The sequence below is a fragment of the Paenibacillus sp. J22P169 genome, from assembly GCF_059691995.1.
On the sequence record NZ_JCAUAO010000004.1, the window covers coordinates 346,029 to 461,371 of the forward strand.

General features: G+C 43.9%; 104 protein-coding genes, 4 tRNA genes and 2 other annotated features (2 of these 110 cut by a window edge). Of the genes, 85 read left to right on the top strand and 23 right to left on the bottom strand.

Annotated elements, in window-relative coordinates; translation table 11 throughout:
• A protein-coding gene (locus AC58QG_RS21750; RefSeq protein ID WP_497364218.1) for a MurR/RpiR family transcriptional regulator crosses the window boundary here: on the bottom strand, window positions 1-66 show its 5' end (the start). It extends 774 nt beyond the left edge of the window; only the first 66 of its 840 coding nucleotides appear in the window; its start codon is at window positions 64-66; its stop codon lies off the left edge, out of view.
• Between the two features lie 183 nt (window positions 67-249).
• On the opposite strand from AC58QG_RS21750, the gene AC58QG_RS21755 reads away from it, so the two are divergent.
• Genes AC58QG_RS21755 through AC58QG_RS21770 form a run of 4 tightly spaced genes read left to right on the top strand, consistent with a single transcriptional unit; the run spans window position 250 to window position 4,398 of the window.
• Complete coding sequence (locus AC58QG_RS21755; RefSeq protein WP_497364219.1) at window positions 250-1,110, top strand: DUF8171 family membrane protein; 861 nt, start codon at window positions 250-252, stop codon at window positions 1,108-1,110.
• Window positions 1,107-2,843 (top strand): ABC transporter ATP-binding protein, encoded by a 1,737-nt coding sequence (locus AC58QG_RS21760; RefSeq protein WP_497364220.1) that lies wholly within the window; start codon window positions 1,107-1,109, stop codon window positions 2,841-2,843. The genes AC58QG_RS21755 and AC58QG_RS21760 overlap by 4 nt, the downstream gene beginning before the upstream one ends.
• Window positions 2,821-3,621 carry an energy-coupling factor transporter transmembrane component T family protein gene (locus AC58QG_RS21765; protein ID WP_497364221.1) on the top strand — a complete coding sequence of 267 codons (801 nt, stop codon included), beginning with the start codon at window positions 2,821-2,823 and terminating at the stop codon, window positions 3,619-3,621. Before AC58QG_RS21760 ends, AC58QG_RS21765 begins: the two co-directional genes overlap by 23 nt.
• 27 nt (window positions 3,622-3,648) lie before the next feature.
• A complete protein-coding gene (locus tag AC58QG_RS21770; RefSeq protein ID WP_497364222.1) occupies window positions 3,649-4,398 on the top strand; it encodes a PHP domain-containing protein in 750 nt (249 codons plus the stop codon).
• A gap of 42 nt (window positions 4,399-4,440) precedes the next feature.
• On the opposite strand, the gene AC58QG_RS21775 is transcribed toward AC58QG_RS21770, so the two are convergent.
• From AC58QG_RS21775 to AC58QG_RS21790, 4 genes are all read right to left on the bottom strand, one after another.
• On the bottom strand, window positions 4,441-4,935 hold the full coding sequence (locus AC58QG_RS21775) for a hypothetical protein (protein WP_497364223.1): 495 nt from the start codon (window positions 4,933-4,935) through the stop codon (window positions 4,441-4,443).
• Between the two features lie 27 nt (window positions 4,936-4,962).
• Window positions 4,963-6,141: an MGDG synthase family glycosyltransferase gene (locus AC58QG_RS21780; protein WP_497364224.1), complete on the bottom strand. Its 1,179-nt coding sequence runs from the start codon at window positions 6,139-6,141 to the stop codon at window positions 4,963-4,965.
• Window positions 6,142-6,177: 36 nt separating this feature from the next.
• Complete coding sequence (locus tag AC58QG_RS21785; protein ID WP_497364225.1) at window positions 6,178-6,753, bottom strand: thymidine kinase; 576 nt, start codon at window positions 6,751-6,753, stop codon at window positions 6,178-6,180.
• A 63-nt stretch (window positions 6,754-6,816) separates the two neighbouring features.
• On the bottom strand, window positions 6,817-7,797 hold the full coding sequence (locus tag AC58QG_RS21790; RefSeq protein WP_497364226.1) for an HD domain-containing protein: 981 nt from the start codon (window positions 7,795-7,797) through the stop codon (window positions 6,817-6,819).
• A gap of 377 nt (window positions 7,798-8,174) precedes the next feature.
• On the opposite strand from AC58QG_RS21790, the gene gltB reads away from it, so the two are divergent.
• The 3 genes from gltB to AC58QG_RS21805 all read left to right on the top strand — a co-directional run bounded on the left by gltB (window position 8,175) and on the right by AC58QG_RS21805 (window position 15,529).
• Window positions 8,175-12,767 (top strand): glutamate synthase large subunit, encoded by a 4,593-nt coding sequence (gene gltB, locus AC58QG_RS21795; protein WP_497364227.1) that lies wholly within the window; start codon window positions 8,175-8,177, stop codon window positions 12,765-12,767.
• 106 nt (window positions 12,768-12,873) lie between these two features.
• Complete coding sequence (locus tag AC58QG_RS21800) at window positions 12,874-14,358, top strand: glutamate synthase subunit beta (RefSeq protein WP_497364228.1); 1,485 nt, start codon at window positions 12,874-12,876, stop codon at window positions 14,356-14,358.
• Between the two features lie 700 nt (window positions 14,359-15,058).
• Window positions 15,059-15,529 carry a hypothetical protein gene (locus AC58QG_RS21805; RefSeq protein ID WP_497364229.1) on the top strand — a complete coding sequence of 157 codons (471 nt, stop codon included), beginning with the start codon at window positions 15,059-15,061 and terminating at the stop codon, window positions 15,527-15,529.
• Window positions 15,530-15,597: 68 nt separating this feature from the next.
• Here AC58QG_RS21805 and AC58QG_RS21810 read toward each other — a convergent pair whose 3' ends face one another.
• Both AC58QG_RS21810 and AC58QG_RS21815 read right to left on the bottom strand, forming a co-directional pair.
• Window positions 15,598-16,278, bottom strand: coding sequence for a response regulator transcription factor (locus AC58QG_RS21810; RefSeq protein ID WP_497364230.1), 681 nt, complete (start codon window positions 16,276-16,278; stop codon window positions 15,598-15,600).
• Window positions 16,279-16,298: 20 nt separating this feature from the next.
• Window positions 16,299-17,501 (bottom strand): sensor histidine kinase, encoded by a 1,203-nt coding sequence (locus AC58QG_RS21815; RefSeq protein ID WP_497364231.1) that lies wholly within the window; start codon window positions 17,499-17,501, stop codon window positions 16,299-16,301.
• A 217-nt stretch (window positions 17,502-17,718) separates the two neighbouring features.
• Here AC58QG_RS21815 and AC58QG_RS21820 point away from each other — a divergent pair, with 217 nt between their 5' ends.
• Together AC58QG_RS21820 and AC58QG_RS21825 are read left to right on the top strand one after the other, a co-directional pair.
• On the top strand, window positions 17,719-18,654 hold the full coding sequence (locus AC58QG_RS21820; RefSeq protein WP_497364232.1) for an ABC transporter ATP-binding protein: 936 nt from the start codon (window positions 17,719-17,721) through the stop codon (window positions 18,652-18,654).
• Entirely contained in the window at window positions 18,647-19,582 is a 936-nt protein-coding gene (locus tag AC58QG_RS21825) for an ABC transporter permease (RefSeq protein ID WP_497364233.1), read from the top strand. The genes AC58QG_RS21820 and AC58QG_RS21825 overlap by 8 nt, the downstream gene beginning before the upstream one ends.
• A 53-nt stretch (window positions 19,583-19,635) precedes the next feature.
• Here AC58QG_RS21825 and AC58QG_RS21830 read toward each other — a convergent pair whose 3' ends face one another.
• The 3 genes from AC58QG_RS21830 to AC58QG_RS21840 form a co-directional block, all read right to left on the bottom strand.
• On the bottom strand, window positions 19,636-20,370 hold the full coding sequence (locus AC58QG_RS21830; protein WP_497364234.1) for an HAD family hydrolase: 735 nt from the start codon (window positions 20,368-20,370) through the stop codon (window positions 19,636-19,638).
• 83 nt (window positions 20,371-20,453) lie between these two features.
• Complete coding sequence (locus AC58QG_RS21835; protein ID WP_497364235.1) at window positions 20,454-20,906, bottom strand: bactofilin family protein; 453 nt, start codon at window positions 20,904-20,906, stop codon at window positions 20,454-20,456.
• 1 nt (window position 20,907) lies between these two features.
• Complete coding sequence (locus AC58QG_RS21840) at window positions 20,908-21,948, bottom strand: peptidoglycan DD-metalloendopeptidase family protein (RefSeq protein ID WP_497364236.1); 1,041 nt, start codon at window positions 21,946-21,948, stop codon at window positions 20,908-20,910.
• Window positions 21,949-22,142: 194 nt separating this feature from the next.
• On the opposite strand from AC58QG_RS21840, the gene AC58QG_RS21845 reads away from it, so the two are divergent.
• Window positions 22,143-23,234, top strand: coding sequence for a ParM/StbA family protein (locus AC58QG_RS21845; protein WP_497364237.1), 1,092 nt, complete (start codon window positions 22,143-22,145; stop codon window positions 23,232-23,234).
• An 84-nt stretch (window positions 23,235-23,318) separates the two neighbouring features.
• Here the strand turns inward: AC58QG_RS21845 and AC58QG_RS21850 are convergent, their stop codons facing one another.
• Window positions 23,319-24,737 (bottom strand): GerAB/ArcD/ProY family transporter, encoded by a 1,419-nt coding sequence (locus AC58QG_RS21850; protein ID WP_497364238.1) that lies wholly within the window; start codon window positions 24,735-24,737, stop codon window positions 23,319-23,321.
• Window positions 24,738-24,748: 11 nt separating this feature from the next.
• On the opposite strand from AC58QG_RS21850, the gene AC58QG_RS21855 reads away from it, so the two are divergent.
• Window positions 24,749-24,943 (top strand): hypothetical protein, encoded by a 195-nt coding sequence (locus AC58QG_RS21855; protein WP_497364239.1) that lies wholly within the window; start codon window positions 24,749-24,751, stop codon window positions 24,941-24,943.
• Here the strand turns inward: AC58QG_RS21855 and AC58QG_RS21860 are convergent, their stop codons facing one another.
• Together AC58QG_RS21860 and AC58QG_RS21865 are read right to left on the bottom strand one after the other, a co-directional pair.
• The gene (locus tag AC58QG_RS21860; RefSeq protein ID WP_497364240.1) at window positions 24,944-26,116 is read right to left on the bottom strand and encodes a Ger(x)C family spore germination protein; all 1,173 of its coding nucleotides are present in this window, start codon (window positions 26,114-26,116) and stop codon (window positions 24,944-24,946) included.
• Window positions 26,103-27,761, bottom strand: coding sequence for a spore germination protein (locus tag AC58QG_RS21865; protein WP_497364368.1), 1,659 nt, complete (start codon window positions 27,759-27,761; stop codon window positions 26,103-26,105). Before AC58QG_RS21865 ends, AC58QG_RS21860 begins: the two co-directional genes overlap by 14 nt.
• A 220-nt stretch (window positions 27,762-27,981) precedes the next feature.
• Here AC58QG_RS21865 and cls point away from each other — a divergent pair, with 220 nt between their 5' ends.
• A complete protein-coding gene (gene cls, locus AC58QG_RS21870; RefSeq protein WP_497364241.1) occupies window positions 27,982-29,409 on the top strand; it encodes a cardiolipin synthase in 1,428 nt (475 codons plus the stop codon).
• Window positions 29,410-29,435: 26 nt separating this feature from the next.
• Here cls and ligD read toward each other — a convergent pair whose 3' ends face one another.
• Window positions 29,436-30,326, bottom strand: a complete 891-nt coding sequence (gene ligD, locus AC58QG_RS21875) for a non-homologous end-joining DNA ligase (RefSeq protein WP_497364242.1) — start codon at window positions 30,324-30,326, stop codon at window positions 29,436-29,438.
• 152 nt (window positions 30,327-30,478) lie between these two features.
• On the opposite strand from ligD, the gene AC58QG_RS21880 reads away from it, so the two are divergent.
• From AC58QG_RS21880 to AC58QG_RS21890, 3 genes are all read left to right on the top strand, one after another.
• Window positions 30,479-32,161, top strand: coding sequence for a hypothetical protein (locus AC58QG_RS21880; RefSeq protein ID WP_497364243.1), 1,683 nt, complete (start codon window positions 30,479-30,481; stop codon window positions 32,159-32,161).
• A gap of 148 nt (window positions 32,162-32,309) precedes the next feature.
• Entirely contained in the window at window positions 32,310-32,876 is a 567-nt protein-coding gene (locus AC58QG_RS21885; protein WP_497364244.1) for an RNA polymerase sigma factor, read from the top strand.
• 4 nt (window positions 32,877-32,880) lie between these two features.
• Entirely contained in the window at window positions 32,881-33,603 is a 723-nt protein-coding gene (locus tag AC58QG_RS21890; RefSeq protein ID WP_497364245.1) for an anti-sigma factor, read from the top strand.
• A 10-nt stretch (window positions 33,604-33,613) separates the two neighbouring features.
• Here the strand turns inward: AC58QG_RS21890 and AC58QG_RS21895 are convergent, their stop codons facing one another.
• Window positions 33,614-34,906, bottom strand: a complete 1,293-nt coding sequence (locus AC58QG_RS21895) for an arsenic transporter (RefSeq protein WP_497364246.1) — start codon at window positions 34,904-34,906, stop codon at window positions 33,614-33,616.
• Window positions 34,907-35,072: 166 nt separating this feature from the next.
• On the opposite strand from AC58QG_RS21895, the gene AC58QG_RS21900 reads away from it, so the two are divergent.
• From AC58QG_RS21900 to AC58QG_RS21915, 4 genes are all read left to right on the top strand, one after another.
• Window positions 35,073-36,020 carry an ATP-dependent DNA ligase gene (locus AC58QG_RS21900; protein WP_497364247.1) on the top strand — a complete coding sequence of 316 codons (948 nt, stop codon included), beginning with the start codon at window positions 35,073-35,075 and terminating at the stop codon, window positions 36,018-36,020.
• A 398-nt stretch (window positions 36,021-36,418) separates the two neighbouring features.
• Window positions 36,419-37,945, top strand: a complete 1,527-nt coding sequence (locus tag AC58QG_RS21905) for a spore germination protein (protein WP_497364248.1) — start codon at window positions 36,419-36,421, stop codon at window positions 37,943-37,945.
• A gap of 19 nt (window positions 37,946-37,964) precedes the next feature.
• Window positions 37,965-39,116 (top strand): Ger(x)C family spore germination protein, encoded by a 1,152-nt coding sequence (locus AC58QG_RS21910; protein ID WP_497364249.1) that lies wholly within the window; start codon window positions 37,965-37,967, stop codon window positions 39,114-39,116.
• 20 nt (window positions 39,117-39,136) lie between these two features.
• Window positions 39,137-40,240, top strand: a complete 1,104-nt coding sequence (locus tag AC58QG_RS21915) for a GerAB/ArcD/ProY family transporter (protein ID WP_497364250.1) — start codon at window positions 39,137-39,139, stop codon at window positions 40,238-40,240.
• Here AC58QG_RS21915 and AC58QG_RS21920 read toward each other — a convergent pair.
• The gene (locus tag AC58QG_RS21920) at window positions 40,230-40,496 is read right to left on the bottom strand and encodes a hypothetical protein (RefSeq protein ID WP_497364251.1); all 267 of its coding nucleotides are present in this window, start codon (window positions 40,494-40,496) and stop codon (window positions 40,230-40,232) included. The two genes, AC58QG_RS21915 and AC58QG_RS21920, sit on opposite strands and share 11 nt — an antisense overlap.
• Before the next feature lie 75 nt (window positions 40,497-40,571).
• Entirely contained in the window at window positions 40,572-41,453 is an 882-nt protein-coding gene (gene ku / locus AC58QG_RS21925) for a non-homologous end joining protein Ku (protein WP_497364252.1), read from the bottom strand.
• A gap of 158 nt (window positions 41,454-41,611) precedes the next feature.
• On the opposite strand from ku, the gene AC58QG_RS21930 reads away from it, so the two are divergent.
• The 7 genes from AC58QG_RS21930 (at window position 41,612) to AC58QG_RS21960 (ending at window position 47,927) form a co-directional block, all read left to right on the top strand.
• Entirely contained in the window at window positions 41,612-41,797 is a 186-nt protein-coding gene (locus tag AC58QG_RS21930) for a hypothetical protein (RefSeq protein ID WP_497342352.1), read from the top strand.
• Entirely contained in the window at window positions 41,794-41,976 is a 183-nt protein-coding gene (locus AC58QG_RS21935; RefSeq protein WP_497364253.1) for a small, acid-soluble spore protein, H family, read from the top strand. The genes AC58QG_RS21930 and AC58QG_RS21935 overlap by 4 nt, the downstream gene beginning before the upstream one ends.
• Before the next feature lie 157 nt (window positions 41,977-42,133).
• On the top strand, window positions 42,134-42,640 hold the full coding sequence (tsaE, locus tag AC58QG_RS21940; protein WP_497364254.1) for a tRNA (adenosine(37)-N6)-threonylcarbamoyltransferase complex ATPase subunit type 1 TsaE: 507 nt from the start codon (window positions 42,134-42,136) through the stop codon (window positions 42,638-42,640).
• A complete protein-coding gene (gene tsaB / locus AC58QG_RS21945) occupies window positions 42,621-43,430 on the top strand; it encodes a tRNA (adenosine(37)-N6)-threonylcarbamoyltransferase complex dimerization subunit type 1 TsaB (RefSeq protein ID WP_497364255.1) in 810 nt (269 codons plus the stop codon). The genes tsaE and tsaB overlap by 20 nt, the downstream gene beginning before the upstream one ends.
• 2 nt (window positions 43,431-43,432) lie before the next feature.
• Window positions 43,433-43,936, top strand: a complete 504-nt coding sequence (gene rimI / locus AC58QG_RS21950; RefSeq protein ID WP_497364256.1) for a ribosomal protein S18-alanine N-acetyltransferase — start codon at window positions 43,433-43,435, stop codon at window positions 43,934-43,936.
• A 22-nt stretch (window positions 43,937-43,958) separates the two neighbouring features.
• The gene (gene tsaD / locus AC58QG_RS21955; RefSeq protein WP_497364257.1) at window positions 43,959-45,032 is read left to right on the top strand and encodes a tRNA (adenosine(37)-N6)-threonylcarbamoyltransferase complex transferase subunit TsaD; all 1,074 of its coding nucleotides are present in this window, start codon (window positions 43,959-43,961) and stop codon (window positions 45,030-45,032) included.
• A 249-nt stretch (window positions 45,033-45,281) separates the two neighbouring features.
• Window positions 45,282-45,533: a binding site (T-box leader), on the top strand.
• Between the two features lie 61 nt (window positions 45,534-45,594).
• Window positions 45,595-45,856 (top strand) — a binding site (T-box leader).
• A 493-nt stretch (window positions 45,857-46,349) separates the two neighbouring features.
• Window positions 46,350-47,927, top strand: a complete 1,578-nt coding sequence (locus AC58QG_RS21960; protein ID WP_497364258.1) for a 2-isopropylmalate synthase — start codon at window positions 46,350-46,352, stop codon at window positions 47,925-47,927.
• 529 nt (window positions 47,928-48,456) lie between these two features.
• Here the strand turns inward: AC58QG_RS21960 and AC58QG_RS21965 are convergent.
• Entirely contained in the window at window positions 48,457-50,412 is a 1,956-nt protein-coding gene (locus AC58QG_RS21965) for an ABC transporter ATP-binding protein (protein ID WP_497364259.1), read from the bottom strand.
• A 239-nt stretch (window positions 50,413-50,651) separates the two neighbouring features.
• Here AC58QG_RS21965 and AC58QG_RS21970 point away from each other — a divergent pair, with 239 nt between their 5' ends.
• The 15 genes from AC58QG_RS21970 (at window position 50,652) to AC58QG_RS22040 (ending at window position 65,309) form a co-directional block, all read left to right on the top strand.
• On the top strand, window positions 50,652-51,284 hold the full coding sequence (locus AC58QG_RS21970; protein WP_497364260.1) for a 5-formyltetrahydrofolate cyclo-ligase: 633 nt from the start codon (window positions 50,652-50,654) through the stop codon (window positions 51,282-51,284).
• Window positions 51,285-51,300: 16 nt separating this feature from the next.
• Window positions 51,301-51,795, top strand: coding sequence for a cyclic pyranopterin monophosphate synthase MoaC (gene moaC, locus AC58QG_RS21975; protein WP_441988339.1), 495 nt, complete (start codon window positions 51,301-51,303; stop codon window positions 51,793-51,795).
• Window positions 51,796-51,856: 61 nt separating this feature from the next.
• A complete protein-coding gene (locus AC58QG_RS21980; protein ID WP_056608535.1) occupies window positions 51,857-52,348 on the top strand; it encodes a MogA/MoaB family molybdenum cofactor biosynthesis protein in 492 nt (163 codons plus the stop codon).
• 42 nt (window positions 52,349-52,390) lie between these two features.
• Window positions 52,391-53,404 carry a molybdopterin-binding protein gene (locus tag AC58QG_RS21985; RefSeq protein ID WP_497364369.1) on the top strand — a complete coding sequence of 338 codons (1,014 nt, stop codon included), beginning with the start codon at window positions 52,391-52,393 and terminating at the stop codon, window positions 53,402-53,404.
• A 97-nt stretch (window positions 53,405-53,501) separates the two neighbouring features.
• Window positions 53,502-54,140 (top strand): twin-arginine translocase TatA/TatE family subunit, encoded by a 639-nt coding sequence (locus AC58QG_RS21990; protein ID WP_497364261.1) that lies wholly within the window; start codon window positions 53,502-53,504, stop codon window positions 54,138-54,140.
• A gap of 88 nt (window positions 54,141-54,228) precedes the next feature.
• Window positions 54,229-54,969, top strand: a complete 741-nt coding sequence (tatC, locus tag AC58QG_RS21995) for a twin-arginine translocase subunit TatC (RefSeq protein WP_497364370.1) — start codon at window positions 54,229-54,231, stop codon at window positions 54,967-54,969.
• Window positions 54,970-55,212: 243 nt separating this feature from the next.
• Window positions 55,213-55,494 (top strand): co-chaperone GroES, encoded by a 282-nt coding sequence (groES, locus tag AC58QG_RS22000; protein WP_028553854.1) that lies wholly within the window; start codon window positions 55,213-55,215, stop codon window positions 55,492-55,494.
• Between the two features lie 75 nt (window positions 55,495-55,569).
• The gene (gene groL / locus AC58QG_RS22005; protein WP_497364262.1) at window positions 55,570-57,198 is read left to right on the top strand and encodes a chaperonin GroEL; all 1,629 of its coding nucleotides are present in this window, start codon (window positions 55,570-55,572) and stop codon (window positions 57,196-57,198) included.
• 336 nt (window positions 57,199-57,534) lie between these two features.
• Complete coding sequence (locus AC58QG_RS22010) at window positions 57,535-58,038, top strand: DUF4330 domain-containing protein (protein WP_497364263.1); 504 nt, start codon at window positions 57,535-57,537, stop codon at window positions 58,036-58,038.
• Window positions 58,035-58,499 (top strand): hypothetical protein, encoded by a 465-nt coding sequence (locus tag AC58QG_RS22015; protein ID WP_497364264.1) that lies wholly within the window; start codon window positions 58,035-58,037, stop codon window positions 58,497-58,499. Before AC58QG_RS22010 ends, AC58QG_RS22015 begins: the two co-directional genes overlap by 4 nt.
• The gene (locus tag AC58QG_RS22020; RefSeq protein WP_497364265.1) at window positions 58,492-58,842 is read left to right on the top strand and encodes a hypothetical protein; all 351 of its coding nucleotides are present in this window, start codon (window positions 58,492-58,494) and stop codon (window positions 58,840-58,842) included. Before AC58QG_RS22015 ends, AC58QG_RS22020 begins: the two co-directional genes overlap by 8 nt.
• Window positions 58,843-58,858: 16 nt before the next feature.
• Entirely contained in the window at window positions 58,859-60,103 is a 1,245-nt protein-coding gene (locus tag AC58QG_RS22025) for an O-antigen ligase family protein (RefSeq protein WP_497364266.1), read from the top strand.
• Between the two features lie 213 nt (window positions 60,104-60,316).
• Window positions 60,317-60,559: a hypothetical protein gene (locus tag AC58QG_RS22030; RefSeq protein ID WP_057315025.1), complete on the top strand. Its 243-nt coding sequence runs from the start codon at window positions 60,317-60,319 to the stop codon at window positions 60,557-60,559.
• 119 nt (window positions 60,560-60,678) lie between these two features.
• Entirely contained in the window at window positions 60,679-62,253 is a 1,575-nt protein-coding gene (locus tag AC58QG_RS22035) for an SWIM zinc finger family protein (RefSeq protein WP_497364267.1), read from the top strand.
• 20 nt (window positions 62,254-62,273) lie between these two features.
• Entirely contained in the window at window positions 62,274-65,309 is a 3,036-nt protein-coding gene (locus AC58QG_RS22040; RefSeq protein WP_497364268.1) for a DEAD/DEAH box helicase, read from the top strand.
• A gap of 101 nt (window positions 65,310-65,410) precedes the next feature.
• On the opposite strand, the gene AC58QG_RS22045 is transcribed toward AC58QG_RS22040, so the two are convergent.
• Window positions 65,411-67,939, bottom strand: coding sequence for an O-antigen ligase family protein (locus AC58QG_RS22045; RefSeq protein ID WP_497364269.1), 2,529 nt, complete (start codon window positions 67,937-67,939; stop codon window positions 65,411-65,413).
• A 265-nt stretch (window positions 67,940-68,204) separates the two neighbouring features.
• On the opposite strand from AC58QG_RS22045, the gene AC58QG_RS22050 reads away from it, so the two are divergent.
• The 24 genes from AC58QG_RS22050 (at window position 68,205) to rfbC (AC58QG_RS22165) (ending at window position 94,066) form a co-directional block, all read left to right on the top strand.
• Window positions 68,205-69,542: a UDP-glucose dehydrogenase family protein gene (locus AC58QG_RS22050; RefSeq protein WP_497364371.1), complete on the top strand. Its 1,338-nt coding sequence runs from the start codon at window positions 68,205-68,207 to the stop codon at window positions 69,540-69,542.
• A gap of 37 nt (window positions 69,543-69,579) precedes the next feature.
• Window positions 69,580-70,368, top strand: a complete 789-nt coding sequence (locus AC58QG_RS22055) for an ABC transporter permease (RefSeq protein WP_497364270.1) — start codon at window positions 69,580-69,582, stop codon at window positions 70,366-70,368.
• 14 nt (window positions 70,369-70,382) lie between these two features.
• Window positions 70,383-71,117 carry an ABC transporter ATP-binding protein gene (locus AC58QG_RS22060; protein WP_497364271.1) on the top strand — a complete coding sequence of 245 codons (735 nt, stop codon included), beginning with the start codon at window positions 70,383-70,385 and terminating at the stop codon, window positions 71,115-71,117.
• 35 nt (window positions 71,118-71,152) lie between these two features.
• Window positions 71,153-71,956 (top strand): glycosyltransferase family 2 protein, encoded by an 804-nt coding sequence (locus tag AC58QG_RS22065; protein ID WP_497364272.1) that lies wholly within the window; start codon window positions 71,153-71,155, stop codon window positions 71,954-71,956.
• Window positions 71,957-72,005: 49 nt separating this feature from the next.
• Entirely contained in the window at window positions 72,006-74,318 is a 2,313-nt protein-coding gene (locus tag AC58QG_RS22070; protein ID WP_497364273.1) for a glycosyltransferase, read from the top strand.
• Window positions 74,319-74,335: 17 nt separating this feature from the next.
• Complete coding sequence (locus AC58QG_RS22075; RefSeq protein WP_497364274.1) at window positions 74,336-75,613, top strand: glycosyltransferase family 2 protein; 1,278 nt, start codon at window positions 74,336-74,338, stop codon at window positions 75,611-75,613.
• Window positions 75,614-75,625: 12 nt separating this feature from the next.
• Window positions 75,626-77,011 carry a glycosyltransferase family 2 protein gene (locus AC58QG_RS22080; RefSeq protein ID WP_497364275.1) on the top strand — a complete coding sequence of 462 codons (1,386 nt, stop codon included), beginning with the start codon at window positions 75,626-75,628 and terminating at the stop codon, window positions 77,009-77,011.
• Window positions 77,012-77,033: 22 nt separating this feature from the next.
• Window positions 77,034-79,391, top strand: coding sequence for a glycosyltransferase (locus AC58QG_RS22085; protein ID WP_497364276.1), 2,358 nt, complete (start codon window positions 77,034-77,036; stop codon window positions 79,389-79,391).
• A 42-nt stretch (window positions 79,392-79,433) separates the two neighbouring features.
• A complete protein-coding gene (locus AC58QG_RS22090; RefSeq protein ID WP_497364277.1) occupies window positions 79,434-80,378 on the top strand; it encodes an NAD-dependent epimerase/dehydratase family protein in 945 nt (314 codons plus the stop codon).
• A gap of 38 nt (window positions 80,379-80,416) precedes the next feature.
• Window positions 80,417-81,301 carry a glucose-1-phosphate thymidylyltransferase RfbA gene (gene rfbA, locus AC58QG_RS22095; RefSeq protein WP_497364278.1) on the top strand — a complete coding sequence of 295 codons (885 nt, stop codon included), beginning with the start codon at window positions 80,417-80,419 and terminating at the stop codon, window positions 81,299-81,301.
• A 51-nt stretch (window positions 81,302-81,352) separates the two neighbouring features.
• Window positions 81,353-82,306 carry a glycosyltransferase family 2 protein gene (locus AC58QG_RS22100; RefSeq protein ID WP_497364279.1) on the top strand — a complete coding sequence of 318 codons (954 nt, stop codon included), beginning with the start codon at window positions 81,353-81,355 and terminating at the stop codon, window positions 82,304-82,306.
• Window positions 82,299-82,976, top strand: coding sequence for a GNAT family N-acetyltransferase (locus AC58QG_RS22105; RefSeq protein WP_497364372.1), 678 nt, complete (start codon window positions 82,299-82,301; stop codon window positions 82,974-82,976). Before AC58QG_RS22100 ends, AC58QG_RS22105 begins: the two co-directional genes overlap by 8 nt.
• 73 nt (window positions 82,977-83,049) lie before the next feature.
• A complete protein-coding gene (locus tag AC58QG_RS22110) occupies window positions 83,050-83,361 on the top strand; it encodes an EamA family transporter (protein ID WP_497364373.1) in 312 nt (103 codons plus the stop codon).
• Window positions 83,362-83,390: 29 nt separating this feature from the next.
• On the top strand, window positions 83,391-84,518 hold the full coding sequence (gene rffA, locus AC58QG_RS22115; protein ID WP_497364280.1) for a dTDP-4-amino-4,6-dideoxygalactose transaminase: 1,128 nt from the start codon (window positions 83,391-83,393) through the stop codon (window positions 84,516-84,518).
• Window positions 84,519-84,541: 23 nt separating this feature from the next.
• Window positions 84,542-86,131: a hypothetical protein gene (locus tag AC58QG_RS22120; RefSeq protein WP_497364281.1), complete on the top strand. Its 1,590-nt coding sequence runs from the start codon at window positions 84,542-84,544 to the stop codon at window positions 86,129-86,131.
• A 168-nt stretch (window positions 86,132-86,299) separates the two neighbouring features.
• Window positions 86,300-86,845 carry a dTDP-4-dehydrorhamnose 3,5-epimerase gene (gene rfbC, locus AC58QG_RS22125; RefSeq protein ID WP_497364282.1) on the top strand — a complete coding sequence of 182 codons (546 nt, stop codon included), beginning with the start codon at window positions 86,300-86,302 and terminating at the stop codon, window positions 86,843-86,845.
• Window positions 86,846-86,863: 18 nt separating this feature from the next.
• A complete protein-coding gene (gene rfbB, locus AC58QG_RS22130; protein WP_497364283.1) occupies window positions 86,864-87,886 on the top strand; it encodes a dTDP-glucose 4,6-dehydratase in 1,023 nt (340 codons plus the stop codon).
• A complete protein-coding gene (gene rfbD, locus AC58QG_RS22135) occupies window positions 87,883-88,728 on the top strand; it encodes a dTDP-4-dehydrorhamnose reductase (protein WP_497364284.1) in 846 nt (281 codons plus the stop codon). Before rfbB ends, rfbD begins: the two co-directional genes overlap by 4 nt.
• Window positions 88,729-88,862: 134 nt before the next feature.
• Complete coding sequence (locus AC58QG_RS22140) at window positions 88,863-89,828, top strand: glycosyltransferase family 2 protein (protein WP_497364285.1); 966 nt, start codon at window positions 88,863-88,865, stop codon at window positions 89,826-89,828.
• A gap of 98 nt (window positions 89,829-89,926) precedes the next feature.
• Window positions 89,927-90,793 (top strand): glycosyltransferase family 2 protein, encoded by an 867-nt coding sequence (locus AC58QG_RS22145; RefSeq protein ID WP_497364286.1) that lies wholly within the window; start codon window positions 89,927-89,929, stop codon window positions 90,791-90,793.
• 6 nt (window positions 90,794-90,799) lie between these two features.
• On the top strand, window positions 90,800-92,206 hold the full coding sequence (locus AC58QG_RS22150; protein WP_497364287.1) for an undecaprenyl-phosphate glucose phosphotransferase: 1,407 nt from the start codon (window positions 90,800-90,802) through the stop codon (window positions 92,204-92,206).
• 19 nt (window positions 92,207-92,225) lie between these two features.
• The gene (locus AC58QG_RS22155; RefSeq protein ID WP_497364288.1) at window positions 92,226-93,167 is read left to right on the top strand and encodes an NAD-dependent epimerase/dehydratase family protein; all 942 of its coding nucleotides are present in this window, start codon (window positions 92,226-92,228) and stop codon (window positions 93,165-93,167) included.
• Between the two features lie 70 nt (window positions 93,168-93,237).
• A complete protein-coding gene (locus tag AC58QG_RS22160) occupies window positions 93,238-93,363 on the top strand; it encodes a hypothetical protein (RefSeq protein WP_497271740.1) in 126 nt (41 codons plus the stop codon).
• A 157-nt stretch (window positions 93,364-93,520) separates the two neighbouring features.
• Complete coding sequence (rfbC, locus tag AC58QG_RS22165) at window positions 93,521-94,066, top strand: dTDP-4-dehydrorhamnose 3,5-epimerase (RefSeq protein ID WP_497364289.1); 546 nt, start codon at window positions 93,521-93,523, stop codon at window positions 94,064-94,066.
• A 6-nt stretch (window positions 94,067-94,072) separates the two neighbouring features.
• Here the strand turns inward: rfbC (AC58QG_RS22165) and AC58QG_RS22170 are convergent, their stop codons facing one another.
• Window positions 94,073-95,314 (bottom strand): acyltransferase family protein, encoded by a 1,242-nt coding sequence (locus AC58QG_RS22170; protein WP_497364290.1) that lies wholly within the window; start codon window positions 95,312-95,314, stop codon window positions 94,073-94,075.
• Window positions 95,315-95,370: 56 nt separating this feature from the next.
• On the opposite strand from AC58QG_RS22170, the gene AC58QG_RS22175 reads away from it, so the two are divergent.
• The 6 genes from AC58QG_RS22175 to AC58QG_RS22200 all read left to right on the top strand — a co-directional run bounded on the left by AC58QG_RS22175 (window position 95,371) and on the right by AC58QG_RS22200 (window position 102,562).
• Window positions 95,371-96,549 carry a LolA family protein gene (locus AC58QG_RS22175; protein ID WP_497364291.1) on the top strand — a complete coding sequence of 393 codons (1,179 nt, stop codon included), beginning with the start codon at window positions 95,371-95,373 and terminating at the stop codon, window positions 96,547-96,549.
• 174 nt (window positions 96,550-96,723) lie between these two features.
• Complete coding sequence (locus tag AC58QG_RS22180; RefSeq protein ID WP_497364292.1) at window positions 96,724-98,052, top strand: YecA family protein; 1,329 nt, start codon at window positions 96,724-96,726, stop codon at window positions 98,050-98,052.
• An 86-nt stretch (window positions 98,053-98,138) separates the two neighbouring features.
• Complete coding sequence (gene alr, locus AC58QG_RS22185; protein WP_497364293.1) at window positions 98,139-99,329, top strand: alanine racemase; 1,191 nt, start codon at window positions 98,139-98,141, stop codon at window positions 99,327-99,329.
• Between the two features lie 217 nt (window positions 99,330-99,546).
• Window positions 99,547-99,828 (top strand): CopG family ribbon-helix-helix protein, encoded by a 282-nt coding sequence (locus AC58QG_RS22190; RefSeq protein WP_028553892.1) that lies wholly within the window; start codon window positions 99,547-99,549, stop codon window positions 99,826-99,828.
• A 3-nt stretch (window positions 99,829-99,831) separates the two neighbouring features.
• Window positions 99,832-100,182 carry a type II toxin-antitoxin system PemK/MazF family toxin gene (locus tag AC58QG_RS22195; protein ID WP_028553893.1) on the top strand — a complete coding sequence of 117 codons (351 nt, stop codon included), beginning with the start codon at window positions 99,832-99,834 and terminating at the stop codon, window positions 100,180-100,182.
• 196 nt (window positions 100,183-100,378) lie between these two features.
• Window positions 100,379-102,562 carry a Tex family protein gene (locus AC58QG_RS22200; RefSeq protein WP_497364374.1) on the top strand — a complete coding sequence of 728 codons (2,184 nt, stop codon included), beginning with the start codon at window positions 100,379-100,381 and terminating at the stop codon, window positions 102,560-102,562.
• Window positions 102,563-102,837: 275 nt separating this feature from the next.
• Here AC58QG_RS22200 and AC58QG_RS22205 read toward each other — a convergent pair whose 3' ends face one another.
• From AC58QG_RS22205 to AC58QG_RS22215, 3 genes are all read right to left on the bottom strand, one after another.
• Entirely contained in the window at window positions 102,838-103,272 is a 435-nt protein-coding gene (locus tag AC58QG_RS22205) for a hypothetical protein (RefSeq protein ID WP_497364294.1), read from the bottom strand.
• Between the two features lie 279 nt (window positions 103,273-103,551).
• Window positions 103,552-103,716 carry a cortex morphogenetic protein CmpA gene (cmpA, locus tag AC58QG_RS22210; RefSeq protein WP_141692697.1) on the bottom strand — a complete coding sequence of 55 codons (165 nt, stop codon included), beginning with the start codon at window positions 103,714-103,716 and terminating at the stop codon, window positions 103,552-103,554.
• Between the two features lie 73 nt (window positions 103,717-103,789).
• Window positions 103,790-104,143, bottom strand: a complete 354-nt coding sequence (locus tag AC58QG_RS22215; protein WP_171632588.1) for a hydrolase/acyltransferase — start codon at window positions 104,141-104,143, stop codon at window positions 103,790-103,792.
• Window positions 104,144-104,326: 183 nt separating this feature from the next.
• Between AC58QG_RS22215 and AC58QG_RS22220 the strand changes: the two genes are divergently transcribed.
• The 14 genes from AC58QG_RS22220 to AC58QG_RS22285 form a co-directional block, all read left to right on the top strand.
• Entirely contained in the window at window positions 104,327-104,800 is a 474-nt protein-coding gene (locus tag AC58QG_RS22220; protein WP_497364295.1) for a SprT family protein, read from the top strand.
• 19 nt (window positions 104,801-104,819) lie between these two features.
• Window positions 104,820-104,895 (top strand) — tRNA-Asn (locus AC58QG_RS22225).
• 3 nt (window positions 104,896-104,898) lie between these two features.
• A tRNA-Ser gene (locus tag AC58QG_RS22230) sits at window positions 104,899-104,987 on the top strand.
• A 145-nt stretch (window positions 104,988-105,132) separates the two neighbouring features.
• Window positions 105,133-106,875, top strand: coding sequence for a methyl-accepting chemotaxis protein (locus tag AC58QG_RS22235; protein ID WP_497364296.1), 1,743 nt, complete (start codon window positions 105,133-105,135; stop codon window positions 106,873-106,875).
• Window positions 106,876-107,046: 171 nt separating this feature from the next.
• Window positions 107,047-107,118: transfer RNA gene (locus AC58QG_RS22240), tRNA-Glu, on the top strand.
• A 15-nt stretch (window positions 107,119-107,133) separates the two neighbouring features.
• Window positions 107,134-107,215, top strand: a tRNA-Leu gene (locus AC58QG_RS22245).
• Between the two features lie 85 nt (window positions 107,216-107,300).
• Window positions 107,301-107,612: a hypothetical protein gene (locus AC58QG_RS22250; RefSeq protein WP_497364297.1), complete on the top strand. Its 312-nt coding sequence runs from the start codon at window positions 107,301-107,303 to the stop codon at window positions 107,610-107,612.
• 435 nt (window positions 107,613-108,047) lie between these two features.
• A complete protein-coding gene (locus tag AC58QG_RS22255; protein WP_497364298.1) occupies window positions 108,048-108,818 on the top strand; it encodes an NUDIX domain-containing protein in 771 nt (256 codons plus the stop codon).
• A 79-nt stretch (window positions 108,819-108,897) separates the two neighbouring features.
• On the top strand, window positions 108,898-109,563 hold the full coding sequence (pnuC, locus tag AC58QG_RS22260; protein WP_497364299.1) for a nicotinamide riboside transporter PnuC: 666 nt from the start codon (window positions 108,898-108,900) through the stop codon (window positions 109,561-109,563).
• Window positions 109,539-110,564: an AAA family ATPase gene (locus AC58QG_RS22265; RefSeq protein WP_497364300.1), complete on the top strand. Its 1,026-nt coding sequence runs from the start codon at window positions 109,539-109,541 to the stop codon at window positions 110,562-110,564. Before pnuC ends, AC58QG_RS22265 begins: the two co-directional genes overlap by 25 nt.
• Window positions 110,565-110,765: 201 nt before the next feature.
• The gene (locus AC58QG_RS22270; RefSeq protein WP_497364301.1) at window positions 110,766-111,713 is read left to right on the top strand and encodes an ABC transporter permease; all 948 of its coding nucleotides are present in this window, start codon (window positions 110,766-110,768) and stop codon (window positions 111,711-111,713) included.
• 13 nt (window positions 111,714-111,726) lie between these two features.
• Complete coding sequence (locus AC58QG_RS22275) at window positions 111,727-112,596, top strand: carbohydrate ABC transporter permease (protein WP_497364302.1); 870 nt, start codon at window positions 111,727-111,729, stop codon at window positions 112,594-112,596.
• 70 nt (window positions 112,597-112,666) lie between these two features.
• The gene (locus AC58QG_RS22280) at window positions 112,667-114,253 is read left to right on the top strand and encodes an extracellular solute-binding protein (protein WP_497364303.1); all 1,587 of its coding nucleotides are present in this window, start codon (window positions 112,667-112,669) and stop codon (window positions 114,251-114,253) included.
• Window positions 114,254-114,342: 89 nt separating this feature from the next.
• Window positions 114,343-115,343 carry the 5' portion of a sensor histidine kinase gene (locus AC58QG_RS22285; protein WP_497364304.1) on the top strand. Its footprint extends 724 nt past the window's final position, so 1,001 of the gene's 1,725 nt are visible here — the first part of the coding sequence; its start codon is at window positions 114,343-114,345; the stop codon falls past the right edge of the window.

Consider the following 115,343-nt stretch of genomic DNA (forward strand, 5'->3'; position numbering starts at 1 on the left):
AATAAAATCAGCAATTTTTTGATGTCCTGCGGATAAAGCTTCTGCTTCAAATCGTTTGAATGTCACGCGTATCATCCTCCCGTAGACAGTTTTACCATAATAGCGTGAATACCTCAATAGTAAAATGAAATAAAAATTACATAATAATATATAATGAAATAATTTTTACAAAACCGATAAACTGGCTTAACGCACATTTAACACTTCCCAATTACCATAAAGTAGAAGATGAAATTGGGAGGTTATGAGATGAGTAAAACATTAACGAATCAACAGCGGCGGAATCAATCACAAAATTTAATGGTCTTCGTTTTATCTATGGCTCTTTTCGGATTAGCAGATTTGGTAACGGAGTTGATTCCTGACGTAGGGTTCGGACCGATAGAAATCGGTGTCCCGTACTTCGGGTTTGTTGCACTCATTCTTGTTATGTTATTCAACCCTTTTTACGCAGCCCTCGGCGCGGCAATAGGTGAAGTTATTTTCGGAGATTTACTGATGGGGGATTTCGGTGGGATCGGGGAATTTGAAGGTGTACTAACGTTGTTTATCGGCCTCTATATTGCCGGCCTATTGGTTACCAATCCTAAAAGCAAAGTTAACATTGCCATCGCAGGATTGATTGGTATAGGTATCGATCAGATGCTGAGCGGTATAGCAGATATTATTAAAGTCTCTGTGGGTGTCAAAGAATTTGAAGCCATTGATGGATTGCCGCAAAGTATTGTTCTTCTTGAATTAATCGAAAATGTGAATGAATGGATCGTTGCAGGATTAATTGTAGGGATAATCCCCGCCATGTTTATGATTCCTAAGCTGTACGGTAAGCTGGAGCCGTTGCTGGGCATGAAGCCGCGTACCAATGGGATGTACCGAGCAGCGGCGGGATCAGTACTTACCCTTAGTGTTGGCGTATTCATCGTAGCCGTGTTGCTAGGCATATTGGGCGAGTCTATTGAGCTTGGCGAGTGGAAGCCAGATTTCGTTGATCAATTCGGAGGCGGCTTTATCTGGGTTGGTATCGGTATCGCGGCATTGGTTGCTGTCGCTGTCACTCTAATTGGGCTTGCTTCACGTCGTGGAAATGGCTCTCGTGTAGAGAGATTATGATGACCACGGATTGTGTCGTTGAACTTAGGGATGTATCGTTCTGCTATCCTGGTTCGGAGCGCATGGCGCTTCGCCAGGTTTCCCTTACGATAAACGCAGGGGATTTTATTGCTGTGATGGGTAGCAATGGAAGCGGCAAATCCACGTTGTGCAAAGCGTTGAATGGGCTGATTCCACACTTTTATGCAGGTGACTTTGATGGGGAAATTAACGTATGTTCATTGGATCCGCTTCAAAGTACGGTATCAGAGATGTCAAAGCTCGTAGGCTATGTGTATCAGGATTTCGAAAATCAATTGGTTCGACCTACCGTGATCGAAGAATTGATTTTTGCCAGGATGAATTACGGATATGCGGATTATCGTGAGAAAGCATTTTACATCATGGAGCTGCTAGGTTTAACTTCGATTCAGCATAAATACATATGGCAGCTAAGCGGGGGGCAAAAACATATGGTTGCTCTTGCAGCCGCCATTGTCATGGAGCCGGCCATTCTCATTGTGGATGAGCCAGCGGCACAGCTTGACCCGTTGAATGCCGTTCATATTTATGAAGCGCTCAGAATCATGAACGAGAAGTTTGGAACAACGGTCATTGTGATTGAGCACCATACCGAATTTATAGCGGAATATTGTAAGCATGCCATTCTGATGGATCAAGGTGCCCTGGTCTGGAAAAAAGAAACCGCTAGCGCGCTCAATGAAGTTGAGGTCTTGCTTGCACGAAATATTTATCCACCGCAGGTTACGCAAGCTGCTTATCAGCTTCAGCCAGAACGTAAACCCTACCCTGTTCGGCTTCAGGAAGGAATAGACGTATTCAGGAGTCAGCTTGACGAGTTGGCATTAAACCGTGTTCAACCCCATATTCACGAAGAAAAACGGGATCTCATTGCCCAGTTTCGGAACATTTCACAACGGTATCTAACCGTAGTGGAGCGTTCCGAGAAAACCGTTCTTAACCAGATTAACCTCGATTTCTTCGAGGGAGAACGTATCGCACTTGTGGGTGGGAATGGAGCTGGGAAATCGACGTTGCTGAAGTTAATGACGGGGTTGATGAAACCATCTGAAGGCAAGGTTTACGTATTCGGTAACGATACTTGCAAGGCAACGCCAGAGCGATTAGCCGAGGAAGTGGCCTTCATTTATCAGCAGCCAGAGGAAATGTTCATCACGGATAATATTCGCTCGGATATTGCTTATTTTCGGAAAGCACGTAACGTGTCCGATTACAATGACTATGTGGATCAATTACTCGAAGATTTTCGCTTGAAGGAAATTCAAGAGTATGACGGCAGATTACTTAGCGGAGGGCAACAGCGAAGGGCTTCGCTTGCAATTGGTATGGGCATGTATCCAGAGCTGTTGCTGCTTGATGAACCAACGGCTAGTCTAGATGTAGCTAGTCGTAAGCAAGTTGTGAACATGCTGAGTCAAATTGGCAGTAAGGTGAAAACAGTTGTCATTGCAACTCATGATATGCAGCTTGCGGCGGACTGGGCGAACCGCATTATCGTACTTGGGCAGGGCGAAGTAATGGCAGATACGACGGCGCAAGCTTTATTCACTGACCCCATACTCATGAACAAGGCAGGGCTGCAGCCTCCGCAAATTGTATCGCTTAGCCTTGCAATTGGCATGCATCCGCCGGCTTTGAGTGTAGACGCATTTTGTGCAAGGCAGCACTTGCTGAGAGGGGAAGAGACACGTGATCAACAAGCTGTTAACTAATCTATCGATCGAGCGGCTCAAGCTGACCCTGCTTAAAATCGTTTTTGTGCCAAACACAACGTTTTTAACTAAATTTGACCCGCGCGTGTTATTGCTGTGGTATATGCTTTTCGCCATCATTCCTTGGTTTATTTATGACCAAGCGCTGCTTATTGTCTTATTTATGACGATGCTCGTGCTCGCACTAATCTCGCGCGTCAGCGGACTCGTCATGGCTTTAATGGCTTTTAGCACCATATGCAACTTGTTGTATTTGGTTGTTCTGACCCTAATCCTCGGCGGTGATATACAAGCTTTTACGGCTATGATTACTTTGACGTTAAAGCTGTTATCTGTAGCATTAGTCAGTGTTGCGGTGTTTACCAGTCTCAATCCGGAAAAATTCAGCGACGCGCTATTAAGTCTGGGGCTGCCCGCTCAAGTATGCTTTGGCATCTCTTATGGGTATCGCATGATCCCCATATTAATTGAACAGTACCAGCATATTATATACTCCTATCGTCTTCGAGGCCGCATACCGGAAGGACGTGTGAAGAAGCTGTATTATTTAGCTAAAATTGCTATTCTTGCCTTCTATCCCATGTTGCTGAACACAGCCAAACGTACGCGTACGACAGTAGAGGCTCTTGAAGTGAAAGGCTTTACTTACTCTCTGCATAGTAAAGAGGCCAAAAGAATGAAATTATCCTATCTACAATTATCTTATAAAGATGGGGTGTTTATTGGTGGAACATTGCTGTATTTAATAGGCATTTATGTCATGGGGACGATCGTTTAATAGGAGATCAGAAAAGAGGAGAAGATCATGTGGATTGATTTTCATACACATACGAAAATGTCCAAAAAGATTGATTTTTCAATCGATTACTTTATGAAAATGGTGCGCAGCGCTCAAAAAAACGGTTTGGATGCGCTAGCACTAACGGAGCATTTTAACACAAAACGCTATGAAGATATTTACACAACACTAAATCAGCATTTCATGTATCGCCATGATTACTATGATGTGGATGGTTTTAAGGTGTTCGCTGGGATGGAAGTTGATATTCGAGAGAAAGGGCATATCCTTTTAATTGGAAACCGTGAGGACATTCGGACCCTTCATAAGGGATTTGCGGGTAAGACAGAGAAAACGAAGTTTCCGACATTTGAAGAAGTGCTGGGTACTGCCGAACAATTCAATGTGCTTAAGATAGGTGCTCATCCTACTCGAATCTCCACACCGCTTACCCATTTGAGTGATGAACAATTACGACGGTTTGATGCGTTTGACCTGAACGGGAAAGATGTGGCTAAGCAGAAAGATACGGTTGCAAGATTACAGCAGTTGGGACAAAAGTTGGGTAAGCCAGTTGTATGCGGGAGTGATTCGCACTTGCCAGTTCAGTTTGGATGTGTCAGAAACAGATTATATAAGGACTGCGAGACCATTGATGATCTGCGTCAATGTCTCATAGAACGTCAATATGAGGTTAACGTATCCGACTATGCTGCGCTAAAAGTGTTCGCCGCGCGGTTTGTGAAACGCACCTTGAAGCTAGCGGGTCAATGTTAATTGAATGAACCGGTTTATACAGATGGATCCAAGCCTACCTAATCACTTCGTAGGCGTATCACTTCCGTTTCCATTCCCGTTCGTCCCATTCGTATTTTTTCCGTTAAAGAACGTCGAAGTAAGATCGCGAAGCTTCTCCATGAACTTCCCGTAGCCGTAACCAGTCAGAAAGGCGAGTGAAATACGCGCTGGCATAGAGTCGTCGACCTCGAGAATCATAATCCCGCTCTGGAATAAAATAATGGTAATAATTGCAGAGCCGAAGCAAAGAATAGGACGCATGAGGTACCAGTAGATCCACTGTGTGGTGAGCTCTTGATAATGCTCATGAAACATGCGCAAGCCGTACAGCGCGCCACCTAGCGCACCTGCGAAGCCGAAGATCGCATACTCATGAAAGAGGAGAAAATCAACGCCCATCACTTTCTTCTCAAAGGTTTTACTGCCAAGCACAGCCATCATCCAGAGGCTGCCGACAAACCAGATCAATAAATAGGCGAAAATAGCCTGCTTGCCGTATCGGTGAATGGGATTCATAAGAAAACACCGCCCTCACAATGGATATTACCATTGTATGAGCGGTGTTTTTGATGATGCCTGAATATAAGAACGCTTATCCGACTGTTCAAGGTACGCAATGATCGCGGTTGCGCAGCTTTGTTCTTCCTCATTCTGCTCTTCACAAATGTCCGTTCTACGTTGAACGAGTTCGGGATATTGTTCAAGCAGTAGTTTAAACCAGTGGTCAATCATCGCAACCGATGTGATGCGTTGTCCGTACCCATTTTCCTGAAAATAAGTGCAATTTTTCTCTTCCTGTCCGGGAATTGGGCTGTAGAACAGCATGGGGATACCTTTGGCCATCGCCTCCGTGCAAGTCATCCCGCCTGGCTTCGTAATCAGCAGATCGGAAATATCCATCAGCTTGCTGATTTCGGTTGTGTAGCCAATGAGATGGACGTTCGGTTGACGGAAGACCTCTTCCTCCAGCAGCTGGAGGCGCGCCTTTTCATTGGTCCCCAGACAGATCAGCAACTGTATATCCTTGCTCCAACTCGCTAAATAAGTCAGTAGTTCCTCTTTCTCTTCCTTCTTAAACACACCCCAGCCTCCGCCCATGACCATGACTGTAGGCATAGCTTTAAGACCAAATTCTTGACGAATATGTTCTTTGCTATGTGCCTTGCGGAAATTGGGGTGAACCGGAATGCCGGTCACCTCAATACGCTTGTCCTGAACGCCGCAATCCATGAGACGCTCTCTAACAAGTGGTGTGGATACCAGATATTTGTCTACAGCCGAGTCTATCCAAGTGCCATGCACATCGTAATCGGTGATCACGGTGAAGAGAGGTATATCCAGTCCCGCGCGTTTCAACCTAGAGACAATGATGCTTGGGAATGGATGTGTACAGACAATCAAATCCGGCTTCAACTGCTTGATGACGGCTTTCGTCCGTGAATAGAAGATGCGATGCAGCACGAGACTGGCTACGCGACTCGGCCTTTTATCATAGTGATTTCGATAGAGCATACCGTACAGTCTGGGTTGTGATGTTACCGTGCGGCGGTATGCCGAGAAGACCCAAGGTGCTAAGGTAGGATGCAAAAAAGCGCCAAGCTCAATCACGCGGGTAATCATGTCTGACGAGGATTGCCGAAGCTCGCCAGATAGCGCATGAGCTGCTTGTGTATGACCTTTCCCGAAGCCCTCGGATAATAGCAAAATCCGTTTTTTACGCAAGGAACTCACCTTTCTTTGTACATACCATATCAAACTTTAAATGAGAGCCGCTTTCTTTTTGGATGCATAGCATTTGCGGCATACAGGAACGTAACTTTCGTTCCCGCCAATCTGGATCTGCTCACCATGGAAGATAGGAACGCCATCTTTGCAGCGCATATTCATGATCGCTTTTTTATCGCAATACCAACAAACGGTTTTAATTTCCTCGATCGTATCTGCGACAGCCAACAGAGCATTGCTGCCTTCGAATAATTGTCCCATGAAATCCGCCCGAAGACCATAAGCGATAACTGGAATATCCAGCTCATCGACGACTTCAATCAACTGAGCGACCTGAGCTTTGTTCAAGAACTGCGCTTCATCGACCAAAATGCAATTCGGACGCTCGGTCTGCGCGAGGGCGACCATATCCAAATGCTCGTCGACAACGATTGCGCCTTTTTGCATACCGATGCGGGAAACGACTTTACCAACGCCGAAGCGATCGTCCACAACGGAAGTGAGAAGAAGCACCTTTTTGCCTTGTTCTTCATAATTATGAGCAACACGTAAGACTTCAATGGATTTACCGCTGTTCATCGTGCCATAACGAAAGTACAATTTTGCCAAGCTGGGACAGTCCCTTCTGCGGATGTAAGATAAGTAAGCTCAAATAAATCAAATAAATGTTATTTAGATCGTGAAAAAGTAAGTCGCGGCCATACTATCCAACTCAGCGAGCTTAACTGCGGCTTGAAAGCTCACCTCTGAGGCGAGTTTATCACCAATTAAGGGTTGTTTTTTGTAAACTTTTCCGATTTTAACTTCGATGCTGCCAGGGACGGGTTCCTGTGCAATTTGAATCCGGTGAGGCTCATACATGAGCACATGAATGGTTTCTTTTGCCGTCTCATTGGTACTCTGCAGCAGCTCCTGAATCAACTCATGATCCATCAACGCTGGAATACGATCCCGCATGCCCGGAGTGGACTCACAGTGATGTGCCGTTGCTTTGGCCAGCAGCGCATCCATCGCAAGAAACTGCGGGTTTAGAAAGAGTCGGTGATCTTCGACGATGGCATCAACCAGTGCCGCAGCTGAAGACTCGTTCGCTTCTATGTAAGGGCCTCGTAAACGAAGTCCTTTTACAAGTTCCGAAGGAGGCATCGTCTGAGTGATTCCGGCATAATGCGTGTCGCGAAGAAAGCTATCCAAGTGATCAAGTCCAAGTATCGTTGATTTGTTCGTTAGTGGTGTCTCTTGCTTCAAAAGCTCGATAATGGACTGCGGTGAAATGCCATGCTTAATCAAAATATCGGCGATGACGCCTTGTCCAATCAACTGCTCGGTATGACGGTGATGATTGTACCCCAGCGTCCGCTCAACCGCATGGGAGAAGGGCAGGTGCCCGATATCATGGAGTAACGCCGCAATGCGCAGAAGCGGTTCTTCTGGGCAAAAGTGGGCCATGAGTGACCAAACGCCAACCGTATGTTCGAATCGTGAATGTGTAAGTGGTGAAAATAGAGCCGATGCTCCGAAATGATGTAAAAACTTCAGGCGGCGTACCGGCTTTGAGCGGAAAAGCTCAATTTCGACCGGATGGGCTTCTAGCTGCCATTGATAAAGAGGCTCCCTGATCATGCCGTCCCCAAAAGTATGCTGTATACTCAAACAGAGCTCCTCCTAAGATGTGGAATCTGGATGTATGTTCTTGCAGCGGTATTAGCTATCATAGCATGAAACATAGAAAGTTTGCTATCACATGCGCAGCCCGTTGTATTTATATAGGAAACCAAATAAATAACCGTGCCTATACCATATGATTTCACTGGCGATTCTATTAAAATGAAAACCTTTTCAATATAAATATTTTTAAATTGAACTATAGGAAACCAAGTGTTAATATAATATAAAAAATATTGAGAATATTTCCTCTACTTATTGCGGATGTAGTCGAAATATGGAGCATTGAATTTTTACTTTTTAGCACTTTAAAGCAGGCGTCTAACAAAGTCCAGCGAAAAACGAGGGAAGAAAGGTTGCACAACATGACTATTAATGGATTACCTCCCAAACAGGGATTGTACGATCCGAGGAATGAGCATGATGCTTGTGGTATAGGCTTTGTGGCCAATATCAAGGGTGTCAAATCTCATGCCATCGTCAAGCAAGCGCTTCGAGTACTTTGCAATTTGGATCATCGCGGCGGGCAAGGTTGTGAACAGAATACGGGAGATGGCGCAGGCATTTTGATGCAAATTCCAGACACGTATTTCCAATTCGCCTGTGAACAAGAGAACATTAAACTCCCAGCAGCAGGCAACTATGGCGTAGGTATGGTGTATTTGCCTCAGGAATTAGAGGCGCGTCAAGCTTGTGAAAGCACCATTGAGCGAATAGTCAAACAAGAAGGGCAACAGTTTCTTGGATGGAGAACAGTTCCAACAAATAACAGCTCATTAGGAGACTCGGCAGTATCGGCGGAGCCTTATGTTCGTCAGGTGTTTATTGGCCAAAGCGCGGATACGGCAACGAATCTGGATTTTGAGCGCAAGCTATATATTATTCGTAAACTATCTGAAAACGCTATCAAATTATCTCATGCGGGATCGCAATTTTACTATTCTAGCTTGTCTAGCAGAACGATTGTATATAAAGGGATGTTAACACCTGAACAAGTGGATGCATATTACGTGGAATTGCAAGACGAAAAGGTAGACTCTGCCTTAGCGCTTGTTCACTCCCGTTTCAGTACGAACACCTTCCCGAGTTGGGAACGTGCGCATCCGTATCGCTATTTAATCCACAATGGCGAGATCAATACGCTACGCGGTAACGTCAACTGGATGCACGCGCGTCAAGCGATGTGTGATTCCGATTTATTTGGTGAAGATTTCAAACGCATTCTTCCTGTTATTGATACCGATGGTTCGGATTCTCAAATGTTTGATAATACACTAGAGTTCCTGATGCTTTCAGGTCGCTCCTTGCCGCATGCTGCCATGATGATGGTGCCAGAGCCTTGGTCAAAACATGAAGGTATGGATGATGACAAGAAAGCGTTCTACGAGTATCACAGCACCTTGATGGAGCCGTGGGATGGTCCTGCTGCGATTGCCTTCACAGATGGCAGTCAAATCGGAGCGATTCTGGATCGCAATGGCTTGCGTCCTTCACGTTACTATGTGACGACAGACGATTTGATCGTACTTGCTTCTGAAGTAGGCGTGCTTGATATCGAGCCTGAGCGCATCTTGTACAAAGACCGTCTGAGACCGGGTCGAATGCTGCTTGTGGATACCGTAGAAGGTCGCATTGTGACCGACGAAGAAATCAAGAGCGGTATCGCTAGCGAACAGCCGTACCGGGATTGGTTGAATGAGCATCTCGTTTCCTTAGAGGATCTGGAAGATGCGCCAATTGTACTTGGCTCTGACCATGACACGATGCTTCAACGTCAACAAGCGTTTGGTTATACCTTCGAACAACTGCGGAAGACCCTTGAGCCTATGGGCAAAACAGGTGTGGATCCGATCGGTTCCATGGGTACGGATGCGCCGCTTGCCGTGCTGTCGGATCGTCCTCAGCTGCTTTATAACTATTTTAAACAATTATTCGCGCAAGTAACGAACCCGCCAATTGATGCGAACTTTGAGGAAATTATTACGGCGCAAGGCACCACGATTGGGCCTGAGCGCAACCTGATTAAGCCGGAGCCAGAGAGCTGTCGTCAAATTCGGTTGAAATCGCCGTTCCTCTCCAATGAAGAATTGGCAAAGCTGCGCCATATTCAGCGTGATGGTTTCAAAACGGTCACGTTGTCAACGCTCTTCCAAGCATCTGCTGGTACAGCAGGGCTGGAGAGTGCGATGCAAGCGTTATATACAGCTGCGGATCAAGCAATTGTGGAAGGAGCAACGTTGCTTATTCTGTCTGACCGTGGCGTAGATAGTGTTAACGCTCCGATTCCAGCACTTTTGGCAACGTCGGGCCTACATCACCATCTGATTCGTCAAGGTACACGTACGAAGGTCAGCTTGCTTGTTGAGTCTGGTGAACCGCGTGAAGTGCACCATTTTGCCTTATTGCTCGGCTATGGCGCAGGTGCGATCAACCCGTACTTGGCACTAGAAACATTAGATGACATGATTCAGCGTAAGCAGCTTGTTGGCGTTGATCACGAGAAGGCGATCTATAACTACATCAAAGCAGTTACGAAGGGTGTAGTCAAAGTGTTAGCGAAAATGGGGATTTCCACCATTCAGAGCTATCGCGGGGCGCAAATTTTCGAAGCGATCGGCTTGAGCCAAGAGCTAGTAGATAGCTACTTCACTTGGACATACACCCCAGTGGGTGGTATCGGTATCGAAATGGTTGCGAAGGAAGCCCTGATGCGTCACAGCCGTGCATTCTCTGAGCAAGAGGGACGCGATCGTGTGCTAGATACAGGCGGGGATTTGCAATGGCGCAGAGACGGGGAAGATCACATCTATACCCCAGAAACTGTGCATGCTTTGCAATCGGCTGTTCGCACCAACAATTACGGCATGTATAAGAACTTTAGTAAGCTCGTCAAACGTGAAGACGAGAAATATATGGCTCTTCGTGGTCTGCTGAGCTTCAAGGCAGGACGCACACCGATTCCGATCGAAGAGGTTGAGCCGATCGAATCGATCTTCAAACGCTTCAAGACGGGAGCCATGTCCTACGGCTCCATCTCCAAAGAAGCGCACGAAACGATCGCGATCGCGATGAACCGCATCGGCGGCAAGAGCAACACCGGCGAAGGCGGCGAGCATCCGGAGCGCTTCACACCGGATGCGAACGGCGATCTTCGCCGCAGTGCCATCAAGCAGGTGGCGTCCGGCCGCTTCGGCGTTACGAGCCACTATCTCGTCAATGCTGACGAGATTCAGATCAAGATGGCGCAGGGCGCGAAGCCCGGCGAGGGCGGTCAGCTCCCGGGAACTAAGGTGTACCCTTGGGTAGCCGAGGTTCGCGGAGTTACGCCAGGCGTAGGCTTGATTTCGCCGCCGCCGCATCATGATATTTATTCGATCGAGGATCTCGCAGAGCTGATCCACGATCTCAAAAATGCCAACCCACGGGCACGAATCAGCGTTAAGCTGGTATCCGAGGTGGGTGTTGGCACGATCGCTGCCGGCGTAGCTAAAGGGAAAGCGGACGTTGTCCTCATCTCCGGCTACGACGGAGGAACAGGCGCGTCACCACAGACGAGTATTCGTCACGCGGGACTGCCGTGGGAGCTCGGTCTGGCGGAGACGCATCAGACACTCGTACTGAACAACCTGCGCAGCCGTATCGTCGTCGAGACGGACGGCAAGTTGATGACAGGGCGCGACGTTGTCGTAGCTGCCTTGCTCGGTGCTGAGGAGTTCGGCTTCGCAACGACTCCGCTGATCACTATTGGCTGCGTAATGATGCGCGTCTGCCACTTGGACACTTGTCCGGTTGGGGTTGCTACGCAAAATCCGGAGCTTCGCAAGAAATTTGCTGGAGATCCGCAGCATGTTGTGAATTTCATGACCTTCATCGCCAACGATGTGCGTGAGATGATGGCAGAGCTTGGCTTCCGCACGATCGAAGAGATGGTTGGACGTACCGATATCTTGGAGTCCAAGCCGGCAGTCGAGCATTGGAAAGCCAAAGGCGTCGATCTTTCACCGCTGCTGCACCAACCAGAAATGGGCGAAGAAGTCGGTCGCTTCTGCCAAATGGAGCAGGATCACGGTTTAGATCGCTCCCTGGATATGACGAAGCTGCTTGATATTTGTGAGCCAGCGATTGAGCGCAAAGAGCATGTACATGCGATTCTGCCAATTACGAACGTGAACCGCGTTGTCGGAACGATCGTGGGCAGTGAAGTGACACGTCGTCACGGTGTGGAAGGCTTGCCGCACGATACGATTCGTCTTCATTTTGAAGGCTCAGCAGGTCAAAGCTTTGGTGCTTTCGTACCGAAGGGGATCACACTCTCCCTCGAAGGAGATGCCAATGACTATGTAGGGAAAGGATTGTCCGGCGGTAAGCTGGCTATTTTCCCATCAAGTAAGTCCACTTTTGTACCAGAAGAGAACGTCATTATCGGAAATACGGCTTTCTACGGTGCAACAGATGGGGATGCTTACATCCGTGGTATCGCTGGCGAACGCTTCTGCGTAAGAAACAGCGGTGTGCGTGCTGTCGTTGAGGGTGTTGGCGATCACGGCTGTGAGTATATGACAGGTGGTCGTGTCGTTGTTCTCGGTTCAACAGGACGTAACTTTGCAGCAGGGATGTCAGGCGGTATCGCCTATGTATTAGATGTGAACGGTGACTTCCAAAGCAAAGTGAATAAAGAAATGGTTTACCTGGAGCAGCTGGAAGAAACGTATGAGATGAATGAGTTGAAAACGATGATCCAGCATCATGCCACATTTACGGATAGCAGCGTTGCCCACCAAGTTATTCAGCACTGGGATGAGTACGTTTGGAAGTTCGTGAAGGTTATACCGAAGGACTACAAACGGATGTTTGATGCCATCGAGAAGGTGAAACGCTCCGGTCTAAGCCAACAAGAAGCGGTCATGGTGGCTTTCGAGGCGAATATGAGAGATGTTTCCCGCGTTGGTGGAAATTAACGAATCAGTGTAAGGCTAACGAAGTGCGTTTGTGCTTAGGTACGAATGCGAATGACGCTCGATGCCAGCTTTTCTGGCCAACATGCTCAGGAGGGATTAAACGTAAATGGGTAAACCAACCGGTTTTATAGAACACGCTCGTGAAGTGGCATCCGAAGCTTCTCCTCTGGTCCGAATCGGCCATTGGAAAGAGTTTGCGACACCACTAACTCAAGATAAATTACAGATACAAGGCTCCCGCTGTATGGATTGTGGGATTCCTTTCTGCCACACAGGGGCATTAATCAGCGGCATGGCCGCTGGTTGCCCGGTGAACAACCTCATTCCGGAATGGAATGATCTCGTGTATCGCGGTCAATGGCGCGAAGCTTTGGATCGTTTACACAAGACGAATAATTTCCCGGAATTTACGGGCCGTGTATGTCCGGCGCCATGTGAAGGCTCTTGTACAGTAGGCTTGAAGGATACACCGGTTACGATTAAAAGCATTGAGAAAGCGATCATCGACAAAGGCTTCGATGAAGGCTGGATCAAGCCTGAACCGCCGGAAACTCGCACTGGGAAGAAGGTTGCGGTTGTTGGTTCAGGTCCTTCTGGACTTGCGGCAGCAGCGCAGCTGAACAAAGCTGGACATTGGGTGACCGTTTTTGAACGGGCGGACCGTGTAGGCGGCTTGCTCATGTACGGTATTCCGAACATGAAGCTGGACAAAAAGTATGTCCAACGCCGTGTAGATCTGCTTGAAGCCGAAGGCATTGCATTCGTAACTGGTGCTCATGTCGGTGTGAACTACCCGATCGAGAAGCTGCAAGAGGAATTCGATGCGATCGTCCTGTGCGGCGGAGCTACGAAGGGCCGTGATCTTCCGATCGAGGGTCGTGAGCTCGGCGGCGTGCATCTGGCGATGGAATTCCTGAGCAAGAACACGAAGAGCTTGCTTGATTCCGAGCATGCGGATCGTGAATTCATATCCGCCGAAGGCAAAGACGTAATTGTCATCGGTGGTGGTGACACGGGAACTGACTGCGTGGGTACTTCTATTCGTCATAAATGCAAGAGTGTGACGCAGTTTGAAATCATGCCGAAGTCACCGGAAACACGTCCAGCAAACAACCCATGGCCGGAATGGCCGAAGGTGCTGAAAGTGGACTACGGTCAACAAGAGGCGGCTGCGCTTCAGGGTGAAGACCCGCGGACGTACTTGATCAACACGAAGAAATTCGTGGGGGATGAGAACGGCAACTTGAAGGAGCTGCACACGGTTCTGATCGAGTGGCAGAAGAACGAGAAGGGTGCGTTCGTACCAGTCGAAGTACCGGGCAGCGAGAAGGTTTATCCAGCACAGTTAGTCCTGATCGCGATGGGCTTCACGGGACCAGAAAGCACCGTATTGGATCAGCTCGGTGTTGCCAAAGACGAGCGCTCCAACGCGAAAGCGGATTACGGGAAGTTTGCAACGAACGTAGATGGCGTTTTCGCTGCTGGCGACATGCGTCGCGGGCAAAGTCTCGTGGTATGGGCGATCAACGAAGGTCGCGCTGTAGCGCGTGAAGTGGACCGCTTCTTGATGGGAGTGTCGAATTTACCATAAGATCATTAGTGAGGACTGTTTACAGGTAGAGAGTTACCTGTAAGCAGTTTTTTTTATTGTTAGAGTCGCGACATTGTCGCGCATGAATTAGTCGGTTATATCGACTAACGCAGTTCCAATGGCCCTTGTCGTGGAGGAGTTAGTCGATTATATCGACTAACTCACCTCCAGAAGCCCTTGTCGTGCATGAATTAGTCGATTATATCGACTAACTCATCTCCCAAAGCCCTTGTTGTGCAGGAATTAGTCGATTATATCGACTAACTCACCTCCCAAAGTCCTTGTCATGTAGGAATTAGTCGATTATATCGACTAACTCGCCTCCCAAAGTCCTTGTCGTGCAGGAGTTAGTCGATTATATCGACTAACTCGCCTCCCAAAGTCCTTGTCATGCACGAATAACCCTCGCACAAGGAAAATGGGTAGATAATTCGGCGGAATCTGAAAATTGGTCTTTTTTATAAGTAATCCTCGTATTAATTCGGAGATATCGGACTAACGCAGCTTCCTGCGAATAGCTAAAGTTATCAGCAGTAATGGGCACCTATCTCAGCAAGCTTATCTACTTTATTTCTTATTGAATCACAATATCTTCGGGGCCCATCAGCAGGTTTGCTTCATTAGACTAATAAACGTGAACATTTCCGCATTCTCATGTACAATAAGAGAAAGTGTATGTACGGAATGGAGGAAAGCACACATGAAGAAGGAAGAATTCATAACGCCAGCAGAAATGGAGGCATTACTAGCAGGGAATGAGGAAAACTCGGGAGAGAGTGAGCAAGACGAGCCGCTCAAGCAGCAGGATCTGAATTCTTTGCAAAATGCTGTTATGCTTCTTTCTAAGCAGGTAGAAGAGCTCCAAGCACAACTTCATGAGCAGTTTGAACTCCAGAATAGACAGCAAGAGCAGTTTCTTCGACTATGTAGGCATCAGCTCGAGAACAAACTGCATGAGCAGTTGGTTAATACGATCGTTGTCCATCAACATACGGCAAATCAAGAAGATCAGCTGGAGCTTCAGTATGCGGCTTCTGAGGAAGCCAGCCCCCTGAAGGAAACGTTGACCGACACGACAGAGGCAGATATACAACTGCCCTTCTCTAGAGTAAAGAGCTATAGCAAGATTCGCAAAAGAAAAAAGGGCTTTCTCGAGAAGCTATTTGAATAGCATGCAAACAAAAACCGCTTCTTCAGAGATGAAGAGCGGTTTTTGTTTGGAAAGCCTCCGAACGTAACTTACAGAATCCCTTCATCATGTGCTTTCTTCGAAGCCTGAACACGGTCTCGTACGTCCAGTTTCGAATAGATGTTGGAGATATAGTTCTTCACAGTGCCCTCTGACAAGAATAGCTTCTCGGCGATTTCACGGTTGTTGAGGCCATCGGCGATACTGTGGAGCACCTGCAATTCACGTTCGCTGAGCCCGTAGGTCTCTGCACGAACACTCTCTTCCTTTCCTTCAGAGGAAGACCCGCTTCCGCCATCACGCGCTTGCTGAACGAGCATCTTGGCGATGTCATGCGGAATTAAGGTGCCGCCCTGATGAACCCATTTAATCCCTGTGGCTAGATCTTTGGGATGAATGGCTTTGAGCAAGTAGCCTTCTGCTCCTGCGCTAAGCGCGTCTACGACGTAGCCAATTTCCTGAAAGGTGGTCAAAATAATGACGCGGATGTGAGGCCAGGCGATTTTTATTTGGCGAGTCGCTTCAACACCGTCCATGATCGGCATGTGAATATCCATCAGAACAACATCGGGCTGAGCTTCTTCGCAGAGTTGGACAGCGACATGGCCGTTTTCGGCTAAACCGACGACTTCAATATCAGGGTCCATACCCAACACGATGTGTAAGCTTTCACGTATTAAATCCTGATCATCGACTAGGAGCAATTTGAGAGGAGCTTGGTTTACAGTCATAGGGAATCCTCCTTACAGGATTAAAAGGTTGGAAAACGTTTTACGGGAATGAAACAGTGGACAACGGTCCCTTGCTCAGGTAGGGAGCGTACCTGCAAAGTTCCTTGCAGCGCAGAGATCCGTTCTTGCATCGCAGTAATGCCGAAGCCCATTTTGAATTGATCGGTGCCGATGCCATCATCTTCAATACGAAGGGAGACTTGGTCTTCGGCATAAGTGAGCACAATCTCGATCGAGGTTGCTTTTCCATGGCGCTTGGCATTCGTCAATGATTCCTGCAGACAGCGGATGAGCGAAAGCTTGGTTTGTTTGGGAATCTCGAATTCTTCACTAACGGTTGTGAAATTAATCTGCGTCCCAGTGTGCAAAGCAAATTCATTGGCTAGACGGGATAGCTGCTGGGAAAGCAGCATATCTCCCTCTTTGGGGACCATCTGATGAATGCTGCGCCGTACTTCTTCTAAGCCGCCCCTAGTCACGTTGCGTAGGACGTCGAGCTTTTGCTTTGCTTTTTCTGGTGAAACCTCGATGAGATAGGAGACGGCGTCCATTCCCATAATGACGGAAGTGAACGTATGTCCAACCGTATCGTGCAGCTCGCGAGCCATCCGGTTGCGCTCTTCCACTAGGGTGAGCTGCTCGATCTGATTAGCGTACTGCTCTAGCACGTTATTTTGCTCATGAATCAAATGATACTGACGTTGGTTCTCTCCTAGCAGCTTCTCGGTCTTCTCGTTGGAAGTAACGGCGCGTTGTAAGCTTAGCCCGATTGCGAAGAAGAGGACGGCATTCAGGATAAAACTAAATAATTGCCCGACTCCCGTGTCGCTGTGGAGAAGAAAAAAGTAAGTCACAGGCATTCCAAGCATGAAGATGGGGGCGGTCCACCAGGCATTTTTTCGATCGGTGAGGAATCCAATGACCATTATTGGGCAATTAATGGTAAGTAAGGCGTCCTGCTCCATCCAAGCCAAGTAAATTTGCAAGGGGATCCCGGTCAGTAGAACGGCAATAGGGTACCCTGTCGGGTTGATATACTGAGGTCGCCAGAATAAAAACGGAGCCCCGTAGGAGAGCAAAATAGCCAATATGGTTAATAGGATGTGTGAGAATGGTTGTTCATAGATGTGAAGGCAGCTATAAAGTAAACCAAGTAGTGCAGCACCGGTCAAAACGATGAACAGTGACCACTCTACACCGTGCCACGGTCTTCGTTGGATCATAGATGAGCTCCTTTGCTGACAGGTCTTATCTTTCCATTGTACATAAAATTAGGAAAAAGCCATAGTGAGCGCAGTCATATGATTTTCTCATGACCACAACCCTGTCACACTTACTTGGAGGGTATCGATTGAGATTTTAGTAAGCACTGGGCATGACATCGGAAGTATGATAGGGTAGGATTGGATTATATTGGATTAAAAGGGAGGGGGATGTCGAATGTCAGGATCACATGAGGCTCATACGCCCATCGTCCAGGTCGACCAAATTTCGAAACGCATCGGTTCCAAGACCATTATTGATAAGTTAAGCTTCGATGTGCCGCGCGGCGAGGTGTTCGGTTTCCTCGGACCAAATGGTGCAGGCAAAACAACAACCATCCGTATGATGGTTGGATTGATGTCGATTACAGAAGGGGATATCCGCGTTGGCGGGTATTCGATTCGGACCCATTTTGAACAGGCTATTCGTCATATTGGCGCAATTGTAGAAAATCCGGAAATGTACAAATTTCTAACTGGCTATAAGAATCTGGTACATTACGCCAGGATGATTCCAGGCATTGAGGAGGACCGGATTCAAGAGGTAATCGATCTTGTCGGGATGACGAATCGCATTCATGACAAAGTCAAAACCTACTCCCTTGGGATGCGGCAACGATTAGGCATCGCGCAAGCGCTGCTACATAAGCCTTCGGTTCTGATTCTGGACGAGCCCACCAATGGATTGGATCCAGCGGGTATACGTGAGCTTCGCGATCATCTACGAAAGCTTACCAGAGAAGAGGGGATTTCAGTTATCGTTTCTTCGCATCTGTTAGCGGAGATGGAGCTCATGTGTGACCGCGTTGCCATTATCCAGAATGGGAAATTAGTTGACGTCAGACTTATCAAAGAATATGTCCATGAGGATGGCAAGCAACGGGTCGTCTTCGAGGTAGACACGATTGAACAAGCAGTGAAGTTAGCCTCATCTCAGGGCTATCCAGTGGAAGTTATCGATGCCGAACTTGTTATGGATCTCGACAAACAAGAGACAGCTTTGTGGAATAAGCGGTTCGTAGATGCAGGGATTTCCGTGTATGGCATCCGCAAAACAATGAAGTCACTGGAAGATCAATTTTTAGAAATGACAGGAAGTGATCCTATTGCTTAATCTCATCAAGAATGAGCATATGAAGATTTATAGTCGGCTTCGAACATGGATTCTACTGATCTTATTAATTGTCATCGTCGTGCTCACTGGTGTGTTATCTCATTCCAACAATAACAATGATGATAGCTGGAAAACAAGGGCTGCAGAGACTATTGAACACAATAAGACCGAGCTTGCGAATCCGGATATTCCAGAGAATTTTAAGAAGCAGATGCGGGAACAAAGTGCGCTTCAGCAATATATGCTGGATCACAATTACCCACCGATTGATAACACATTATGGGAAGGCATGCTCACTGCTTCTGGGTTGATTATTGTGGTTACGCTCTTCACGGTCATTATTGCCGGAGATATGGTAGCTGGGGAATTTACTTGGGGAACCATCAAGCTGCTGCTCATTCGTCCTGCTAGTCGGTCGAAGATCTTATTGTCGAAGTATCTGACAACGCTGATTTTTGCAGCTACTTTACTGGTTATTTTGTTCATCACTGCCCTGATTGTGAACGGCTTCTCCTATGGCTTCGAGCGACTGAGTCTTCCTCATTTAACTGTGAATGCCGCAGGGCAGGTGCAGGAGAAAAACATGCTGTCCTATGTGTTAGCGACTTATGGACTTAAATTAATCGAGCTCGTGATGATCGTTACACTGGCCTTTATGATTTCGACCGTGTTTCGCAGCGCATCTCTTGCGATCGGCCTCAGCATATTTATCATGTTCGCTGGCCAAGTGATTACCTTATTGTTTATGCGGTTTACGTGGGGCAAATACTTCCTATTCGCGAATACTGATCTTACTCCGTATCTGGAGGATAGGCCGTTAGCGGAGGGAATGACGATGGGCTTCTCGATCACCGTGCTTGTGTGTTACTTTTTGTTATTCAATGTACTTTCCTGGGAAATATTCCGCAGACGTGATGTCGCGGCTTAACAACAAAAGAACGATCCTTCCGGTTCAGCTTTCACCGGGGGATCGTTCTTTTTTCATTTCCGAATATAGGACTGGATTGTCTCTGGCACTTCTAGAAGAGAAGGCAGTTGGTAAAACGCGCCTTTGGGCGTGACGTCGATCGTCCCATTGTTAAATACCCAATCATCAACAACGGGGATGTGAATCGCATGGATACCGGCATGAAGCGCTGGCAGAACATCTGTCGTGATCGAGTTTCCGATCATCCAAGTATGCTGGCGGTCAAAGCGCTGTTCCTGCATCAGCGTATTCATAAACTCACGCGTCTTGTGCACCGTGACGAAGATACGATCCTGGAAAAATTCATCGAGGCCAACATCCTTAATTTTCTTCATTTGGATGGATACGTCTCCACCCGTATAAAGAAATAGTTGATGGCCCGCTTGTTGAAGGTTCTGCAGGGTCTCATTCATCAGCGGATAAGGCTCAACGGTGTAACTATAGACCGTATGTCCGAGCTGCATGAGCCAGTCCATTTCTTTGGCGCTGACAGGACGGTTGTAATGGTGTGCGAACCATTGGTACGTCTCAACGAACGATTGCGGAAACCGTTCCGGCATAAAGCCGTGAATGTGAATACCAGCTAGATCGATATCCAACTGCTTCTTCTTAATATCCTGCTTAGTTAGACCATGCCCTGCGTACCAAGTAAGCATCAAATCTACGAACTGGTCAATGACAAAGTCAAAGTATTTATTGCAATGCACCAATGTATCATCTAGGTCAAATAGGATGGATTGTTCTCTCATGGTTCCCGTGTCTCCTACATCAGTTAGAAATGAATTTCCAACTAGTATATCATGCGGAAAGCTTCAAACCTAGCGGTAAGGAGTTACATGGCCACTGTGTTGCCTTTGTACATATTTTCAGGCGCAGCAACGGGTCTATTTCCAGTTTCAGGCTCGCTGTTTGGTACGGGCACAGGAGCGGCAGATTTCGTTTCCATTTTGCTGCTGCCTTGGAAGACACCGCCTTCCTCAATGATGAAAGAGGCTGCGCTAATATTACCATGCAGGGAGCCTGTAGAGGTAATGGTCAGCTTGCCCTTGGTTGTAATATTTCCTTGTACACTACCAGCTAAAACGACATCCCGCGCTGAGATATTGGACTTCACGACACCATGTTCGCCAATAATGACGTCGCCAGCGCAATCGATATCTCCTGTAATCCCGCCTTCAATGCGAATACTTGCCTCCGATTTAATACGGCCTTCGAAGCTAGTTCCCTCACCTATCAGTGTATCGGTTGTATTAGGATTCATGAGGTTTTTCGTCTTTTTGAACATGTTAGTTGTCATCCTTTCGAATCGATTTAAGATAAGGCTTGGGATCGATACTTTCGCCGTTTTTGAGCACTTCATAGTGGAGATGTGCCCCTGTGCTTCGGCCTGTAGATCCGACTAAGCCAATCGTGCCGCCTTTTTCTACAGAATCACCTTTGTTAACTAAAATTTTATTTAAATGCATATACCAGGTGCGCAAGCCCTTGGAATGCTCAATCACAATGTTGTTGCCGTGGTAAATGTCCTTGCCTGTACTGACGACTTTACCAGCTGCAGTTGCAAATACGGGATCATTCTCGTGAGCACCGAAATCAATGCCGGAATGATAGCTTGGTATTTTGGTAAATGGATCGGATCGGTAGCCAAAAGGGGAAGTAACAACCTTCGTGCTAGTTGGCCACAGCGTTGGTGTGATGCGAAGCTGCTCCTGTTTATCAGCCACCTTCTGTTTCGTTGCGGTTAAATTCGTTTGCAACGCTTGTACTTCGCCATTTAGCGCAGTAAAGGAGGCTAGTGTATCTTGACCAAGCTTAAGAATGGTATCTTGTGTGACGGGAATTGGGCTTCCTCCGACCCCGGTTGAAGCGGAAGACTCGCCGACTACAGGCTGATTGGCATCTTTCTTAGCCTTATCTGTGGCGGAGGTGCTTGCAAGGGCCTTGTTAGTGGGTTCTGGATCAATCCCAGCGATAGATTTGAGATCACTCTCAAGCTTCTTTACTTCTTCGACCTGTGTTTTCATCTGTTCGGCTTGCTGGGACAGTTGAATCACTTCATTTTGCAATTGTTCGATGGCCTCATTCTTAGAAGTTAGGGCTGCGCTCCATTGTTGGTTGGCACCGCTGAGCTTCGATTGTAAATCACTTGCCTGTTTCACGGTATGTGCGTGCAAAAAATATATCGATATGGAAATCAGCATTAGCAAGGAAAAGCATGCTGCTGCGATGTAGGCTACTAAATGGGAAATGCGAAACCTGACGACTGATTGATTAGCGTCTGGTATGATAACCAGTGTCAGTTTTTTGGGTTTCCACTTGAGTTTCATAAGGGCTAGATTATCTCCTGTCGTGGTTGAATTTGGTAAAGGTCTGTACATCATTCGTCATATTGCGCCAAAAACCTGCCTTACTACCTACTAGTCCTAGGAAAATGAGTCTAAAGTAGGAAGGAATCCTGTCGTATATGATCGAATTTACTAATACAATTACAGAAAGCTGTAGATTTGGAGTGGAGGCACACATGATTAAGCTTGCAGGTATTGACATAGGGAACGATAGTATTAAGCTGGTGCTAGATGGGTCTAGAGAACCACTGGTGATACCGAATATCATTGCGCCGGGCTACGAAAGACACATTTTGCAGGAAGAAGATTCACCTTGGAAAGCATTGGATGTAGTAATTTACAGTCCAAGTCTTTCACAGAGGAATCAACGTTATTTCGTAGGGCAGCTTGCCTTGGAGCACGAGGATAACCTAGAGCTAGAAGATACGGATAATAAAGCGCTATCGGATCAATCCCTCATTGTTGCACTGACTGCACTTGCTTATCAGGGCCTCACGAACCAAGCAGCCAACCCTGGCTATGGCAACGTTGACGAAGTTGAATATACATTGGGCACGGGGTTACCCGTTCGTTCTTTCCCGAAATACAGTCAGACATTCGAACATCGTCTACTGGGTGAGCATGAAGTGACGTTCTTATCGACACCGCAATTTCATAATCGTAAAATCAAGGTTTCGATCCGCAAAGTAGCTGTCTCTATTGAAGGTGCTGCGGCCATGTTCCACATGGCAACGCACGACAGCTTGCAGGTGAGGGACGAAGAAATATACAACGGATGCATAGGCGTCTGTGAAATCGGTGCCTTGACGACGGATTTTCCAGTCATCAAACGCATGGCGATCGATAACCATTTTAGCCATGGCGAGCAAATCGGGATTGCAACGTATTTGGATGCGATCATTCGTGATGTTGAAGATGCCTATGGTCACTTGTTCCCGAGTCGTGCGAAGCTTGCGCAACGAGTGAAGAATCGTCAATTTACGATTCAGCTTCCAGGAGAAGGCCAAGTGGATATTCGGCCAATCGTGGATCTGCATTTCCGCCGTGCTGCGGTACGCATGGTTGAAATGATCAAGAAACGCTGGCGCAAATGCCCAGATATTCAATGCTTTTACGTGATCGGCGGCGGTGCAACTGCACTGAAGCCGTACATTCAAGACGCTGCAGGAGCAATGAAATTGCGTTTCACCAATGATAGTGAATACTTAAACGTTCATGGCTACTTGAAAGTCGCGAAAAGCCGATTGAACCAATCAGTTCCTGTTTAATGTTTACAAGGCACCCGCTGAAGGCGGGTGCTTTTTTTTTGTATAAGCATTCCTCCAATTAGAATTTAACGGTAGCAACTCAAATTAGTTACTGTTTTCGGCTTGCTTCAGCTTGGTAAGTTCCATATAGGTGGTCAAGTTCGTTAGAAGTAAACAACTGCCGAAACCTATCGCACAAATTGTACCAATCATCGTAGATTTCTCACCCAACATAAGACCGATTAGAACAAAAGCGACGCAAATGACCAAAACTAGATTTCCTCCCCATAGCCATTGTGTATAGGTCATTCGTTGGCTAAGTTTACCTGAACTTTGTTTGGGATCCTTTTTTACATGAGTTCCTCCAGAGGAATCGGGAAAGGCATTCGGATATTTCTGTTTCTTCCGATACCCTATTACAACGAAGAGGAGCATGATGAAAGGCTGGTAAGCCAGAACAATAACGGGTGAGCTGAAGTTGGAAAAGGAGAACAGCTCGGTGGTGCTTTTGAAGGAAAGACATGTGCTTAGTGCCAATAGCAACGCTATTGGTTTGTTGATCATCGGATAATTTCGCTCATTGAAAAGGGAGCTAATGCCGAGCAGCAGTGCCAAGTAAATGGCGATTATTTTACACGCAACCGTTGGATACCAGATCATGAGCACGACAAGATCAAGTCGATCTAGAAAATCAGTGAGATGAATCGTTTGAACCAGATTATAGCTAGGATATGAGAAGCTTGCAGGCATCCTAGGGCCGAGCACGGCAATAATAACGAAGAGAATAAGTGTGAGTAGAAAAAAACCAAGCAAGGAGCCATGTCGAATAGCCGATCGAACGTGATTGGCATTGGACAGCGTATGAAGAAAAGCGCCTAGAATGAAAATATCACCAGCACTCCCGAGCGTCAGAATGGAACTTGCCGTCCAGTTCTGAAGTGGCATCGTTAGCAAAGGCGTCGTGAGCCGCAGATAAAATTCGTTCGATAAGAGCAGTGGCATGATCATCATTGTTGCGACAAAAAGGGGGTAGAACAAGTCGTTTACACGTGCAATGACCTCTACACTTGTTTTTCCGAAATAAATAAGTAACAAACAGTGTAGTAATATTAAAATTTCCAAAGGCGTTGTATGTAGTAAAAGTGTTGAACTAAATCTAGATACAGAGGAAATATCACGAACGACAATCTGCCAGAAATGAAATAAAATGAGTAGATTCATACAGGTGCCGAGCCATTGACCTAATATTTCTTTGGACATTTCAAAAATGTTCTTATTAGGATATAGCTTTGCCATATAACCAAAGAAGCCAGCAACCAGAAATACATAGAGAATGGAAATTAAATAGCTGAACCAAGCATCCATTTGATTAATACGAATCAATTCATTTTGCAACGTGAGGATACCTCCGCTGGTGACAATGGAAGAAGCTAGCCACGAGAGCTGACGTTGGTTAATGACTTGCTTATTATCGATGAGGAAGACCACCTTTCTATTTATATGCCAAGAACTCGGATGAGCCATGGAGAAACCTTTTGCACGAAAAAATAGGTGGGCATCGGTATACTCATGTGGAGATATTTCATGATGAGAAAAAGAAGGATTATTCCAATGGTAAGACCATAGGTTATTTTGCTCCCTTTTTTTGCCCGTCGCAGCACTTTGCGATCAATGAGGAAAGACCCGATCAATATGATGATAAAGCTGATGACGAAGATCCCATCCATTGATTAGATCCCTCCCTTGGCTACGTTGTGGTTAATCACACCGGTGTCAGGAATAGAGGCTTTCACCACAATATTGAACTCGGCTTCTTTAAAATAGCGCTCCCAATCCTTGCCGAATTGCTCGTTCCACTTCTTAGGGTGTGTTCGCCAAACCATGAGACCAAGCTGAGCCGAATCCGTGCCTTCCTTTTGCATCTGTTTAATCGTCGCGAGTATGGATAGTTTGATTTGCTCTGCGAACTTGGTTTCAACTCTATGAAGGATATCGGATTTGAACAAGTCCTCATCAGACAGGTCCTCTCGCACAGCTCCATGAGCATCTACGATAATGTCGAACATAACTTTGTCTTCCAAGAGCTTAGGCGTAATGGCTGTCTTACCGCCAATAACTGCAATGGAAATATTTTTACCTTCCTCCATGGGGAACGTGAGCTGCTGCTCTTTCGCTTGATTTCGGAGCCACACAAGCCCAGATGCTTCTTTCTTTTTATAAATGCCAACCATCTTATCCCCTTTGAACTGCCCATAGCCAACGAATTGGATTTCATGAGAAGGCTCTTTAGAGACTTGACCCTCTCGAGGTTCCAAATAACTCATGATTGGATCACTGTTAAAGCTTAAGGACATCCCAACATCCTTCATCGTTGTAGGCATGGCATTGCGAGACTTGGTTAACTCACGAATGACTTCAGCAGGAAAACGCTCGAACTTCGGCTCAGTATTCAGGAGGTCATAGCCTTTGCCTTTGGTTACGATCAGGTAGCTCGTCATCCGATTCTCTGGTGAACGTGGAAGAACATCGAACAAGGAAGTGATGCCAGCTTCGGCCAGTTTTTCACCAATGACGATCGTTCTGCGGTGCGAGAGAAAGATGCGTCTTGACATACGCATTTGAAGCTTACTGACTGCATCGCGGAAGGTGGTCCCAACCTCGGAATCGATGTAATAGCTTTTACCTCCAGCCGTGCCACCACCCCCGCCGCTAGCTCCACCCATGGAACCGGGTAGAGGGAACATATAAGTAACACGATATCTGCCGTCATCCTCTAAATCAGCCGATGAAGTAAGTACAAATGCGACGTCATTGGTCTCCGTACGATCCCAACAACCGGTAAGTAGAGTGGTGGTAAGTAGTAAGGTTACCACCATCCCAATTCGCTGCTTAGGATGTATCATTCGATTGCTCCTCCTTACTGGCTTTGTGTACATGATCTATGTTACTGCCGTCTAAGCCGCCTGCTTTCTTAATTTGCATCGGCAGTTCGCTACTCTGACTGGTGTTATCTTGAACAGCCATAAACTCGGGACGCTTCTGTATTTGCCACCATGGCGCACGGATAAGAACATCCTTCATATCCGTAGCGGATAAGGGGCCAACGGGTGATAAATAGGGAACTCCGAAGGAACGGAGATTTGCCATGTGTCCAATCAGAATCATTAAAGAGAAAAAGATGCCATAGAATCCAAAAACGGCGGCAGCAATAAGAATGGGAAAGCGCAGCATCCGAATGGCAATCGCACCGTTAAATCGTGGAATCGTGAAGGAAGCGATACCTGTAATCGAGACAACAATAACCATCGGTGCTGAAACGATTCCGGCTTGTACGGCTGCCTGTCCAACAACTAGCGCACCTAAGATGGAAACTGCAGAGCCGACGGCCTTGGGGAGTCGAATGCCAGCTTCTCGCAAGGCTTCGAAGGTAATTTCCATAATGAAGGCTTCAACGACAGAGGGGAACGGAATCGCCTCTCGGGAAGCAGCGACGCTAAGCATTAATGCTGTTGGTAGTAGTGCTTGATGGTACGTCGTAATCGCAACATAGAGCGCGGGTGTCGTCAACGACAGAAACATGAAGACATAACGAAGCATACGTAAGAGAGAGCTGATCTGGAATCGTTCGTAGTAATCTTCACTCGTTTGCATAATTTGAACGAATACGAAGGGAACGATGAGGGCGAAGGGGGTCCCGTCAGTAAGGATTGCAACTCGTCCCTGTAGTAAGGCGGAAGCAACTACGTCAGGGCGCTCCGTATATTGCATTTGTGGAAACGGCGAATAGGCGTCGTCCTGAATGAGTTCTTCTATCATACCTGATTCCAGAATGGCATCAATTTTGATTTGCTCTAGTCGTTTGACGACTTCTTCAATTAATGAAGGCATTGCTAAGTTATCCAAATAGCAAACCACAAGATTGGTATTGCTTTCTTTGCCTACACTCATGGATTTCATCTTGAGTCGAGGCGTTTTTAATTTGCGGCGAATCATGGAGGTGTTCGTCCGGATGCTCTCTACGAAGCCCTCCTTAGGTCCACGCACAACCGTTTCTGTCTCAGGTTCACCAACAGAACGTTTCTCTGTACCACGAATGCCGAGAAGAATGGCTTTCGTGTTCCCCTCAACCAGCAGGGCAGCATCACCGCCCAAGACAGAAGTCAGCAAATCTCCGTAATTATCGGAAATCTGTGTCTGTGACACCGGCAGAATGACATTCGCGATGCGCTCAATAGAGGTTTCTCCGCCTCCGATTAGCATGAGCGATTTCATCGTGTCGTTCAGAAGCTGCGTATTGGTCAGACCATCCACGAAAAGAAGCAGTGCTGGGATATGGGGGTCAATTTCGAATTCCCTGACAACGACATCGGAGCATTCCTGAAACATATCTTTAATAAATTTATGATTCTCATCGAGCAGCAGCGAGAGCTTAGTTTGCTTAAGATCTTCGATAAACGGGATATTGAGGGCTTGATCTAGATCAGAAGGAGGATTGCCTTCGCCTTCGCCGGATTGCGACTTTGTACTTCTTTGTAGGATGCTTTTCATTAAATAGCTAGGTATTTTGGCCAAGCGAGAGGCACCTCCTGCCACGATCAAGTTGAAGAAATAAGAATGCGTAGATTATGTTCTGCGAAACAGAAGGATTTTATTACGAAAGTTGGAAAATTTTATTTGTACATGTGCTATTGGAAGGAAAAGGTATAGCACCGTAGACCTTGGCAAAAGCTATCTCAGCATGCAAATGCAGGGATAGGAGTTGGTGATTTTGTTATGGTTAGTTCTACTACTGATGTTATTTATATTTCAGACAGCTACGATTCTAATTTGCGAATATAAAAGGCCAGCAAAGTCAGTAGCATGGCTAAGTATTCTTTTTATTTTTCCAATTATTGGGTTCCTTATGTATGTTTTTATTGCGAGGGAATATGTTAGGCGGAAAAAAATTCATGGACAGGACAGCGGCATAAGAAAGGGGCAGCAACTCCCGAATACACCATCTAAAGCCAATTCAGAGTCAATAAGAGACGAAGACAGCTTCTTGTCGGGGGAACAGCGACTGCGAGATTGGCTGCAACATGTGCCTCATGCACCGATCACAGCGTTGAATCGTGTTGACGTTCTGACTAACGCAGATGTTACGTATGAAGCTATGCTTACGGAAATAGGAAAGGCCAAAAAGCATATTCATTTCGAATTCTATACGATTCGCGATGATGCGATTGGCATCCGATTTCAAGAAGCGTTGATTCAGAAAGCGAAGGAAGGTGTAACGGTTAGGGTCATTTATGATGGGATAGGGAGTCACTCGCTTTCAAGTGCCTACACGGACAAATTGAAGCGTGCAGGTATTGCTGTACAGCCCTTCTTAAAGCCGCTGATCGCTTTCTTTGATAAAAGGTTGAATTATCGGAATCACCGTAAAATTGTGGTTGTCGATGGTTTAGTTGGTTTTGTAGGGGGCATTAATATTGGCGATGAATATGTGGGTGGAGATCCCAAGTTGGGTTTCTGGCGAGATACCCATGTTATGCTGCATGGAGACGCGGTATATGATTTACAAAGCACCTTTCTGACTGACTGGTTCTTCGTTAGCGGGGAAACCCTGGACGGGCCAAGCTATTATCCAACTCATACGGAAGAGACGTCTTCGTTTGTTCAGGTCATTTCCAGCGGCCCTGACGCCAGATGGGATGCCATTCAGGAAATGTATTTTGCTGGATTGATCGCGGCTAAGAACCGGATATGGATCACAACGCCGTATTTCATTCCTGATCCGAGCATCATCATGGCACTCAAATCAGCTGCGATCAGCGGTGTTGATGTTCGTGTCATCCTTCCATATAAGGCAGATTCTCGCATTGTCCAATACGCTTCAAGGTCGTATCTGCAGGAATTATTGCAGATAGGGGTCCGCTTCTATTTATACCGGAAAGGGTTCATTCACGCCAAAATTATCATTGTGGACGAAATCTTGGCGACGGTTGGTACGGCGAACGTGGATTTGCGGAGCTTTTTCAGTAATTTCGAGTTGAATGCTGTGATGTTTGATAAAGAGGTTATTGCCCGATTAGAGAGGGATTTCAATATGGATTTGCAGGAATGTACGGAGGTTCAGCTAAACGAATTTGAACAGAGGTCGCGGAGTGAAAAAAGAAAGGAAAGGATTGCCCGATTGTTATCACCATTATTCTAAAGTTAAAAGAGTAGCTCTATATAGAGCTACTCTTTTAACTTCGTTAAGATCGCATCTAAATTCTGAGGGGAAACACGGTCGATCAAGTCCCCGTAGGTTCGTAAGCGATTCATTATGTTTAGCTGATTGAACTCGCGAGGACTTGGGTGAAGCTCGACCTCTTTCCAAAGCAATGGCGTTGAAACCGTGGCGTCCTTTTTGGCACGCGGCGTATAGGGTGCTGAGAGTGTTTTTCCATACCAGTGCTGGAGGTAGTCGATATAAATCTTATCACCGCGATTTTTCTTGAAGCGCTCGATTGTAAATAGCTTTGGATGCATTTTCACCGCATACGTCGCAATAAATTGTCCAACCCTTCGGAGTTCTTCAAACGTATAGCCAGGCCGAATAGGGATGTATATTTGTACGCCTGTAGCGCCGGAGGTTTTGGGGACTGACTGAATGCGCAGCGAATCGAGTATTTCACCGATGATAAGCGCTGCCTCCATGATGCGAGGTTCTTCCTCTAAGGTTGGATCGATATCAATCAGCCATTCCGCAGGAAGTGTCTCTCCGATGTAATGGAAGGATGGATGGAATTCCAAGCAAGTCAGATTCCCAAGCCACATAAGCGTAGATAAGGAATCTAAATTCACATAGTTTATACCGTCTAGCGGTGCTAGCTTAACGAAGCTAGGCACAGGATCGGGTGCATTTTTTTGATAAAAAGATTTGTCATCGTACCCATGAGGAAATCGAATCGTAGTTAAATGGCGATTACGACAGTAACGTAGGAGGTAAGGCGAGAGCTCACTTAATTTCGTCAGATAATCCGCTTTTGTGATGCCTAAATCGGGCCATAGCGGCTTGTTCGGATTCGTGATCGTCAACTCGTTGCCCTCTACGAGAAGCGTAGCTTTCTCTGCTTTGAACGCCATAGGCATGGGAACTCCTTCTGAGCTTATTTGTAGTTACAATTATTTCCTAGGAAGACGTTTCTCAAACTGGAATAAAAAGCTTTCACTTATTTCAAACCGCTTGCAGCTCGCACACGTTTCCTTACATAGAAACAAGAAGGAGGCATTGTAGTATGGGAAATTATGCGAAAATAGGATTTTCATCATTGGTATTACTAGGTATTGTAACAGGAGTAACGGCCTTATCTGCGATTGCAGCGGAACCCTTGAAGGTCCAAAGCGAAACAGACATTGCGGGTGATCTAGGTATTCTGCAAGGTGAAGGTAATGGACTGACTGCGGAATACTTGAACAAATCAACGACTAGGCTGCAAGCTGCCGTAATGTCCCTGCGGTTGCATGGACTCGAGGCTGAAGCGTTGGCTTATAAGGGAACGACTAGCTTTAAAGATGTAAGCGGTCTATCGACAGGGAATCAGGCCATCCTCGGCTATTTGAATATGCATCCCGAGCTTGGTTGGCAAGGAACAGACGATCATAGCTTTAATCCGCTTAGCAGTGTGACTGCTCAGCAGTTTTATAAAGTACTTCTGGAATCCTTAGGCTATAAGCAAGGAATGGATTTCGAATTTGCGAATGTGTTCGACTTCGCAGCCAAACATGGTTTATCCAAGCTAGCGACCGTAAAAGACTTCAAAAACTTACATATGGCAACCGCAACGCTCGAAGCATTGAAGGAGCCGATGAAAGGAACGACCAGTACGTTGGCTGCGGATTTGGTCGGCAAAGGGAAGCTGGACAAAACGAAGTTAGATGTGCTTGCTAAGCCATCGTTAAAGCTGGTGCAAAGCGATACATTAGGCAGTTATCTCACAGATGATAAAGGAATGACATTGTACTATTTCACGAAGGATGTCGCAGATGTGAACTCCTGTGTGGGCCCATGTTTAGCTAACTGGCCGATTTACAATGCGAATAACTTTACCGTGCCTGCCGAGTTTAACAGCGCTGATTTCAGCGTCTTCACACGCAAGGATGGTAAAGATCAGCTCACCTACAAAGGCTGGCCGCTTTATTATTTCATCAAGGATGTCAAACCAGGGGATACCACTGGAGATAATGTGAGCAAGGTATGGTTTGTCATCAAGCCTTCGAACGGCGGCGTGGCCGTTGGTACGAAAGCGGAGCTGGGCAATTATTTGACAGATGGGAATGGGATGGCGCTGTATTATTTCGATAAGGATACGACGGGCGTTAGTAACTGCACAGGTAAATGCTTGGAGAAGTGGCCTGTATTTTATGCCCCATCGATTTCGGCGCCAACTGGCCTTCACTCAGAGGATTTTGGCACACTGATTCGTTCAGATGGCCGTATGCAATCCACATATAAAGGCTTCCCGCTGTACTACTGGGTGGATGACAAGAAAATGGGCGACACGTTAGGTCAAGATGTGGGGCATGTCTGGTATGTGATTGATCCAGCGAAATTCGCGGGAACCAAAGCTCCGAATACGTCTGTGAAAACAAGTAAATCCGATGCGTTGGGCACATACCTGGTGGATGCCAATGGTATGGCACTCTATATGTTTACTAAGGATAAAGCGGATCCTAATTCCTGTGTGGGTACTTGCTTAGTGAACTGGCCGATCTTCTACGATGCGAATCTGACTGTTTCCTCCGATCTTGTGGCCAGCGACTTTGGCGTGTTGACGAGGAAAGATGGTACGCTGCAAAGCACGTATAAAGGCTGGCCCCTGTATTACTGGATTAAGGATCTTCACCCAGGCGACACGACGGGCCAAAATGTAGGCAAGGTATGGTTTGTTATCGATCCTGCTCAATTCACTGCCAGATAACAATTGAATGAGAGTGCTCCAACATGCTGGGAACGAACAGATGTGTTGGAGTGCTTTTTTTCTTGCATCCTATTGCCAAGACTTCCAGCTGAAGCTATGGTAGTAAGATAATAATAAAAGTCATTTCGACTCGGGGTGTACCTGAACTATGCGAAATCGAACAGATGGAGAGCTCATGAGGCTGGTCATGAGTAAGCATCATCCAGCTTTAGAGGAGATATACGATAGATATGCAAAGCTTGTTTACTCCTTTGCATTGAAGTCCACGAAGGAAGAACTTGCTGCAAGAGAAATTGTCCAGCTTGTATTTACGCGGTTGTGGACCACAGAGAAGGGGTATGATGCGAGCAAGGGGGCATTCGTCAACTGGCTCATCACCGTAACTAGGAATATCACGATCGACTGTCTCCGCAAGAAGCGGCGAATCGATCAAGATATCCATTTTGAGCCTAAGGAATGGGAACGATCGTTCGTTTCCAAGGATCAAGATCCGGAAACGGTTATGTCTCGCAAATGGATCGGGGAGCAAATTCAGGAGGCCTATGTCCATTTATCTGAAAGTCAGATTGAATTGATCAATTTGATGTATTGGCAGGGCTATTCGTTGAGTGAAATTGCTACACAGACCAATGAACCCATTGGTACGATCAAGAGCCGGCTGCACCAAGGCTTGAAATTGCTTCGCAAGCATTTGACATCACTGAGGGAGGGATGACGGTATGGAAGAACAGGAAACTGTAGATTGCAATTATCTGGTCAATTATTTGACAGGCGATTGCACAGAATGGGAACGCGCTGCTTTCGAACGGCATCTGCGAACTTGTGTCACCTGCCGTGAAGAGTTAAGTGAGCTGCAGGATGTCTGGGAGACGTTACCTTTTGACATGGAGGAAGTCGAAGTACCCGCTGATTTGAAGGCGCAGGTTATGCAGTCTTTACAAGCGAATGAGATCGTACCTGTTGTCCGTGAGAAAAGGCGAACTTTCAAATGGATATATGGCAGTGCTGCCGCGATTGTCCTTGGTTTCGTAGCAGGTATTTGGTGGAATAATCAGCAGCAAGCAGCAAGCCCTATAGCAAGTGTGACTTTGCAACAACCTGCAGAAATCGTGGATACTTATCAGTTGAAGTCCTTTGATACTACCATGCCAGCAGCTTCTGGTACCGCGTATGTACTGCAGAGCGGCGAGAGCCACAACGTGGTCATTAATCTACAAGGGCTCAAGGAAACGCAGGGTGACTGGACCTATCAGGTTTGGTACAACAAAAACGGGAAGCGATACAATTGTGGAACACTGCGCGTGGATGAGAAGGGCGCGGGCGTACTGACGTATGCCATTCCTGTGAAAGTAAAGGATGCACATATTGATTCATTTGGAGTGACGTTAGAGCCAGATCCGAATGGAAGTACGCCGCGTGGGAAGAAGATATTAGGCACTTAGTAGTTGTGTATCAAGCTACTACGTGTAACCAAAGATACAAACCGATTAATGTGATTAGCAGTGTGGGAATCGTCAGGATAACGCCTGCTTTCATATAACCGCCCCAAGTGATTTTCACACCTTTTTTGGCAAGCACATGAAGCCAGATTAGGGTGGCTAGAGAGCCGATTGGCGTCATTTTTGGCCCCAGATCGGTACCTATAACATTTGCATAAATAAGGGCCTCTCTCAGGGTGCCCTCTGTTTGTGTTCCCTGAATCGCTAAGGCATCAATCAGCACAGTCGGCAAATTATTCATGATCGAGGACAGAATCGCCGCAAGGAATCCCATGCCTATTGTGGCTACGAACAAGCCTTCGCCGGAAATAATGTCGATAAACTCTCCAAGCGCAGCGGTAAGACCGACATTTTTAAGCCCATAGACGACCACATACATACCGATGGAGAATATTACAACCGCCCACGGAGCTTCTTTCAAAATCTTTCTCGTATCCATCACGTCGCTCGCTCTGGCAATGAGGAGGAAGGCAATAGCGGCAGTCCCAACGAGCAGGGAAACGGGCACTTGTATAAATCCACTGCAGATATAGGTAACTAATAAAATGCCGAGAATCCACCAAGACAAACGGAACATATTTAAATCCTTAATCGCTTCCGCTGGGCGTCTCAGCTCCGTGATATCATAGCTCTCAGGGATTTGTTTGCGATAAAAAAGGTAGAGAACAAGCAAGCTGGCTCCTAGCGAGAACAAACTCGTCACGAACATTCGGCTCGCATAGGTAACAAAGTCAATTCCGAAAAAATCGGCAGATAGAATGTTCACCAAATTACTAATGATAAACGGAAGTGACGTGGTATCCGCGATAAAGCCGCTTGCCATAATGAAAGGGAGAATAGCGGCATCCGGCAGTTTCATAGCTCGGACCATGGCTAACACGATAGGCGTAAGGATCAAAGCTGCACCATCGTTCGCAAAAAAAGCCGACACAGCCGCACCGAGCAGGATCACATAGATGAACATGAGCTTTCCATTGCCTTTGGCCAAGCGCGCCATGTGGAGGGCGGACCATTCGAAGAAGCCAATCCCATCTAATATAATCGAGATCAAGATAATACCGACAAAAGCGAGCGTAGCGTTCCACACAATTCCTGTTACTGTGGCGACATCTTGCAGTGTAACGACTTGGAAAGCGAGGGCAAGCAGCGCTCCTGCCGAGGCTGACCAACCAATACTTAAGCCTTTCGGCTGCCAAATGACAAAGGTGATTGTAAGTAAAAAGATGATAATAGCTAAATAAATCATGAGAGCCTCCAGATCGACTGTTAAATAAACAACGATGTAAATATCTCAAATTTATGGATGTCTGTATAGATATAAATTTTAGGAAGGGATGGCCAGTCGAAAGTTTGCAGCTATTTCAGAATGGCAAGACTAAATAAATCAACAATGAGAGGGAGGATCAAGATAATTGGAGCTAAAGCCGGTATTTCCATTTGAGCCGATCTCAGCGGATACAATACCAACCGCTGCTGGTTGGATTGCCCAGATTAAGTGGGATGGCGTTCGCATGTTAACCTATTACGATGGTCGGGAAGTGCGGCTGTGGAATCGGCGCTGTCATGAGCGAACTGAGCAATATCCTGAACTGTTGGATATTCAATCTTACTGCAAGGCATCATCTGTCATTTTGGATGGGGAAATTATTGCTTTCGATGAGAAGAAGCCCACCTTTCATGAAATTATGAAGCGAGAATCGCTGCGGAAAAAACAAAGCATTGACCGAGCGGTCACTCAGACTCCCGTAACCTATATGATTTTTGATATTTTAATGTGCAACGGGAAGTGGTTGCTGGATGAACCTTTGTCTGTAAGACAGAGGGTTCTGCAGAATGTCATTACTCCGCTGCCACATGTGCAACTCACCCCGAATATGCCTGATGGTCAACAGCTTTATGAGGTCATGAAATCACATGGGATGGAAGGGATTGTCTGTAAGGATCTGCAAAGTACATATGCGTTAGGCGGGAAAGACAAGCGATGGGTGAAAAAGAAAATATTCCATGATATCCATGCGGTCATCGGGGGAGTGACGTTGCGTGCAGGCGTCGTAAATGCGATTCTGTTAGGTCTATTCGATCAGGAGGGCAGACTTAGCTACATCGGACATGCGGGGACAGGCAAGCTAACTCGCGAGGAATGGCGTCAACTGACCCAACTCGTCGAGCCGATGGTGAGGACTGAGAAGCCTTTTGCCAATGAGCCGGAACGGAGCAAAGATGCGATTTGGATCGAGCCGAAGCTAACGGTGAAAATTCAGTACATGGAGTGGACCTCGAATGGCACGATGAGGCACCCGAGTATTCAAGCGTTCACGCAGGTAGATTTGGCGGAGTGTACGTTTGATCAGAGGGGATAAGTTGAAATGAGTTTATTCCTATGTTCTGCAGGGTCGGTGGTCTGTAGAAATAACTGGGTTTTCTCCAGTTATTTTACTCGAAGTTCTCGAAAAAGTAAGTTTCACTGGATTTTCTCCAGCTAATTAGGACAAAATTTGTGAAAATCAATTGAATGCCGGGAATTAACATGAGGAAATCCATCTAATTGGAAAAAACAGAGGATTTGACTAGAATTAGCTGTACTTTTTCCATCTAAATACCCGTGGTATGCTACGGAGCGATTTAACCCCAAGCCTGCAGGAGGTATGCATCACACGGAATGTTAAAATGCACCTGCTATGGAAACAACTGAATAGCCTTATGATTTTGGGAGCATAACAATACGTAAATGACTGTGAGTATTGAAGGAGAGTTGTGAATGTACCAACCTTATCCGAAAGATCCAAGTATCAATAAGGAAGCGTTTCATACTCAGGTGTCAACGGACCTCTCCTCGAATATCCATCATTTGCATACCGTGTTCACAGACTGTGATGATGTCATTTTTACTGAATTTCATTTGGCTAGCGGAATAAAAGCATCGATCCTGTATTTACGGGGGATGGTGAACGTAGAACTGCTGGATGGAAATGTCCTAGAACCGCTTAAAAAAGCTAGCTCAGAACGAATGGAATCGATGGATACGGTGAAGAGCAATATCACGGTGTCGGATTTAAAAGAGCTGCGCCTCATTGGTGATATTCTAAATGAAGTGCTGGGAGGCAAGCCAGTTCTGTTGGTGGACACATTCGAAGGCGCATTATCGATTGGGATATCGCAATTCGAAGGTAGAAGCGTAGAAGAGCCTTTGGCGGAATCCGTTGTTCGGGGCCCTCGCGAGGGGTTTGTAGAATCCTTAGTCGTGAATACAACATTAATCCGCAAAAGATTAAAGACACCGGCGTTGAAGTTCGTTTCTTTCACCCTTGGCAGTTATTCGAAGACGGATATCACGATGGCATATATCCAGGGTATCGCTAAACCAGAGATCATTAGTAAAGTTTCAGAGCGAATATCTCAGATCAAAATAGATGGGGTACTTGATAGCGGATATATCGAAGAAATGATCGAGAGCAATATCTATTCACCTTTTCCTCAAGTGCAAACAACGGAACGTCCAGATGTGGCTGTATCAAGTCTGTTAGAAGGCCGTGTCGTTATTATTACGGATAATACGCCTATTGCTCTTATTGCTCCTGCTACATTTTGGTCATTGATGCAATCCCCCGAAGATTATTATCAGCGTTTCCTTATTGGAAGTCTGATTCGCTGGCTCCGTTACACGTTTTTTTTAATCGCCATGCTGGCTCCAGCCATTTATGTTGCCGTGTTAACTTTTCATCATGAAATGGTACCTACAACGCTGCTGCTTCGTGTTGCCAAATCACGGGAGGAAATCCCCTTTCCAGCTTTGGTCGAAGCTTTGATTATGGAAATTACGTTTGAAGCGTTACGGGAAGCGGGTGTCCGTCTACCTAGGCAGGTCGGTTCTGCCGTCAGTATTGTGGGAGCACTTGTGATTGGGCAAGCAGCCATTCAAGCTGGATTGGTTTCTGCTCCAATGGTAATGGTTGTAGCTATTACAGGCATTTCCTCGTTTATGATGCCGCAATACTCAGCAGGCATCTCTTTACGCATACTTCGTTTTCCGATAATGATACTCTCCGGCATTTTAGGCTTGTTTGGTCTTATTCTTGCGCTGCTGATAATCATTAGTCATCTGTGTATTCTCCGTTCTTTTGGTGTGCCTTATTTGGCGCCGTTAGCCCCAATCTATCCGCAAGGAATTAAAGATGTCTTGTTTCGCGCTCCCATAAGTAAATTGACAAAGCGTCCCGCCTTTTATGCGGACAAAGATAATCTGCAAAGACAGGGTACAAATCGAAATGACCCGAATGAGAATTAAGCGATGGGAGGACAGAGCCATGAGGAGTTATATAACCATTCCCATCCTTTCCATTTGCTTCGTTCTCTTAACGGGCTGTTGGGATCGTGTCGAAGTGAATGACATGGCTTTTATCATTGCAGCTGGGATTGATAAGAGTACAGATAATAAGATTGAAGTGACTATTCAAGTATTCATACCGAATCCTGCTGCTGCTTCGGGAGAAGGAGGAGGCGGGCAAGGTAATGTTTACACATTTTCCATTAAAGGAGATTCCATGCCAGATGCGTTATCGGAAATGCAAAAGAAGTTTCCCCGCTATTTCTCTTGGGGGCATGCCAAGGGGTATTTTTTTGGTGAAGAGTTGGCTCGAAACGGGATGTTTGATGATTTCGAATTTTTATTTCGAGATATCCAACCGCGGGAACAGGCTAATTTCTTCGTGTGCAAAGGAACGGCGAAAGAACTGTTAGATACGCAAAATGATCCCAATTCCTATGAAACCTTGATTAAACTTTCGCAAAAGCCATTGATTCGAGCTGCTACCATGCATGATATTGAGGAATCGTTAAGCGGAGAATCGGGGGACTTTTTACTGCCGGTTGCGAGTAAAAGTAAATTATTTTCTAATGAATCCCAGAAAACGATTATTACTGTGGGAGGCATGTCGGTCATACAGAAGGGGAAGCTAACAGGCTTTCTAACGCATGAATCGCAGATGGGAGTTCGTTTGTTTATTCCAGAAAATCTTGGCCGGAATATCACGCTCACTGAACAAAGTGATGGTGGGAAAATCGTCATCAAAATCATAACCACGGATGTTGAGCTCCATCCTTCGATTGAGAATGGTATCTGGAAAATGAAGATTCAGTTGAAGTTAGTGGCCGATATTGTACAAAATTCTACGAATTTAAGGATCGCCAATGGTTTGGATAATATGAAAAAGCTTGAAGAGCCATTTGATCAGAAAATAAAGAAAATCTTGACCAATACCTTACAACAGATACAAAAAGAACAAAAGGCAGATGTACTCGGTTTTGCCCGGGCTTTTCATAAAAAATATCCGCGGGAGTGGAAGCAGGCCAAAGGGGAGTGGAACACGATTTTTCCAACAGTAGACGTTCAGCTGGATGTGAAAAGCACGATCAAACGACCGGGTGTATCCAATTACTCTATCATAACTGCTAAGTAAGGTAGAAAGGGGGGTAATCAATGAGTGATATGGCGCTATCGAATCGACAAATTTTCTGGATGATGGTAAGTATGCAAATTATTATGACCATGCTTCTCACGATTTCTCCTGCTGCTCAAATCGCGAAACAGGATGCGTGGATTTCCATCCTGCTCGCGACAGTGGTAGGGATGCTCATTGCTTATATCTCTGGAAAGCTCAGTACGCTTTTCCCTGGTATGACATTAGTTGAATTTAATCAAATTTTACTAGGTAAATGGGTAGGTGGATTGATTTCAGCCCTCTTTATCTTATTCTGGGTAGTTACGCTCGCCGTGATATTGAAACAATTTAGTTTATTTATTACGGGGACTATTATGCCCAAGACCCCCCTCTATGTCATTGAGCTGCCGATGCTTCTCGTTGTACTTTATCCTACTTTGCATGGGGTGGGTGTGATTGCACGTATTTGTGAAATTACAGGACCTATTATTTTACTTTGTGTGGTAGGTCCCATGTTTCTGAGCATCAATCAAATAAAGTGGGACCGACTGAGTCCAGTATTCTTGGATAACAGCGTGACGTCATTGCTGCACGGGGCACTTCCGACAGCGTCTTTCTTAGGTGATTGTATTATGATCATGATGTTGATCGCTTTTGTTAGCAAGAGGAAGCACACGGTTCGTCATGCTGTAAGTGGCGTTATGCTCTCAGGTATACTTACGGTACTATCTATGATCGTCAGCATCTTGATGTTCGGTCCTAACGTGACGGGTGGTTACCCATACCCGATGTTAATGATTGTTCGCTCGATCTCCATTGGTGGAATTATTGAGAATTTGGATGCTATCGTAGTTACAATCTGGATCATGAGTATTTTCACCAAATTGGGCCTCTATTTATTTGTTGCTAGCTATGGAACGACACAGCTATTGGGATTGCAAAATTGGAAAATAGTAACATGGGTTATTGCTATCTGCGTTATGCTCGTATCCTTCATACCCGTTAACTATGAGGAGATATCGGTCATTTTTCTCCATAAAATGGCCGTTCCCATCATATTTCCCACTATTATGTTTGGTGGTCCCTTGGTACTGCTTCTGTTAGCGTTGATGAAACGTAAGAAGCTGATTCCTAGGGGATAAAAGCTCGTGATGATCCATTTGGCGTCGCTGCTGAAGAAATAACTGGATTTCCTACAGCTATTTTGGTCGATTTTGCAGAGTTTAAAAGAATAACTGGATTTTTTCCAGCTAAATTGCAGGGATAGTTGTAGAAGTTACCCAAACGGCCAAATTTAACAGGAGGAAATCCGGCTAATTTGAAAATAGGGGAGATTTGATCGAAATTAGCTGTAGTTTTTCCATTTAACCCAACCTTCTCAAACTCAACCCAACTCAACAGCCCAATCTCCCCTCCTCATATAAAAAAGTGCCCCATCTTGAATCCCAAGACAGGGCACTTTTTTTATAGCGATCAAGTAACCGGCTCTTTTGCTTTTCTAGCTCGTGGCTTCGCCGCGGGCTTCTTCTCCGCCGTTTGCTCCTCGGTCACAGAAGCATCCGCGCCAAGCGTTATTTTGCCATCGGCCGGTTTGGTCGCATTTAAGCTGGCTTGAAGCGCTGACATAAGATCGATAACGCTTGTCTTTTGCAACTGAGGTGCGGTCTGAATTTCTTCACCTGCAACTTTGTGCTCAATCGCGTCGAGTAAGCGAGCACGATACTCATCTTTATATTTCTCGGGTTCAAAAGGGGTGGAGAGCTGATTAATCAGCATTTTTGCCATCTCCATCTCCCGCTCATTCACGGTAACCTTCTCAGGAAGGTTTGGCACTTGCGAAATCGGACGAATCTCGTCTGGATAAAATATGGTTTCCATGGCAAGGCAATTTTCAATGACACGAATTGCGGCTAACGAGCTTTTGGAGCGTATAGACACTTTAGCGATACCGATTTTGCCCGTCTGGCGCATGGAATCGAGCAATAGCATATAGGCACCAGCCCCTGTATCTCCGGGCCCTAGGTAGTAAGTCTTTTGAAAATAAACGGGGTCAATATCAGTTAAATTTACGAAGTCCAAAATTTTAATTTCCTTATTCGCTTCTCCGGAGATTTCCTCTAACTCGTCCTTTTCAAAAAGAACGAACCGTCCAGGCTCATATTCATAACCCTTCGAAATTTCCTCCCACTCTACTTCCTTTTCACAAGTCTGGCATTTTCGCACATAGGATAGCGGGGTAATACAAGTTTTGTGAATATAGCGCATAGAGATATCTTTATCCTCTGTGGCTGAAAACATTTTAACAGGAACATGAACAAGCCCAAAGCTAATCGCGCCTTTCCACACGGTATGCATAGATAGCGTTCCTCCCCCAACATACGTAATTGTACTAGTATTCTCTTGATGCATTCCCTTTATACGGCAGCTATTTAAGAGAATGGTTAGGGGCGAGATTGGAGAGTTTATTAATGCAACATGATAACCCAAATAGCGAACCTAAGGAGGGATTACGGATGGCATCAGAATCGAATTTGTCGCAAGATTCGAGCAATGAAGGTAAGGATGATTGTTTCATGGACATTGATCGTATGATTAATGAGGGGCTTGGAGGCGGCAACGTCACCATGCATAATGGTTTAATTGACGAATTCACCACGGATACGATGGCTGCTCCGGAATCCGTACTGGATGAACCATGAATGTTCACCGCGCTCAGGAGATTTTAGCTGCAGACGAGAAAATTGATGTTGATCTGAATGGAGTGGCTGTCTGGATTGACAGTGTAGACTCTGGTAAAGGTCTCGTCAAAGTACATGCGGAAGGCAATCCCGCAGATGCTCGGGTCGTACCAGCTAAAGAGCTTGAAGAGGTACACTAAAGGTCCGCATGGGCAAAATAAGCTTTCTCCGATGATGAATCGGGGAGGGCTTTTTTAATTTTCGTACGTCCTCAGACGAGGTTTTCTGATTGACAGGTTGCTGTCACCTGCTAGCGAGGACTATAATAGAAGCAGCACGCGCACGCGGAAGAAAGGGATGAGATCATTGACTCAATCCACATTTAGGTTCCATTCTGAGCATGAAGCAGATACGGATAAACTGGGAACCTTATTATCAACCTATCTTCAACCAGGTACGGTCTTGACCTTAGATGGTGATTTGGGTGCCGGAAAAACGAGATTCTCTCAAGGCTTCGCTAGGGCGATGGGGATTTCGGAGCACGTAAATTCACCTACATTTACCATTATCAAAGAATATGAGGGAGCTGAGCTCCCTTTCTACCATATGGATATGTATCGTATCTCGCAAGAGGAAGCAGACGAGTTGGGATTAGAGGATTATTTCTATGGTGCAGGGGTCACACTGATCGAATGGTCGAGTTTAATTGAGGATCTGCTGCCACCCGACAGATTAAGTATTACGATCACCCAAGAGGCTGATCAGACTCGTGTATTTCACTTGACTCCGTACGGTTCGCCGTATCTGAGCTGGTGTGTACAGATGAAGGAGAACGGACATTTACATGACGGGACGGATAAATAATACAGGTCGATGCTTAGCAATCGATACCTCAACATCGGCAATGACAGTTGCTGTTTTGGAAAATGGACACCTGCTTGGGGAGGTTAGCTCTCACGCGGAACGGAATCATTCCATCGGATTGATTCCTCACATACAAGATTTGCTCACTCGCTTAGGAATGAAGCCGAGAGATCTTCGCTCGGTTGTTGCCGGTCAAGGACCAGGCTCATATACGGGTGTACGAATTGCTGTTTCTGTAGCCAAAACATTCGCATGGTCGATAGGATTAGACCTGCTAGGTGTATCTAGTTTAGAAGCAATGGCAATTGGTGGTTCTGTACAGAACGACTATAAAGGGACTGGTTTGACATGGGTCGTTCCTCTTATGGATGGAAGGCGTAAGCAGGCTTTTACGGCTGTGTATGCTTTTGAGGGGGCAACAGCTGTTACGGCAGCAAGAGAGCCAGATGCCTCTTGGCGTGAAGTGTTGCCCGATGGTATTCGGGTCATCGGAGCGTGGACGGACCAAATTCTTACACAAGCTACTACTTTGGCACCTGATCACATTCTATTTGTCGGTGAGACAGCTGGTTTTTCAGTTGAGCTTGAGCAGTTTGCGAAGGATTTTGCTGGCAGCGTGAGTGTGGTTCCCTATGGTATCGAGGCGGAGTATATTGGACTACTTGCTTATCCTAGACTAGCAAGCGGTGAGAAGGCCGACGTGCATACGTTTGTGCCGAACTACACGAGGCTTCCAGAAGCGGAAGCGAATCTGCTGGCTGGCCTGCAGACGAAGAAAGGGGAGCAGTGAACATGGAACAGAGACAGCCGCATGCCATTGAAAATTCGTTGGTATTCCGCTCAATGACCATGGAAGACATTCCTTTTATTGTGGAGATCGAGCAGGAAGCGTTCACGACACCTTGGACCCGAGGTGCGTTTGAGAATGAGCTGACGAACAATCAGTTTGCGCATTATATGATTATGGACATTGATGGGGAAGTCGCGGGTTATGGCGGCATGTGGCTCATTATGGAGGAAGCACATGTCACGAATATTGCAGTAAAGAATACCTATCGTGGACGTAAGCTTGGAGAAAGACTCCTGCGTGAGTTGATGAAAACATCAGCTTTCCTAGGTGCCATTCGGATCACGCTTGAAGTGAGAGCTTCGAACTATGTGGCACAAAATTTATACGAGAAGCTAGGCTTCCGCTCCGTTGGTGTGCGTAGAGGCTATTATACAGATAATCGCGAGGACGCTGTCGTTATGTGGGCAGATCTGCCCAATCGTAGAAAGGATAGCCTTAGTGATTGAGGCTTTCAAATAGGTGAATAGTGTGAGTAATGAACAGACACAACAGGATAGACAAGAACAAGGACTAAATGAAACTTCAACTTCAAAGCCCGTGTACATTCTCGCCATTGAAACGAGCTGCGATGAGACTTCCGTGGCTATCGTTGAAAATGGGAAAATCATTCGGTCGAATGTGATTTCCAGTCAGATTGAAACACACCAACGCTATGGCGGTGTTGTGCCAGAAGTAGCTTCCCGGAAGCATGTGGAGTCGATCACATGGATGCTGGAGGAAGCTGTAACGGAAGCGGGCGTCTCGCTTCACGAGCTCTCCGCCATTGCGGTAACCGAAGGCCCCGGATTGATCGGGGCCCTGCTTGTCGGCGTCGTCGCGGGCAAAGCGCTCGCTTGCGCCCTAGACCTCCCGCTGATTGGTGTCCACCATATCGCGGGACATATCTACGCCAACCAGCTCGTGCATGAGCTGGAGTATCCTTCGATTTCGCTCGTCGTGTCCGGCGGACACACCGAGCTCATTCTGCTCGAAGGCCCCGGCCAGTTCCGTATCATCGGGCGCACGCGCGATGATGCGGCCGGCGAGGCCTACGATAAAATTGCCCGGGCAATGGGATTGCCTTACCCGGGCGGCCCGCACGTGGATCGGCTTGCACAGGAAGCCGATTCCGAAATCAAAATGCCTCGCTCCTGGCTCGAGGCAGATTCCTACGACTTCAGCTTTAGCGGATTGAAATCCGCGGTGCTGAACGTCGTCAACCAAAGCAAAATGCGCGGCGAAACCGTTCAGGTCGCGCAGATTGCCAAGGGATTCCAAGCATCCGTCATCGACGTGCTTGTGGAGAAAGCAAGCCGCGCCGTGAAGGAATACGGCGCGAAGCAGCTCTTGCTCGCGGGCGGAGTCGCCGCGAATAAGGGGCTGCGCAGCAGGCTCGCCGAGCGCTGCGAGCAGCTGGCGGTGCCGCTGCTGGTGCCGCCGCACCGGCTCTGCACGGACAATGCGGCGATGATTGGCGCCGCCGCTTTTCTGAAGTGGGACAAGCAGGAGTTCGACTCCATGGAGTTGAAAGCTGAGCCTCAGCTCAAGCTCGAAGAGTGGTAAATACCTCTCGGCCCTACCCTTATAATTAATTAAATGAGTTCAATTCGCGGTGAACTTTTTTTTGGCAGGCTTATGACCTTTTGAAGAGATTAGTTAGAAAAAATCGAGCTAAATCAGCTTCTGCTAAAGTACCGCACTTTAAATTTTTTTACGTCCGGAGCGTTTTAATGTGTAGTAGAATAAAATTAATTTTCAGATATGGAGTATTGACTTTAAAAAATGTGCATATTATAATCACAATCAATACTTTCAAACGCAACGAACGGGAATAGTAAGGCATGATCAGTTTCGCTCAGAGAGCTGTGCGCTTGGTGAAAGCACAGACGAAACGTCACCTGAACTCGCCCGGGAGCGGTAGGACTGATAAGGATGCCAAGGATCCAGCACCCAAGTAGGTCTTGACGGTTGACCCCCGTGATCAGGTACATGAGTGGTTTCGAGCGTAACAACTCGGATCAATTAGAGTGGTACCGCGGAAGGTTCAAGCCTGTCGTCTCTTTTATAGAGATGGCAGGCTTTTTTGGTTGTTCTGAAACTGATTTAATCTGACGAAACACATATAAATAACGCGATGAACAAGAGTAGTAAGGGCTCACTTCTCCGGTACAGAAAGCTGCGGGTTGATGCAACGCAGACCGAGAAAGCCCTGAACTCGCTTGGAAGCGGTCATCCTGATCGGCTGGCGTACAGCAGTTAGGGATGAACGGATGACCTCCGTGATCGGGTGATATAGCGAGCAGCTTGCTGGCTATATCTGAGGTGGGCTCCTTTAACGGAGTCAACAAGAGTGGTACCGCGCTGGGTGAAGACCCGTCGTCTCTTATGTGGAGATGACGGGTCTTTTTGTCGTCTGTGGAAAGTGCGCTGCAGTCACATTTCACAGATGATTACCTGTCGCCTCCCAGAATTCCCGTACTGTAGTGATGAAAAACATCACTACAGACTGGAAATCTGCCGAATCCGGTTCAATTCACCGCAGTAGTGATGCAAAACATCACTACAGAATGGTAAACCTGCCGAATCCGGTTCAATTCACCATCATAGTGATGAAAAACATCACTACAGAATGGTAAACCTGCCGAATCCGGTTCGATTCACCATGATAGTGATGAAAAACATCACTACAGAATGGTAAACCTGCCGAATCCGGTTCGATTCACCATCGTAGTGATGAAAAACATCACTACAACAACGCAATCTGCACAATCTTACCCTGAAGTGTCCAACCACGCTAACAGCAGGTGGATTAATCGTCACCAGACCCTACGTCAACTACTTTCACAGCCCACACGGGCATACCTTGAGGAGGAATTAACCATGGAAAACAATACAAATACCAATCGACGCATTCGCATTTTTGATACGACACTGAGAGATGGCGAGCAAGCGCCGGGCGCGTCCCTATACCCAGAAGAAAAGATCCGTATCGCGAGACAGCTTGCTCTTATGGGCATCGACACCATTGAGCCGGGCTTCCCGATCTCAAGTCCTGGTGATTTCCAAGCCGTGCAGCAGATATCACGCGAGCTGCAAGGCGTCGAGATTTGCGGCTTCGCCCGCGCGGTCAAAGCAGATATCGACGCAGCGGTCAAAGCTACGCAAGACGCTGCTTCGCGACGCATTCACATGTTCCTGTCCTCATCGGACATTCACCTGGATTTCCAGCTTCGCAAATCGCGCCAGCAGGTGGTGGAGATGGCTCGCGCCATGGTTGGCTATGCGAAGCAATTCGTCGATCGGATCGAGTTTTCACCGATGGATGCGACGCGTACAGGTGATGAGTTCCTTTTCGAGGTGCTAGAAGCTGTCATCGCGGAAGGGGCCACCATTCTCAATATCCCTGATACCGTGGGCTATGCACTTCCGGAGGAGTATGGCGCGATGTTCCGCAGAGTGCGTCAAAGTGTAAGAGGCGGCGATACGGTAGAGTATAGTGCGCATTGCCATAATGATCTTGGGCTTGCCGTTGCCAATAGTCTGGCGGCTATTGCTGCAGGCGTCACGCATGTCGAGGTGACGGTGAACGGAGTCGGAGAGCGTGCAGGGAACTGTTCGCTAGAAGAGCTTGTCATGGCCATTGAGACGCGGAAGCATTCGATGGGCGTGGAAACGGGCATTGTGACAAGTGAAATTTTCAACACATCTAAAATGGTCAGCCGCATCATGGGCTTCCCGATTGCCTATAACAAGCCGATCGTCGGCCGCAATGCCTTCCAGCACGAAGCGGGTATCCATCAGGATGGACTGCTGAAAAACCGCAATACGTATGAGATTATGGATCCAGAAAAGCTGGGCATCCCACGCTCCATGATTATCCTTGGCAAGCACTCAGGGCGCCACGCACTAAAGCATCGGGTTGGCCAGTTTGGTATCGAGCTTACAGGCGAGGAACTGGATTCACTTTATACGCGTTTCAAAGAAAAAGCTGATGAGCAGAAAATGGTGACAGACGACCAGCTGATGGAGCTTGTAGGCAGCACAGTTGATGGGCAAATGGAGCCTTTCACACTGTCGCATATGCAAGTCATTTCGAGTAGTGATCGTAATCGTGTTGCCTCAGTATCTGTTAGAAATAATCAGACGGGCACGGAGAGCATCTATTCCGGTACCGGTGAAGGCCCGATCGAGGCTATCGTTCATTGTCTGCAACAAGCCATCCCGATGGATGTGGAGTTCTCCGATCTTGAGCTGCACTCGTTGTCCACAGGAGAGAAAGCGACTGGTGAAGCAGAGGTCACCATTTCGGTCGGCGGCCAGACCTTCAAGAATACAGGCATCGACCAAGATGTCCTTGTCGCGGTAGCTAAAGCGTTCATATCGGCTTGTAATCAAGCGATTCGGATGGAAAATAGCGTAGCGTCCGAAACAACGGAGACGGTCATAACAGCTTCGTAATCAACAGAGTTCGTCAGATGCATCTGAATTGTAAGAAAACTTAGATATATACACAGCTTGTGAGCAAGGTTATGCACATGCCCTGTGTACAATGTGTATAACTCACAGAAATCTTGATCTATCAACCTTTTTAAAGGGGTGATGAAAGGGATAACTTTTTCACAAAAAAATGTGGGTAATGTGGATAACTTTGTGGGGAAATGATGAAAAGACAGATGGGTGGCGGAAAACGCCTCCCATTTTCTGTGGATAACGTTGTGTATAACAAAACGGGGATCCATGAAGACCAATTGAAATTATCGGAACAATTCGTCATTATTTTTTTGTGCATAAGGGGGATCTAGCAGGGGAGGATGAACGGTTTCGAAGGGGATTTTCAAGGAATGGGTGAGGAAATCTGCAACTCCTGTGGGTAACTTTGAACATTTTGTGAACTTGTCCACAGGACAACAGCTCGACCTGCCCGATAACCTATTAAACAACAAAAAAGTCCACGTCTACTGACGTGAACTTCAACTCAATCGAGAGACTAAGCCAACAATACTTCCCATTCCTCATAACAAGCCGACAGCGAACTCTTACGCTTATCAACCTCAGCAGTCTTCTCCTGAACAAGCATATAATCGTTATACACAGCGGGATCCGCAAGTTCAGCCTCAAGAGCTGTAACTTCCTCTTCAAGTCGAGCAATATCCAGCTCTAGCTGTTCCAGCTTCCGTTGACGACTGCGTTCTTCACGCTTAGCCAGCTTGTCCGCTTCATAACTGCCCCCACTAACAGGCTCATCTTTCACTGCAGCAACGGAAGATGAATTGCCGGCAGCTTTCTTCTCCGCCTCTTTGGCCAGACGCTTCGTTTCCATTTCAGCAAGCTCTGCTTTTTTCTCCACATAGTCATCATAATTACCGAGATAGCTGGTTAAGCCATCCTTTTGCAGATCGAGCATGCTCTCCGCCATTTTATTGAGGAAATACCGGTCATGGGAGATGAATAGCAAGGTGCCCTCGTAATCCATTAAGGCCGATTCCAGCACTTCTTTACTATATAAATCCAGATGGTTGGTAGGCTCATCGAGAATCAATACGTTGGCCTTCTGAAGCATGAGCTTAGCGAGGGAGACACGGGCCTTTTCCCCTCCGCTTAATGCAGCAATCTTCTTAAATACGTCCTCGCCGCTGAAAAGAAAGCTGCCAAGCACGGTGCGTATACGCGCCTCCTCCAGGTGAGGATACGTGTTCCACACTTCCTCCAACACGTTGTTAGACGGATTAAGGCCTTTCTGCTCTTGATCATAATAGCCGATCGTGACGCCAGCACCCCATTTGAATGTACCAGCGTCTTGCTTGTGCTGACCGATTAAGGTTTTGAGCAGGGTGGATTTCCCGACCCCGTTTGGCCCGATCAGCGCAGCGGTTTCGGAACGGCGTAGCTGGAACGAGACACCGTCGAGAAGACGTTTTTTGCCATCATAGGAAAGCGAAAGTCGGTCTACTTGCAACACTTCTTTCCCGGAAGTTTGTTCAATTTCGAAAGAGAAGGAAGCACGCTTCAAATCGCCCATGGGCTTATCCAAACGGTCCATTTTCTCCAACTGCTTACGGCGGGACTGCGCTCTCTTCGTCGTCGAGGCTCGTACAATGTTACGCTGCACGAAATCCTCCAGCTTCGAGATTTCCTCCTGCTGCTTTTCAAACTGTTTCAATTCAATTTCATAGTTCGCTTCTTTAATTTCGATAAAACGGGAATAATTGCCCGTATACCGTTTGGAGGCATGGCGTTCAATTTCATAAATGGACGTTACCAACGCGTCAAGGAAATAACGGTCATGCGATACGACGAGAATAGCGCCAGGATAGCCGCGCAGATAGCCTTCAAGCCATGTCAAAGTGGCGATGTCCAAATGGTTGGTAGGCTCATCAAGCATGAGCAGATCGGGTTCTTCCAGCAGCATTTTAGCTAGAGCCAATCTTGTCTTTTGCCCTCCGCTGAGGGTGTTGACCAAGGTATCTGGCGAGAACTGTCCGAAGCCCATTCCGTGCAAAATGCCACGAATTTTGGCCTCGATTTCATAGCCGCCATGCTCACGAAACCATTCGGAGCGCAGCGCATATCGATTCATGGTGGATTCATACTTTTTCTCATCGGAGATGAGGTCAGGGTCAGCCATCAAGGCTTCCAGCTCACGCAGCTCGCGTTCTGTTTCCAATAAGGCATGGTATACGCTAAGCAGCTCGTTCCAAATCGATTTGTCCGTGTTGAGACCACTGTTTTGCTTTAAATAGCCGATTTTGGTTTCCTTCGCTTTGAAAAGATCACCGCTATCATAGGACATCTCACCTGCAATGATTTGAAGAAGGGTAGACTTCCCAGCGCCATTGACACCGACTAGCCCGATGCGTTCCCGATTTTCAATTTGAAGCGTTATATTAGAGAGTACGGAGCGTACTCCATAGCTTTTGGATATGTTAGAAACTTGTAATAGCATGTTGCTGCTACCTCCTGCGTTTTAGATACATATTAATGTAAGAACCTATTTAAGTTGACCTTCAGTCGCTGTTTCAATCCCATCAAATCATTAGTATACACGAAGAATGGGGGCAACGCCTGCTTAATTTAGACATGAAATATAGGCGATTCGGCGGGGTCTCCGGTACGAGTATAGTTTTTTACTTTATTTATGTTAAAATGGGGGAAACCACTCCTCGCTAGGAAGGGCTGTAGCTTATGATGAACATCCGAGAGCGGAAAATAGAATTACGCAAGGAAATGGAAATACGACGTGCTTCGATTGTTGATGAGATACGTGATGAGAAGCAACAACTAATCAACCAAAGAATGGTGAAGCTGTGTTCGGATAAGCTGTTAGAACAGGGGCAAGTACCGTCCAATTCTCAGCCTACGCTGATGAGCTATATGCCTTTCCGTTCTGAACCAGATGTTGCACCATTAATGGAATGGTGCTGGCAGCAGGGAATTCGTGTGCTGATACCGAAGGTAGTTGCGGATACGAAAACGATGAACTTGCACATCATAAGCCGTTATGAGGACCTCGAAAGTGGTGCTTATGGGATCAGAGAACCGCGAAGTGATGTTCCCATTGAACATGATTTGGGCACGATTTCGATGATTGTGGTGCCAGGGTTAGCATTTGATCTAGATTTCGGTCGCTTAGGTTACGGCGGGGGCTTCTATGATCGCTTTATGCAGTTATTCGCTGCGCGCGGTTTAAAAAGACCTTTTGCCATTGCAGCTGCTTTCGATAATCAATTGATTCCTGCAGTTCCTTCTTCTTGGCATGATTTCCGAGTGGATGGCATCGTAACCGAAAGTAAGATGGTGTTCAAAACAGAAACCTAATATAGAGGTGATTGCAGTGCCCGATTCTTCACCATTGACGCATTTTAATGAACAGGGAAGAGCGCGAATGGTCGACATATCGGATAAAGACGAGACGAAGCGCACGGCCACAGCTCGCTCTACCTTATTAATGAAGTCAGACACGCTCGATTTAATCCTCCAGGGTAAAATGAAAAAAGGCGACGTCCTCGCCGTGGCTCAAGTGGCTGGCATCATGGCCGCCAAGAAAACGTCAGACTGGATACCAATGTGCCATCCCATTGCTTTAACTGGGGTCGATATTCAGTTTTCGAATAATGGCATCAATGAACTATACATAGAAGCAACTGTACGTACAACGGGACCTACAGGGGTAGAAATGGAAGCTCTAACGGCTGTTTCTGCCGCGGCATTAACCGTGTACGACATGTGCAAAGCTGTAGAGAAAGATATGATTATTAACTCGACACTGTTAGTTATGAAAACTGGCGGTAAAAACGGGGATTTTCACAGGCAAGACAATAAAGCGTGATGCGTCACGCCGGTTAGTGGGTTGATCTCATTCAGTGAACACAAGGGAGAGGTGACGAAGGATGCACTGGAAAGTTGCGATTTTGACAGCCAGTGACCGCGGTTACCGAGGAGAACGAGAAGACACTAGCGCTCAGGTAATCCGCGAGCTGATTGAAGAGGAAATTCAAGGCGAGATCATTGAGTATCGGGTTGTCCCGGACGAGATGGACGAAATTATGGCTTCGTTAATCGAAATGACTGATTATTATCAAGCTGATTTAATATTAACAACAGGCGGAACAGGTCTGGCTCCACGGGATGTAACGCCGGAGGCAACGCTCAATGTGATTGATCGTGTCGCACCTGGCTTTGCTGAAGCGATGCGCATGATCTCGATGCAAAAAACGAAGAAAGCGATGCTTTCTAGAGCCGTTTCTGGGATTCGTGGACGCACGCTGATTATTAATTTGCCTGGCAGCCCGAAGGGTGTTCAAGAAAATTTGATGGCGATTATTGATCAACTTCCTCATGCGCTTGGTATTCTTACAGGCAAAGAAGGCGATCACGGGTGAGTGGAGCTAGGAACGCAAGACAGGGCAAGAGGGTGACTCATGATGAGTAAAGACACTTCCATGCTGCGCGAGGTGAAAGTGGAAGATGCGATCGGGATGATTCTGCCTCATGACCTCACACAGATCCTGCCAGGCGAGTTCAAGGGCCGTCTGTTCCGCAAAGGTCATCAGGTGACGGAAGCGGACATTCCTGCCCTGCTGAGCATTGGCAAGGAACACATTTATGTGATGGAGCTGCAACCTGGCTATCTCCATGAGGATGAGGCTGCCTTGCGCATGGCGAAAGCCATCGCAGGAGATGATCTCAAGCTGACGGAGCCGCATGAGGGTAAAGTGAACGTGAAGTCGGAGCTTCACGGCTTGGTGAAGATCGATAAGGCGTTCGTGGACAGTGTGAACGCCATTGATGAGGTCGTGTTGTCGACGATTCGCAGCAACACGGTCGTCCAGGCAGGCGCTTCGTTGGTCGGTACGCGGGTGATCCCGCTGATCGTCGACGAAGCGAAGGTTGTAGAGGTCGAGCGCCTCGCGGCCGCTCGCCGTGCGGAGGGCTTCACCTTGCTTACGGTGAAGCCGTTTCAGAAGCTGCGCGTCGGCGTTATTACGACGGGCAGCGAGGTCTTCAAGGGCCGAATTCAGGATAAATTCGGCCCGGTTGTGAAAGAGAAGGTCGCGCAGCTCGGCTCCGAGGTTGTGGACCAACGTTTCGTGTCGGATGACAGCGAAGCGATTGTGGGTGAGATCCACGCGCTGCAAGCGCTAGGTGTGGATCTGGTGTTGGTCACGGGCGGCATGTCCGTGGACCCGGATGATCGCACACCTGGTGCGATCAAGGCGGCCGGCGCCCGCGTGGTCAGCTACGGCACGCCGATGCTGCCGGGCTCGATGCTAATGATCGCCTATCTGGGCGATCTGCCGATCATGGGACTGCCGGGTTGTGTGATGCACGACCCATACACGTCCTTTGATGTGCTGCTGCCGCGCATATGCGCAGGTGAAGAGATCGTGCGTAGTGACATCACGGAGATGGGCTACGGCGGATTTTATCAATGTTAATCCATTCCTAAATTATTTACTTACTTTTAATCATACGGCAACACATAATGGAGATTTACTTTTAATCATACGGCAACACATAATGGAGATGAAGTCCATGTTTCAAAATATTGGATTCACCGAGCTTCTATTGATCGCCATCGTCGCTTTAGTCCTGTTCGGACCTCAGAAGCTGCCAGAAATAGGCCGTGTTCTTGGACGTACGCTCAAGGATTTTAAGAAAGCTGCGAATGAGCTGATGAATGACGAGCCCAAAGCATCAAGTTCAATTCCTCCCAAAACGCCTGCGCCGATCGTGACTGACAGCCTTGATCATTCCCCGTCGACGCAAGCTGTTGAAATCGCATCGAACGCGTCCATTTTACCTGACCCCATTACGCCCGTTGCTTTAGCTAACGTGGCTGAATCGGGTGAGTCAAGTGAGGACGTGGTGCACGAGCCTACTATGTCGTCACACGTACCAGACTCGGAAAAATTGGCGGACGAAGTTAAACAACCGCAACCTACTGCTGTGAAACCAGCGGTTTCCTTTATTACAAACACATCCCCTGTTGTTGTTCAGGTCGTTGGTTCACAGTATGAAGCTGAGGAGGCAATCTCCTCATCAGACGAAACTTCCGTCTCACAAGCAGCAAGCGATGTGTTGTCTTCCGCTCCTGCACAAGCCTCGGCCCCTACCCCGGCGCCAGCGCAGCAGTCAGGCAATACAGGCAATTCCCGGCGGTTACCGGATTAATTTTTTGTTACGTAGATTAAGAAGTGGTTCAGCCTTGCAGGCTGCATGCACTAGATTAGGTAGGTGAAATCGGTTGAAAAATGAAGAAATGTCTCTTGTGGAGCACCTTGGTGAGTTACGCAAGCGAATCATGTGGATATTAGTTGTTCTGGTCATTGGCATGGTGGGGGGGCTCGTTGCGGCTAAACCTGTCATTCGGTATCTGAAAAGTATCCCCCCAGCAAAAGATATTGGATGGAACGTATTCTCGCCATGGGATGCCTTGCGGTTGTATATGAATTTTGGATTAGCTGTTGGATTACTGATTACATTACCGGTTATCCTGTACCACATATGGGCATTCGTTAAGCCAGGCTTGCGTGAAACGGAGCAGAAAGCTTCGCTCATCTACGTACCCTATGCATTTTTGCTCTTTTTAGTGGGACTTTCCTTCGGGTACTGGGTTGTCTTTCCGATGGCGTTTTATTTTACTTCGTCCATTAGCAAGAGTCTAGAAATTACGGAGATGTATGGTGCTGCGCAATATTTTACCTTTATGTTTAACATCATTCTTCCGCTGGCCTGTGTCTTTGAGATGCCCATCGTGGTGATGTTTCTCACGAAGATAAAATTGCTGAATCCGAAGCGCCTGCATAAGTTTAGAAGATATGCTTATATGCTGATGGTAATTCTGGCGACCGTTATTACGCCTCCTGATGCGATTTCAGCGATATTAGTTTCGGTTCCGCTCATTATTTTATATGAATTCAGTGTCTTCATGTCGGGCTTCATTTATCGCAAACAGCTTGCGAACGATGCCGCTTGGGAACTAGAGTTTGGTCCTAAATAAGGAATTGTATGAACATTGTCCGCCTTCGTGGCGGGCTATTTTTTTTCATTCAGATAGGGAATATTTGGTTATCATTTGGGTAGAATGAGGGGGGTGTCCACAAGAATGAAAAATGTGTAAAAGGACTTGCAAATTACTCCCAGAATGAGTATCATAAGAGGTGTTGTTAGCACTAAACACATTCGAGTGCTAATAACAAAGAAATATACCCAAGACCAATTTTCTAAAGGAGGCTATTTTTCCATGATCAGACCGTTAGGTGATCGAGTTATCATTGAAGCCGTTGCGAAAGAGGAGACTACAGCAAGTGGCATCGTGCTGCCAGATACAGCTAAAGAAAAACCACAAGAAGGTAAAGTTGTAGCCGTTGGCGCTGGCGCGTTGAAAGATGGCGTACGTGTTCCGCTTGAAGTAAGCGAAGGCGACCGCATCATTTTCTCCAAATACGCTGGAACTGAAGTGAAATACGAAGGCCGCGAACTGTTGATCTTGCGCGAAAGCGACATTCTCGCTGTATTAGCCTAAGTTAGAGCAGCATATAGATCGGCAAGACGTTTTACAATTTATATCTAGGTTTTTAATTAGAGGAGGTTTCCTATCGTGGCAAAAGAAATTAAGTTCAGTGAAGACGCACGCCGCGCGATGCTTCGCGGGGTTGATGCTTTGGCGAATGCCGTTAAAGTAACATTAGGTCCAAAAGGCCGTAACGTAGTTCTTGAGAAAAAATTCGGTAGCCCGTTGATCACTAACGATGGTGTTACAATCGCGAAAGAAATCGAACTTGAAGATGCTTTCGAAAACATGGGAGCACAACTTGTTAAAGAAGTTGCTACCAAAACAAACGATGTTGCCGGTGACGGTACAACAACTGCAACGGTTCTAGCACAAGCTATGATCCGTGAAGGTCTGAAAAACGTTACTGCAGGCGCTAACCCAATGGTTATCCGCAAAGGTATCGAGAAAGCTGTTAAAGCGGCTGTAGAAGAGCTTCAAGCTATTGCGAAGCCAATCGAAGGCAAACAATCCATCGCACAAGTAGCGGCAATCTCTGCTGCTGACGAAGAAGTAGGCGAATTGATCGCTGAAGCTATGGAAAAAGTAGGTAAAGACGGTGTTATCACAGTTGAAGAATCCAAAGGCTTCTTGACGGAGCTTGAGGTTGTAGAAGGTATGCAATTCGACCGTGGATACACTTCCCCATACATGATCACAGATACGGATAAAATGGAAGCAGTTCTGGACAACCCGTACATCTTGATCACAGACAAAAAAATCTCGAACATCCAAGAAATCTTGCCTGTTCTTGAAAAAGTGGTTCAATCCGGTAAACAACTTCTAATCATTGCTGAAGATGTTGAAGGCGAAGCACAAGCAACACTTGTTGTGAACAGACTTCGTGGCACATTCACTTGCGTAGCTGTTAAAGCTCCTGGTTTCGGTGACCGTCGTAAAGCGATGTTGGGTGATATCGCTGCTCTAACAGGTGGCCAAGTGATTACAGAAGAGCTTGGATTGGATCTGAAATCCACGACTCCTGATCAATTGGGGAGCGCGCGTCAAATCCGTGTTACCAAAGAAAACACAATCATCGTTGATGGTGCTGGTAACCCACAAGATATCAAGGCTCGCGTTACACAAATTCGTTCCCAATTGGAAGAAACAACTTCCGACTTCGATAAAGAAAAATTGCAAGAACGTTTGGCTAAACTCTCTGGCGGCGTAGCTGTTATCAAAGTTGGCGCAGCGACTGAAACTGAATTGAAAGAGCGCAAACTTCGCATCGAAGATGCTTTGAACGCGACTCGTGCAGCAGTTGAAGAAGGTATCGTATCTGGTGGTGGTACTGCCCTAGTTAACGTATACAACGCAGTAGCGAAAGTTGTAGCAACAGGTGACGAGCAAACGGGTGTTAACATCATCCTTCGCTCCCTTGAAGAGCCAGTTCGCACAATCGCAGCTAACGCTGGTCAAGAAGGCTCTGTTATCGTTGAGCGCTTGAAAAACGAAAAAGTAGGCATCGGCTACAATGCAGCAACTGGACAATGGGTAAACATGTTCGAAGCTGGTATCGTTGACCCTGCAAAAGTAACACGTTCCGCACTTCAAAACGCAGCATCTGTTGCAGCTATGTTCTTGACAACAGAAGCGGTTATCGCTGATAAACCAGAACCAAGCAAACCAGGTATGCCTGATATGGGCGGCATGGGTGGCATGGGCGGCATGATGTAAGAGGGTTAAGTACCCTTTGTATCAGTGCTTTCTATGAGATGAAACCCCGGTTGACCATATTTAACCACATATGTATAAGGTTGAGGCCTCACATTTCTATTGTGAGGCCTCTTTTTTATTTACACGGGGAAACCTCGATGAGGTCGATAAGAAACTTGATTAAATTTAGCCGTAGATCATCCTCTATAGCTTTCTCCTTCATCCTTTTTATGCAAACAATACGACTGACATACGTTTTATCAATTCGCGCATAAATAGGTCTTAAGACCTATTTATGCAGCACTATCTATGATACATAATGTATCTTAACTAGACTAATTATGGGAGGCATAAAGGGTGAGCATCCTACAACTTGCAAAAAAGAAAGTACGAAAATTAAATGTGATTGATGCGGGAATTTTGCTATTTATTTTCTTAGCTCTACTATTTGCGGCGTACAAGCTCCTGCTGGCTAAGGATCTCTCTCTTAGCTCCGAAAGTAAGCAAAGGGTCAGCTATGTAATTTACAACGCAGGGGAGAAGCATTTTGTGGTGAATCAAATAAAACCGGGGGAAGTCATTCGAAATAAGAAAACGAATAAAATCATGGGGAAAATCGTCAAGGTTGATAAAAATCCGGCCCAGCATTCCGTTCAAACAGCCGACGGAAAAATCGTGCTAGCCTCCGATCCGGAATTATTAGAAGCGTATCTTACGGTGGAAGCAGATATGAACATGACCTCGCAGGGGATAAAATTAAATGATTCCTACTTGCTGATTGGAAGTCCGGTTGCCGTTAAAGGTACGTATTTTGCTCTTGAGGGTACGATTGCAGATGTGCGAATCGGTGAACAAAAATGAGGTTCACGTTCAAAGATCTATGGATTAGCGTCGTTTTGCTGACTGTCGTTTTCGTGGTCTGTATGCAATTCAAGACGATAAATAGTCTCGATTTTCACCGGGTTACTGTAGAAGCCGAAGCTATTGTGCCGGAGCAGGGACTCTTACTGAGGGATAGCCTCCGCCAAGGAGATCGTATTTACCCAAGCAGCCAAAATGAAGCGATCGGGACCATCCGGAGTATACGGTTTGCGCCTGCACAAAGTACGGTATGTAATGCGTCCGGTATTTGCGGTCAAGAGGCTTCGAAAACTAAAGTGGATGCTTTCATGCAGGTGACCTTGAACGGCTATCATTCTCTGGACGGAGGAGCCTTGCTGAACTATACACCGCTCTACTTAAATCAAAAAATATTAGTCCGCACGAAACAAGCGCAATTTTACTTGACCATTCTGAATCTGAAGGTGAGCGGTAGTGATTAAAATGCCATTTTATCAATGGTTAACGTTGCAGATCATCCGATGGTTTGTTAGTATGCTAAAACTTACAAACGATCGTTCAAAACAATCCGTGCTCTGCGGCTTGATGAATAGCTTGACTAATAGCAAATCCGCTTATTTGTTTACGTCCCTCTTCGTGATTAGTTTTCTTCATCTTTATGGAAGCTATTTCACCTCACACGTAACCCCCTTGTTTATTTTAGATGCGGTAATCATCATTGTGATCATCGGCTTGATGTTTACGAGCGCGAAACAAAGAAAAGGTATCGTCAGCCATTCTGTTGCAATGAAAATTGTTAATAAATTATTGAATATGAAAATGTAAGTTGGGGTGCAGGACAGTGAACTTTATTTATAGCGCAGCATTGATAGGTAGTTATTTCTCTATTTCATGGAAAAATAAAGAATACGGTTTGTATCTATTCGCTTTGCTACTCCCTTTTCTCAACTTTAGAGAGCTGATCCCACTACTGTTAATTATGACCCTCATACATAAGCACGATTACGATCACGTCAAATCCAGATTAATTAACAAGATCCATCTCGCCGCTTTTGGCTTCATCGGAATCATGACTTTAAGCGCATTGGTATCCGCCGACGTCGTGGAGGCTTTACGCTATGTAAAGCCCTTTTTGTACAGCTATTTAGTCTTTGTCATACTACTCATCCAAATCACCGGGAAAGAGCAACTATACCGCTTTATCGTATGTTTGGTCTTAGCTTCGACGCTGGTGTCTATTCATGCCATCTACCAATTTGTCACTATGGACTCCATTCCTGATTCCTGGGTTGACGCTTCAAGCGGAATCACGAAGAGAGCTTATGCGATGTTAGGTAATCCAAATGTCCTTGCGGTATTTCTTATGATGATCTTACCGCTTACGTTTATTTTGGCCTACGCCTCTCGGACTTTGGACAAGCGTACTTTGTTTGTCATTGTGTTCGCTCTCGCTTCGCTCGCCCTCTTTCTGACCTATGCTAGACAGGGCTGGTTGGCGTTATCGTTGTCTTTCATTATTCTCGTGGCGATAATGTCCAAAAAGCTGCTTCTTCGATCTATGCTGATCGGCGTCAGCAGCCTCCCGTTTCTGTCCGACATCGTCACCAGACGGGTGCAATCCATTTGGAACCCTAGCTCGGACTCCTCGAGCCTTTACCGGTTGCGCACTTGGGAGGCTGCTTACTCAATGATTCAAGATTACTGGCTGACCGGGGTCGGGTTAGACTTCGCAACCTTCATCAAGGTATATACCCTTTATATGCTGCCGAATGTAGCTGTCGCTCATCTGCACAATATATACCTTAGCAGTATCGTAAGGAGCGGTTGGTTGGGACTGATGGCTCTTCTTTATTTGCTTTTTGTCGGAATCGGCGCCGCAATTGGGTTGATTTACAAAGAAAGACGCCGCAAGTCATTGGTATTCTACACTGCATCGGCTGCTCTATGCTCAATTATCGGTTTTTCCATAGCCGGATTAACCGATGAAACGTGGATAGATCAACGAATTAGCGCTTTACTGTTCATTATGCTTGCCATTGTTAGTCTCAGCCGTTATTTTGCCAAGGATAACGAATTGCAAGGTTAAATAACTTGGTGTTGTTTGACCGCATACGACTTTTGTACAAGCTTCGGGACTCAATGCACGTCACATAGCCTGGCTCTTTTCAATTTGCTTGGACCCCATGCCTGCTTGGCCCACGCGAGTCAGCCCATTTATGGGAAAGATAGGCATTGGTACACTCTCTGGACTAGGGTTAGACGTATACTATCTCAAACTAACAGAGGAGTTGACTCATCAATGGCGTTACAACCCAACCAAGGAAAACAATTTCAGTGTCCACCTGCTGACCCGATAATGACAGATCCAGAAAGAGTAGTTAGGGATTTCTACCATCCACAAAAGGTTCAAGTCATTCATCCAATTCAAATTGTGAATCGCCATCACTGTGTACCGGTATATGAGCATGTGTATACGTGTACCGAAACCGATGAGTATTGCGGAACTCACCCGCATCCGCATCAAGGCATGCTTAGGAAGTAACAGATAAGCACTTCTCGTTAAGAATCATCCATTGATTCTGGCGGGGGGTGTTTTTTTGTAAGGAGAATTGATTATATAATGGTGGAAGGAAGTTGACTGGGTAACGGGGGATAGGAAGCATGCAAGATTTAATTATTGACTGGCCGTATTGGATAGAACGGATTCGTCCTAAATTTGATAAAGTGATCCTCGCGAGAGGGTGGGCATATTTCAACGAAGGTGCTGTAAAGGATATTCAAGTGGAAGGTACCTCGATTATAAAAGCAATGGCAGATGGGACAAACCGATACAAGGTCACCTTGGATCTCAAGTCCTTCACAAGAAGTAGTTGCTCGTGTCCGTACGGCTACTATTGTAAGCATATGGCTGCGGTGTTGTTTGAAGTGGCGAAGCTTGAAGGCTTTGATCCGGAGGAGCTCTGGTTAGGAAAGATGACGGTGGCGAGGTTAGAGCCTGAAGAACCGCAGAAACCTAAGCATAAGACTAGGCTACCAGAGCCGACGGATAGCTGCGAAATATGGCGGGTTTATTTTAATAAACAATATGGCAATGCGAAAATTTATAATGCGTTTAGTCTAGAGGAAGTTTGTCTCCGTGCGTGGAGAGAGCTCAATAAACTGGCTGACACTTGGGAACCGACCATTCGAGGCCTATATGATGTTCAAGTGGCGTTATATGTGATCAAGCTGTGCGATACGATGGCGGGATCGAAGGCGGATACGTATGACTATTTTCAGAATACGAACTATTATGTCAAACGGGTCCTGAACCACGCTCGTGAGCAGCTGGTAGCAACGCTTCAGGTGCTTGATATTAATCAGGCGTACAAGCAGTATGCTGGACATTTGAAGGAATTATCGGCTTATTTGGCAGATCTGTGCGAGACAGGCTCAGGATCAAACCTCTACGACTGGATCGATTTGTATAAACTGTTATGGTCACAGTTATTTCAGGAAAAGGACATCCTGGAGTTAGAAAAGGCAAGGCTTAGACAGCTGCTTACAGATTCGCGAGCGAGTCAACAAGCACGTCAAGTCGCTGCGCTTGGTTCTATTCATTTGGATATTTGCCGAAGTGAGGATGAAAATGCATGGGAGCGAGCAGATTCGGGGATTTTTGAAATTGTACCTGCGTATTGGTTCGATTATTTGAACGGATTCGTTTTTGAGAGTCAATGGGATCGTCTATTGGCATGGTTGCGGTGGCTAAAACCAAAGATGGCGTGGAATGAGCGAATTTATGCGAGTGAATTTTTGAATTTTTGGCGTTTGGCAGCGGAACAGCGAGATGTAGAGAAAGAGCAGAGGGAAGTCATGATTTCGCTTTTGCCTGCGAGTTACGATCATTATGCGAAATTCCTACTATTGAAAGGTGAGTACCAAGAATGGGCAGATCTCTGTCTGCTTTTGGATCTAACGACCGCCCAGATCGATGCAGCACAGTTAAAAATCGTCGAGAAAGCCAATGTTCGATACCTTCTGCCGATCTATCATCATGCAATAGAAGCATTTATTCAGGGGAAAAATCGTCCCGATTATATACAAGCCATTAAGTTGTTGAAGAAGTTAGCGGCTGCTTATAAAAAGCTGAAGCTAACACCTCGTTTTGAAGCCTACTTGGGGCAAATCGTGAAGCAATACGCTCGGTATCGGGCTTTCAATGAAGAATTGCGGAGAGGAAATTTGATTCCATGATGACCTTGTCACCTATTTATATGAGAATGCAGAGACTGCCCTCAGGGAGTTTTGCTCTATATGGTGAAACGGAGCAGGCTAACGAGGTTCCGGGTTATATGCTGCGCAAGCTGCTTTTTGCCTGGCATGAACGCTCCTACTATGGGACGCAACTGGAAGTGACTCGGACTCCTTATGGTGATGCGATTGTGCTTTCTCCAGTCATGGCTTTGGATTACTTGCGTGCACCTGGTGTGCTTTTACATAGCAGTATAACTTGGGAAGATGGATTTGCTGTGTTGCAAAAAGGAGCTATCTTTCTTAGTGAGGCGCTTGAATCTGGCTGGTATATGCCGTCCTATGAGCTTTGGCGTGAGGGGAAAAATGGGTGGAAGCTTAGGGCACCAGTGGGGCACGTGGAGAGATTTACAGACCTTAGCTCGGAGGCGTTTCCGGAAAGCTTTTGGCAGAGCTGGTACAGTCGTATCGTTGAAGAGCTGCTGGTGACGGATCCAGACTTCGGATTAGCTCAAGTGTGGGATGGATTACTTCAAGCGAATAGGCTGCTGCGAGTTAACGAGCCAGGTTTCGAGGCTTTGTTGACGGAGTCGTCTTGGATGAAGGAAGAGGACTGGCTTTTGGCGATTGGATGGGTGCAGGACGATACGCCCTATCGAATCTGTGTGCAGCTCGTCGAACCTTATGCAGAGACGTATGTCGATGGGACGACGAACGCTAAGGATAATGCAGCGGACTGGCGTCTGCGATTCATTGCACAGGATCGCCGGGATGCGAACCGATTCGTTGAGTTTAGTTCCATTGGCAATGTATTAGTAGGTGAAATTCCCCTTGCTTGGCAGTCAGATATTGCAGATAAGCTTCATGAACAAACGAAACGTGTTTTGCGAATGCTGCCCGAACTTGAAAGTACGTATCAACCAGGCAAAATCATCGAGCAATTGTCGGATGATGAGGCGTGGACGTTCCTAACCGAATCGAGTCTGCAGCTGGTGGCGGCGGGTATTTCCGTATTTTTACCATCGTGGTGGCAAGAGATTCAGAAGATGGGTCGTCCTCAGTTGAAAGCGAAGATCAAAAGCTCCGTGGGCTCAACGCGCAAAGCCATGTTTGGGATGGATCAGATTGTGCAATTTGATTGGCGAGTGGCGCTGGGAAGTGTAGATTTGTCTGAGGAAGAATTTGGGCAAATGGCATTAGAAAAGAAGCGCTTGATCTATATTCGAGGCAAATGGGTGCAGCTAGATCCTGCGCATTTGGAACAAATTCGCGATGCGATGAAGCAGGTCGAGAAGAAGAAGGGATTTTCTTTCCGAGATGTATTGGAAATGCATCTGTTAGAAGATGAGGTTGATCTCGCTGCGGATGACGATGAGAAGAGGCAAGCTGTAGAGGTCAAGATAGAACTCAATAGTCATCTTCGTGCCTTGATGAAACAGTTGGGTCAGACGAAGTCCATCCCACTTGTGGAAAAAATTGAGGATTTGCACGCGGAGCTTAGGCCTTATCAGGTGCAGGGAGTGTCGTGGCTAATGTTCCTGCGAAGCTTAGGGTTAGGTGGATGTCTCGCGGATGATATGGGTCTGGGGAAAACCATTCAGTTTATTGCATATTTGTTAAAGGTGAAGGAGGAGTGGGAAGGAGAGGCGGGAGGAAAATCAAGAGCAAAATCATATTCAAAACCAAAACCCTCGTTACTCATATGTCCGACCTCTGTGCTTGGCAACTGGCAGAAAGAGCTCGCTCGGTTCGCACCGACTCTGCAGATTCAACTTCATTATGGAGCGCAGCGTGCAAAAGGGGAGGCTTTTGAAGCTTCGCTGGGGGATGTAAATTTGGTGATAACCTCCTATAATCTCGCACAGTTGGATGAAGAGGAGCTGTCAAGCGTTACATGGGATACACTTTGCTTGGATGAGGCACAAAATATCAAAAATGCTTATACGAAGCAGTCGCAGGCGATTCGTAAGCTTGAAGCGGGGCAGCGAATTGCGTTGACCGGCACGCCGATTGAGAATAGATTGACCGAGTTATGGTCGATTTTTGACTTTGTGAACCCCGGGTACCTGGGGACGTTAACTCATTTTAACCGCCAGTATGTAGGTCCTATCGAGAAGAATGGGGATGGCGCGAAGGAACTGACAGGGCGCGTTCAGCGATTAATAAGGCCATTCCTGCTGAGACGCCTTAAAAAGGATCCTGCGATTCAATTGGACTTGCCGGATAAATACGAGGGGAAGACGTATGTACGACTCACCACAGAGCAAGGAGCGCTGTATGAGAATGTTGTGCAGAGCTTGATGGAGAGGATTGAGGGCTCGAGTGGGCTGGGGGAAAGTTTAAATAACATTGAGAAAAAAGGCTTAATCCTTACCGCCTTGATGAAGTTAAAGCAGATTTGTGATCATCCGGGGTTGTTTTTGAAGGAGATGGCTGGAGCGAGTTCAAGCTCAGTGGTAAAAGCGGGGCGCGGCGCACTCGCCGCCGCGGATGTAAGAGCACGCTCAGCGAAGCTGGAGCGGCTGGTTGAAATGATTGACGAACTTAGGAGCGAAGGAGGCAGCTGCCTCATCTTCACCCAGTTCGTCGAGATGGGCCGCCTGCTGCAGGCTACGCTTGCGCAGGCGCTGGCTGAACCCGTGCAGTTCTTGCACGGGGGTGTTTCTAGGGCGAAGCGAGACGCGATGATCGCGCGCTTCCAGGACGCGACGCTCCCTGCGGAGGAGCGTTGCCACATCTTCATCCTCTCGCTGAAAGCAGGAGGAACGGGGTTGAACCTTACAGCGGCAAACCATGTGTTCCACTATGACCGCTGGTGGAATCCAGCCGTGGAGAATCAGGCCACGGATCGGGCTTTCCGCATCGGGCAAACGCGCAACGTGCAGGTGCACAAGTTTGTTACGCTCGGTACGCTCGAAGAGCGGATTGACGAGATGATCGAGCGTAAGCAGGGGCTCAGTGACCAAATCGTCGGCACCGGCGAGAACTGGGTCACGGAGATGTCGACAAGCGAGCTGCGCGAACTTTTTGCCTTACGGCGTGAGTGGATTGAGAAGTAGATTTAGGTAGTATCCAGAGAGACTATGCCATTCTTGATGGTTGTAGTCTCTTTCTGCTTTTTAGGCACAAAAAAAGGCGCCACATCTCTGTGGCACCTTCTCTATTTAGCTGGAAAAACAGCTGCAACGATAGCATCAACACTTTGCTTCTCAGCCGGATCTTTTGCAATTAGCTTGTTCATCAATGCTTGATCTGGGGTACCTTGCTTCTGCAAAATAGCCAGATACCAGCGGATTAATAGGCGGTTCACTTGGTCATCCATATTCTCAGTCATATGTGGTTGAATCAGTGCAATAGCACCTTTATAATCACCGCGCATATAGTTGATTTGGCCAATGTTGAGTGCCATTGATGGTGTGACTGCGAATTCACGTCCTTGCGCTTGTTCTTTAGGTAGGTTTTTCAACGAATCAATGCGAGCAAGAACATCGCTATACGTGGCAAGTGCACTATCTAATCTTGTGTTAAACTCCTGTGCATTGCCTTTTGCATTTGCTTGTCCTGCTAGCTCAATATTCAGAGAGATACTCTTCTCATACATATCCATATACCAAGGGTAGTTCGGAATTTGAGCGTTTGACCACTCCAAAGCTGCCTGTTGATTCCCTTTAATAAGAAGCATATTTAGCTGTTGCATGGCCACGACGCGGTTATGAGGCTCTTTTTTCAAAAGCTGATTCATCAGATCCTGGGCTTGATTGAAAAATGGCTCACTCTTCTTCGGATCATTCGGGTTTTCCTTCTGTGTTTGATTATAAACACTAAGGAGAATTCCAATGCGACTAACCTGCCCCGTCAACAAATAGTCTGGATGAGCAGGATGCATAGAAATCGCTTTGTCGAGCGGTGTCACGATCTGATTGTAATCCTTGCTCGTTTTCACAACTTCAACAGCTTGCTTGTAGGAACCATTGGCCGAGAGAAGTTGAGCTGAAATAAAGAACATAACTAATGACAGAACTGCGATTGTTGCAGGGAATGCCTTGTGGATCAGTGTTGATTTCGACTTCAGCCGCAGCTCACCTGAGGAGCTGTTGCTTAGCATCCCGCCTAATGAGAGGAAGAGAATCGCGCCTAAGTACACATAGCTTAAATCAAAGTCAATCATACTGTGGACCAACAGGGAAATCATGATAATGAAAAATAGAAAGTGCAGGTCTCGCTTTTCCTGTGAGCTTTTAATGTAGCTCCGAATATAGAACCAACTAACGGCAATGACAAAACCGATAAAGGCAAGGAAACCAAGGGCACCTGCTTCAACCAAATATTGTAGAGCAAAGTTATGTGCCTGACGACTTGTGTATGGATTATTTTGATACTTTTCATAAAGGGAAGCCCAAGCTCCGCCACCTGCACCAATGATCGGATAGTCCGACCACAGCTTCACAGCATCTTTATAAAACGTTCCACGCTCCAAAACACTGTGCTGCTGGAAGTTGATATTCTCTATACGTGTCTTCACGTTATCAGGAAGAATGTTCTTAAATCCTGTGTCACTTAGGATCAGAATGGCACCAACTACGCCAATCAGTACAGCTGCTATCGGAAGAATGAATGTTGCATATTTCTTGGCATCAAATCGAGCCGTTATACGTTCCAACCACGGCTCGCCGAAGCGTTGAATAGCGACGGACAGTCCAGCGAAAACTAAGGAAGCGAGTAGTAGAATCCACCATCCATGCCAAGATTCTGAAGCACTAGTCTGCTTTTGCAGTCCAATACCAATATCCGTTACCTTTTCTAAAATGACAAGAGAAGTCACGAAGGCAAGTCCCAGTTGAACCAGTGCTAAGATTTGACGGCTCATTTTGAAGAAGAACATCATGATGAGAAATACTACTGGGATTACCACAATGGCTCCACGAGATAATGTAAGCCAGAATGAGACAATAGTAGGAATCAGTAAGAACGCATTTGTGAGTACCACGTACCATTTTCGAGATTTGATAATGAAGAAAAGGGAGCTAAGCGTTAGTGTAATTAAAAAGGCTGCATAAGTGTTCGCATATTGGAATACTGAGGTTAACCGCAAACCATTGGAGTCAGTCATAACGGCATCACGGTAAAGATTCGCGCTAGTTCCATCCATAAGCGCAAACCATCCGACTAGGTGTCCTGCGAAGGTTTTGTTACCTAACCAGTACAAAAGTCCGAATAACACGACGAAATATCCCGAGATCATGAATAAACGGACAACAATCGACGCGCCGAGCTTGTTTTTTGTCAAAAATACACCTAAAATGAAGAAAGTTGCATACAGCATTTGGATGTAAACCATATTAGTTGCCAAATAGTGAGAAGCTGCATTCGACAAAGATATGACATAAGTAAGAGGCATAATGAAAACCAGAATGGTAAGGAGATCTTTCTTTTCTTGCAGCTTAAACACAAATAATGCTAGGATCGCAACAAGCAAAAGGATGATGGAGGACCACACGGAAGCGGAGTAAATGCTTCGCTCAAACTCTGATGTACCGCCATTAAACAGCGCCCTTTGAAAAGGTGCCCAGAACATAAATAGGCCTGTAAACACAGCCAATACCCAAAAGATGATAGAGCTCTTATCCGTTGTTATTGTTCCACTCGATTTTGCACGCGAAGCCGCGTAGGCATTCTTACTTGCACTCATTCCAGATAATCTCCTTCTTCGCTAAAGTTCGACTTTATTTTAGCATACTGGAAGAGGGTTTCCAAATAGATAATATAGAATACACACTACAACGACAAGATTTTAGATAGATTTGTTGTCTAATCTCCATTACTTGGTAAGGCATAACAACTTATGAACAAAAATACTAATACTAATTTGATGATTAATGAATCAATTTAATGATATGAAAAGTACTAGGTCTATTCAAAAACAGCTTTTACTTAAAGAAGGAGATTTGAACACTATGGGGGGAGAAATAAAGCGAATTGCGATAGTTGGAACAGGTTATGTAGGTCTAGTTAGCGGTGTTTGCCTCGCAGATATTGGCTATACTGTAACATGTATAGATAATGATGAAGAAAAGATCAATACATTAAATAATGGCATGTCTACTATTTATGAAACTAATTTAGAGCCATTACTAAAAAAAAACCTAACTGCGAATCGCCTGAGATTTACAAATGATATATCTTTAGGACTTATAAATAAAGAAATTATTATCATTGCTGTTGGTACTCCTTCGCTAGAGAATGGGCGTGCGGATCTAAGCTATATTGAAGAAGCAGCAGTACAGATAGCAAAGAACATTTCGAAATATACAGTTATCATTACGAAAAGTACAGTTCCAGTAGGAACAAATGATTGGTTGAAAAGAATTATTACTGAACACTTATCTGTGCCATGCGAGTTTGATATTGTGTCGAATCCTGAGTTTCTTAGAGAAGGAACTGCAATAAATGATACTTTCCATGGTGATCGAATTATCGTTGGTACAGAGAATGAACGCGCTTTTAAAATAGTAGAGAATCTTTACGAGCCATTTAAAATTCCTATTATGCATACTGATATAAGAAGTGCTGAAATGATAAAATATGCTTCAAATGCGTTTCTTAGTACTAAAATAAGTTTTATTAATGAGATCGCTAATATTTGTGAAAAAGTTGGAGCTAACGTTGAAAGTGTTTCTTTAGGTATGGGAATGGACTCAAGAATTGGTACACAATTTCTTAAGGCAGGCATTGGGTATGGTGGGTCATGCTTCCCAAAGGATACAAAGGCTCTTGTTCAAATTGCTGGTAATTTTGATTATGATTTTGAACTTTTGAAAAGTGTAATCACAGTTAACAATAAGCAACAAATAAATTTAGTGCAAAAGGCGTTTCGTTTTTTCGGGAAAAAATTGAGTGACAAAAAAATAGCAATATTAGGGTTGTCATTTAAGCCAAATACAGATGATGTGAGAGAAGCACCTTCCGTAAAAATTATTAATGAACTTTTAACGTATAATTGCGAGATAAATGTATATGATCCTGTGGCTATGGGGAATTTCCGGAAATATTTCGGTGATTTAGATGTCACTTTTTGTAACACATTACAACAATCAATACATGGAGCTGATTGTATAATGATTGTTACAGAATGGGATGAAATTAAAAAGATGGATTTACAAGAGGTTAAACAATTGTTAAATGAGCCTGTCATATTTGATGGACGAAATTGTTTTGCTTTGGCTGATATGAAACAAATGGGGTTTAATTATTTTTCGATAGGTAGACCAGATGTTATTGTAGAGAATAAGTAATTATGTTGAAGACTTAATCAAGATTAGAGGTTAGAAGATGAGCGGGAAATTAAGATACATAGAGAATTTTAAAAAATACAGATTTTTATTATATCAACTTGTAATCAATGATATTAAAATAAAATACCGCCGCTCTATTCTAGGAGTACTGTGGAGTATATTGAATCCATTAATGATGATGGTGGTTTTTTCTGTTATATTCGCAACATTATTTAAAAGTGATATCCCTTATTTTGCAGTGTATGTCCTAACTGGACGGATCGTTTGGGATTTATATTCACAATCTACATCAACGGCAATGAAGTCAATTGTAGGGAATGCTTCTTTAATAAAAAAAATGTATGTTCCCAAATATATATTCCCTTTGGCAAAATGCTGTTCCACATTAGTAAATACCGCATTTTCATTAATTGCCCTCATAATTGTTGCGATCTTTAGTGGGGGAGTGAAAGTAACTCCTGTTTTATTGTTACTACCATTTCCTCTACTATATACTTTTATATTTGCTGTCGGGATTAGTTTTATACTTGCTGCTTTTACAGTGTTTTTTAGAGATCTGGATCATTTATATGAGGTTTTGCTTACTGCATGGATGTACTTTACTCCGTTGTTTTATCCTGTGAAAATAATACCTCAGAACCTTAGATTTCTATTAGAACTAAATCCGATTTACAGTACTCTTGAAATGTTTAGAGATATAGTTATGTATGGAAAGGTGCCAACATTAGAACAGCATATTATTTGTGGAGTGATAGCAATAGTAAGTCTACTAATTGGCTTGTTTGTATTTTATAAACGACAAGATAAGTTTATCCTTTATGTTTAGTTGCGGAGGTAACAATGAATCCTAACAATGCAATTGAAGTAAAAGATGTATCAATGGTATTTAATTTGAGTCAAGAGAAAGTAGATAATTTAAAGGAGTATGTTCTTAAACTTGTAAAGGGTAAGCTATTATACCAAGAATTTCATGCGTTGAGCAACGTGTCCTTTGAAGTCAGAAAAGGTGAAGTTTTTGGATTAGTCGGTTTAAACGGAGCTGGGAAAAGTACACTACTTAAAGTTATAGCAGGCGTATTAAAACCCACAAAGGGAGAAGTTCTAATCAGTGGCAGCATGGCACCTTTAATTGAACTTGGTGCAGGTTTTAATATGGATTTAACAGGGCGCGAAAACATTTTCCTGAATGGTGCAGTACTCGGGTATTCTAGAAAGTTTATGATGGAACGGGCTAATCAAATTATTGAATTTGCAGAGTTGCACGATTTTATTGATGTGCCATTAAAAAATTATTCCTCCGGTATGTTGGCACGATTAGCATTTGCAATTGCTACAGTAGTTGAACCAGATATTTTGATTGTTGATGAGGTACTTTCTGTAGGAGATTTTAAATTTAAAGAGAAAAGTGAAGCGCATATCATGTCCCTAATACAAAGAGGTACAACTGTACTCTTTGTATCACATTCTGCTCAGCAAGTAGAGAAGATTTGTGATCGTGCTTTATTATTGGAAAAAGGGAGCATTACTCTAGTTGGGAATACAGACAGTGTATTGAGAAAATACGAAGGTATATAGTGAGGGATATTTAGTTGTGTACTGTATCAATTATCGTGAGAACAAAGGATAGAAATATACTTTTACAGCGTGCAATTCAGTCAATTTTGCATCAGTCATTTACAAAGTGGGAAATTCTTTTGATTAATAATGGCGGTGACAGAGTACAATTAGAGGAAGCATTAATTCATTATCAAGTTTTATTATCTGAGAAGCTGAAAATTATTCATTTGGACAATGCTCAAAACATGGAAATTGCAACAAACATCGGAATTAAAAATTGCAATGGTAGCTATATTACCCTACTAGATGATGATGATACCTGGCACAATTCTTATCTCGAAGAATGTATTTCAGTTTTAGATAATATTCATGTTGATGGGGTTGTAACAAGATCTGTACTAATATATGAAGAAATCGAAAATAATAAGATAAACCAAATAAGAACAAAAATGTTTAATCCAAATCTTAAGCGTGTTCAAAAATATATGTTGGCAAGACGAAATTTATTTACAACAAATGCTTTTATGTATAGACGGAGTGCCCTAGCTGACGTGGGTTACTATCGTGAAGATTTCCCTGTATTAGGCGACTGGGAATTTAACATGCGATTTTCTTTAAAGCACAATATTGTTGTCATTTCTAAGGAACTTGCTAATTATCATAAAAGAATTTCAAACAATACGACATATGGAAATACCCAAATATCTGATCATCTTAAATATGATAGGGAAATACGGATAGAATATCTTAATAAGGGTTTTAATGGCGAAATACCTTTTTATTTTGGTCTGCTAACTTATTTATATTTGTATCTGAATCGTTTTTTTCGATTGATAAAAACTAATATCTTGAGATAATTTTAAGCAACGCATTAGTGGAATTATTATCTTATTGGAGGTTATTACGTTGGTTGATGGATTTGATTATACGAAAACCCCAGGAAAAGTACGCTTCCAACGTAGTTTAAATAACGATGGCGATGCTCTAGTCAGCATAATCACCCCATTCTACAATTCGGGTCAGTATTTTATGGAAACAGTAAATTGCGTGCTAAATCAAACCTTTCCATACTTCGAATGGATTATTGTCAATGACGGTTGTACAAAGAAAGAGGATGTCGCATTACTGGCACATGTTGAAAAACTGGATTCGCGGATTCATATCTACAACACGGAGAATTATGGAATTTCTACTGCGAGGAATTTTGCGATCAGGAAATCAAGAACTGAAATTATTATTCCTTTAGATGCAGATGACCTTATCGATCCAACCTACGTAGAATGCATTTTTTGGTCCTTATATACAAATCCTAAGTCTAGTTGGAGTTACACAGATTGTGTAGGTTTCTTTGAACAAAAATATCTATGGAAAAAAGCGTTTATTACCAAACAAATGAAAACGGAAAATATACTTACTTGTACAGCTGGTATCCGTAAACAAGATTTAATAGATGTGGGTTTATATAACGAAACGGAAAAACATTATAATGAAGATTGGAATTTGTGGCTAAAACTACTACAGGCAAATAAAACACCAATTCACATGGGGTGGTATGGTTTCTGGTATCGGCGTACTACTCATGGTGTTCTTAGTCATATTAAAACACACAAAAGTACACATAAGCGTTCGAAGCAAATTATATTACAAGTAGCTGAGAAAGTGAACAATAGTTTAGAAGCTATAGAATATCCTCGATACAATGTGAAGACAAGTTTTATTAAACCTCAAACATGGAGATGGAATCGAAGCCCTTTACTTGGTAACAATAAAATAAAGGTATTAATGTTGCTTCCACATATGGAAATGGGAGGGGCTGACGTATTTAATTTAGATATTGTATCTCGAATAAATAAAGAAAAGTTTGAAATGTCTATCATTACAACAAATCCAGCAGAATCGACATGGCGACAACGGTTCTCGGAACATGTTGTAGATTTGTTTGATTTGACGTCTTTTTTGGATATAGATCAGTGGGCAGCTTTTATTTATTACTTTATACAATCACGCAATATCGATACGTTGTTTGTGTCTAATAGCTATTATGGGTACTATTTAGTCCCATGGTTGAGAAAAGAGTTTCCCAATCTTATTATAGTTGACTACGTTCACATGGAAGAATGGTATTGGAGATCTGGCGGATATGCAAGAACATCCGGAGCAGTGGGGAATATCATTGAGAAGACCTATGTATGTAACGAGCATCTACGACAAGTATTAATTAATTCATTCGGAAAACAACCTGAAGATATAGAGACATTGTATATTGGAGTGGATGAGCAAATATTCAATCCTGAAAAAGTGGTGAAAGGCCAGATCCGTCGAGCATTAGAAATTGAAGATGGTCGACCTATAGTGCTATTCCCATGCAGAATCCATCCACAGAAACGCCCCTTTTTAATGTTGGATATTGCTATCGCTTTGCGAAATAATCTGCCTAACGTAGCTTTTATAGTAGTAGGAGATGGCCCGCAATTAGAAGAGCTTAAGGAATATATTAATAAAAAAGGCCTTGAGAAAACGGTTTATTGCGTTGGGCTACAAGATGATGTTCGTCCCTATTACAGAGATAGTGATGTTACATTAATCTGTTCTTTAAAAGAAGGATTAAGTTTAACGTCTTATGAATCTTTATCGATGGGGGTTCCAGTAGTCAGCTCCGATGTCGGTGGTCAGAAGGAGCTGATTAACGACGAAGTGGGCAGAATTCTTTCGCTATATCAAGATGAGGCGAAGGATTTGGATAATCGGAACTTTTCGGTAGAAGAAGTAGAACAATATGTCACGGCTCTAAATGATGTCTTAGTTCTTTCTATTGAGGAAAGAGAACGACTACATCGCGCTTGTCGTAAACGAATTGAAGATAGCTTTACAAAGAAAAAAATGATTGACCGAATAGAAAATGAATTTATTGAATGGAAAAATGGTAAGGGTAAAGAGAAGAGAAGTTCTATTGCCAAAGCTATAGAACTGATCCCTCTATTAATTGATGACTATTTATCATTATATTGTGAGTATGAAATAAGCGCAATTCATACTAATCGAGCCATTCAATTAACTGAATATCTAAAAGCGATTGTTAAATTTCAGAAGTCTCCTAAGACTATATACAAGGACTTTAAAAGGTTAAATAATCGCTATTTTATTCAGCGATATATAGCTAAATTTAAAATAACTAGATTGGGCAAGGTCTTAAGGAAGTTACGAACGGTTTTGCGATAAGGAGGAGACATAGGTTTATGAATCCTAAAATAAGTATTATTGTACCAATGTATAATGTGGATCAATACATTGAAATGTGTTTGAATTCCTTAGTTAATCAAACATTAAAAGATATTGAGATTATTATAGTTAATGATGGATCAACAGATTCTAGCGTAACTATAGCGCAAAAATTTGCTGACTTCTATGAAAATATACATATTTATCATAAACAAAATGAAGGGTTAGGTGAAGCTCGGAATTATGGCATGAGATTTGCGGTGGGAAAATATGTAACTTTTTTAGACTCTGATGATGCCTTATCTTTCGATGCTTGCGAAAAACTATATAAAACGGCAGAACAGGACCAAAATGACATTGTGGTAGGAAGGTCAGTATGGAAAAAGGAGAACGGTGTTATAGAGCCATCTTTCTACGATAGTTGGTTTAATAAGGATCTAACAAGGAATTTTAAAGAGGATATATCATATACATCTGGGCACCCAGTTATACATGGAAAATTGTTTTTATCCTCTTTTTTAAAATTCAATAATATTGTATTTCCTAATATTATTGGTGAAGATGTTCCACATAGTGTATTTACATTTTATTATGCAAAAAAAGTTAAATTAATTTCTGATATAGTATACTTGCGAACAGAAAGAATGGATTATAAGAACAAATCAATTACCCAACAGTATAATGCCAAGACTATTATGGATCGTATTGTAGGTCTACGTTTAATAGAAAGTTTTCTCCAATTAAATACTTGGAGAGAAATGGAAAATCGTTGCATTTCAGATATGATTTATATTAACAAATTAATGTTACAAATAATAGATGAGACAGAACGTGAAAAAGCCTTTCAAGTATTTCGTTCATTTCTAATAGAACTAAGTGAGGGAAAACGTGACAATATTTTAAATGTTTTTGGTCTAAAATATAATGATTTTATAAAAATGAAAGTAGATGAATATTTCTTTTGGCAAGGATTTCAATACGAGTATGTTAGAAAGGCTGATTTTAAAAATCTAAAAAGCTGGATCAATGAGCTTGAACATAGCAAAGAATGGCTTGAACAGCAATTATTTAACCATCAAGAAGAGATAACTCGACAGCAGGAAGTAATATCTGAATTAAGGCTCTGGACGGAAGATTTAGAACAAGGGAAAAAATGGTTAGAAAATCAGTTGGGTAATTATAGAAATGAAGTTCTATCTCAGAATGAAATAAATTTAGAGTTGAAGGATTGGATTCGAAAACTGGAAAAATCCAATGCCTTATTACAAGAACAGTTAGGAATTAGTGATTCGTAAGAAGGAGATTTTATGGAATATAAAATCAGCGTTATTATCCCAGTTTACAACGTAGAGCCCTATATTAGAGAAGCGTTACAGTCAATTGAGCGACAAACAATAGGTTTAGACAATTTACAGGTAATCATGGTTAATGATTGTTCTACAGATAATAGTGATACGATTATGGATGAGTATACAAATAAGTATGCAAATTTTCAATCACTACATTTAGCAGAAAGAAGCGGTGCAGCGGGCAAGCCAAGAAATATAGGAATACAGCATGCTGAAGGTAAATATTTAATGTTTCTTGATCCAGATGATTACTATGAAGACAATGCATGCGCATTGTTATTCAATAATATTGAAAATGAACAAAGCGATATTGCATTTGGTAGATACCGGTATTTGAATACAAATTCACCAGAAGAACAATCGGAAGTAAATGAAAGTAATGTCTTTGAAAGTATTGATAATAAACCAGAGGTTTTAAGACTACCGCCTGCTATTTGGACGAAAATATTTAAAGCTAATTTTATTAAAGAAAGTAATATTTTTTTTCCAGAGAAAATAGCTGCACAAGATTTAGTTTTTTCAGTTCACAGTTACTTATTAGCAAACAGAATATCTAGTGTAAATGAAGTAGTATGTAATTATAGAGTGCGTGATGATGAGGACAAATCTATTTCCCAGATTCTAAAAAGAAAGTATTTTTATGATATTAATATTGCCTATAAACAAGCCTATGATTTATGTGTTAATTATAATAGGGCATATTTATTTAAATACATTCTAGAAGGTACCGTAGAATACATTATTAACAAATTTATTCAGTCAAAAGAATTGTCTGAAGTGGATTTAACGGACTCTATTCAAAGTTTACAATGGTATTTTGATTTGGCTGATGCTTATGCAATCGAATTAAAAGAGAAGTGGCAGCAGGTGTTTTTGAGAAATCTTGTTGATAAAGATTATATCCAAATTATAAATTGGAAAGAAGCTATCCATGATTTACGTTTATATGTATTAGAGATTGAAAAAGGGAAAGCATGGTTAGAAAAACAGGCGAGTAATTATCAGGAACAATCGAATGAGAATAAACAATATATTTCAAATTTGCTAGATGGAAAAGAATGGTTGGAACTGCAACTAAATAACTACCAAAATCAAGTTGAAGAACTTCGAGGCTATGTAGAGGAGTTAAATGCAGGAAAGATATGGTTAGAACATCAAAGAAGTAGTTATGAAAATGAAGTAAGAAATTTACATAATGAAATACAGCATCAGACAGATAATTATAATAAATTAGAACAACTCTTTTCTCGAATTCAAAAAGATCATGATGGCTTAAGTAAGTTAGTTCAGGAAACAAGATCCTTTCGCGGTTGGTTTAGGCACAAACTGAAAAAAAATAGATAGGATTATTTAGGAGGTCATTATTTTGGAAATTGATTTCGACTTTTCGAAGGCCCCGGGAAGATTCCGGTTACTACGTAACCTTATTAATGACGGAGAGCCATTAGTAAGCATTATCACGCCTTTCTTTAATTCTGGCCAATATTTCAATGAAACTATAAATTGTGTATTGAATCAGACATTCCCGTATTTTGAATGGATCATTATTAATGATGGCAGTACGAATCAAAATGATATAAACCAATTAAAACAGCTTGAAAATATGGATTCACGTATTCGTATTTTTGATAAAGATAACGGTGGTATTTCGACTGCAAGAAATATGGGTATTATGAAATCTTGCACGGATATAATTATTCCATTGGATGCAGATGATTTAATCGATCCTACATATGTTGAATGTATTTATTGGTCATTATATACAAATCCTGAAGCTAGTTGGAGTTACACAGATTGTGTTGGTTTTTCTGCACAAGAATATTTGTGGAAGAAAAGCTTCGTTACTCAAACATTAAAAAGGGAAAATTTTTTAACATGTACTGCAGGTATAAGGAAAGAAGCAATAATTGAAGTCGGATACTATAATGAGTCAGAAAAGCACTATAATGAAGATTGGAACTTGTGGTTAAAATTATTAGGAAAGAGAAAAATACCAGTTCATATGAATTGGTATGGTTTTTGGTATCGTCGTTCTGACCAAGGAGTATTAGGGATAGTTCAGGCCCAAAAAGAGTTACAAATGAAATCAAGACAAATGATAGAGAAGGCTGCACAAGAAGTGGATGAAAATCTGAAAGCAATAGAATTTCCACGTTACGATGCAAGTGATTTTACTCAACCATTCAAATGGAATTGGAATAGGTCACCAATAATTAATAATAAAAAAACAAAAGTGCTTTTGATGTTACCTCACATGGAAATGGGTGGAGCTGATGTTGTGAATTTGGACATTGCTTCCCGAATTAATAAGGAAGAATTTGAACTGTCTATCATCACAACTAATCCAGCAGAATCTACATGGCGACAACGCTTTGAGGAAAATGTAGTAGATATTTTTGATTTAACAACTTTTTTGGATGTTAGTCAATGGAGTGCATTTACTCATTATTTTATTAAGTCACGAAACATAGATATCATAATGATATCTAACAGTTACTATGGTTATTATCTTGTGCCATGGTTAAGAAAAGAATTTCCAAACATTGCAATAGTAGATCTTATTCATATGGAAGAATGGTATTGGCGATCTGGAGGCTATGCAAGGACATCAAGAGCTGTAGGAGATTTTATTGAAAAGACATATGTAAGCACGGAACACTTGAACCAAGTAATGATTAATGATTTTGGAAAGAATAAGGAAGATGTAGAAACGATATATACTGGTGTGGATATTGAAATGTTTGATCCAGAAAAGATAGAAAAAGGTGCGATACGGGAAAAACTGGGGATAGATAAAAGTAGAAAGATAGTTCTTTTCTCAGGGCGAATGCATCCACAAAAGCGGCCCTTTCTAATGATTGAAATTGCTAAGAAATTAAGAATTAATATGCCAGATATAGCGTTTATTGTTGTTGGAGATGGTCCACAATTAGAAGAATTGAAAGTTAAAATAAAGCAAGAGAAGTTAGAAAAAACAGTTTATATGGTAGGTAGACAAAAAAATTTGTTGCCCTACTACAGAGACAGTGATATTGCATTGATTTGTTCATTAAAAGAAGGGATAAGCTTGACTACCTATGAAGTGTTAGCGATGGGTGTTCCTGTAATAAGTTCAGATGTGGGTGGGCAGAAAGAATTAATTAATAACGTTAATGGTATAATATTGCCAATATTTCAAAAAGAAGAGGTAGACTTAGATAAAAGAGAATTTGATCAGAAGGAAATTATGCAGTATGTAGAAAATATTGAACTTATTTTAAAGTCAGATAACTTAGATCAGGTAAAGATAAACTGTAGAACTCTGATTAAGGATAAATTTACTAAATCTCAAATGGTTGAGCGTTTAGAAAATGAGTTTCATGCTTTGAAAAATGGTAGAGGAATTACGAAACGTTTGAATATTTCAAAAACGACAAAGTTAATACCAAATTTGATTGATGATTACACCACAATTTATTGTGAGTATCTTAGAAAGGAAATGGAAACGGAAGAAATATGGAAATCCAAAGTTTATTTCGAGCAGTTATTCCAAAATAGTTTAAATAACTCTCAAGATTATAGTATAAATAATGTTAATGATTTCATGGCATTACAAGAGCTAAAAAGAATTTATGAGATGCGTTCATGGAGATTTGTTCAAAAGTACCGAAGCTATATGGATAATACTACTTCTGGAAAAATATTAGGGAAGATTAGAAACTTATTAATAAAAAGGAAAAAGTAAGTTTTCACTCGATTGCAAAACAAATAAGGTGAGTGGATTTAAATGGAAAATAAAAGATGCTTATTATTTGGTGGGGGAGGTTTCATTGGTGGTAACCTTATCTCTCATTTAATCTCAAAGGGATTTTCTATTACTGTATATGATCGAAATTTACAGGAGAAGCAGCAATTTGATGGTGTACATTATATTGAAGGGGATTTTTTCAAAGAAAATAACTTTCAGAAAATACTCAAGGGTCAAGATATAGTATTGCATTTAATAAGTGGTAGTAACCCTGCAGCTTCAATGAATAATATTCGGTCCACATATGAAGATGACATTATCAAATCGCTTGAAATGATAGATTCATGCAGGACTTCTGGTGTTAAAAAAATAATGTTCTTTTCTTCTGGAGGTACTGTTTACGGAAGTAAACCTCATTTACCTATAGAAGAAGATAGTCAAAACTATCCAATAAATCATTATGGAGTATCTAAAATAACAATAGAGAAGATATTAATTATGTATAATCATATATATAATATGAACAATATTATACTACGTATTTCTAACCCCTATGGATTGGGGCAGAACACCGCGAAAAAAATAGGAGCAGTCTCGACATTTATTGAGAAATTAGTTAATCATAATGAAATTGTTATTTATGGTAATGGTGATATAGTTAGAGATTACATCTACATTGAGGATATCGCTGCTTCAGTCTTAAATGCCTTGGAATATGAGATAAATAGCAAGATTGAACCTATATTTAATATTGGCACAGGTGTAGGGACAGGATTATTAGAATTGATTCAGAAACTAGAATGGATAACAGGATTAGAAGCAATGATTCGTTTTGAAAAAGGAAGGAATATCGATGTTCCTTATAATGTACTTGATATTTCAAAAGCTAAACAAGAACTAGGCTTCACTCCAAGATTTCCTTTAGAAATGGGGATTAAGGAGATGTGGAAAGCTTGGAGCCGCGGAATTGAAAATAACAACTAGAAGTACTGAACTTTGATTTAACAAAAGGAGGAATTAAATTGAAAGGAATAGTCCTTGCTGGTGGCAGTGGTACTCGTTTATATCCTCTTACTAAGTCCGTCTCTAAGCAATTACTTCCTGTTTACGACAAACCAATGATTTATTATCCGTTATCAGTACTAATGCTAGCAGGTATTCGTGAGATATTAGTCATATCGACTCCTGTAGACACTCCTAGATTTGAACAATTACTTGGGTCCGGGGAGGAGCTTGGACTTAAGATTTCTTATGCTGTGCAACAATCACCTGATGGTCTGGCACAAGCATTTTTAATAGGTGAAAAATTTATAGGAAATGATAATGTCGCCTTGATATTAGGAGATAATATATATTATGGTCAGGGTTTTACTTCGATGTTAAAAAAAGCGAGCCAGATGGATTATGGCGCAACGATTTTCGGATATCGTGTTAAAGATGCAGCTCGATTTGGCGTTGTAGAGTTTGATAATAATCAGAATGTTGTTTCTTTGGAAGAGAAGCCCCAAATACCAAAATCTGATTTTGCGGTGACTGGTCTATATTTCTATGATAATGATGTTATTCAAATTGCTAAAATGATTATGCCTTCAAAACGTGGTGAATTGGAGATAACAGATATAAATCTTGAGTATTTGAAACGTGGTAAATTGAAGGTTGAACTACTAGGTAGAGGATTTGCTTGGTTAGACACGGGAACTCATGAATCTTTACTTCAGGCATCACATTTTATTGAAACAATTGAGAAAAGACAAGGACTTAAAGTAGCATGTCTTGAGGAAATTGCTTTTAAAATGGGATATATCTCAAGAGAACAATTATGTGAACTGGCGGAACCGTTGAAAAAAAATGAATATGGGCAATACTTAATTGAATTGGCCAATTCAATTAAGTATGGTTCCTCTTAGACAATATGATCTAGTCAATGCAACTTTAAAAAAGGATTGAGTGAGATTTAGATGGTATCAAATAAAATATCAATTGTCACACCAGTTTATAAATGTGAATCTTGTATTATTAAGTTGTACAACCGATTGATAGCGATAACAGAGGAACTTGGTGTTAATTATGAAATTATATTTGTTAACGACCAAAGTCCAGATCGTTCTTGGGATATAATATGTGATCTAGCAAAACAGGATGAAAATGTTAAGGGAATTAACTTTTCTCGAAACTTTGGTCAACATTATGCAATTACAGCTGGTCTAGAGTTTTCTTCGGGTAATTGGGTGGTTGTGATGGATTGTGACTTACAGGATCAACCAGAAGAAATTCCTAAGTTATATAGAAAAGCGCTACAAGGCTATGATATCGTATATGGTAAAAGAACCGCTAGAAAAGACAATTTATTTAAGAGTTTGGGGTCAATATTATTTTATAAAATTTTTAGTTATTTAACAGACACGGAACAAGATGCGTCAGTAGCAAACTTTGGTATTTACCATCGCAAGGTAATTAATTATCTACTTTTAATGAAAGAGAAGTTGCGATTCTTCCCTACAATGGTTAAATGGGTAGGCTTTAAATCGATTGCGATTGACATTGAGCATGCTGAGAGAGAAGATGGAAAATCAAGTTATTCGCTTAAAAAACTTATTAACTTAGCTTTTGATGTAATTTTATCCTTTTCAGACAAACCATTACGATTAACTGTTAAACTGGGTATATTTATATCCTTTTTCTCATTTTTGTATGCTTTATTTATCGTTGTTCGTGCGATACTGGGGATTAGGCCAATTGAAGGTTGGTCGAGTCTTATAGTTTCTATTTGGTTTTTATCTGGATTGATTATTTTTGTGTTAGGTATTTTTGGTGCTTATGTAAGCAGGATATTTGATGAGGTCAAGCATCGTCCACTTTATATTGTTCGAGATTTAGTTAATCTTAAGGAGGATACGAACGTTGATGGATGACCTAATAAAATTACCTTACCAAAAAACCCCTTGGGATATGCAAGCGCTCGGCTTGGATACGTACGAAATTTTATCTCTAGAAACTCAAGTTTTAGAGAGTATTAGAAATTTGCCAGGGCACTTTACAGTTAAGATAGACCCACTTGGCGATAAAAGACTGCTTAATGAATTTGGATTCTATTATTGCGACACGTTAATAGAACCCTTTGCTAATCGAACTCAAATAGTTAGATTTCATCATGAGTCCATTTCTGTTTCTAAAAAATATGTGATAGAAGAAATAATTGAGATTTCTAACGGAGCTTTTTTGCACGGTCGTTTTCATCGCGATTTTTTAATTGAAGATTGGAGAGCTGACTTACGTTATGCTAATTGGCTAAGTCAAATGCATGGAAATAATAACTTACTAGGATTATTTTATGAGGAAAGGTTAGCAGGTTTTTTTGGATACAAGCAAGGAAATATTTTGTTGCATGCAATACATCCCAGTTTTAGAGGCAAGGGATTTGCTAAGTTTTTCTGGAGCAAAGCTATTGAATATATGTTGACAGAGGGAAATGCGGAAATCTCGAGTTCAATTTCAGCCGCTAATCTTTCTGTTTTAAATCTATATGTTTCTTTAGGGTTTAAATTCAGAAAACCGTTGGAAGTATATCATAAACTTCAATAATGATAGGAGAAGAGCCGAATTGGGGTATTTATATATTGCAGGAACTATCATATTCACTGTATATGGCCAACTAGTGTTGAAATGGCGTATTAATCATATTGGGTCACTTCCTTTCGGTTTGTTTGACAAAGTAACGTTCCTGTTAAAACTATTATTTGATCCGTTTATATTTTCTGGTCTTGTTTCTGCGTTCGTAGCTTCGATCTTCTGGATGGCCACTATGACTAAGTTTCAACTGAGTTTTGCCTATCCTTTTATGAGTCTTTCTTTTATTCTAGTATTTATTCTTTCGATAATATTCTTTCAAGAGCAAATTACTATGTACAAAGTGATTGGATTGACAATAATCGCAATCGGTGTATTTATTACTAGCCGTTCATTATAATAACAATTTACTGGAATGGAGAAAAATAAGTGATACCATTTAATATTCCAACCATAACTGGGAAAGAAGAAACATACATTGCGAAAGTACTACGGTCTCAAAAACTCAGTGGAGATGGTGAGTTTACTAAAAGTTGTAACAATTGGTTTGAAACTAGATTTAAAACGAAAAAATCATTATTGACCACATCTTGTACGCACGCACTTGAAATGGCTGCGATTTTAGCTGATATAAATCAAGATGATGAAATTATCATGCCCTCTTATACATTTGTGTCTAGTGCCAATGCGTTTGTACTTCGTGGAGCCAAAATTGTGTTTGTAGACATTCGACCTGATACGATGAACATAGATGAAACTTTGATCGAAGCAGCCATAACAATTAAAACTAAGGCAATTTTAGCTGTTCACTATGCTGGCGTTGCATGTGAAATGGATAAAATTACAGAGATTGCTCGAAAATATAATTTATTATTAATCGAAGATGCTGCTCAAGGCGTAATGGGCAGCTACAAAGGGCAAGCATTAGGAGCTATAGGACACTTTGGATGTTACAGTTTTCATGAAACAAAAAATTATACATGCGGCGAAGGAGGAGCTTTATTAATCAATGCAGAAAATTTTTCTGACCGTGCGGAGATCATTCGCGAGAAGGGGACTGATCGCAGTAAGTTTTTTCGAGGGCAAGTAGATAAGTATACTTGGGTGGATATAGGTTCTTCTTATTTACCAAGTGAATTGAATGCAGCATTTCTTCTAGCACAACTAGAGCAGGCTGATGAAATAAATAATGAACGCTTGGAAAAGTGGGAGTTGTATAAAAATCTATTACAACCACTAGCAACAGCAGGAATTATCGAACTGCCATCTGTTCCCGAAGGCTGCGTGCACAATGCTCATATGTTTTATATAAAAGCAAAGAACCTGGAAGAACGGATTCATTTGAATACGTTTTTAAAAGAGCACGGTGTTCATGCAGTATTTCACTATGTTCCATTACACAGTTCGGATGCGGGAATTCGTTTTGGAAGATTCCACGGCGAAGATCGTTTCACTACTAAAGAGAGCGAGCGATTGTTGCGGTTACCACTGTATCATTCTTTGAGTGCTGAACAGATTAAATTGATCGCAGAGATTGTCGAGCATTTCTATCGATAAGATGAAAGAGGTAAGGAACTAGTATGATGAAAGTACGGATTGATTGGAAAAATTCTCTGAATTACGCTGTTTTTGTCTTCACTTTATTGTTTCTACTTTATTTTTTATACCAAGTAACAAATTCGCCTTATATGTTGGACGATTTTAGTGCTAAATTTGAAAAAATAGATCTTAGCAACCCACGATTCGCTCGTGGCCTAGTTTGGGTTCTATTTTCACATTTCCTCTATATGATTCCTGCTGGTTTGTCCCATTTTATTTTAGGATTGTTACATGTATTGAACGGAATGTTGTTAGTATGGTTGTTGTATCGATTATGGGGGCATTCACTTCATCGAATGTTTGCACCAGTGATCTTATTGTTTTACGTAGCAAATCCGATACTTTCAGACAATCTATTATGGCTCTTGGCTGGCTATCCAATCGTTACGTTCCTCATGGCCTTACTTGCAACACATTGCCTTCTAACGACTTTGAACTCAGATACAAAAAAATATATTATTATGTTCGTGTTGTTCTCAGCGATTGCTTACTTTTGCAATGAGCAAGGATTATTGATGTTCCCCATGTATATATTGGCTGTATTTGTGAAACAGCCAAGTCTGTTCAGTAGATCAGAAATCAAACAAAACGTAGGGTTATTCTTAAAATTGTTGTTGTTGTGGATTTCTCCTTATACTGCATATAGACTATTTCTCTATTTATTTTTTGGAACTACAAGTGCGACACAACCATATGCTAAAAACTATAACCCACTAGTAATATTGAAAAGCTACAACATTATGATACATGATTTATATAAATCTTTTCCAGTACTCCCATTCTCAATAATTATGCTCCTTATTATTCTAATAATTATTGTACGGGGGATGTATAGGGAAGACAAACGGTTTGCCGTGTCCTTACCTCAATTTTGTAATTTAGCACTATTGGCAGTATTTATACTCTTTTTATTTGGGCCGTTCTCACTGCTCGGTGGATGGTTAGAATTCCGATTCTTGTATATCCCAGGGGAACTTTTCATAGCGTGGATTATATTAATTCTTGGTGTTCTTTTCTCAGAGTTGATGAAATTATTAAATAATGCAACCAATCAAAGAGTGGTTCTTGCTTTTATGGCGCTATTTTTAGTTATAATCTCCTGTAAATCATTGGTTGAATATAACCGCTCGACATTAAAGCCAGTAGAAGGGATTGCCAATTACGTCAATCGATTTGTAGTGGGTCAGAAAGAATTGGAAGCATTACCCCCAATGTCCACGGTGGTCATAAGTATTCAATCTCCTCAATATGCTATTCCGCAATACTTATTTGGTGGTGGTGCAATTTGGAGTTTACGTGCGCCTTGGGTGTCAGCCGGAATGAAAGAAGCGGGGATAGTTCCGAATAATGTGAAGAGTATGCATATTGTTGATAACTTAAATGTAATTGGTCGTGAAGCAATTGTCGAAAATACTGGCAGCATTGACCTTGATGTATTTAACAAGAGTATAATGAATGGAGAGCTCTTCTGTTATATTTATGATGGGGAAATATTACGAAAAGTTTCGGCTGATCGATTTATTTTGCGGCAGCAGGATCACTCTAAGCTGATAGATGTACCAATGAATTAGTCTCTTAAAATTAATAATATGTTTAATAGTTAGGAATTATCAAAGTGAAAATGCAGAGTAATACAATGATAAACTTAAAAATATAATTCATGAACAGAGTTTGGTTTGGTTATTTGGGAATTCAGTAATGTGCTTGGGGAGTCATTAAATCATAAGAGGTGTATGCTTATGCAAATCATTCCTACGAAGCTTGAGGGATTATATCTCGTAGAGCCCGATGTGTATAGTGATGATCGTGGTTTTTTTATGGAGAGTTACTCCAGTAGTAAGTTTTCCGAATTTGGATTTAATAATGTCTTTATTCAAGACAATCACTCGTTATCGTTAAAACCTGGAGTGCTAAGGGGGTTGCATTATCAACTGAATCCGAAGGCTCAGACAAAACTAGTTCATGTAGCATTCGGAGCAATATTTGACGTTGCAGTTGATATTCGTAGTAACTCGCCCACATTTGGACAATGGGTAGGTACAATTCTAAGTACATCTAATAAGCGTCAAATGCTTGTGCCCAAAGGATTCGCTCACGGTTTCTGCTCACTTGTAGAAAATACGCAAGTGATGTACAAAGTAGATGAGTACTATTCGCCAGAACATGACCGTGGAATTCTGTGGAATGACCCCGAAATAAAGATAGATTGGCCTATTTCGAAGCCAATTTTATCAGAAAAGGACACCAACCATCCGCTGCTTAAAGATGCGGATATAAACTTTTAGTATAGGAGTCAACCGAAAATGAAATTACTTATTACAGGCGGTGCTGGTTTCATCGGCAGCAACTTCGTACACTATATGTTGGATCGCTATCCCAGCTATAAAATTATCAATCTAGATGTGTTGACGTATGCGGGCAATTTGGAGAACCTAACCACTATCCAACAAAACAGTCAATACACGTTCGTCAAAGGGGACATTACGAATCCTGAACTCGTGAGCAGTTTGTTCGATAAGGGAATCGATACGGTTGTTCATTTCGCCGCGGAGTCACATGTGGATCGCAGTATTCTGGAACCAGACATTTTTGTCAAAACGAATGTGTTGGGTACACAGGTTTTGCTGGAAGCTGCTAGGAAGCATGCTGTTAAGAAATTTGTCCATGTCTCGACAGATGAAGTATACGGATCTCTTGGTGAGACGGGTCTTTTCACGGAGGAAACGCCTATAGCACCGAATAGTCCCTATTCGGCAAGTAAAGCAGGTTCTGATCTTCTGGTGCGCTCGTATCACGAAACTTTTGGACTCGATGTGAATATCACGCGTTGCTCCAATAATTACGGTCCTTACCAGTTCCCTGAAAAGTTAATACCTTTGATGATTGCCAATGCCTTAAGTGACAAGGCTCTGCCTGTGTATGGTGATGGACTTAATATTAGAGATTGGCTCTATGTTGAAGATCACTGTAGTGCGATCGATTTGGTTCTACATAATGGAATCAGTGGTGAGGTTTATAATATCGGTGGAAATAATGAACGAACGAATATTCAAATTATCCAAACGATTCTTCGCGAGCTGGGTAAGCCTGAGTCCCTTATGCATTTCGTCAAAGATCGTCCTGGACATGATCGTCGTTATGGGATTGACGCTTCAAAAATTACAACTAATCTTGGCTGGAAGCCGAAGCATAATTTTGAGACGGGTATTCAGGAGACGATTCATTGGTATCTGAACAATCAGGATTGGTGGAAACGAATTCAGACAGGTGAGTATCAAAAGTATTTTAATGAGCAATATGGTTCTCGTTTAGGTGAACATACATGAGAATCGTCGTTACGGGCGCTAACGGACAACTCGGGCAAGATGTGGTTAAGCTGCTAGAAGCTAAGTACGAGGTTCATGGATTAGGACGAAGCGATCTCGATATTACGAATGAGGGGAAATGTCTGGAAGTAATCCAGCGTTTACAGCCTGAGGTAATTATCCATAGTGCTGCTTATACGGCTGTTGATCTTGCAGAAACAAACGAATCGGAAGCCTACCGAGTAAATTCGGATGGAACCAGAAATCTTGCACTTGCTGCTGAGAGAGTAGGGGCTAAGTTTGTATACATAAGCACGGATTATATCTTTGATGGGAAGGCTTCGCAAGCCTACCGGGAAGATGATCCTACGAATCCACAGAGTGTATACGGAAAGTCCAAAAGAGCTGGAGAACTTCATGTTCAAGCCATATCAACGAAGTATTTTATCGTAAGAACGTCTTGGGTATATGGCGTGTACGGGAATAACTTCGTGAAAACGATGTTAGAATTAAGTAAAACTCGCGATTCTTTAAAGGTTGTCAGTGATCAATTTGGATCACCTACGTACACAGTTGATCTTGCCTTGTTCCTTGAGCAACTGATTCAAACAGATCGTTACGGCATTTATCATGCTTCTAATTCCGGTATTTGTTCCTGGTATGACTTTGCTTGTGCCATTTTTGAAGAAAGTGGCATAATGATGAAGGTCGAGCCATGTACAACGGAAGAGTTCCCGCGTCCTGCTCCGCGACCTCGAAATTCAGCGATGGAGCACGAGGCAATTCGAGTAAATGGATTTGAAGATTTACGTGCATGGCGGGAAGGACTCAAGGCTTTTTTGAAAGAGCTAGGGGAAGCTTAGCAGGATATAAGAGCTATCATTATGCTTCGATGCATAGTGATGGCTTTTTTTGGTCTTAATTTCTTGTTGGAAAATATCGTTTTGTTTCGGTGATCAATTCCGTATAATGGATATGAAGAGGAGGCTGATTTAGTTTGGAAGCCAGCAACACACGGACAGTCAGTGTCCATATCGTCACTTATAACAGCGCTGAACATATTGAGGATTGTTTGAAAGCAGTTCAGAGACAATCTCATCCCATCGATCAAATCATTGTCATAGATAACGCCTCCAAGGATCATACCCTTCATACGCTAGCAAAATGGCAAGATACATGCACCATCATTCAAAATAATCGAAACAACGGCTTCGCCGGCGGTCACAATCAAGCTATTCGGATAACAGATACGGATTATTGTTTAATCCTCAATCCAGATGTCGTCCTTGAACCGGAGTATGTGCTTAACACTGTTAGTGCACTTCAGAATTACCCTCAAGCAGGCAGCGCAACAGGCAAATTACTTTTCAAGGCGGCGCCTCACGACATTGATAGCACGGGACTCATCATCAACAAAGCGCGAAGAGCCTTTGACCGCGGCGCTCATCAGACGAGCGATAATTTTCATGTAGCTGAAGAAGTTTTCGGCGTTTCTGGAGCCGCTGCTATGTATACACGCGAAATGATTAACGATATCAGCATAAACGGCGAATTTTTTGATGAGGACTTTTTTGCTTATAAAGAAGATGTAGATGTGGCATGGCGTGCGCAATTATTAGGCTGGAAGGCGCTTTATGAGCCAACAGCAATCGCCCATCATGAACGTGGCTGGAAGGAAGGCGGCAGGAGCAGTAAACGGCTTTTTGTAAGACGATTATCCTATATCAATCGTTATAAAATGATGCTGAAGAACGATAACATCAAAGCCGTGATGAAGCATTTCTTTCCACTGTTAGCATATGAATGCCTCAGTTTTGTATACGCACTCGTGCGTGAACCCAAGTTATTAGGGGCTTGGTTGGATTTGTATCGCAAGTACCCAGAACTGAGAAACAAGAGAAGCTTGATTCGTTCAAAACAAAGACAAGCATCGTCCGAAGTGAATAAATGGTTTATAAAATGATTACCTAAGATTAGCAGCTGCTAGTCTTATTTTTTTAGGCGAAAATTAATAATCCCGTGCTATACTAAGGTTAATCAATTAATAAATGAGGTCATCTCTTGGATTTATCCATTATCATCGTGAACTACAAAACGAAAGATCTAACGCTAGCTTGCATTGAATCGGTTTTCTCGTCAACTACAGCATACAAATACGAAATCATCCTAGTTGATAACGCATCTAACGACGGCACTATTAAAGCTGTGAATGAGCGGTTCCCGCAGGTAATTACAGTCATGAATACAGAAAACGTAGGTTTCTCCAAAGCTAACAATCAGGGCATTCGCATGGCTCGAGGTCGTTATGTCCTGCTCCTAAACTCCGATACGATCGTTCAGCCGGACACGTTAAACATAATGCTGCGTTTCATGGACGAGAACCCCACAGTAGGAGCCAGCGGCTGTAAAATCGTACTGCCTGACGGTTCTCTCGATAAAGCCTGCAAACGAGGCTTCCCAACGCCTTCAGCATCGTTCTATTATGCTTTTGGATTTGCTAAGCTATTTCCGAAAATCCGCAGATTCAATCAATATCAGCTAGGATATTTAGATCCTAACCAACCATATCCTATAGACTCCCTAGTTGGTGCATTTATGCTTGTTCGTCGCGAGACGATAGAGCAGGTGGGGATGCTGGATGAGGCATTTTTTATGTATGGTGAAGATATTGATTGGTGTTATCGGATTAAGGAAGCGGGCTGGGTCAACTATTACTACCCACGAACTACGATTGTTCATCATAAAGGGGCCAGCAGCCGAAGAAAGCCATATAAGATTATTTATGAGTTTCATCGAGCGATGATTTTGTTTCATAATAAGCATTATCGCAGGAAGTATTCATGGCTAACGAATGCATTGGTCTATATAGGTGTAGGAATGAAGTTCGGCCTGACACTAGCTAAAAATAAATTACGTCCACTGAGGTGATTCGGTTTGATCCGTCAGAGTCAAGGATTCTTGACCCAACTATACGCTTTGGCTGATTTTATTTGCATTCAGCTCGTGTTTCTCTTTTCGTGGTGGATTAAGTTTAGAAGCGGTTGGATTCCTTTCGGGTCTCCTCTGTCTTTTAAACATTATGTTGTGTGGAGTATAACTTACGCGATTATCGCGATTTTTATCAGTTATTTGGTGAATTTCTACACACCGAAGCGGAGAAAACGGTTCTCTTTCGAAGTTTTGAAAATCATTCAAGTACATGTGTTTAGCTTATTGATGCTTCTTAGTGTTTTATTTATTTTAAAAGAAGTCGACGTCTCGCGTGCTTACCTATTGCTGTTCCTGGTGAATAACATCCTTCTCATTAGCTTTTATCGTTATATGATCAAGATCTCGCTCAAACGCGCTCGACAAAAAGGTTATAACAAACAGTTCATTCTTATTCTCGGTGCTGGCTCATTGGGTCGCAAATTTTACACGAAGTTGAAGCAACATCCAGAGTTGGGCTATGAAGTGGTTGGTTTTCTCGATGATTATCAAGAGAAGCATGAGGTCACTTATCAGAGTTATAAGCCGATCATTGGAAAAATAGACGAGCTGGAATCTATTCTGAATGAGCGTACCGTTGATGAGGTTATTATTGCGCTTCCTTTGGATGCCCATCAGAAGTTCGGCAGTATTATTAATGTCTGTGAAAAAATTGGCGTCAAAACGCTGATTATCCCTGACTTTTATGACTTCCTGCCATCGAAACCTTATTTTGATAATTTTGCGGATATGCCATTAATCAATGTGCGTGATATACCTTTGGATGAGTTCCGAAACCGGTTGTTCAAACGTGCTTTCGACATCGTGTTCGCATCTGTTGCGATATTGGTAACAATGCCTGTTATGCTCGCGGCGGCATTAGCCATCAAGCTAACCTCCGAAGGAACAATCATCTTCAAGCAAGAGCGAGTTGGCCTGAATCGCAGACGCTTTATGATGTACAAGTTTCGCAGCATGAAGGTGCTTGGGGACAACGTTTCGAATACGGAGTGGACGGTGGAAAATGACCCGCGTCGAACAAAAGTAGGCACATTCTTACGTAAAACGAGCCTCGACGAGCTGCCGCAGTTCTTTAATGTGCTTTTTGGGCATATGAGCGTGGTGGGTCCAAGGCCAGAGCGTCCTTACTTTGTGGAACAATTTAAGGAAGAAGTTCCGAAGTATATGGTAAAGCATCACATTAGGCCTGGGATTACGGGATGGGCGCAGAGCAACGGCTTACGTGGCGATACGTCAATTGAGGAACGAATTAAGCATGATATTTTCTACATCGAAAATTGGACTTTTTTATTTGATATTAAAATTATTTGGAGAACCGTTGTGAACGGCTTTATCAATAAAAATGCTTATTAATTTAACTTTTGGAGGATCTATGAAAGTATTAGTTACTGGTGGGGCTGGTTTTATTGCTTCGCATATAGTTGATTTACTTATAGAACTGGGGCATGAAGTTGGAATTCTCGATAATTTTTCCACAGGCCGTCAAAAAAATGTAAACCCAAAAGCAGAAGTTTTTAAGATGGACATTTTAGATGATATGCATCTTGATATTTTTTTGAAGTTTAAACCTGAAATTGTTATACATCATGCAGCTCAGATAGATATCCAATCTTCGATTAAAGATCCTGTATTTGATGCAAGAGTTAATGTGCTTGGTACTATAAAAATACTAGAATCTTGTAAAGCATCAGGAGTAAGAAAGTTTATATATGCATCATCAGCCGCTGTATATGGTGATCCTCTGTATCTCCCAGTAAATGAAGGTCACCCGATTAGACCTATGTCTAATTATGGAATTTCAAAACACACTCCTGAACATTATATTGAGGTGGTTTCACAACAATATAACCTGGATTATACAATATTAAGATATGCTAATGTGTTCGGTGATCGGCAGGATTCAAAAGGCGAGGGTGGCGTTGTCTCTATTTTTCTCGATAATCTTTTGAATAAAAGACAATCAATCGTATATGGTGATGGTGAACAGACAAGAGATTTTATCTATGTTAAGGATATAGCTAAAGCAAATATTGCCGCTTTGAAGTTAGGGAGTAAAGGGATTTACAACATTAGCTGCAATCATCAAATAAGTGTTAACGAATTACTAAGATCGATGACAGAGATAAGCGGTATTAAGACGTATCCAGAGTTCAAAGAGATAAGAATTGGAGATATTTCTCATAGTTGTTTGGATAATTCAGCTGCTCTAAGGGATATGAAATGGGAACCAGAGTACTCGTTTAAGGATGGGTTACGAGAGACTTATAATTATTACATTAATGAATTTGCTAATCGATCGATAAATATTTACTAATCACCCGCATGATTCGCCAACATTTTCCCCATACTATTGCATATACTGAGTATGCGGGGAGGTTATAGATATGATCGATCATGAAGACGCTTATCAGGATGATCATTTGTCGATCGGCAAAGGCTTGATTGTCGGTGTGGTCTTCGGTTCCCTGATTTGGGCAGGTATAATTGCGGGTATCGTGTATATGTGGTAGTTGCATCTCATACAAGGAAGAGGCTGCTGGGGCTGTGAGGCCCTTGGTAGCCTTTTTGCGTTCCAGAGTACTTGGATTCAGTCAGCTGCCTATAAACCCTTGTCTGAGGCTTTCTACGACTCTTTTGCATATGTTAGAAACAGAGGTGAGAGAAAGTATGAAGATAACGAAAACAACCTTAGAAGGACTAGTGATCGTTGAACCCGAGGTCCATGCGGACCATCGGGGATTTTTTATGGAAAGCTATCATGCAGCGAAGCTGGCCAAAGAGGGAATATGGATAGATTTTGTGCAAGACAATCATTCACTCTCCGAAGAAATTGGGGTGCTGCGCGGATTGCACTACCAGTTAAACCCGCATGCGCAAACGAAGTTAGTTCGTGTGGTAGCAGGATCAATTTTTGATGTGGCGGTTGATATTCGTCCAAGTTCCCCTACATTTGGCCAGTGGGTAGGTGTTATCCTTAGTGCTGACAATAAGCGGCAGTTGCTCGTTCCACAGGGCTTCGCGCATGGCTTCTGTACATTAGAGCCTAAGACGCAGGTGCTGTATAAAGTGGATGCTTATTATTCGCCGCAGCATGACCGCGGGATTCTATGGAGTGATCCGGCAATCGGAATCGTGTGGCCGACGACGTGCCCGATTTTGTCAGCGAAGGATGAAAAGCACCCTTTATTGAAGGATGCGGAATTAATAGTATAAGGTTGTCTAGGAGATGGGATTTGATGATTGGGAGGGACGCAAATTTGTTGCGTCTTTGATTACTGTCACGAGCGGTTTCTCAGCAAGTCTATAGGTCATATAACAAAGGGGGACGGTCATCGCCACAATTATTAGATCTGTGAAGAGGAAGCCAAGATAATCAACTATATGAGTCGCCACACTCAACTTCATTAAAATTGAAATAAACAATAGATGAGTTAGTAAGATTGTGTATGAAGCATTTCCCAGCTTGCTCAAGCTCTTTACCCAATTAGGTAACTGGAGTTGTTCTGGAACAGAAGAAGCGCCAAAAAGGACTAATGCAGAAGGAATGATGAAAAGCAGATAATTGTTATAAGGGATAAGAAGGTACTTGTTATTTATCCATATCAGCACTAAGCAAAGGGCACCAATTACTATCAACCGTTTGTAGTGTTTATATCTATGATGCTCAGCCCATTTGGCCAATAAACAGCCTGCAATAAATTCAAGGTTAACTTCACTAAAGAGGAAGCTTAGGTAGAAATGCCTGTCAATATCAGCACTTATCATAGGTACATTTAGAACATGGCAAAGTGTTATTGTAATCCATATGGAAACTAAGAAGTAGGCTGGCTTTTTCCCAAGAGCCATAAGAAGACTGAACACCAAGTAAAATAATACAAAATAACTTAACGACCAAGCGACAGGCAATACCGGACCATGAGTTTGGGGGATCAGTAGGAATGATTTGATGATAGTATCTTTATGTGTCTCAAATCCATAACCAAAGCTCGGAACGAGAAAATAGACAGGCAGTACAATGAGTGTAATTAACCAGTAGAAGGGATAAATACGTATAAGTCGATTCGTTAAGTAGGGAAGCACAGTTATTTTAGTTCCAATTTTATGACCATAAGTATGATACAGTAGAAATCCAGTAAGTAAGAAAAAGAAATCTACACCTCCTGAACGTCCTAATGTGCCGATCCCTAGCCAGTCGAAATGAAAGTACTTGAGTGACATGGCTGAAATATGAAACAGCATCACAAAGAAGGCGGCGGCTCCTCGCGATGCTTGAAGCACGATTCTGTGATTATTAACCAAAAATAACTCCTCCGGTTCATGAATATGGATACAACTAAATATCATGACAGAAGACTGTGAAAAAATTATGTATACAACCTGAAAGGCAGCTGAATTGTTTAATAAATCTTTTACGAATGCTTTTTCACGGTCAAGCCCCAACTCGTCTGCATAATCGAACAAGTCCCCTCATATGCATGTACTATGTTGATGTTAATCATGAGTGAGGGGATGATCGAATGCGCCGGGTCACATGGGTTGTAGCAGTGGTAATGTGCGTAGCATTGGTTCTCGCAGGATGCGGGATGGGTAAAAAGGATGCAGGATCTATCGTAAAGGACTTGGATCATGTGATGGGCAAGTCGAGCAGCTATCAAGCATCAGGGAGCATGATTCTAAACACGGGTCAGCAGCCGCAGGAGTATCAAGTTGAGGTGGCGTTCTCGCCGGAGCATTTTTATCGGATTTCACTGACAAATGCCACGAAGGATGTTACTCAGATTGTTCTGCGTAATGAAGAAGGCGTGTTCGTCTTGACGCCGCATTTGAAGAAGAGCTTCCGCTTCCAAAGTGATTGGCCAGAGAATCAAGGTCAAGTGTATCTGTTCCAATCTTTAGCGAAGAGTATTATTGCGGATAAGGATCGTCAATTTACGACGGACAAGGATGCCTACGTCTTCGATGTTGTCGCAAACTATCAGAATGAACAACTTTCTCGCCAGAAGATCTGGCTGAATAAGAAGACTCTCGCACCTGCTCAAGTTCAAGTGTCAGATGCGAATCAGAATGTCTTGGTGCAAGTGAATTTCACGAATTTTGAATTCGATACGAAGTTCGATAAGGATTACTTCCAAATGGAGCGTAATATGACCAGCTGGAATTTACAGCAAACAATGCCTACTTCAGCTGACGTTGCTGTCACAGATGCTGATCACCCTTCAACAACTGGGGGCAAATCCGTTACGGACAAAAACCTGTCCGCGACAGGTGGACAATCCGATCAATCCAAAGCTACGGGTGCAACGAAACCGGATGCGTCGAAATCGGCGCCAGCAGCTGCCAAAGCACAAAGTATTGGTATTGTTGAGCCGTACTACTTGCCGAAAGATGTTGTGAAACAAGACATCAGTGATATGAAGTTGGGTGAGGATGCCGCGGTACTTTTACGATATAAAGGGAAATATAGCTTCAATTTGATCGAGGTTAGACCTCAAGCCAAATCGGTTTCACTGCCGCCAGGGGACATTGTTGATCTCGGGTTCACAGTAGGGGTACTGACAGGTAATGGATCGAAGGATGAGCCTAGAACACTTACTTGGACGAATGATGGTGTGGAGTTCCGTATGTTCACAGGCGATATGCCAGTAAATGAAATGATTCAAGTTGCGATGGCAACGGATGGACAGTCCGGGAAATAATCTGGATTTTATGTAAAAAAGAGAAGGCTCTGCACCTTGGGTGCAGGGTTTTTTCGCATGTACAACATGATAATTCGGAACAAAATTTACAAGAAGATTTATCCAACTCCCACGAACGGGCGTTTTTTTGGTATAATGCAACTTTGGAGCGAATAGATAATTGGAGTGTTTGAGATGAATACAATTGATAAATTAACATGGGAAGAGCAGTTGCTGTTCTGGGAAAATGAAACGATTGCCTTCGCGGCGTACTTAACGGATGAAGGTAAATTGAAAGCAGAAACCATCGAAAAGCATGTAGACCGCATACGTTTTGTGACGACGGAGTATATGGTTCGTTATGAAATCAGTTATGAGGATCTGCAAGGTGAAACGATTGTTGATTTCTTAGGTCGATTTGCGATCAGTCATGTCTTGAATAGCACAGAGTCGGATATTTCAGCTTATTTGACTGCATTGAAAAAATGGGTGCAATATCTTGGGCTTACAGCCAAAATTACGAAGGAACAATCAACATCACTGAACGAGGTATGTAAGCAAAAGACGTACTTCTTAGATCGTTTTGATCAATATATGAAGGCAGACAGTGACTACGCATTGGAGCGTTGGCTTAACTCTAATGATATTGGGGCTCACCTAGCCCCAAAGAAGGCATCTTCTAAGCAAAAGCTGAAACCACTTGTGGTTGACCAGAAGCTGTATCAGCTTTGGATGGATGGGCGGACAGCTGTGCCGCATATCGTAGAGGAATTTAGAGCGTTTCTGGAGGCTGTGCAGAACGGAAAGAACGTCAAATTGTCCGCTGCGCGCAAGCATTTGCCGCGGAAGTTCTGGAGCGAGTTCGATGAGCAGCAGAATCTGCAACTTTTCCGTAAACCAACATTGAATCAAGACCAAGAGCCGGTGTACCAATTCTTTTTCTATGTAGCGTTAGTGCTAGGAATGACGGAAGAAGGAACACAACTTAAGGTGAATGCGAAGCAATTGGCTAACTTTTTGGCTCTTTCGGAGCAGGAGCAGGCAGTCCTCCTTTTAGACACACTTTGGAACAAATTAGCTTGGGGGATCCTGGAGGAAGTCAATGAGGGTGGTCGTCCCGAAGATATTCAGGCTTGGAGAAGAGCAATTGCAAGTGTGTTAGCAAGCTGGCCAGTTGGACTTGAGCACAATGTGAAAAAAGAATGGGATAAGCATCGCCAATCGGGGATCCTTTTGGATACAAGCGCTGATGTGTTCTTACACGCGGTAGCAACAATTTTGGTGCGTTTCGGCTTAATCCGAGCTCAATTCTTACCAGACTCCGAGATGAAATATGGTTTTGAGAGAAAACCAGAGGTAATGACCGTACAAGAATCTGGTAATCGAGTATTCCGTTACTTTGTGAATGAAGCGGCTTATTTATTGAAGAGTGCTCCTGCGTCTGCTTCTGAGCAAAGCAAAATTGGACGTAATGATCCTTGCCCATGCGGCAGTGGGAAAAAATACAAAAAGTGCTGCTTGTAAGCCAATAACGCAACACAAGTTGACAGCATTTTGAAATTGGGCGTAACATAAATTTACTTGGAAGTGGATAGAAGAGGTGAACGCTAGTGGATGCTTTTTATCGGCCCACGTGGGTGGAAATATCGTTAGATGCGCTGCGAAGCAACATTGAACATTTTCAGAAGGTACTGCCTGCAGGTATGAAGCAGATGGCAGTCGTTAAAGCGGATGCTTACGGACACGGGGCTGTAGAAGTATCCAAAGAGGTTCTCGCCGCGGGTGTGGATTATTTGGGGGTTGCCTTCTTTGATGAAGCGCTGGAGCTCCGAAATGCAGGAATTACTGCGCCTATTCTTGTACTCGGCTACACGCCGCCTGAAGGGATTAATCGGGCACGTGAGTTGGATGTGACGATTGCGGTATACAGTCGTGACGTATTGGAAGCACTGCGAGAGCAAGGTCGTAAGCAAGAGAACGCATTTCAGAAGAAGCTGAAGATTCATATCAAATTGGATACCGGCATGGGGCGACTCGGCTTGCACACGGAAGCAGATGCGATTCCTTTTATAGAGGAAGCATTAATGCTGCCCAATGTGGATGTCGAAGGACTTTTTACACATTATGCGAATGCAGATGAAGTGGATAAGAGCTATACGCTAGAGCAATACGGTCGATTTGAGCGGATTGTGAGCTATTTTACAGATAAAGGGGAAACGTTCCCTTATATTCACGCGGGAAATAGCGCGGCAGCGATTGATTTGCCAGGTTTGACGTATTCGATGGTACGCCTCGGGATTTCGATGTATGGTCTGTATCCTTCTGAGGATGTGGATCAATCGAAGATTGAACTTAAGCCGGTGCTGAGTCTCAAAACAGGGATTGTCCATCTCAAAACGCTGCCTGCGGGTTCGGGTGTAAGCTATGGAACGATCTATCACACCAAGGGTGATGAGCAAATCGGTACTTTGCCGATCGGCTACGCGGATGGATACTCTCGTATGCTTTCAGGTAAAGCGGAGGTATTGGTTCGTGGCAAAAGAGTGCCAATCGTCGGCAGAATCTGCATGGATCAATGTATGATCAATGTATCTGATGTGCCTGATGTAGGTGCGCTAGATGAGGTTGTCCTCATCGGCGAGCAAGGCGAAGAACGAATTACCGCGGAAGATGTGGCTGGTCAATTGGGTACGATCAATTATGAAATCATTTGTATGATTTCACACCGTGTTGCACGTGTCTATGTGCGAAATGGCGAACGGGTTGAAGCTTTAAATCCTCTCATGCGTCACCGTTACTAGAAACGGGAAAAAATACTTCATGAATTTACCATGTAAATTTTGCAGCTATTGGAGAGGATTTTCAGAATAGGGTATAGAATACTATGTAATAACAATCTTATATCTTTAGGTGTAACATATTTGATATACCGGAGGCATATATTCTATTGTATAATTTGGTTTTTGGAATGACATACTGGTAATATTGTCTTTGTATCGTTTCTGGGGGTGCGAGAGTGTGAGCAATGCGCATAATACGAAAAGGATCATGATTAGCTTGCCTGACAATCTGTTGCAGGAAGTGGACGGAATTGTCGAGAAGGAGAACTCCAATCGGAGTGAATTCATTCGTCAGGCAATGAAGCTGTATTTAATTGAACGCAAAAAGCGCAGTCTACGCGAATCCATGCAGCGTGGGTATATGGAAATGGCGAAAATAAATCTCAGCATGGCATCTGAAGCTTTTCAAGCGGAGGAAGAAGCGGACGGAACGCTTGATCGCTTAGTAAGCGGGGTGTAAGACGTGATTGTGAAACGTGGCGATGTATTTTTCGCAGATCTTTCGCCGGTCGTAGGATCGGAGCAGGGAGGAGTCCGTCCTGTTCTAGTGATCCAAAATGATATCGGCAACCGCTTTAGCCCCACTGTGATTGTTGCAGCGATTACAGCTCAAATCCAAAAGGCAAAGCTTCCCACGCATGTGGAAATCGACGCGGAAACGCACGGTTTCGATCGAGATTCGGTCATTCTGCTTGAGCAAATCAGAACAATCGACAAGCAAAGATTGACGGACAAAATTACGCATTTGGATGAAGAAACGATGCGAAAGGTTGACGACGCTTTGCAAATTAGTGTGGGACTGATAGAATTTTGAATAAGGTCTGGAACGGACGAGGGAGATTGGTACCCTCGTTTTTTGGTTTGTACATACATATACATACGATCAATAGAAGAGAGGTATGACTGTGGCAAATGTGGAGACGGATGGACTTAAGGTAAAAGCGGAAGGCCAAGTGAGTGAGGCAGAAGGAAAACCAAAAGCAAGTGAGTACGAGGAACCGAAGGCGAAGATACAGATTCCTGCGGAGAAGAAAGCGGAGATTCAGGAGCGTATCCTGAAGCAAATCTCCGCTGAGTTACAGCTGCCTTCTGGCAAAGTGAAGACGACGATGGAGCTGCTAGACGAGGGCAACACGATTCCGTTTATCGCGCGTTATCGAAAAGAGATGACAGGCGAGCTCGACGAGAATCAGCTGCGTGATATCGAGGAGCGTTTGCAATATTTGCGTAATCTCGAGGATCGCAAAATCGAGGTTGTCCGTTTGATCGATGAGCAGGGCAAGCTGACGGATGAGCTGCGCAGCTCCATTGAGCGTGCCGTGAAGCTGCAAGAGATCGAAGATCTCTATAGGCCTTACCGCCAGAAGCGGAAAACGAGAGCAAGCGTTGCGAAGGAACGCGGATTGGAGCCGCTCGCAGCGTGGATTTGGAAGCAGCCTCGTCAAGGATCGCTAGAGGAAGAGGCTTCGCGTTACATTAACACGGACAAGCAGGTTGGAAGCGCCGCAGAGGCGATTCAAGGCGCGATGGATATCCTAGCGGAGAATATCGCGGATGATGCGAAAATACGGGCCTGGGTGCGTCGATTCACGCAGGATAACGGCATTATGCGGACAGAGGCAAAGGATGCGAAGGCAGAATCTGTGTATGAGATGTATTATGCGTATCAAGAGCCTGTGAAGCGCCTGCCGCCTCACCGTATTCTCGCGATTAATCGCGGAGAGCGGGAAGAGATTCTGAAGGTTGGTCTAGATGTTCAACCGGATAAAATACACGATTTCATGCTGCGCCAAATCGTTAAGGGTGATTCCGTAGTGCGAGATGTGCTGCGAGTGATTGTCGAAGACGCGTATAAAAGATTGCTTGCCCCGTCTGTTGAGCGCGAAGTGCGCGGTGAAATGACGGAAGCGGGTGAGGAGCAGGCGATTAAGATTTTCGCGGAGAATCTGCGTAATCTCTTGCTGCAAGCGCCGATTAAGGGCCATGTGGTGCTTGGTGTCGATCCAGCGTACCGGACAGGCTGTAAGCTGGCCGTTATTGACGACACAGGTAAAATGCTTGAAATCGCCGTTACCTACCCAACCCCACCGAATAATAAGGTGGCGGAAGCGAAGGCGAAGTTCAAGCAGTTGATCAGCAAATACAGCGTGGAGCTGATTGTGATCGGGAATGGGACGGCGTCCCGTGAAACGGAGCAGTTCGTTGCGGAGCTAATCGGTGAGATCAAGGAGCGGAAGCTCAAGTACTTGATCGTCAGCGAAGCGGGCGCGAGCGTGTACTCGGCGTCGAAGCTGGCGCAGACAGAGTTCCCTGAGCTCGATGTGGCCGAGCGCAGCGCGATTTCGATCGCGCGGAGGCTGCAGGACCCGCTGGCGGAGCTTGTGAAAATTGAGCCGAAAGCAATTGGCGTCGGGCAGTACCAGCATGACGTTTCGCAGAAACGTCTGGACGAGAACTTGAAGGCCGTCGTGGAATCGGCCGTTAACCATGTCGGGGTAGACTTGAACACGGCGTCCCCGTCCTTGCTTTCGTATGTGTCGGGGGTCAACGCGACATTAGCGAAGAACATCGTGAAGTATCGCGAGGAGAATGGCAAATTCAGCTCCCGACAGGAGCTGTCGAAGGTTCCGCGCCTTGGCGCGAAATCCTTCGAGCAGTGTGTCGGGTTCATGCGTATTTCGGGCGGCCGGAACCCGCTCGACAATACCCCGATCCATCCGGAGTCTTACGACGTGGTGGATCGGCTGTTCAAGGAACTGCGCATCGAGCTCGCGCAGCTTGGTTCACAGCAGCTGCTAGCGCTGCTGCAGACGCTGGAGCCAGAGGAACTGGCTCCTAAGCTTGGCGTTGGTGTCCCGACGATGCGGGACATCCTAGACAGCCTGCAGCGGCCTGGGCGGGATCCGCGGGACGAAGTCCCCGCGCCGATCTTCCGCACAGACGTGCTGCAGCTGGAGGACCTTGTGCCGGGCATGGAATTGACCGGCACGGTGCGCAACGTCATCGATTTCGGCGCCTTCGTCGATATCGGCATCAAGAACGATGGACTGGTGCACATCTCCCAGCTCAAGAACGGCTTTGTGAAACATCCGATGGATGTGGTTTCCGTTGGAGACATCGTCCAAGTATGGGTGCTCAACGTGGACCAGAAAAAAGGCCGCGTCGGCTTAACCATGAAAAAACCGCAATCGTAGGTTAATGAGATCAGTTGAATATGGCAGTTGGGAGTTAGGTCCCAACTGCTTTTTTATTTAACTGGATTTCCTCCAGCTAATTTTCTCACTCCCCCCCCCCCCCCAAGTTTGCTGAATAACTGGATTGCATGTAGCTAATTTCTGTGTATTTCTTCAAAACCGCCAATTTGAGCAAAAATAGATGGAGGTTTTCCAACTAAACTCCAAAATGCGCCAGATCCTCTAAAATTAACGGTAGATTATACAGTTAAGCATCGAGGCGTGTTTGCATTCCACTACTTCTGAGCACCTCCCACCTCCTTCACCAAATAAGTCTTCGTATACCGCTGTCCGGCAACAAGTGAAAGCATCCCCTCCATTGAGAGGCGGATGAGCCACTTAGCAGCGATACGAATGTTCACATTGCATTCGGCTGCGACTTCCTGAAGCCGAACTTTACCATTACGCCGATTGGCGATCTGGAGGATAAATTGCTTCCGCAGCTCCCACACGTCCGCCTCAAGCTCAGCGATGGTGGGAGGGTGTGGTCTAATGCTGGAGGATGACCTTCTTTGTTCGAAAAGGATCACATTGTTTTTGAAATCCTGCACTCGATCTTTTCGAATTTCTTCCTGCTGCACTTGAACCAGAACTTCACTTTGCCTTGTCCCAAAAATCCGACGATGCTTCTCACGCATTCTACGTAACCACTGACTGCTATTTTGTTGCATTAAATTCAGCCCCCTTTTTAGTCTCAATATGCAAAAAAAGCACAAACGAACTGCAGATAAATCTGCAAGCTCGAGTGTGCTTCACTCAGGTATGTTTACTTTTTGTTACAATTATTTACAGTATAGAGGGCTCATTTCAAATATGCAACTATTTTATTCTTGTCCTCGAGGTCATCAGTTTTGTATTCTTTGTTATAACATGTTTACTCTTTAAATTGGCGTGTTTATGTACCCAAGGCAAAAAAGCCAGCACTTGTGGCACAAGTACTAGCCTTTTGATCAAAATTTACGTTTGCTCGGTCCGTCCGTCGATTGGCTGTCAGGCCACTCCTCTTGTGAGCGGCGAGTGCGGTAAAAGTACCAGCTATCGTTCAATAATCGAATTTGTCTGCGGTTTTTGTTCTGGAAGGCACGCATTAATTGATTACAAAGCCATTGAGGCATATGCCCATCCCCTTCTTCGCCATGTACTTATAGCATATGAAGAATGAGGGTATTGGGTGCAGGTCCCCTTATTTTAGAGCTCAAATTCCTCTTCGTACCACTGCTCAAGCTGAGCTTGCAGCGCACGAATTTCAGTTAACAATGAGATCAAAGGATATGATTTCTCTTGAATGCCAGCAAACGTTTTTTCCAACCCATTGATGTAATCCAAGCCTTGAATGAGGGTATAAGTTGTACCGATCAATTCCAAATCATCACATTCAGCAATCACGCGTGGAAGCTGCGGCACATGGTCAGCGGTTAATTTCTCTAATTCTTTGTGCAAACGTTGGTTCAAAGCTGTTAATTGATAGGAATAGGAGGAAGGCATTTCGACGAATTCCAACTGTTGATCAAGCTTCAATATCGCATAGCGCATTTGTGGCATGAGGTAGTTCAGATCCTTTCTGTATAGAGCGTTCGATCTTCTTTTCTACTTGACAGTATAGCCGTACATACGGTACAAATTCAAGTAAGAACTTGTCTTTCGAAGTATTTATAGGTTGTCATTTGAAGTATTTAAGGCTTGTCATCAGCTGTGCTAGTGACTTGTCAGTGGGAGTGTTCGTGAATGGAAGATCGAGAGCTGCAGCAATGGATCGAGCAGATTTCTATGGAATCGTTCGGTAGGCCCTTCGTTCATCAGGCGCGTTTTAACCGAAGATTACGGTCAACGGGTGGACGTTATTTTATGAAATCGCATGATATTGAGATCAGTTGGAGTCAATGGGAGACTTACGGTCGCGATGAAATCGAGAAGATTATTAAGCATGAGCTGTGCCATTATCATTTGCATATTTTGAAGCGAGGCTACAAGCATCGTGATCAGGATTTCAAAACTTTGCTAGCCCAAGTTGGCGGTACCCGCTTTTGCCAATCATTACCGCGGCCGAAGGCACAACAGGCCTATAAATATAGGCTAGAGTGCGTGAATTGCAAGACGGAGTATTTTCGGAAGCGTAAAATGGATGTGCGTAAATTCGCCTGTGGAAATTGTAGGGGAAAATTGAAATCGTATACACTTGACTTAACAGCGCCTTCATAATAAAATAAAACTTGTCCATTCCCTGATAGCTCAGTTGGTAGAGCACTCGACTGTTAATCGAGTTGTCACAGGTTCGAGTCCTGTTCGGGGAGCCATATGGAGAGATACCCAAGTGGCTATAAGGGGACCCTCTGCTAAGGGGTTAGACTGCGTAAGCGGTGCGAGGGTTCGAATCCCTCTCTCTCCGTCACGAAATAAGTTCAATGGCATTCTTGCCATTGGGCTTATTTTTGTTTATCTCAACCTCAACTTATTCTAACAATTTTCTAATACCCGTTAAATGTTTGTCCTCTATAGTGAATAAAAAAAGCTTCACGATGGAGGACCTCCCAGTGACTAAATTATTTTCGATACGTGTGCGTCTCATTTTATTGTTGTTGATTCCATCCTTGCTCTATTTAGGCACGAGTGTGTATTTGATACAGATAAACAAGTCCAATACCGATATGCTGACCTCCTCGTTGTATGAGACAACTGAGAAGAGTGTATCTCTTATTTTGAATGCGGATCGAGATATGTATCAAGGCTTAACCGCCTATCAGTTGCTGGTGTCAGGTACCTTGACTGCGGAGGAGAAAACTAGTCAGCTGAAGGCGCTGAAAGATAATATTGAACAAACAAATACAAGGGTCGGACAGGCTATTACTATTTTAAAAACCAAAGAATTACTGCAAACCGCACATGCCGAAACTAAGGTGACGATTGAGCAGAGTGCAGAGAGCTTCCAAGCTTCCTTCGATCAATGGGTCAAAGAGGCGAATGCTGTTGTTCAAGCGGGGACCGTAGGCAAAGGGGTTTTGAATGAAGCGAAGCTGACAGCTACCTTTGAGAAGGGGCGCGAGGGTCTGAATGTCATTGGTGAAATTTTGGACACGCATGCCAACCAGAGCATTGTGGATATCGAGCAGCAAAATTACAAAACAGCACAAGGGGTTTACATTGGCGTGGCGGTACTCATTATCATTCTGTTTGGAGCCGGTGGAATCGTGATTCGGAAAATCATGTTAATGGTCCGCAGGATTCTGACTATTACAAATAAGGTTGCGACGGGCGATTTACGTCACGAGCCTTTGGTAGCCTATTCGCAGGACGAATTGGGACAGATTTCAGAATCGGTTGATGATATGGTCGCGAAAATGAAAGGCTTGATTGGCACGATCGCACACAATACGCAATTCGTGCACGATGCTTCCGTGGAGCTTTCGGACAGCTCCAAAGAGTCTGCTCATGCTGCAGAGCATGTAGCTTCGAATATTCAAGAGATGACACAAGAAGTCGAAGTGCAGGCGAGAAGCAGCGAAGAGACTAGCCGAGCTATCGAGGAAATGGCGATTGGGATTCAACGCGTCGCAGAGAACTCCAGCGTCATGGCGGACCACTCCTCTTTGACCTCCCAACATGCAACACTCGGAAATGAGCTGTTGTCGAAGCTTCAGCACCAAATTGTGAATATGCTGAGCTCTGTCGAGCAGTTGTCTATGACGGTCCAATCGCTGACTCGCAAGTCTAATGAGATTGGACAGATCGCATCGAGCATTACGAGCTTCGCGAATCAGACTAATCTTTTGTCATTGAATGCATCCATTGAGGCAGCAAGAGCAGGGGAGCATGGGAAAGGGTTTAATGTTGTCGCTCAAGAAATCCGCAAACTGGCTTCACAATCCATCGAATCCGCTGATGGCATCAATCAGTTGATTCACGAGACGAGAGTCGAGATTGCTAGTGTGTCGGAGTCTATGAATGCGACGAAGCAGGAAGCAAGCGCAGGCTCACAAATGATGCAGGAAGTGAACCAGAGCTTCGAGACGATCATGCAATCTGTGACGCATATCGTTACACAGATTCATGAGACATCCGCCATTACGCAGCAAATGTCGGCTAGCTCGGAAGAAATTTCGGCGACGATGGATCAGTCCGCTTCAAGCTCGTCTCACATTTTGACGAGGTCCCAAACGGTAGCAGCCGCTACAGAGGAGCAGCTTGCTATGATGCAGAACATCGCTGCTGCGTCGGAACAGCTGAAGTCTGTCGTGGATACCTTGAACGATTCTGTGTCCTATTTCAAAATCAAATAAAGAGTGGAAAAGAGGAGTTCTCATGGTTTTCGCAACTTGGACATGGGGGCTCCTTACTTGTTAGCTTCGACTGGCTTTACTTCCAAGAATTAGGCTTGTCAAAGAAGGAAGAATCCTTTATAATAACACTTGTCGTCCTTAACGGGCTGAAGTGTTCAATGACGATGTTATGGCCCGTTGGTCAAGTGGTTAAGACACCTCCCTTTCACGGAGGTAACAGGGGTTCGAGTCCCCTACGGGTCATTTTTTTCCTCTTATGCGGTCGTGGTGGAACGGCAGACACACCATCTTGAGGGGGTGGCGCTCACAAGGCGTGAGGGTTCAAATCCCTCCGACCGCATCCCAGTTTTACAAGCATGAAACCCTTGATATAAGGGTTTTTTTATATTTCAGATGAATGATAGGAACAAGCAAAGGAGTACGCTATGGATCCCAATGTCAAACAAGCTTTAGAGACGACACTTCATCACTGGCAGGTCATGACCGCTTATCAAAGCGATGAGAAGGAAGCTGTAGCTGATCAATTTCAATCTTCATTCTATGTATTTATTGATACCGTCCGCGAGTGGGTACTCCGTCAAGATCCCATGCCTCTAACCCTGAATGATATGCTTGGAATCGATATGATCCAAGATATTTTCGACCTGCTGCCTGCTCCCTTGCATTTGAATTTGGAGACCGAAATCGAATTAATTTTGGATCGTGTGGAACGAGTTGATGAAGATAAATACGATTGATGGCTTTGTAAGCCGTGTGTTTCCTTTTTGAAAGGAAGCTCGCGGCTTTTTGTTATTTTGTAGGCGAAAATGAAGGGGCGCTGTGTAACCTTAGTGTAACAAGCCAAATTACTCCATCTATTTCAACGATATTTGACGTTTTTGATGGAGTAACTGTATTTTCTACAGTTAAATCTCACTGTGTAGCCCGATTCATCGAATCTGTAATAAATTAACTGTAGCTCTTCCAGCTATTCCTGCAAATGCATCGAACTTCGGAAAATTAACTGTAGTTTATACAGCTAAGCTGGACGCCCACCTTGCAAATTGCTCAAGCCTCTTAGGTGTATATTAGCTTTTGACGTAAGTTAGGCGATGGCATACTTGACATCTCCATTAAACATGTCATAATGATAATATCAAATTGACATTAAAGCTGTGAAAGCAGGTGCCACAATGGACGTTAACGAAAACCACTCTAACTATAATTCCCATAAATATCGGACCCCAGATGGCGCACCTAGTGATATTGTCATCTTCACAATTACCTCAACGGAAAAGCATACGACCAAAAAGGCGTTGCCCATCCGGGAACTGCAGGTTCTGCTCATTCAAAGAAAACAATGGCCATTTGAAGGCCAATGGGCTTTACCTGGCGGATTTTGCCAAGAGTCGGAAAGTATGTACGCTTGCGCGAAGCGAGAATTACAGGAAGAAACCGGTGTGATGGATGTTCATATGGAATACTTTAACGTCTACAGTACGCCTGGACGCGATCCGAGAGGATGGATCATTTCTCACGCTTTCTACGCCTTAGTTAACGAGAAATTGCTAGCTGAAAGACGTGCTGATACGGATGCTTCGGATGTACGCTTATTTACGGTGGAGGAGGCGCTTGGGCTAACGTTAGCTTTTGACCATAAGGAGATTCTGACGGACGCTTTGCATCACATTCAGGCCAAAATGCTCACAACGACGATCGCCAAGGAGTTTCTCCCTGAAGAGTTCACCATCGGTGAGCTGTACCAAGTGATCCAAACCGTTGTTCCACATTTCGAGGAAAGCAACTTCATTCGCAAAATCACGTCTACGCAAAGCCGCAAAGGAATTATTGAAGAAGCGGTAGATCGTAACGGAGAGCCGAAGCTTTCGAATCGCTACTCGCAAAGAGCAGCACAGCTATATCGTTTTACTGATCTGACGCCACAGCTGTCGATTTACAGCTAGGCGCTTCTCTTTTACCTTTTGATAATGTCATATTGATAGTATTAATGAACTGGGAGTTAATCTTAAGGAGGCGTTAAGTATGAGAAGAGCATGGACATTTGTGGCATTACTCATCGGTATGGTTGCTATCGCGATCTATACGTCATCTACGGTAATTGAAATCGTTGCGACTACGACAGGCTTATTGTGCGTATGGTTGACAGCTAAGGAACATATATGGGCGTGGCCAATTGGACTGGTCAATGTCGGCTGTTTCTTCGTGATGTTTTGGGAAGCCAAACTTTATGCAGATACGATGCTGCAGGTGTTCTTTTTTATACTAAGCGTGTATGGTTGGATCATTTGGCTGACGAAAAGAGAAGGCACGAAGGTGCGTCCCACTCGAAAAATAACACCACGACTCATGTTCATATTAAGTGTATTTTTGGTGGTTATGACCCTGATCTGGGGCTACATTCTGCAAACGTACACGGATGCCTCGATTCCATATGCCGATGCTCTCATTGCGACCCTTAGCATCATTGCGCAGTATTTACTCTCATCGAAAGTGCTGGAGAACTGGCTTGTATGGATTGCTGTAGACGTGATGTCGGTAGCTATGTATGCTTACAAAGATTTGTATGCGGTGGCCTTCCTGTACCTTATTTTCTTGTTTATTGCCACGGCTGGATACGTCTCATGGAAACGAGAGTTACGCATCGTAGATCGGAGGGGACTCGTATGTCACAACACAAAACAGGCCTGACACTTGGGAAGTTTGCGCCCCTGCATCGGGGGCATCAACTCATGATCGAAACAGCGATCAAGGAAACAGATGAAGTCATTGTCGTTATCTATGATTGCCCCGAAACGACGGATATACCTTTACGTGTGCGCTCCAATTGGATTCGTACCCTCTATCCGCAGGTGCAGGTTATTGAAGCATGGGACGGTCCGATGGAAATAGGCGATACGCCTGCGATTAAAAGGATGCATGAGGAATATATCCTACAGAAGCTGGAGGGGCGGAAGATTACACATTTTTACTCCAGTGAGTTTTATGGTGATCACATGAGCGCGGCTTTGGGGGCAGAGAATCGCCAAGTTGATCCGGATCGTCATACATTTCCAGTTTCGGGCACGCTAGTGCGTCTTAAGCCTTTTGACCATAGAAGGTTCCTGAGTCCAGTTGTTTATAAGGATATGATTGCAAAAGTCGTATTTCTTGGGGCTCCTTCCACAGGCAAATCCACACTTTCCGCCTATATGGCGAAGCGGGAGAACACGGTTTGGATGGCGGAGTACGGACGTGAGTATTGGGAGAAGCATCAAGTAGATCGCCGATTATCATTAGAGCAGCTGGAGGAGATTGCGGAGGGTCATTTGGCAAGAGAAGAACGTCTTATGAAAGAAGCACGAGATGTTCTCTTCGTGGACACCAATGCGATTACAACGTATATGTTTTCTCATTATTATCACGGTAAGGCTACGCCACGTTTGACTCAACTGGCGGTGGATGCGGCGTCGCGATACGATCTTGTTTTTGTTTGCGATACGGATATTCCTTATGCAGATACCTGGGATCGTTCGGGAGAGGTTCAACGGTTTGTGTTTCAGAAGCAGATTATTGCTGATCTTAAAATGAGACAAATTCCGTATTTCCTGTTACAAGGAACTCTCGAGGAGAGAGCGGATAAAGTAAGTCATATTTTGAAGACATATCATAAATATCATAGTTTGAGTGAATGTTTAATAACGCAGTCTTGAAGTATGGAGTGCAGTGAATATGAAAATAACTTACGGACAAGTGAAAGCACCTAGAAACGGTGGCGCTCACGCTGTCCGTTTTTTCATGCAATTAACCAAGGGCCGACTACTTAATATCTTGTAAGAAATTCTAGAAATCACAGAAATTTATCCGATAGGGGGATGCTATTATACAAATATAAACAAAGACGAGGTGATGAAATGCAAGCAAAGCTGGCAACGGACGCCATTCCCACCCCCAAAAAGCGGGATTCATGGATAAGAACGATACAAAGATATAAAGTGATGTATGCTCTCTTATTTCCGGCATTAGTGTACTTTGCCGTATTCAAATATATTCCTATGGCGGGAATCATTATTGCTTTTAAAAACTATAACCTAGCTTTGGGACTATGGGATAGCCCATGGGTGGGATTGAAAAATTTCAAAGATTTTATCAATGGCGTTTATTTCTGGGACATTATGCGAAATACGATTATCATATCGCTGTATAAGCTATTGTTCGGTTTCTCTGCTCCTATCGTACTTGCTTTGCTTCTCAATGAAGTGTATACCCAATGGTTTAAGAAAATCGTGCAAACGATCACGTATCTACCCCATTTTCTGTCATGGGTCATTGTTTATGGACTGATGGTGGCGTTATTAGCACCAGGGGATGGCCTGTTTAACATGATTTTTAAGCAAAATGGGATTCAACCTATCTCCTTTTTAACGGAACCTGCCTGGGGCAGACTGCTGATCATCCTATCTGAAATATGGAAGGATATTGGCTGGGGAGCTATCTTGTACCTTGCCGCATTAGCAGGCATTGATCCAAGTTTATATGAAGCAGCTCGAATTGATGGGGCTTCCAAGTGGAGACAGCTATGGCATGTCACATTACCCGGCATTCGAGGGGTCATTATTCTGATGTTGATCCTGAAATTAAGTCATATTCTAGACGCTGGCTTTGACCAAATATTCATGTTTGCCAACAGCTTTAACCAGGAGAAGATCGATATTATCGACACATGGGTATACCGTGAAGGGTTGGAGCGTCTTAAGATTGGCTTGGCTACTGCTGTGGGATTGTTTAAAGCTATCATCGGATTTGCTTTAGTTTTGGCTGCGAACAAGATTGCCAAAAAATTCGATGGGCAAATTTGGTGAGGTGGTTTTATAAATGATTAATTTGACAGTCGGGGAAAAAATATGGCAAGTAGTCGTATATTTTATTCTTATTATACTAGCCCTACTTTGCTTACTTCCCTTTTTATATGTGGTTGCTGTATCAGTGACACCAGAATCGGAAGTAGTAAGAAAAGGAATTGTTATTATTCCAGAATCCTTTACGTTCGTAGCCTATAAAGAAGTTTTCATTTCTCATGGTATAGGGCAGGCGTATAAAATTACGTTGTTTCGAACGATCGTAGGCACGGCGCTAAATGTGCTTTTTACGGTACTAGCTGCTTATCCGTTGTCCAAAAAATATTTGCCGGGGCGCAGCACATTTTTAATATTCATTGTGTTTACCATGATGTTCAGCGGAGGCTTAATTCCAACCTATTTGTTAATCCGCTCTCTAGGATTGCTAAACAGTCCGTGGGTATTGATTATCCCGCATCTCATTAGTGCATTTAATTTGGTTATTATTAAAGGCTTTTTCGAGCAATTGCCTGCTGAAATCGAGGAATCGGCGAGGGTTGACGGTGCAAGTGAACTTCAATCGCTTTGGAGGATCATTTTGCCCCTCTCGTTGCCCGTGCTTGCTACAATTTCCTTATTTTACGCCGTGGGGCATTGGAACAGTTATTTCGATGCGATTGTTTACTTGAATGATTCGAACTTAATGCCGCTTCAAGTTGTCTTGCGCAACATTTTGCTTAACGTCGCAACACAAAGTGCGGACTCGATGGCCAATTCCGGAACGGTTAGTAAGTTCGCTGTGCAAATGGCTGCTGTCGTCGTGACGACGGTTCCGATCTTGATCGTTTATCCATTTATGCAAAAGCATTTTACCAAAGGTGTGCTTATGGGATCGATTAAAGGTTAAAAGCAATTCCTACCTAGGTTGTTACGGGGACACCGTGATAATATATATACAAGCAAAAGGAGAGGTCAATATGGAACGTAAAAAGATTTCATTTACTGTTCTGGCTGCTATAGTTGGGCTGGGAACGCTATTGTCAGCATGTGGGAACCAAGAAGAAGTTAAGCAGACAGCTTCGAGCATCCCTCAATCCGAGGCTAACAAGTTTGCGACCAAAATGAAGATTTCGATGTTTAACCAAGGTACTTTCAATGCTGCCGCTCCGATACCTCCACGTGAGGAGGATATTCAACGCCAAATGTTGGAAAAGGCGATGAACATCGACTTGGATATGACGATTCCTCAAGCTGGGCAAGCAACAACCAAACTGAATACACTCATTGCAGGTGGAGATATTCCAGATTTGCTCTTCTTGAAGAGTCGGTCCGATCTCGCGCAGTATTATGACCAAGGCGTTCTTGCGGATTTGACCCCATATTTGGATCAATTTCCCGAACTGAAGAAGCGTTTTGGTAAAGACTCATGGGAGGCGACGTCATATCTGGGCAAAACCATTGGAGTTCCAGGTTATGATAATGTAAACGGTATCAGTCGAAGCTTCTTCATCCGCAACGATTGGTTGAAAAAGCTGAATTTGAAAGTGCCGACAACCCCTGACGAGCTGTTCGAAGTGATGAAGGCCTTTACGGAGAAAGACCCAGACGGAAACGGCAAAAACGATACGTACGGATTCATAGGCGGTATGAATAAAGAAGGTAATCTGCAAACTTACGGCTTCGATAGCTTGATGTGGATGTTTGGCGTCAATCCTCCCTCCGCCATTGAAGTGAAAGACAATAAACCGGTATACCTATTTATTGATCCCAAAATGAAGGAGGCGCTCGCTTACATCAATAAAATGATGACAGCGAAAGTTGTGGACCCGGACTGGGTGACGATGAATACGCCCGATTTGTTGGACCAAAAGTTATTTAAAGGTAAAGTTGGCTTCATGATCAGAGATGCCCGCAGATTGGAACCGGATTATCAGCAGAAAATGAAAGAAATCGGCGGAGAGGTGCCGGAATGGATCGTCATTCCTCCAATGAAAGGGCCATACGGCGATCAAATCGTGGAGAGAAAATCGTTCCAAGGCAATTCATGGGCTATTTCCAAGAAAGCTGACAAGGATAAAATCATTCGGATCCTGTCTATGCTGGAATATATCTTTACGGACAAAGAAGCCTATCCGAATTTCGCATACGGAATTAAAGGGATTCACTGGGATGTCGTAGACGGCAAGATCAAAAATAAAACCTCGGAACTATCCAAGGAAATGAAAGAAAAGTACTTATGGGTGGATCATTATAGAATGCCGCGCCGTGGCGATGATGCCGAGTACTTCAGCTTCCAGAATCCGAAGACGGCAGAAGCTTTCACGAACAATCAGCAATATGTGGGTCTTACTTTACCCGGAAATTTATTGACGGCAGACCCGAGCGATACCTTGGCGGCTGACCGCACACGTTTCATTAATGAAAGCCTAGTCAAATTTATGTCTGGCAAAGATCCTCTGACCAACTGGGACAATTTCCTCAAAACATTGGATACCAAGTTCGACATGCAGAAATATAAGGATACAGCCGTTAAACAATTTAAAGAAGCAGGCCTAATTAAGTAAATGAACGAAGAGAGTGGCGATAAATCGCCCCTCTCTTTGTTGTCCTATGCTATGCTTAGTTGAATACAGATACCAAAGGAAGATGACCGATGCGAAGAAGAATCAGCTTGCCTATAAAACTATTTATGATCGTGTTCGCGTTTGTATTAAGCTGCATCATCTTAATAAGTCAATTGTCCTATCGCTATGTTCAAAAGGAAATAAGAACCAACGACATTTATTACACAAACCAAATATTGGACAAAGTTGACCAGTATTTAACGGTTAATTTTTCCTCCTTCCAGACGATCTTGTTCTCAGTTGAAACATCGGTGAAAGCAAACATTTCCAATACGGAAGTGATCAAAAAGCAATTAAGAGAGCTCTATGAGCTTAACAGTAATTACGTGAGTAACATTTATTTGATTAATAGCGATTTATCCATTCTAGGTGGAAGTACGACTACGCGAATTTTTGATGAACCTTTATCGGATAGAAAGCCTTTGTTTGATGCGGCCGACAAGAACAAACGAACTACCTTTGTCAGTGATCCTTATAAATCGAAGTATTCCGGCTGGACAGTTACGATGGTGCGATATCTCAACGGCACTCCGACCCCTATGGCTATTGCCGTAGATTTGGATCTAAATGCCATTGAAGAAACCTTGTTTAAGATTAATAAAAAAGAACAAATGAATCTAGCTTTGATCACGCCATCGGGTAAAATCATTGCTGGATTTTCAGAAAATAGAGGCCCATTAAGTATTCAGGATCATACTTTTTCAATCGGGGAAACGTCGGCAGAACAAATTCTGGATACGACGGGAACAAGCCTACAACTCCATACAAAAGATGGCTTACCGGTCTCCATTCTGAAGAAACCGACGGAGAAATTCAATTGGTTCCTCATCTCGATCAACGATGAATCTCGCATGGAAGCTGCGTTGTCCAGATTGGAAAACTATTATCTAGGACTACTAGTTGCAGGCTTGCTCTTAAGTTTGTTCATTTCCTTTTTGATCGCCAAGTATATAAGGAATCCGCTCTATGCACTCAAAACAAAAATGAAGCGGGTAGAGCAAGGCGATCTGACAACGACAGTTACCATTAA

Bases quoted from the DNA above. Each gene is read 5' to 3' on its own strand.
- AC58QG_RS21755 (WP_497364219.1), top strand. From the start codon at position 250: ATGAGTAAAACATTAACGAATCAACAGCGGCGGAATCAATCACAAAAT.
- AC58QG_RS21760 (WP_497364220.1), top strand. From the start codon at position 1,107: ATGATGACCACGGATTGTGTCGTTGAACTTAGGGATGTATCGTTCTGC.
- AC58QG_RS21770 (WP_497364222.1), top strand. From the start codon at position 3,649: ATGTGGATTGATTTTCATACACATACGAAAATGTCCAAAAAGATTGAT.
- AC58QG_RS21775 (WP_497364223.1), bottom strand. From the start codon at position 4,935: ATGAATCCCATTCACCGATACGGCAAGCAGGCTATTTTCGCCTATTTA.
- gltB (WP_497364227.1), top strand. From the start codon at position 8,175: ATGACTATTAATGGATTACCTCCCAAACAGGGATTGTACGATCCGAGG.
- AC58QG_RS21800 (WP_497364228.1), top strand. From the start codon at position 12,874: ATGGGTAAACCAACCGGTTTTATAGAACACGCTCGTGAAGTGGCATCC.
- AC58QG_RS21805 (WP_497364229.1), top strand. From the start codon at position 15,059: ATGAAGAAGGAAGAATTCATAACGCCAGCAGAAATGGAGGCATTACTA.
- AC58QG_RS21810 (WP_497364230.1), bottom strand. From the start codon at position 16,278: ATGACTGTAAACCAAGCTCCTCTCAAATTGCTCCTAGTCGATGATCAG.
- AC58QG_RS21815 (WP_497364231.1), bottom strand. From the start codon at position 17,501: ATGATCCAACGAAGACCGTGGCACGGTGTAGAGTGGTCACTGTTCATC.
- AC58QG_RS21820 (WP_497364232.1), top strand. From the start codon at position 17,719: ATGTCAGGATCACATGAGGCTCATACGCCCATCGTCCAGGTCGACCAA.
- AC58QG_RS21830 (WP_497364234.1), bottom strand. From the start codon at position 20,370: ATGAGAGAACAATCCATCCTATTTGACCTAGATGATACATTGGTGCAT.
- AC58QG_RS21835 (WP_497364235.1), bottom strand. From the start codon at position 20,906: ATGTTCAAAAAGACGAAAAACCTCATGAATCCTAATACAACCGATACA.
- AC58QG_RS21840 (WP_497364236.1), bottom strand. From the start codon at position 21,948: ATGAAACTCAAGTGGAAACCCAAAAAACTGACACTGGTTATCATACCA.
- AC58QG_RS21845 (WP_497364237.1), top strand. From the start codon at position 22,143: ATGATTAAGCTTGCAGGTATTGACATAGGGAACGATAGTATTAAGCTG.
- AC58QG_RS21850 (WP_497364238.1), bottom strand. From the start codon at position 24,737: ATGGCTCATCCGAGTTCTTGGCATATAAATAGAAAGGTGGTCTTCCTC.
- AC58QG_RS21860 (WP_497364240.1), bottom strand. From the start codon at position 26,116: ATGATACATCCTAAGCAGCGAATTGGGATGGTGGTAACCTTACTACTT.
- AC58QG_RS21865 (WP_497364368.1), bottom strand. From the start codon at position 27,761: ATGAAAAGCATCCTACAAAGAAGTACAAAGTCGCAATCCGGCGAAGGC.
- ligD (WP_497364242.1), bottom strand. From the start codon at position 30,326: ATGGCGTTCAAAGCAGAGAAAGCTACGCTTCTCGTAGAGGGCAACGAG.
- AC58QG_RS21880 (WP_497364243.1), top strand. From the start codon at position 30,479: ATGGGAAATTATGCGAAAATAGGATTTTCATCATTGGTATTACTAGGT.
- AC58QG_RS21885 (WP_497364244.1), top strand. From the start codon at position 32,310: ATGCGAAATCGAACAGATGGAGAGCTCATGAGGCTGGTCATGAGTAAG.
- AC58QG_RS21890 (WP_497364245.1), top strand. From the start codon at position 32,881: ATGGAAGAACAGGAAACTGTAGATTGCAATTATCTGGTCAATTATTTG.
- AC58QG_RS21895 (WP_497364246.1), bottom strand. From the start codon at position 34,906: ATGATTTATTTAGCTATTATCATCTTTTTACTTACAATCACCTTTGTC.
- AC58QG_RS21905 (WP_497364248.1), top strand. From the start codon at position 36,419: ATGTACCAACCTTATCCGAAAGATCCAAGTATCAATAAGGAAGCGTTT.
- AC58QG_RS21910 (WP_497364249.1), top strand. From the start codon at position 37,965: ATGAGGAGTTATATAACCATTCCCATCCTTTCCATTTGCTTCGTTCTC.
- AC58QG_RS21915 (WP_497364250.1), top strand. From the start codon at position 39,137: ATGAGTGATATGGCGCTATCGAATCGACAAATTTTCTGGATGATGGTA.
- ku (WP_497364252.1), bottom strand. From the start codon at position 41,453: ATGCATACCGTGTGGAAAGGCGCGATTAGCTTTGGGCTTGTTCATGTT.
- AC58QG_RS21930 (WP_497342352.1), top strand. From the start codon at position 41,612: ATGGCATCAGAATCGAATTTGTCGCAAGATTCGAGCAATGAAGGTAAG.
- AC58QG_RS21935 (WP_497364253.1), top strand. From the start codon at position 41,794: ATGAATGTTCACCGCGCTCAGGAGATTTTAGCTGCAGACGAGAAAATT.
- tsaE (WP_497364254.1), top strand. From the start codon at position 42,134: ATGAGATCATTGACTCAATCCACATTTAGGTTCCATTCTGAGCATGAA.
- tsaB (WP_497364255.1), top strand. From the start codon at position 42,621: ATGACGGGACGGATAAATAATACAGGTCGATGCTTAGCAATCGATACC.
- rimI (WP_497364256.1), top strand. From the start codon at position 43,433: ATGGAACAGAGACAGCCGCATGCCATTGAAAATTCGTTGGTATTCCGC.
- AC58QG_RS21960 (WP_497364258.1), top strand. From the start codon at position 46,350: ATGGAAAACAATACAAATACCAATCGACGCATTCGCATTTTTGATACG.
- AC58QG_RS21965 (WP_497364259.1), bottom strand. From the start codon at position 50,412: ATGCTATTACAAGTTTCTAACATATCCAAAAGCTATGGAGTACGCTCC.
- AC58QG_RS21970 (WP_497364260.1), top strand. From the start codon at position 50,652: ATGATGAACATCCGAGAGCGGAAAATAGAATTACGCAAGGAAATGGAA.
- AC58QG_RS21980 (WP_056608535.1), top strand. From the start codon at position 51,857: ATGCACTGGAAAGTTGCGATTTTGACAGCCAGTGACCGCGGTTACCGA.
- AC58QG_RS21985 (WP_497364369.1), top strand. From the start codon at position 52,391: ATGAGTAAAGACACTTCCATGCTGCGCGAGGTGAAAGTGGAAGATGCG.
- AC58QG_RS21990 (WP_497364261.1), top strand. From the start codon at position 53,502: ATGTTTCAAAATATTGGATTCACCGAGCTTCTATTGATCGCCATCGTC.
- tatC (WP_497364370.1), top strand. From the start codon at position 54,229: ATGTCTCTTGTGGAGCACCTTGGTGAGTTACGCAAGCGAATCATGTGG.
- groES (WP_028553854.1), top strand. From the start codon at position 55,213: ATGATCAGACCGTTAGGTGATCGAGTTATCATTGAAGCCGTTGCGAAA.
- AC58QG_RS22015 (WP_497364264.1), top strand. From the start codon at position 58,035: ATGAGGTTCACGTTCAAAGATCTATGGATTAGCGTCGTTTTGCTGACT.
- AC58QG_RS22030 (WP_057315025.1), top strand. From the start codon at position 60,317: ATGGCGTTACAACCCAACCAAGGAAAACAATTTCAGTGTCCACCTGCT.
- AC58QG_RS22035 (WP_497364267.1), top strand. From the start codon at position 60,679: ATGCAAGATTTAATTATTGACTGGCCGTATTGGATAGAACGGATTCGT.
- AC58QG_RS22040 (WP_497364268.1), top strand. From the start codon at position 62,274: ATGAGAATGCAGAGACTGCCCTCAGGGAGTTTTGCTCTATATGGTGAA.
- AC58QG_RS22045 (WP_497364269.1), bottom strand. From the start codon at position 67,939: ATGAGTGCAAGTAAGAATGCCTACGCGGCTTCGCGTGCAAAATCGAGT.
- AC58QG_RS22050 (WP_497364371.1), top strand. From the start codon at position 68,205: ATGGGGGGAGAAATAAAGCGAATTGCGATAGTTGGAACAGGTTATGTA.
- AC58QG_RS22055 (WP_497364270.1), top strand. From the start codon at position 69,580: ATGAGCGGGAAATTAAGATACATAGAGAATTTTAAAAAATACAGATTT.
- AC58QG_RS22060 (WP_497364271.1), top strand. From the start codon at position 70,383: ATGAATCCTAACAATGCAATTGAAGTAAAAGATGTATCAATGGTATTT.
- AC58QG_RS22075 (WP_497364274.1), top strand. From the start codon at position 74,336: ATGAATCCTAAAATAAGTATTATTGTACCAATGTATAATGTGGATCAA.
- AC58QG_RS22080 (WP_497364275.1), top strand. From the start codon at position 75,626: ATGGAATATAAAATCAGCGTTATTATCCCAGTTTACAACGTAGAGCCC.
- AC58QG_RS22090 (WP_497364277.1), top strand. From the start codon at position 79,434: ATGGAAAATAAAAGATGCTTATTATTTGGTGGGGGAGGTTTCATTGGT.
- AC58QG_RS22100 (WP_497364279.1), top strand. From the start codon at position 81,353: ATGGTATCAAATAAAATATCAATTGTCACACCAGTTTATAAATGTGAA.
- AC58QG_RS22105 (WP_497364372.1), top strand. From the start codon at position 82,299: ATGGATGACCTAATAAAATTACCTTACCAAAAAACCCCTTGGGATATG.
- AC58QG_RS22120 (WP_497364281.1), top strand. From the start codon at position 84,542: ATGATGAAAGTACGGATTGATTGGAAAAATTCTCTGAATTACGCTGTT.
- rfbC (WP_497364282.1), top strand. From the start codon at position 86,300: ATGCAAATCATTCCTACGAAGCTTGAGGGATTATATCTCGTAGAGCCC.
- rfbB (WP_497364283.1), top strand. From the start codon at position 86,864: ATGAAATTACTTATTACAGGCGGTGCTGGTTTCATCGGCAGCAACTTC.
- rfbD (WP_497364284.1), top strand. From the start codon at position 87,883: ATGAGAATCGTCGTTACGGGCGCTAACGGACAACTCGGGCAAGATGTG.
- AC58QG_RS22155 (WP_497364288.1), top strand. From the start codon at position 92,226: ATGAAAGTATTAGTTACTGGTGGGGCTGGTTTTATTGCTTCGCATATA.
- AC58QG_RS22160 (WP_497271740.1), top strand. From the start codon at position 93,238: ATGATCGATCATGAAGACGCTTATCAGGATGATCATTTGTCGATCGGC.
- rfbC (WP_497364289.1), top strand. From the start codon at position 93,521: ATGAAGATAACGAAAACAACCTTAGAAGGACTAGTGATCGTTGAACCC.
- AC58QG_RS22175 (WP_497364291.1), top strand. From the start codon at position 95,371: ATGCGCCGGGTCACATGGGTTGTAGCAGTGGTAATGTGCGTAGCATTG.
- AC58QG_RS22180 (WP_497364292.1), top strand. From the start codon at position 96,724: ATGAATACAATTGATAAATTAACATGGGAAGAGCAGTTGCTGTTCTGG.
- AC58QG_RS22205 (WP_497364294.1), bottom strand. From the start codon at position 103,272: ATGCAACAAAATAGCAGTCAGTGGTTACGTAGAATGCGTGAGAAGCAT.
- cmpA (WP_141692697.1), bottom strand. From the start codon at position 103,716: ATGCCTCAATGGCTTTGTAATCAATTAATGCGTGCCTTCCAGAACAAA.
- AC58QG_RS22215 (WP_171632588.1), bottom strand. From the start codon at position 104,143: ATGCCACAAATGCGCTATGCGATATTGAAGCTTGATCAACAGTTGGAA.
- AC58QG_RS22220 (WP_497364295.1), top strand. From the start codon at position 104,327: ATGGAAGATCGAGAGCTGCAGCAATGGATCGAGCAGATTTCTATGGAA.
- AC58QG_RS22250 (WP_497364297.1), top strand. From the start codon at position 107,301: ATGGATCCCAATGTCAAACAAGCTTTAGAGACGACACTTCATCACTGG.
- AC58QG_RS22255 (WP_497364298.1), top strand. From the start codon at position 108,048: ATGGACGTTAACGAAAACCACTCTAACTATAATTCCCATAAATATCGG.
- pnuC (WP_497364299.1), top strand. From the start codon at position 108,898: ATGAGAAGAGCATGGACATTTGTGGCATTACTCATCGGTATGGTTGCT.
- AC58QG_RS22265 (WP_497364300.1), top strand. From the start codon at position 109,539: ATGTCACAACACAAAACAGGCCTGACACTTGGGAAGTTTGCGCCCCTG.
- AC58QG_RS22270 (WP_497364301.1), top strand. From the start codon at position 110,766: ATGCAAGCAAAGCTGGCAACGGACGCCATTCCCACCCCCAAAAAGCGG.
- AC58QG_RS22275 (WP_497364302.1), top strand. From the start codon at position 111,727: ATGATTAATTTGACAGTCGGGGAAAAAATATGGCAAGTAGTCGTATAT.
- AC58QG_RS22280 (WP_497364303.1), top strand. From the start codon at position 112,667: ATGGAACGTAAAAAGATTTCATTTACTGTTCTGGCTGCTATAGTTGGG.